This is a genomic window from Paraburkholderia sp. RHO2 (genome assembly GCF_050955445.1).
Taxonomy (GTDB): Bacteria; Actinomycetota; Actinomycetes; order Mycobacteriales; family Mycobacteriaceae; genus Prescottella; species Prescottella agglutinans_A.
The window spans coordinates 460,184-575,526 of the sequence record NZ_CP162618.1; the positions used below are offsets into that span (position 1 = coordinate 460,184).

Annotated in this window: 109 protein-coding genes and 5 pseudogenes (2 of these 114 running past the window's edge); 64 read left to right on the top strand and 50 right to left on the bottom strand. The window is 64.7% G+C overall.

What is annotated here, in order from left to right:
• The 4 genes and pseudogenes from ABTV10_RS27210 to ABTV10_RS27225 form a co-directional block, all read left to right on the top strand.
• A protein-coding gene (locus ABTV10_RS27210; RefSeq protein WP_499035431.1) for an RES family NAD+ phosphorylase crosses the window boundary here: on the top strand, positions 1–343 show its 3' portion. 308 nt of this gene lie to the left of the window's left edge; only the last 343 of its 651 coding nucleotides appear in the window; the start codon falls outside the window, past its left edge; it ends in the stop codon at positions 341–343.
• Positions 344–360: 17 nt separating this feature from the next.
• Positions 361–742 (top strand): annotated as a pseudogene (locus ABTV10_RS27215) (hypothetical protein); the annotation flags it as partial.
• Positions 743–915: 173 nt separating this feature from the next.
• On the top strand, positions 916–1,146 hold the full coding sequence (locus ABTV10_RS27220) for a hypothetical protein (protein ID WP_499035432.1): 231 nt from the start codon (positions 916–918) through the stop codon (positions 1,144–1,146).
• 82 nt (positions 1,147–1,228) lie between these two features.
• Positions 1,229–1,570, top strand: a complete 342-nt coding sequence (locus ABTV10_RS27225; protein ID WP_499035434.1) for a hypothetical protein — start codon at positions 1,229–1,231, stop codon at positions 1,568–1,570.
• Between the two features lie 230 nt (positions 1,571–1,800).
• On the opposite strand, the gene ABTV10_RS27230 is transcribed toward ABTV10_RS27225, so the two are convergent.
• From ABTV10_RS27230 to ABTV10_RS27240, 3 genes are all read right to left on the bottom strand, one after another.
• On the bottom strand, positions 1,801–2,199 hold the full coding sequence (locus ABTV10_RS27230) for a hypothetical protein (RefSeq protein ID WP_499035435.1): 399 nt from the start codon (positions 2,197–2,199) through the stop codon (positions 1,801–1,803).
• Entirely contained in the window at positions 2,157–2,378 is a 222-nt protein-coding gene (locus tag ABTV10_RS27235; RefSeq protein WP_499035437.1) for a hypothetical protein, read from the bottom strand. The genes ABTV10_RS27230 and ABTV10_RS27235 overlap by 43 nt, the downstream gene beginning before the upstream one ends.
• 449 nt (positions 2,379–2,827) lie before the next feature.
• Positions 2,828–3,694 carry an acyl-CoA thioesterase domain-containing protein gene (locus ABTV10_RS27240; protein WP_499035439.1) on the bottom strand — a complete coding sequence of 289 codons (867 nt, stop codon included), beginning with the start codon at positions 3,692–3,694 and terminating at the stop codon, positions 2,828–2,830.
• 136 nt (positions 3,695–3,830) lie between these two features.
• Between ABTV10_RS27240 and ABTV10_RS27245 the strand changes: the two genes are divergently transcribed.
• Both ABTV10_RS27245 and asnB read left to right on the top strand, forming a co-directional pair.
• Complete coding sequence (locus tag ABTV10_RS27245) at positions 3,831–4,958, top strand: NDMA-dependent alcohol dehydrogenase (RefSeq protein ID WP_499035441.1); 1,128 nt, start codon at positions 3,831–3,833, stop codon at positions 4,956–4,958.
• Positions 4,959–5,538: 580 nt separating this feature from the next.
• A complete protein-coding gene (gene asnB, locus ABTV10_RS27250) occupies positions 5,539–7,368 on the top strand; it encodes an asparagine synthase (glutamine-hydrolyzing) (RefSeq protein ID WP_499035442.1) in 1,830 nt (609 codons plus the stop codon).
• A gap of 231 nt (positions 7,369–7,599) precedes the next feature.
• On the opposite strand, the gene ABTV10_RS27255 is transcribed toward asnB, so the two are convergent.
• From ABTV10_RS27255 to ABTV10_RS27265, 3 genes are all read right to left on the bottom strand, one after another.
• Positions 7,600–7,815 (bottom strand): hypothetical protein, encoded by a 216-nt coding sequence (locus tag ABTV10_RS27255; protein WP_499035443.1) that lies wholly within the window; start codon positions 7,813–7,815, stop codon positions 7,600–7,602.
• A gap of 166 nt (positions 7,816–7,981) precedes the next feature.
• Positions 7,982–8,506, bottom strand: a complete 525-nt coding sequence (locus ABTV10_RS27260; protein WP_499035444.1) for a single-stranded DNA-binding protein — start codon at positions 8,504–8,506, stop codon at positions 7,982–7,984.
• A gap of 103 nt (positions 8,507–8,609) precedes the next feature.
• A complete protein-coding gene (locus ABTV10_RS27265) occupies positions 8,610–10,238 on the bottom strand; it encodes a hypothetical protein (protein ID WP_499035445.1) in 1,629 nt (542 codons plus the stop codon).
• Between the two features lie 30 nt (positions 10,239–10,268).
• Between ABTV10_RS27265 and ABTV10_RS27270 the strand changes: the two genes are divergently transcribed.
• A complete protein-coding gene (locus ABTV10_RS27270) occupies positions 10,269–10,760 on the top strand; it encodes a hypothetical protein (RefSeq protein WP_499035446.1) in 492 nt (163 codons plus the stop codon).
• A 515-nt stretch (positions 10,761–11,275) separates the two neighbouring features.
• Here the strand turns inward: ABTV10_RS27270 and ABTV10_RS27275 are convergent.
• Both ABTV10_RS27275 and ABTV10_RS27280 read right to left on the bottom strand, forming a co-directional pair.
• Positions 11,276–11,791 (bottom strand): hypothetical protein, encoded by a 516-nt coding sequence (locus ABTV10_RS27275; protein ID WP_499035447.1) that lies wholly within the window; start codon positions 11,789–11,791, stop codon positions 11,276–11,278.
• 43 nt (positions 11,792–11,834) lie between these two features.
• Positions 11,835–12,926, bottom strand: a complete 1,092-nt coding sequence (locus tag ABTV10_RS27280; protein ID WP_499035448.1) for a hypothetical protein — start codon at positions 12,924–12,926, stop codon at positions 11,835–11,837.
• A gap of 934 nt (positions 12,927–13,860) precedes the next feature.
• On the opposite strand from ABTV10_RS27280, the gene ABTV10_RS27285 reads away from it, so the two are divergent.
• The 6 genes and pseudogenes from ABTV10_RS27285 to ABTV10_RS27310 all read left to right on the top strand — a co-directional run bounded on the left by ABTV10_RS27285 (position 13,861) and on the right by ABTV10_RS27310 (position 19,375).
• Positions 13,861–14,751: a hypothetical protein gene (locus ABTV10_RS27285; RefSeq protein ID WP_499035449.1), complete on the top strand. Its 891-nt coding sequence runs from the start codon at positions 13,861–13,863 to the stop codon at positions 14,749–14,751.
• A 129-nt stretch (positions 14,752–14,880) separates the two neighbouring features.
• The gene (locus tag ABTV10_RS27290) at positions 14,881–16,098 is read left to right on the top strand and encodes a replicative DNA helicase (protein ID WP_499035450.1); all 1,218 of its coding nucleotides are present in this window, start codon (positions 14,881–14,883) and stop codon (positions 16,096–16,098) included.
• 47 nt (positions 16,099–16,145) lie between these two features.
• Positions 16,146–17,038 (top strand): annotated as a pseudogene (locus tag ABTV10_RS27295) (IS5 family transposase).
• Positions 17,039–17,643: 605 nt separating this feature from the next.
• The gene (gene rpmF, locus ABTV10_RS27300; protein WP_499035451.1) at positions 17,644–17,829 is read left to right on the top strand and encodes a 50S ribosomal protein L32; all 186 of its coding nucleotides are present in this window, start codon (positions 17,644–17,646) and stop codon (positions 17,827–17,829) included.
• 29 nt (positions 17,830–17,858) lie between these two features.
• Entirely contained in the window at positions 17,859–18,944 is a 1,086-nt protein-coding gene (locus ABTV10_RS27305) for a radical SAM protein (protein WP_499035453.1), read from the top strand.
• 128 nt (positions 18,945–19,072) lie between these two features.
• Positions 19,073–19,375 (top strand): hypothetical protein, encoded by a 303-nt coding sequence (locus ABTV10_RS27310; protein WP_499035455.1) that lies wholly within the window; start codon positions 19,073–19,075, stop codon positions 19,373–19,375.
• 1,145 nt (positions 19,376–20,520) lie between these two features.
• Here ABTV10_RS27310 and ABTV10_RS27315 read toward each other — a convergent pair.
• Positions 20,521–20,748 carry a hypothetical protein gene (locus ABTV10_RS27315; protein WP_499035456.1) on the bottom strand — a complete coding sequence of 76 codons (228 nt, stop codon included), beginning with the start codon at positions 20,746–20,748 and terminating at the stop codon, positions 20,521–20,523.
• Positions 20,749–20,810: 62 nt separating this feature from the next.
• A complete protein-coding gene (locus ABTV10_RS27320; protein WP_499035457.1) occupies positions 20,811–21,179 on the bottom strand; it encodes a VOC family protein in 369 nt (122 codons plus the stop codon).
• Between the two features lie 173 nt (positions 21,180–21,352).
• On the opposite strand from ABTV10_RS27320, the gene ABTV10_RS27325 reads away from it, so the two are divergent.
• Positions 21,353–22,231: a LysR family transcriptional regulator gene (locus ABTV10_RS27325; protein ID WP_499035458.1), complete on the top strand. Its 879-nt coding sequence runs from the start codon at positions 21,353–21,355 to the stop codon at positions 22,229–22,231.
• Between the two features lie 185 nt (positions 22,232–22,416).
• Entirely contained in the window at positions 22,417–24,366 is a 1,950-nt protein-coding gene (locus tag ABTV10_RS27330; protein ID WP_499035459.1) for a hypothetical protein, read from the top strand.
• Positions 24,367–25,617: 1,251 nt separating this feature from the next.
• Here the strand turns inward: ABTV10_RS27330 and ABTV10_RS27335 are convergent.
• Complete coding sequence (locus tag ABTV10_RS27335; RefSeq protein WP_499035460.1) at positions 25,618–26,202, bottom strand: hypothetical protein; 585 nt, start codon at positions 26,200–26,202, stop codon at positions 25,618–25,620.
• Positions 26,203–26,767: 565 nt separating this feature from the next.
• On the opposite strand from ABTV10_RS27335, the gene ABTV10_RS27340 reads away from it, so the two are divergent.
• The 5 genes from ABTV10_RS27340 to ABTV10_RS27360 all read left to right on the top strand — a co-directional run bounded on the left by ABTV10_RS27340 (position 26,768) and on the right by ABTV10_RS27360 (position 31,088).
• Positions 26,768–27,217, top strand: a complete 450-nt coding sequence (locus tag ABTV10_RS27340; RefSeq protein ID WP_499035461.1) for a hypothetical protein — start codon at positions 26,768–26,770, stop codon at positions 27,215–27,217.
• A 12-nt stretch (positions 27,218–27,229) separates the two neighbouring features.
• Entirely contained in the window at positions 27,230–28,537 is a 1,308-nt protein-coding gene (locus ABTV10_RS27345; protein WP_499035462.1) for a hypothetical protein, read from the top strand.
• A gap of 510 nt (positions 28,538–29,047) precedes the next feature.
• Positions 29,048–29,662 (top strand): DUF6088 family protein, encoded by a 615-nt coding sequence (locus ABTV10_RS27350; protein WP_499035463.1) that lies wholly within the window; start codon positions 29,048–29,050, stop codon positions 29,660–29,662.
• A complete protein-coding gene (locus ABTV10_RS27355) occupies positions 29,662–30,663 on the top strand; it encodes a nucleotidyl transferase AbiEii/AbiGii toxin family protein (RefSeq protein WP_499035464.1) in 1,002 nt (333 codons plus the stop codon). Before ABTV10_RS27350 ends, ABTV10_RS27355 begins: the two co-directional genes overlap by 1 nt.
• 185 nt (positions 30,664–30,848) lie before the next feature.
• Positions 30,849–31,088 carry a ScoMcrA-related endonuclease gene (locus ABTV10_RS27360; RefSeq protein ID WP_499035465.1) on the top strand — a complete coding sequence of 80 codons (240 nt, stop codon included), beginning with the start codon at positions 30,849–30,851 and terminating at the stop codon, positions 31,086–31,088.
• A 1,695-nt stretch (positions 31,089–32,783) separates the two neighbouring features.
• Here the strand turns inward: ABTV10_RS27360 and ABTV10_RS27365 are convergent.
• From ABTV10_RS27365 to ABTV10_RS27385, 5 genes and pseudogenes are all read right to left on the bottom strand, one after another.
• Positions 32,784–33,155 (bottom strand): hypothetical protein, encoded by a 372-nt coding sequence (locus tag ABTV10_RS27365; RefSeq protein WP_499035956.1) that lies wholly within the window; start codon positions 33,153–33,155, stop codon positions 32,784–32,786.
• A gap of 2 nt (positions 33,156–33,157) precedes the next feature.
• Positions 33,158–33,509 (bottom strand): annotated as a pseudogene (locus tag ABTV10_RS27370) (hypothetical protein); the annotation flags it as partial.
• Positions 33,510–33,761: 252 nt separating this feature from the next.
• Positions 33,762–34,076 (bottom strand): hypothetical protein, encoded by a 315-nt coding sequence (locus tag ABTV10_RS27375; protein ID WP_499035466.1) that lies wholly within the window; start codon positions 34,074–34,076, stop codon positions 33,762–33,764.
• Between the two features lie 169 nt (positions 34,077–34,245).
• Positions 34,246–34,860, bottom strand: coding sequence for a hypothetical protein (locus tag ABTV10_RS27380; RefSeq protein ID WP_499035467.1), 615 nt, complete (start codon positions 34,858–34,860; stop codon positions 34,246–34,248).
• Between the two features lie 266 nt (positions 34,861–35,126).
• On the bottom strand, positions 35,127–35,927 hold the full coding sequence (locus ABTV10_RS27385; protein WP_499035468.1) for a hypothetical protein: 801 nt from the start codon (positions 35,925–35,927) through the stop codon (positions 35,127–35,129).
• A gap of 97 nt (positions 35,928–36,024) precedes the next feature.
• Between ABTV10_RS27385 and ABTV10_RS27390 the strand changes: the two genes are divergently transcribed.
• The gene (locus ABTV10_RS27390) at positions 36,025–36,402 is read left to right on the top strand and encodes a hypothetical protein (protein WP_499035469.1); all 378 of its coding nucleotides are present in this window, start codon (positions 36,025–36,027) and stop codon (positions 36,400–36,402) included.
• Between the two features lie 26 nt (positions 36,403–36,428).
• Here the strand turns inward: ABTV10_RS27390 and ABTV10_RS27395 are convergent, their stop codons facing one another.
• The gene (locus ABTV10_RS27395) at positions 36,429–37,133 is read right to left on the bottom strand and encodes a hypothetical protein (protein ID WP_499035470.1); all 705 of its coding nucleotides are present in this window, start codon (positions 37,131–37,133) and stop codon (positions 36,429–36,431) included.
• Between the two features lie 133 nt (positions 37,134–37,266).
• On the opposite strand from ABTV10_RS27395, the gene ABTV10_RS27400 reads away from it, so the two are divergent.
• Both ABTV10_RS27400 and ABTV10_RS27405 read left to right on the top strand, forming a co-directional pair.
• The gene (locus tag ABTV10_RS27400; RefSeq protein ID WP_499035471.1) at positions 37,267–38,262 is read left to right on the top strand and encodes an IS481 family transposase; all 996 of its coding nucleotides are present in this window, start codon (positions 37,267–37,269) and stop codon (positions 38,260–38,262) included.
• 186 nt (positions 38,263–38,448) lie between these two features.
• Positions 38,449–39,510 (top strand): IS110 family RNA-guided transposase, encoded by a 1,062-nt coding sequence (locus tag ABTV10_RS27405; RefSeq protein ID WP_499035472.1) that lies wholly within the window; start codon positions 38,449–38,451, stop codon positions 39,508–39,510.
• Between the two features lie 343 nt (positions 39,511–39,853).
• Here the strand turns inward: ABTV10_RS27405 and ABTV10_RS27410 are convergent, their stop codons facing one another.
• The 3 genes from ABTV10_RS27410 to ABTV10_RS27420 form a co-directional block, all read right to left on the bottom strand.
• Positions 39,854–41,095 carry a hypothetical protein gene (locus ABTV10_RS27410; protein WP_499035473.1) on the bottom strand — a complete coding sequence of 414 codons (1,242 nt, stop codon included), beginning with the start codon at positions 41,093–41,095 and terminating at the stop codon, positions 39,854–39,856.
• Complete coding sequence (locus ABTV10_RS27415; protein WP_499035474.1) at positions 41,092–42,192, bottom strand: hypothetical protein; 1,101 nt, start codon at positions 42,190–42,192, stop codon at positions 41,092–41,094. The genes ABTV10_RS27410 and ABTV10_RS27415 overlap by 4 nt, the downstream gene beginning before the upstream one ends.
• 768 nt (positions 42,193–42,960) lie before the next feature.
• Complete coding sequence (locus ABTV10_RS27420; protein WP_499035475.1) at positions 42,961–43,131, bottom strand: hypothetical protein; 171 nt, start codon at positions 43,129–43,131, stop codon at positions 42,961–42,963.
• A 24-nt stretch (positions 43,132–43,155) separates the two neighbouring features.
• Here ABTV10_RS27420 and ABTV10_RS27425 point away from each other — a divergent pair, with 24 nt between their 5' ends.
• On the top strand, positions 43,156–43,770 hold the full coding sequence (locus ABTV10_RS27425; protein ID WP_499035476.1) for an SMI1/KNR4 family protein: 615 nt from the start codon (positions 43,156–43,158) through the stop codon (positions 43,768–43,770).
• A gap of 712 nt (positions 43,771–44,482) precedes the next feature.
• Here ABTV10_RS27425 and ABTV10_RS27430 read toward each other — a convergent pair.
• Positions 44,483–44,656: a hypothetical protein gene (locus ABTV10_RS27430; RefSeq protein WP_499035958.1), complete on the bottom strand. Its 174-nt coding sequence runs from the start codon at positions 44,654–44,656 to the stop codon at positions 44,483–44,485.
• On the opposite strand from ABTV10_RS27430, the gene ABTV10_RS27435 reads away from it, so the two are divergent.
• A complete protein-coding gene (locus tag ABTV10_RS27435; protein ID WP_499035935.1) occupies positions 44,619–44,987 on the top strand; it encodes an excalibur calcium-binding domain-containing protein in 369 nt (122 codons plus the stop codon). The genes ABTV10_RS27430 and ABTV10_RS27435 overlap by 38 nt on opposite strands.
• Positions 44,988–45,117: 130 nt before the next feature.
• Here the strand turns inward: ABTV10_RS27435 and ABTV10_RS27440 are convergent, their stop codons facing one another.
• The 3 genes from ABTV10_RS27440 to ABTV10_RS27450 form a co-directional block, all read right to left on the bottom strand.
• Complete coding sequence (locus tag ABTV10_RS27440; protein WP_499035478.1) at positions 45,118–46,251, bottom strand: TerD family protein; 1,134 nt, start codon at positions 46,249–46,251, stop codon at positions 45,118–45,120.
• Between the two features lie 239 nt (positions 46,252–46,490).
• Positions 46,491–47,819, bottom strand: a complete 1,329-nt coding sequence (locus ABTV10_RS27445) for a beta-propeller fold lactonase family protein (RefSeq protein ID WP_499035480.1) — start codon at positions 47,817–47,819, stop codon at positions 46,491–46,493.
• A 394-nt stretch (positions 47,820–48,213) separates the two neighbouring features.
• Entirely contained in the window at positions 48,214–48,510 is a 297-nt protein-coding gene (locus ABTV10_RS27450) for a hypothetical protein (protein WP_499035482.1), read from the bottom strand.
• 456 nt (positions 48,511–48,966) lie between these two features.
• Between ABTV10_RS27450 and ABTV10_RS27455 the strand changes: the two genes are divergently transcribed.
• The gene (locus tag ABTV10_RS27455) at positions 48,967–49,710 is read left to right on the top strand and encodes a hypothetical protein (protein ID WP_499035484.1); all 744 of its coding nucleotides are present in this window, start codon (positions 48,967–48,969) and stop codon (positions 49,708–49,710) included.
• A gap of 35 nt (positions 49,711–49,745) precedes the next feature.
• Positions 49,746–50,009, top strand: a complete 264-nt coding sequence (locus ABTV10_RS27460; protein WP_499035937.1) for a hypothetical protein — start codon at positions 49,746–49,748, stop codon at positions 50,007–50,009.
• Between the two features lie 595 nt (positions 50,010–50,604).
• Here the strand turns inward: ABTV10_RS27460 and ABTV10_RS27465 are convergent.
• Positions 50,605–51,012 (bottom strand): hypothetical protein, encoded by a 408-nt coding sequence (locus ABTV10_RS27465; RefSeq protein ID WP_499035486.1) that lies wholly within the window; start codon positions 51,010–51,012, stop codon positions 50,605–50,607.
• 802 nt (positions 51,013–51,814) lie between these two features.
• On the opposite strand from ABTV10_RS27465, the gene imm45 reads away from it, so the two are divergent.
• Complete coding sequence (gene imm45 / locus ABTV10_RS27470) at positions 51,815–52,180, top strand: Imm45 family immunity protein (RefSeq protein WP_499035488.1); 366 nt, start codon at positions 51,815–51,817, stop codon at positions 52,178–52,180.
• Positions 52,181–52,301: 121 nt separating this feature from the next.
• Here imm45 and ABTV10_RS27475 read toward each other — a convergent pair whose 3' ends face one another.
• Entirely contained in the window at positions 52,302–52,466 is a 165-nt protein-coding gene (locus ABTV10_RS27475; protein ID WP_499035490.1) for a hypothetical protein, read from the bottom strand.
• A 149-nt stretch (positions 52,467–52,615) separates the two neighbouring features.
• Here ABTV10_RS27475 and ABTV10_RS27480 point away from each other — a divergent pair, with 149 nt between their 5' ends.
• From ABTV10_RS27480 to ABTV10_RS27520, 9 genes are all read left to right on the top strand, one after another.
• Positions 52,616–52,810, top strand: coding sequence for a hypothetical protein (locus tag ABTV10_RS27480; RefSeq protein ID WP_499035491.1), 195 nt, complete (start codon positions 52,616–52,618; stop codon positions 52,808–52,810).
• Entirely contained in the window at positions 52,807–53,169 is a 363-nt protein-coding gene (locus tag ABTV10_RS27485) for a hypothetical protein (protein ID WP_499035492.1), read from the top strand. Before ABTV10_RS27480 ends, ABTV10_RS27485 begins: the two co-directional genes overlap by 4 nt.
• A 482-nt stretch (positions 53,170–53,651) precedes the next feature.
• Complete coding sequence (locus ABTV10_RS27490) at positions 53,652–53,921, top strand: hypothetical protein (protein WP_499035493.1); 270 nt, start codon at positions 53,652–53,654, stop codon at positions 53,919–53,921.
• Between the two features lie 430 nt (positions 53,922–54,351).
• Positions 54,352–54,972 carry a DUF8175 domain-containg protein gene (locus ABTV10_RS27495; protein ID WP_499035494.1) on the top strand — a complete coding sequence of 207 codons (621 nt, stop codon included), beginning with the start codon at positions 54,352–54,354 and terminating at the stop codon, positions 54,970–54,972.
• A gap of 1,149 nt (positions 54,973–56,121) precedes the next feature.
• Positions 56,122–56,409, top strand: coding sequence for a metalloregulator ArsR/SmtB family transcription factor (locus tag ABTV10_RS27500; RefSeq protein ID WP_499035495.1), 288 nt, complete (start codon positions 56,122–56,124; stop codon positions 56,407–56,409).
• 15 nt (positions 56,410–56,424) lie between these two features.
• On the top strand, positions 56,425–57,117 hold the full coding sequence (locus tag ABTV10_RS27505) for a hypothetical protein (protein ID WP_499035496.1): 693 nt from the start codon (positions 56,425–56,427) through the stop codon (positions 57,115–57,117).
• Between the two features lie 308 nt (positions 57,118–57,425).
• A complete protein-coding gene (gene lanKC / locus ABTV10_RS27510) occupies positions 57,426–60,083 on the top strand; it encodes a class III lanthionine synthetase LanKC (RefSeq protein ID WP_499035497.1) in 2,658 nt (885 codons plus the stop codon).
• Between the two features lie 487 nt (positions 60,084–60,570).
• On the top strand, positions 60,571–60,699 hold the full coding sequence (locus tag ABTV10_RS27515; RefSeq protein ID WP_499035499.1) for a SapB/AmfS family lanthipeptide: 129 nt from the start codon (positions 60,571–60,573) through the stop codon (positions 60,697–60,699).
• Positions 60,700–60,940: 241 nt separating this feature from the next.
• Entirely contained in the window at positions 60,941–62,761 is a 1,821-nt protein-coding gene (locus tag ABTV10_RS27520; RefSeq protein WP_499035501.1) for an ABC transporter ATP-binding protein, read from the top strand.
• 131 nt (positions 62,762–62,892) lie between these two features.
• Here the strand turns inward: ABTV10_RS27520 and ABTV10_RS27525 are convergent, their stop codons facing one another.
• Positions 62,893–63,642, bottom strand: a complete 750-nt coding sequence (locus ABTV10_RS27525; protein ID WP_499035502.1) for a response regulator — start codon at positions 63,640–63,642, stop codon at positions 62,893–62,895.
• On the bottom strand, positions 63,594–64,784 hold the full coding sequence (locus ABTV10_RS27530) for a sensor histidine kinase (protein WP_499035504.1): 1,191 nt from the start codon (positions 64,782–64,784) through the stop codon (positions 63,594–63,596). The genes ABTV10_RS27525 and ABTV10_RS27530 overlap by 49 nt, the downstream gene beginning before the upstream one ends.
• 623 nt (positions 64,785–65,407) lie before the next feature.
• On the opposite strand from ABTV10_RS27530, the gene ABTV10_RS27535 reads away from it, so the two are divergent.
• Positions 65,408–66,922: a DUF4185 domain-containing protein gene (locus tag ABTV10_RS27535; protein ID WP_499035505.1), complete on the top strand. Its 1,515-nt coding sequence runs from the start codon at positions 65,408–65,410 to the stop codon at positions 66,920–66,922.
• A gap of 119 nt (positions 66,923–67,041) precedes the next feature.
• Here ABTV10_RS27535 and ABTV10_RS27540 read toward each other — a convergent pair whose 3' ends face one another.
• Positions 67,042–68,025, bottom strand: a complete 984-nt coding sequence (locus ABTV10_RS27540; protein ID WP_499035939.1) for an alpha/beta fold hydrolase — start codon at positions 68,023–68,025, stop codon at positions 67,042–67,044.
• A 38-nt stretch (positions 68,026–68,063) separates the two neighbouring features.
• Between ABTV10_RS27540 and ABTV10_RS27545 the strand changes: the two genes are divergently transcribed.
• Positions 68,064–68,669, top strand: coding sequence for a TetR/AcrR family transcriptional regulator (locus ABTV10_RS27545; RefSeq protein ID WP_499035506.1), 606 nt, complete (start codon positions 68,064–68,066; stop codon positions 68,667–68,669).
• An 89-nt stretch (positions 68,670–68,758) separates the two neighbouring features.
• On the opposite strand, the gene ABTV10_RS27550 is transcribed toward ABTV10_RS27545, so the two are convergent.
• The 3 genes from ABTV10_RS27550 to ABTV10_RS27560 are packed head-to-tail and all read right to left on the bottom strand — an operon-like array spanning position 68,759 to position 71,933.
• Positions 68,759–69,526 carry an enoyl-CoA hydratase/isomerase family protein gene (locus ABTV10_RS27550; protein WP_499035507.1) on the bottom strand — a complete coding sequence of 256 codons (768 nt, stop codon included), beginning with the start codon at positions 69,524–69,526 and terminating at the stop codon, positions 68,759–68,761.
• Complete coding sequence (locus ABTV10_RS27555) at positions 69,523–70,326, bottom strand: enoyl-CoA hydratase-related protein (RefSeq protein WP_499035508.1); 804 nt, start codon at positions 70,324–70,326, stop codon at positions 69,523–69,525. The genes ABTV10_RS27550 and ABTV10_RS27555 overlap by 4 nt, the downstream gene beginning before the upstream one ends.
• A complete protein-coding gene (locus ABTV10_RS27560; RefSeq protein WP_499035509.1) occupies positions 70,323–71,933 on the bottom strand; it encodes an AMP-binding protein in 1,611 nt (536 codons plus the stop codon). The genes ABTV10_RS27555 and ABTV10_RS27560 overlap by 4 nt, the downstream gene beginning before the upstream one ends.
• A gap of 104 nt (positions 71,934–72,037) precedes the next feature.
• On the opposite strand from ABTV10_RS27560, the gene ABTV10_RS27565 reads away from it, so the two are divergent.
• Together ABTV10_RS27565 and ABTV10_RS27570 are read left to right on the top strand one after the other, a co-directional pair.
• Complete coding sequence (locus tag ABTV10_RS27565; protein WP_499035510.1) at positions 72,038–72,775, top strand: SDR family NAD(P)-dependent oxidoreductase; 738 nt, start codon at positions 72,038–72,040, stop codon at positions 72,773–72,775.
• Positions 72,776–72,820: 45 nt separating this feature from the next.
• Complete coding sequence (locus tag ABTV10_RS27570) at positions 72,821–73,441, top strand: TetR/AcrR family transcriptional regulator (RefSeq protein WP_499035511.1); 621 nt, start codon at positions 72,821–72,823, stop codon at positions 73,439–73,441.
• 38 nt (positions 73,442–73,479) lie between these two features.
• On the opposite strand, the gene ABTV10_RS27575 is transcribed toward ABTV10_RS27570, so the two are convergent.
• Both ABTV10_RS27575 and ABTV10_RS27580 read right to left on the bottom strand, forming a co-directional pair.
• Positions 73,480–74,313: a mycofactocin-coupled SDR family oxidoreductase gene (locus ABTV10_RS27575; protein WP_499035512.1), complete on the bottom strand. Its 834-nt coding sequence runs from the start codon at positions 74,311–74,313 to the stop codon at positions 73,480–73,482.
• A 111-nt stretch (positions 74,314–74,424) separates the two neighbouring features.
• Positions 74,425–75,279, bottom strand: a complete 855-nt coding sequence (locus tag ABTV10_RS27580) for an amidohydrolase family protein (RefSeq protein WP_499035513.1) — start codon at positions 75,277–75,279, stop codon at positions 74,425–74,427.
• Positions 75,280–75,426: 147 nt separating this feature from the next.
• Between ABTV10_RS27580 and ABTV10_RS27585 the strand changes: the two genes are divergently transcribed.
• A complete protein-coding gene (locus ABTV10_RS27585; protein WP_499035515.1) occupies positions 75,427–76,287 on the top strand; it encodes a LysR family transcriptional regulator in 861 nt (286 codons plus the stop codon).
• A 210-nt stretch (positions 76,288–76,497) separates the two neighbouring features.
• Positions 76,498–76,722 carry a hypothetical protein gene (locus ABTV10_RS27590; protein WP_499035516.1) on the top strand — a complete coding sequence of 75 codons (225 nt, stop codon included), beginning with the start codon at positions 76,498–76,500 and terminating at the stop codon, positions 76,720–76,722.
• Between the two features lie 341 nt (positions 76,723–77,063).
• Here the strand turns inward: ABTV10_RS27590 and ABTV10_RS27595 are convergent, their stop codons facing one another.
• Positions 77,064–77,570, bottom strand: a complete 507-nt coding sequence (locus tag ABTV10_RS27595) for a MarR family winged helix-turn-helix transcriptional regulator (protein WP_499035517.1) — start codon at positions 77,568–77,570, stop codon at positions 77,064–77,066.
• Between the two features lie 206 nt (positions 77,571–77,776).
• Here ABTV10_RS27595 and ABTV10_RS27600 point away from each other — a divergent pair, with 206 nt between their 5' ends.
• From ABTV10_RS27600 to ABTV10_RS27615, 4 genes are all read left to right on the top strand, one after another.
• Positions 77,777–78,754 (top strand): NAD(P)/FAD-dependent oxidoreductase, encoded by a 978-nt coding sequence (locus tag ABTV10_RS27600; protein ID WP_499035940.1) that lies wholly within the window; start codon positions 77,777–77,779, stop codon positions 78,752–78,754.
• 293 nt (positions 78,755–79,047) lie between these two features.
• Positions 79,048–79,965 carry an alpha/beta hydrolase gene (locus ABTV10_RS27605; protein ID WP_499035519.1) on the top strand — a complete coding sequence of 306 codons (918 nt, stop codon included), beginning with the start codon at positions 79,048–79,050 and terminating at the stop codon, positions 79,963–79,965.
• A gap of 68 nt (positions 79,966–80,033) precedes the next feature.
• A complete protein-coding gene (locus ABTV10_RS27610; protein WP_499035520.1) occupies positions 80,034–80,348 on the top strand; it encodes a hypothetical protein in 315 nt (104 codons plus the stop codon).
• Between the two features lie 97 nt (positions 80,349–80,445).
• Entirely contained in the window at positions 80,446–81,567 is a 1,122-nt protein-coding gene (locus ABTV10_RS27615) for a hypothetical protein (RefSeq protein WP_499035521.1), read from the top strand.
• A gap of 633 nt (positions 81,568–82,200) precedes the next feature.
• On the opposite strand, the gene wzm is transcribed toward ABTV10_RS27615, so the two are convergent.
• A complete protein-coding gene (gene wzm, locus ABTV10_RS27620) occupies positions 82,201–83,061 on the bottom strand; it encodes a galactan export ABC transporter permease subunit Wzm/RfbD (RefSeq protein WP_499035522.1) in 861 nt (286 codons plus the stop codon).
• Between the two features lie 647 nt (positions 83,062–83,708).
• Here wzm and ABTV10_RS27625 point away from each other — a divergent pair.
• Positions 83,709–84,182, top strand: coding sequence for a hypothetical protein (locus tag ABTV10_RS27625; RefSeq protein WP_499035523.1), 474 nt, complete (start codon positions 83,709–83,711; stop codon positions 84,180–84,182).
• Positions 84,183–84,430: 248 nt separating this feature from the next.
• Here the strand turns inward: ABTV10_RS27625 and ABTV10_RS27630 are convergent, their stop codons facing one another.
• Positions 84,431–85,441 carry a type IV toxin-antitoxin system AbiEi family antitoxin domain-containing protein gene (locus tag ABTV10_RS27630; RefSeq protein ID WP_499035524.1) on the bottom strand — a complete coding sequence of 337 codons (1,011 nt, stop codon included), beginning with the start codon at positions 85,439–85,441 and terminating at the stop codon, positions 84,431–84,433.
• A gap of 67 nt (positions 85,442–85,508) precedes the next feature.
• Positions 85,509–85,661, bottom strand: a pseudogene (locus ABTV10_RS27635) (cytochrome c biogenesis ResB family protein); the annotation flags it as partial.
• Between the two features lie 658 nt (positions 85,662–86,319).
• Between ABTV10_RS27635 and ABTV10_RS27640 the strand changes: the two are divergent.
• The 3 genes from ABTV10_RS27640 (at position 86,320) to ABTV10_RS27650 (ending at position 89,705) form a co-directional block, all read left to right on the top strand.
• Entirely contained in the window at positions 86,320–87,801 is a 1,482-nt protein-coding gene (locus ABTV10_RS27640; RefSeq protein WP_499035525.1) for an NHL repeat-containing protein, read from the top strand.
• Between the two features lie 46 nt (positions 87,802–87,847).
• A complete protein-coding gene (locus tag ABTV10_RS27645; RefSeq protein ID WP_499035526.1) occupies positions 87,848–88,954 on the top strand; it encodes a hypothetical protein in 1,107 nt (368 codons plus the stop codon).
• Positions 88,955–89,210: 256 nt separating this feature from the next.
• On the top strand, positions 89,211–89,705 hold the full coding sequence (locus ABTV10_RS27650; protein WP_499035943.1) for a recombinase family protein: 495 nt from the start codon (positions 89,211–89,213) through the stop codon (positions 89,703–89,705).
• Positions 89,706–89,836: 131 nt separating this feature from the next.
• Here ABTV10_RS27650 and metA read toward each other — a convergent pair whose 3' ends face one another.
• Complete coding sequence (gene metA, locus ABTV10_RS27655) at positions 89,837–90,751, bottom strand: homoserine O-acetyltransferase MetA (protein WP_499035527.1); 915 nt, start codon at positions 90,749–90,751, stop codon at positions 89,837–89,839.
• Positions 90,752–90,930: 179 nt separating this feature from the next.
• On the opposite strand from metA, the gene ABTV10_RS27660 reads away from it, so the two are divergent.
• Both ABTV10_RS27660 and ABTV10_RS27665 read left to right on the top strand, forming a co-directional pair.
• Complete coding sequence (locus ABTV10_RS27660; RefSeq protein ID WP_499035528.1) at positions 90,931–91,209, top strand: hypothetical protein; 279 nt, start codon at positions 90,931–90,933, stop codon at positions 91,207–91,209.
• 301 nt (positions 91,210–91,510) lie between these two features.
• A complete protein-coding gene (locus tag ABTV10_RS27665) occupies positions 91,511–91,717 on the top strand; it encodes a recombinase family protein (protein WP_499035945.1) in 207 nt (68 codons plus the stop codon).
• Between the two features lie 76 nt (positions 91,718–91,793).
• On the opposite strand, the gene ABTV10_RS27670 is transcribed toward ABTV10_RS27665, so the two are convergent.
• Positions 91,794–92,183, bottom strand: a complete 390-nt coding sequence (locus tag ABTV10_RS27670) for a hypothetical protein (RefSeq protein ID WP_499035960.1) — start codon at positions 92,181–92,183, stop codon at positions 91,794–91,796.
• Between ABTV10_RS27670 and ABTV10_RS27675 the strand changes: the two genes are divergently transcribed.
• The gene (locus tag ABTV10_RS27675; protein ID WP_499035529.1) at positions 92,088–92,555 is read left to right on the top strand and encodes an SRPBCC family protein; all 468 of its coding nucleotides are present in this window, start codon (positions 92,088–92,090) and stop codon (positions 92,553–92,555) included. The two genes, ABTV10_RS27670 and ABTV10_RS27675, sit on opposite strands and share 96 nt — an antisense overlap.
• Positions 92,556–92,953: 398 nt before the next feature.
• On the top strand, positions 92,954–94,396 hold the full coding sequence (gene proS, locus ABTV10_RS27680) for a proline--tRNA ligase (RefSeq protein ID WP_499035530.1): 1,443 nt from the start codon (positions 92,954–92,956) through the stop codon (positions 94,394–94,396).
• Positions 94,397–94,484: 88 nt separating this feature from the next.
• Here the strand turns inward: proS and ABTV10_RS27685 are convergent.
• The 6 genes and pseudogenes from ABTV10_RS27685 to ABTV10_RS27710 all read right to left on the bottom strand — a co-directional run.
• A pseudogene (locus tag ABTV10_RS27685) lies at positions 94,485–94,801 on the bottom strand (erythrose-4-phosphate dehydrogenase); the annotation flags it as partial.
• A gap of 1,259 nt (positions 94,802–96,060) precedes the next feature.
• Positions 96,061–96,816, bottom strand: a complete 756-nt coding sequence (locus ABTV10_RS27690) for a GntR family transcriptional regulator (protein ID WP_499035531.1) — start codon at positions 96,814–96,816, stop codon at positions 96,061–96,063.
• Positions 96,813–97,592 carry a tryptophan synthase subunit alpha gene (gene trpA, locus ABTV10_RS27695; RefSeq protein ID WP_499030520.1) on the bottom strand — a complete coding sequence of 260 codons (780 nt, stop codon included), beginning with the start codon at positions 97,590–97,592 and terminating at the stop codon, positions 96,813–96,815. Before trpA ends, ABTV10_RS27690 begins: the two co-directional genes overlap by 4 nt.
• Positions 97,579–98,757, bottom strand: coding sequence for a tryptophan synthase subunit beta (trpB, locus tag ABTV10_RS27700; RefSeq protein WP_499035946.1), 1,179 nt, complete (start codon positions 98,755–98,757; stop codon positions 97,579–97,581). The genes trpA and trpB overlap by 14 nt, the downstream gene beginning before the upstream one ends.
• A gap of 914 nt (positions 98,758–99,671) precedes the next feature.
• Positions 99,672–101,084, bottom strand: coding sequence for a sugar porter family MFS transporter (locus ABTV10_RS27705; RefSeq protein WP_499035532.1), 1,413 nt, complete (start codon positions 101,082–101,084; stop codon positions 99,672–99,674).
• Positions 101,081–101,323 carry a hypothetical protein gene (locus ABTV10_RS27710; protein WP_499035534.1) on the bottom strand — a complete coding sequence of 81 codons (243 nt, stop codon included), beginning with the start codon at positions 101,321–101,323 and terminating at the stop codon, positions 101,081–101,083. Before ABTV10_RS27710 ends, ABTV10_RS27705 begins: the two co-directional genes overlap by 4 nt.
• Before the next feature lie 283 nt (positions 101,324–101,606).
• Between ABTV10_RS27710 and ABTV10_RS27715 the strand changes: the two genes are divergently transcribed.
• The 7 genes from ABTV10_RS27715 (at position 101,607) to ABTV10_RS27745 (ending at position 109,084) form a co-directional block, all read left to right on the top strand.
• Entirely contained in the window at positions 101,607–102,659 is a 1,053-nt protein-coding gene (locus ABTV10_RS27715; protein WP_499035535.1) for an alcohol dehydrogenase catalytic domain-containing protein, read from the top strand.
• Positions 102,656–103,447 (top strand): SDR family NAD(P)-dependent oxidoreductase, encoded by a 792-nt coding sequence (locus tag ABTV10_RS27720; protein WP_499035536.1) that lies wholly within the window; start codon positions 102,656–102,658, stop codon positions 103,445–103,447. Before ABTV10_RS27715 ends, ABTV10_RS27720 begins: the two co-directional genes overlap by 4 nt.
• Before the next feature lie 114 nt (positions 103,448–103,561).
• Positions 103,562–104,443 carry a FadR/GntR family transcriptional regulator gene (locus ABTV10_RS27725; protein ID WP_499035537.1) on the top strand — a complete coding sequence of 294 codons (882 nt, stop codon included), beginning with the start codon at positions 103,562–103,564 and terminating at the stop codon, positions 104,441–104,443.
• A gap of 158 nt (positions 104,444–104,601) precedes the next feature.
• Positions 104,602–105,801, top strand: coding sequence for a mandelate racemase/muconate lactonizing enzyme family protein (locus ABTV10_RS27730; RefSeq protein ID WP_499035538.1), 1,200 nt, complete (start codon positions 104,602–104,604; stop codon positions 105,799–105,801).
• Positions 105,802–105,832: 31 nt separating this feature from the next.
• Complete coding sequence (locus tag ABTV10_RS27735) at positions 105,833–106,708, top strand: fumarylacetoacetate hydrolase family protein (RefSeq protein WP_499035539.1); 876 nt, start codon at positions 105,833–105,835, stop codon at positions 106,706–106,708.
• Positions 106,705–108,228: an aldehyde dehydrogenase family protein gene (locus ABTV10_RS27740; protein WP_499035541.1), complete on the top strand. Its 1,524-nt coding sequence runs from the start codon at positions 106,705–106,707 to the stop codon at positions 108,226–108,228. Before ABTV10_RS27735 ends, ABTV10_RS27740 begins: the two co-directional genes overlap by 4 nt.
• Before the next feature lie 64 nt (positions 108,229–108,292).
• The gene (locus ABTV10_RS27745; protein WP_499035542.1) at positions 108,293–109,084 is read left to right on the top strand and encodes an SMP-30/gluconolactonase/LRE family protein; all 792 of its coding nucleotides are present in this window, start codon (positions 108,293–108,295) and stop codon (positions 109,082–109,084) included.
• Between the two features lie 532 nt (positions 109,085–109,616).
• Here ABTV10_RS27745 and sdhA read toward each other — a convergent pair.
• Positions 109,617–111,368 carry a succinate dehydrogenase flavoprotein subunit gene (gene sdhA, locus ABTV10_RS27750; protein ID WP_499035543.1) on the bottom strand — a complete coding sequence of 584 codons (1,752 nt, stop codon included), beginning with the start codon at positions 111,366–111,368 and terminating at the stop codon, positions 109,617–109,619.
• A 187-nt stretch (positions 111,369–111,555) separates the two neighbouring features.
• On the opposite strand from sdhA, the gene ABTV10_RS27755 reads away from it, so the two are divergent.
• Positions 111,556–112,197: a TetR/AcrR family transcriptional regulator gene (locus ABTV10_RS27755; protein WP_499035544.1), complete on the top strand. Its 642-nt coding sequence runs from the start codon at positions 111,556–111,558 to the stop codon at positions 112,195–112,197.
• Here the strand turns inward: ABTV10_RS27755 and ABTV10_RS27760 are convergent.
• Positions 112,150–112,755, bottom strand: coding sequence for a TetR/AcrR family transcriptional regulator (locus ABTV10_RS27760; RefSeq protein ID WP_499035545.1), 606 nt, complete (start codon positions 112,753–112,755; stop codon positions 112,150–112,152). The two genes, ABTV10_RS27755 and ABTV10_RS27760, sit on opposite strands and share 48 nt — an antisense overlap.
• A gap of 36 nt (positions 112,756–112,791) precedes the next feature.
• Between ABTV10_RS27760 and ABTV10_RS27765 the strand changes: the two genes are divergently transcribed.
• Positions 112,792–113,937 (top strand): FAD-dependent monooxygenase, encoded by a 1,146-nt coding sequence (locus ABTV10_RS27765; protein WP_499035546.1) that lies wholly within the window; start codon positions 112,792–112,794, stop codon positions 113,935–113,937.
• 109 nt (positions 113,938–114,046) lie between these two features.
• Here ABTV10_RS27765 and ABTV10_RS27770 read toward each other — a convergent pair whose 3' ends face one another.
• Positions 114,047–114,538, bottom strand: a complete 492-nt coding sequence (locus tag ABTV10_RS27770) for a hypothetical protein (RefSeq protein ID WP_499035547.1) — start codon at positions 114,536–114,538, stop codon at positions 114,047–114,049.
• 183 nt (positions 114,539–114,721) lie between these two features.
• A protein-coding gene (locus tag ABTV10_RS27775) for an ATP-binding cassette domain-containing protein (protein ID WP_499035548.1) crosses the window boundary here: on the bottom strand, positions 114,722–115,343 show its final stretch. The gene runs 1,112 nt beyond the window's last position; the window shows 622 of its 1,734 coding nt (coding positions 1,113–1,734); its start codon lies beyond the right edge, outside the window — the gene reads right to left on this strand; its stop codon occupies positions 114,722–114,724.

Sequence of the window (115,343 nt, forward strand, 5' to 3'; positions counted from 1 at the left end):
GATCGTCGCGGACGCCACCGCGAACGCCGCGATCCGGTTCGGAGTCACCGCAGAGATCTCGACGACCGTCAACTACGCCCTCACCCAGCAGTGGGCCGCGGCGCTTCACGCTGCCGGCTACCACGGCATCCGGTACTGGGCGCGGCACGAGTTGTCACACACCAGCGCCTCCATCGCGCTGTTCGATTCTGCTGGGGACCAGACGGATTCGTCGCTCCAGCCGACCCAATACCGCGTCGCCCGCACCGATTCCCTGATCGACCGGGATGATCTGCTGACCGATTTGCAGGTGAACGCGGGCATCACGGTCATGACGCCGCCGTCGACGCTCGGCCCGTCGTGACCGGGAGATGGGTTGGCATGGCGACTGCACACTCGCGCCCCGGTCCCTCGACGCACAACGAGGCCGCCCGGATGACGCAGTCTCAGCTGGTCACAGAGCTGCGTGCGCTGCTCGGGGCGAAGCTGGTCGCGTACCTCGGTCGGGCGAAGGAAACCTGGGCTGTCCGCCAGTGGGCCGACGGCGCGCACACCTTCAACGATGAGGCCGACGTCGAACGACTTCGCATCGCGTACCGCGCGGCCCGCCTGATCGTGCAGCGGGACACCCCTGAGGTGGCGCAGACGTGGTTCCAAGGTCGACCCAATCCTCGACGATCGGCCTCCGGCGCTGCTCCTCCGTGACGGCGACCTCGCGGACGTCGGGCCGCAAGTCCTCGCCGCCGCCCGACTGTTCGCAGCGGCCGAGCGAGCGCCGGGATCGGCCGGCACGTCGCACCCCCGTACTACCGTTGTGCCCAGTGAACGCCCAGACCTGACCGCGGCCATGCGACTCTTGGGCGTTGCCTGGGCCGACGACGGAACGTAATCCGCACCGCCTGACATCTGCAGTCCCGAACTGAGGAGCCGAGAACCATGCGCCCAGAAGACCAGATGTCGACGCGGGCCGACGAGAAGATCCGCCGGCGCATCCTGGTCCGGCAATGCTGTCTCACGGCCCTGCTGGCGGTGTGCGGGATTGTCCTCATCTTCCAGCCGAATGTCCCTAAGTTCTCGGCAGCCGTGATCATCGGGGCCGGAGTGGTTGGCGCCGTGCTTTTCGGGGTCCAGCTGCTCAACGCCTCCTCGAACCGCGATAAGTCCTGACCTTCGGTCGCGCAGGGGGTTGGGCTGCCACCCCTGGGTGCGCCTGGGACATCATTCAGTTGGCCGGACCGGGAGGGCGTAGATGCAGGAGATCTCCGCGGCTGATGCGGCGGTCGCGAGCTACCGCGCCGGCGGATCGCTCGACGCTTTCGCGTGGGCGCTCGAGGACATCGTGATCCGCTTCGAAGACCACTCGAACCCGCTCGCCGACGAGTTGCGAGGCGCCTGGAGTGACCTCGAGATCATCAACGCCTTGAATCTCTCCGGCGGTCTCGAGATCGACCCGGCAGAGGTGGATACGTTGATCGAGGAGATCCTGCAGCTGATCACCGCCGCCGAGAGCGCCAAGCGGGAGTGGCGATGTCCCGGTGCGCGGTCACTGGCAGCCCGACTGCGGTTCCCGCGCAGCAACAGGACCGCGTGACTGCGGCCTGCCACTGAAACCCGGCAGGCTCAACCCTCCTGCAGGTCGGGCAGCCCGGTGTCGAGGTCCAGCTGTCCGGCGATCCGGTCAACCGGTGGATCGTTCGAGATATGTTGCAGTAGAAGGACAGTGCCGAGCATCGGGAGCGCATCTCGATGCTCGGCAATGACCAATCAGGTGGGGCCGGCTACCGGCCGGAACGTGTCATATGCGCAGGTAGCCGGTTGTTCCTATCGCCACTCGGGGTTGGTCCAGTAGGGCGGGATCTGGCGGGGGAGTTTGTCGGCGGTCTTGGTGCCGTTGCCGAGTTGGTTGCAGGGCCCCGACCAGCCGACCAGTACGGGTAGGCCGTCGGCGTAGTGGAAAGTGGTCCAGACGATCGTGGCAGGGTCCCCGACTTGCGGCGGCCTTCCGCATCGGCGGGGGTTCGCCGGTCCATCGGCCGCATTGAACGCGTCGACGACGCTGGCCAGTTCCGCACCGTCGATACGTCCCGACGCCGTCAGTGGCGGCGGGGACTTGGTCTCTTCTCCCCCGGCCTTCTCGTAGCGGCACACCTCTGCGAACAGCGGCGCGTCCGGAACCATCACCTCGGCGGTACCGGGGCGCGGGGCCCGAAGTCCCGCCATCCCGACGAACACTCCACCTGCGGTTCCGCCTGCGCCTCGACGACGTCCGTCGTGATGTCCGCGCTCTCGGCAGCCCGATCGTCGGTCGTGCATCCGGTCATCGCCAACGCAACTCCAGCGCCCACGCACAGCGCCGATGCCGTCAGGACGCGGCCGGATACCTTCGTCGATTCCCCCATGCCCGAAGACTACGACCCGCCGCGAACTCGGCGGCGGCCGTCGGCGCTAACGCACGCACCATCCCCGCCAGGGACGTTCCACCTGCGCAGGTCGGAGCTTGTTTCGAGATGCGTTGGCGCAAACGAAATTGCCGAGCAGCGAGAGCGTGTCTCGATGCTCGGCAATGGGCCGATCAGGTGGGCCGGCCTACCGCCCGGGATGTGTCGTCTGTGCTGGTCAGTCGCTGTTTCCGGGCGCCCGTGTTCGTTGGAGGCGCGGATGATTGGGTGCTCGTCGAGCTGAGCGCCGACCTCGACGACATCTTCGTCGATGAAGAAGACGAAGCCCAGTTTCTGACACTTCCGCGGGGCCGCCTGCCCCGCTTGTGGCTCGACGCCGGGGTTGCCGGCAGCACAGAGTGGTCAGGTGCGTCCCCAGCGAACTCGTCGAGGTCCTCGTCTCGCATGGATCATGAGGAGACGTTCACTGCTGTCGCTGAGTCGAAGTCGCTTTCGCGGGATTGGTCGCTGCCTGCCCACTGCTCGGGGCTGCTTGCTGAGTCGAGGCTGCCAGCGAGATGGGCAACGGCGCCGACCACGCTGATTCCGAATCGGCCGTTGGTGTCCCACATGGTCGCTGCTCCGGCGGCGATGCCGTCGCTGGATATGTGGTTGTCGGCTTCGATTCCGACGATCGGACCGATCGGCTGTCGCGCGAGCAGGATTGTGACGTCGTGATTGATGAATCCGATACCGCGGTCGCTCCAGCTGGTGAGGGTGTTGGTGAGTTCGCCAACCATGGCGGCGCGGACGAACGGGGTGTTGTCGATGCCCGGGACGACCTGCGGCGGGTCGAACCAGAGTCGTTTCCGGCCGGCGTTCTGGTGCTCCGGCATGGACGTACTCCAGCGGTTGGGGTGTTCGTCGCTGCCCCAGAGAACCCCGGGTTTGGGGAGTTGGGCGGCCAGTGAGTCGGACAAGGTCATCGATTCGCTGGGGTACCACCTCGCACCTGGCGGGTCTTGATTAGGTCGGATGGACACCATCGATGCTCGTGCGACGGTGCGATCGCCTTGTTGAACGAGCACGTCGGCGATACGGATGCTGCGACCTTCTCGTACCAGTGTGGTGTTGGTCTGCAGCGGCGCGAACGACGGCTGCCGGAAGATGTCCAGGGTGAACTTCGCTGGGCGGTACCCAATTGTGCTGCAGGATGATTCAATCGCGTGTGCCGCGAGCCCGGCGAGGGCCGATCCGTTGATCGAGTCCGGAGACCATAGGCTTTGTGCGGCGGGGAGGGGTTGGAATTGGTCCTCGTTGGGTTCGAAGTAGGCCATGCCGCTCTCCTGAGGTGTGGCGAGAAGGGGTCAACTCCAGCAGTCTGGCTACCCAACTTCTGGAACGTGTTTCAATTTGAAAGGTTTGTGGCTATCGTCACAGCGACCGAAAATCAGGTATGGGGAGGGTGTTTCAATGAAGACCAAGGGTGCGTTGCTGTGGGGCGTCAACGAGAAGTGGTCGGTCGAAGAGATCGAGCTCGGTGACCCGGTCGCCGGTGAGGTGCAGATCCGCATGGAAGCCGCCGGCATGTGCCACTCGGACCTCCACATCGTCACCGGTGCGACGCCGATGGCGTCCTATCCCGCGATGGGCGGCCACGAGGGCGCCGGGGTGGTCACCAAGGTCGGTGAGGGGGTTAAGGATCTCGAGGTCGGTGACCACGTCGTGCTCTCGTTCATCCCGGCGTGCGGACGCTGTCCGTCGTGTTCCTCGGGCCACTCGAACCTGTGTGACCTCGGCATGGGATTGCTCAGTGGTCAGTCGATCGCCGACGGCACGTACCGCATCCAGGCGCGCGGGGAGAACGTGATCCCGATGTGCCTGCTCGGAACGTTCTCGCCCTACATGACCGTCCACGAGTCTCAGGCCGTGAAGATCGAGAAGGACATCCCGCTCGAGCTCGCGGCCCTCGTCGGCTGCGGTGTCCCCACCGGGTGGGGTTCGGCGACGAACATCGCCGAGGTCAAGCCGGGTGACTCGGTCGCCATCATCGGTGTCGGCGGCGTCGGCATGAGCGCGCTCCAGGGCGCCGTGGCGTCGGGCGCGCGCCACGTGTTCGCGATCGACCCGTCGCAGTTCAAGCGCGAGCAGGCGCTCAAGTTCGGTGCCACGCACGCCTTCCCGTCGATGGAAGAGGCGATCGCGCCGATCATGGAGGTCACGTGGGGTCGCATGTGTCAGAAGACGATCATCACGGTCGGTGAAATGAAGGGCGAGTACGTCGACCCCGCTCTCACGCTCACCGCGAAGAACGGCCGCTGCGTCGTCACCGCCATGGGTCACATGGCCGACATGGACGTCAAGCTCAACTCGTTCATGTTCTCGATGCTGCAGAAGGAACTGCGGGGCAACATCTTCGGTGGCTTCAACGCGCGCGCGGACATCCCGAACCTGCTGAACCTGTACCGTGCCGGTCGGCTCAACCTCGAAGACATGGTGACCAACACCTACTCGCTCGAGCAGGTCAACGAGGGCTACCAGGACATGCTCGACAACAAGAACATCCGCGGTGTCGTCCGCTACACCGAAGCGGACTGGTAGATCGACGGTCGGGCTCACCTCGTGACCTGACCGGGAGCTGGCCGGTGGATAACGCCTCGGTCGCCGTCGTATACGACGGCGACCGAGGCGTTGCGCATCAACGGGACCGCCGGCGGGCCCGCTGCGCACGTGCCCGATGCTGGGACTCGGGGTAACGGAGAACCTCAGCGACGGCGACGAATGATTGGCGAGAGCTGGCCACAAAGCGCTGATCGCTATCGCAGTGCCCCGTCCTGGAGGGTTGCTCCCGTACGCACCAAGCGAGTGTCAAGGCCAGCAGAAATAGCATGAGATATGCACCGCCGCAACAAAACTAACGATCAGTATTGGAGAGTCCTCGCGGTTGACGGAAGCTGGGCAAACCCTTAGCCTTGGCCCCCAAGGGGGATGAAACATGTTCTATTTCTGCGCCACGAGTGGGCATCACCGGTGGGCAGTTCTGCCTCGCTGATGACATCCGGAACCTCATGAGAATGGTCATGGAGGTTCCCGCGGGAATGTGACCAGGGCACCGTTCCACTTCTCCCGGTTCTTGCAAGACGACGTATGGCTGTACCAGCAATCGAATGGGGGGCGTTACATGTGTGGAATCGCAGGCTGGGTGTCGTTCGACTCCGACCTGACCAGGCAGCAGAGTGTCCTCGACGCGATGACCGACACAATGGCGTTGCGCGGGCCGGACGGACGCGGCACGTTCGTGCGCGCTCACGCAGCGCTCGGGCATCGGCGGCTGGCCGTCATCGATCTGCCCGGCGGAGCACAGCCGATGAGCGTGAGCACCCCCGCCGGGGACGTCACAATGGTGTACACGGGAGAGGCATACAACTACCGGGAACTGCGCGATCAGCTTCGGGGCCTGGGCCATTCCTTCCGCACCGACAGCGACACCGAGGTGGTACTGCACGCATACCTGCAGTGGGGTGAGAGCGTCGTCGATCACCTCAACGGCATGTACGCCTTCGCGATCTGGGACCAGCGCGAGGAGAAGCTGGTGATGATCCGAGACCGCATGGGCATCAAGCCGCTCTACTACTACCCGACACCGGACGGAGTCCTGTTTGGCTCGGAGCCGAAGGCGATTCTGGCCAACCCGCTGGCGCGCAGAGCCGTCGACGCCGACGGGGTTCGTGAGCTACTGGCCATGACCAAGGCGCCGGGCCGGTCGATCTGGAAGGGCATGTACGAGTTGGCACCCGGCACACTGATTCGGGTGGACCGCATTGGAATTCACGAACGCACCTACTGGCGCCTGGAGGCGGTCGAGCACACAGACAGCAAGGAGATGTCCGTCGAGCGGGTGCGTGATCTGCTCACCGACATCGTCGACCGGCAGCTGATCTCCGATGTGCCGCGCTGCGTATTGCTGTCGGGCGGTCTGGACTCCAGCGCCATCACCGGTCTGGCCGCGGCGAGCCTCGCACGCAACGGCGAGCAACTGCGCACGTTCTCGGTGGACTTCCTCCACCAGGAGCAGAACTTCGTCCCCGACGAGGTACGCGGCACCCCCGACGCGCCGTACGCGCGCGAGGTCGCTGCGTCGGTGCAGTCCGCGCATCAGAACGTGATGCTCGACTCGGCCGACATGCTGGACCTTTCGGTGCGGCGCGCGGTCATCACCGCACGCGACATGCCCGGACTCGGCGACATCGACTTGTCGCTCTACCTGCTGTTCAAGGGGATTCGCGAGCAGTCGACGGTGGCGTTGTCGGGTGAATCGGCCGACGAGGTGTTCGGCGGCTACCCGTGGTTCTTCGCTGAGCGGGCGGTCAACGCGGACACCTTCCCGTGGGCGGCCTTCACCGGCGACACCCCCTGGACCGCTCTGAGGCCGGAGCTACGCGAACGGCTCGATGTCGACAGCTACATTGCCGACCAATACGCCGCGGCGCGCGCGGAGGTCGCACACCTGCCCGGTGAATCCGAGGCCGAAGCCCGCATGCGCGAGGTGTGCTACCTGCACCTGACCCGGTTCGTCCGGATCCTGCTCGATCGCAAGGATCGCCTGTCGATGGCGGCCGGACTGGAGGTTCGGGTCCCGTTCTGCGATCATCGCCTCATCGAGTACGTCTACAACACTCCGTGGCCGCTGAAGACCTTCGACGGCCGCGAGAAGAGCCTCCTGCGCCACGCCACGAAACATGTGCTTCCGCAATCGGTCTTCGATCGCGTGAAGAGCGGGTACCCCTTGACACAAGATCCTGCCTACGCGACGAACCTGCAGCAGCTCGCGAAGGAGATCCTGTCCGAAACCAATTCGCCTTTGTTCGACCTCATCGACCGCAACTGGATGCACGAACTGGCGGCACAGGATCCGATGCGGATGAATCCCGTCACCCGGGCGGGCCTGGATCGCGCGGTCGACATCTACACCTGGCTGGACCTGTACAAGCCGGAGCTGCAACTGGACTGAGGAAGGGTGGCGGCGCGCTTATCCTCGAGAATTCGCGTGGTGCGGCCGTCCGCGATGCTACGACGAACTCGCCCTCACCACCGGTATCACTGGCCAGGGCCAGAACACCTCCACGCCGGCCGGCCCTGTGGCACAGTGCTGAGGAGTTCGCCGACGCGGGCTTCGGAGACCGCAACCCGGTCGTCGGCACCGGCCAGGGCCCCTGAGCGTCGGCGAGCCAGTCCCTGGCCACTACAGCGCCGCCATCATCGCGACGAGATGCGGAACGACGAAGATGGCCAAGAGGACGAAGACCAGCCCCATCAACGCAAGGAACCGCATCCCTCTCCGATCGTGGCGGCGCTGCTCGGCCAGAAGGTGGTTGACGATCTGGACTGCCGATTCGCAATCGTCGCAGCCCGGGCAGGTGATCCCGGTGTCCGTGTCGCGCCGTTCGATGTGGTCCATGGTCTCTCTCGGGTCTGGTGGCGTGATCTGTTTCTAGCGGCCGCGGCCGCGGCCGCTGCCGCTGCTGGCAGATACTGGGTGTGAGTGGATTCGGGGATGTGGGTACCGACGGGGACGCCTCGGCTGCCAGGGGGCCAGCAGCCGAGGCGTGATCAGTGTGAGGCGGTCAGAACGGAGGTTCGTCGCCTGCGCCAGCGCCGGCGAATGCGCCGTTGCTGGGGCCCGCGGCCCACGGATCGTCGTTGCGGGCGGAGGACTGACCGCCGCCACCGTTGCCGCCACCGAAGCCGCCACCGGTGTTTCCACCGCCACCGTTGCCGCCGCCACGGGCCACCTTGTTCACCTTCGCGGTGGCGTAGCGGAGTGAGGGGCCGATCTCGTCGACCTCGAGCTCCACGACGGTGCGCTTCTCGCCTTCCCGTGTTTCGTACGAGCGCTGCTTGAGGCGGCCGGACACGATGACCCGCATTCCGCGCTGCAGGGTTTCAGCGACGTTCTCCGCGGCCTCGCGCCAGATGTTGCAGCGCAGGAACAGCGCCTCGCCGTCCTTCCACTCGTTCGTCTGCCGGTCGAAGTTCCGGGGAGTCGATGCGACGGTGAAGTTCGCGACCGCGGCTCCGGCCGGGGTGAAGCGAAGCTCCGGGTTGGCCGTCAGGTTGCCGATCACGGTGATGACGGTTTCGCCTGCCATGGGTGTGCCTTTCGTGTGGTGGTGTGGTGGTAGTGGGGTCCAGTGTTCCGGGCCGGTGCGGCGGGTGTTTCAGTCCCGCCACCGAGGCCCGAATGTCGTTGTGTCAGCTGGCTTTTTTGTTCTCGGGGTCGTTGTTGAAGGCCTGTGCGGCCAGCTCGCGGAACGCGGGCGGGTTGGTGGCCCACTGTTCGACCTGCTGCCGGAACGCGGCGGCGTCGATCTCGTTCAGCCTTCCCCGGGGCACCGCGAAGGTGGCCTTGAGGACGAACCGCAGGTGGTCGATGTAGTCGGCCATTTCGACCGCCGCGGCGAGGTCCTTCCACGCTGCGACGGCGTCGGGGTCCTCTGCGGCGGTCAGCGGGCGCGGACGACGCTTCTCTGCGGGGGTGGACTGCTGCTGCTCTGCGGGGTCGGACTGCTGCTGCTCGGCGGGGGCCGCAGCACCAGCGGCGAGTGCCGCCTGCTCGCTGGCAGAGTTCTGCTGACGCGGGGCGTTCGAATTGGATTCCGCGGGCGCGGATTCGACGCCGAGGTATGCGCCCATCATCTGCTGCGTCCGGGCGAAGTCGTTCGCCGACGCGGTGCACACCAGCTTGACCCAGTCGCGGCGCGCGTCGTCGTTGGTGATGTGCTCGACGGTGTACGGGAAGCGGGTGTTGATGACCTGCGTGACCCACATGCCGGCTTCCTTGTGGGAGCGTTCATCTCGGTTGGTACGACCGACGACGCGCTCTTGCACCTTGTCTGCCATCCACAGTAGCGTCTCGGTCAAACCCCACACGTGGTCGAGGGACTGCTCCTCGGTGATCTCGGGCAGCTCTTCGGCCGTCTCGAGCGCACCGGTGAACAGGTACACCGCGGACTCGTGGGTCGCACGGATCTTCGCGGCCAGCTCGGAGCCCATGTTCGGGCGCCCGTCGGTGTTGAGCGGCTCCCAGGGCTCTGCCTCCGCGACAGCGCCGGGACGACCACGAACCGCGCGCTGCGCGGCGGGAGCCTTCGCGTCTGCGTTGCCGCCCAGATGCGCGGCGACCGCAGCGGCAATCGCCTCGACATCGGCGCCCGCGTTGCTCGCCGCCGGAGCCTGCGTGATGCCGCCCGTGCGCTCGCCGTCATGGACGATGCACCGCCATCCCTCCGGGGGGAGGTCACCGAGGTTGTTGCCCCGCAGCTGCGGCCACTCCGCCATATCGGAGCGCAGCTCCTTCTCGGACGCGACCGCGGTGTCGGCGAGGTCATCGACGGACCCGACGGCCACGATGACCTTCGCGCAGTTCGCCTTCGTCGCGTGCGGCTGGCCCGACAACGAATCACCGGTCGCGCCGCGCAGGGCGTGGATCGGGGGCAGTACGTCGATCGGTTGATCGCGCTTGCCCTCGACGTTCTTACGGCGACGGGTCTCGATCGCGACGTAGACAGGGGTACGGGTGTCGTAGGCGTGCTTGAGGCGCGCAGCCACCGCACCGCCGGCCTCGGTCGAGGCACCGAAGTTGTGCGACATGCCGGGGGCGCCGGTGCTCGCGGCGTCGAACTGCACGTACACGGTGTCGAATCCGTTGCTCGACTTCTCCTGGTACTGCGCCACCAGGATCGTTGCGTACTCCTCGACCCACGTCTCGGCGCGCACCGAGATCGCCGACGCATCCGCTGGGTTGCCGATCCGAACGACGCTGCGGTCGTAGGCGACGAAACGTGCACCACCGGTGGCGGGGCGGGTCGCGATGGTGGACATGAGCTCTCCTCGGTTGCTCGTCGTGACTTGATGACTGCAACGCTAGAGACGCTCACCGACAGTGTTTTACTCGTTGCAGGCCTGGTCGCGGCGTCGGTAGACGGCAGTGTCACCGAACGCTTCTCCACCCGAGCCCGAGCCGGCGGACACAATCATCGCGGAAGCCACCGACACAACGGCGCATCCAGGTTCGGCAGCATCACGGAAGGAATGAGCGCCGGCTGGCGATTCGTTCCCGACCACGACGAGCCTGTCGAGACCGGGGTTCCGAACTTTGACTTCATCGGCCCGGGCAAGGAGCTGTTCTTCACGCCGCCCCTCGAAAACTGGATCACCCTCCGACGACGTCCAACCGGACCGGTGCGTGACATCGAGTTCGCCGGTCGACACTGCTGGGAAGTCGAGCTGGCACTACAGCGCAACCCCGCGCCAGCGACGCAGTTGGTGATCGACACCGAGACCGGAGCCGTACTCGCTCACCACAGCGCAGACGGCGCCGAGGCGCGCACTTCCTCGACGTGACTGTTCACGACGACGCTCGGACGACGACCCGTTCGCGTGGACGGGACCGATCCACACACCCCTCGACATCGGCCAGGAGGAGCGCGAGCGGCAGGTGAAGCAGCAACGCGCCTGCCACCAGTGGTCCGCACCAACGTCGAGGCGGTGAACGTCGCTACCCGTACCCGCGCGGGCAGCATCGACTCCGGTAGTCACCACGCCGGCTGGTTAACCAGTTGCTGTCAAACCAGTCGATTCCGTAGTGCAGCAACAGCAGCAGCCGTTCGGCCACGTGTGCCGGCTCCGCGACCAGCGGGGAGCATCGGGGCCGCGGCCAGCCACCTGACATACGGGGTTTCGATCTGTACTGCCTTGTTCGTCCCGCTCACCACGCGGGCGAGTGTAGGCATCAGGGCCCGGAATCACGGTGGGGGTGGGTGCGTCGTTGGGACGAATGCGCAGTGGGAACGTCGACGACCACCTGACCAGTCCTGAGAGCTGTGGCCAGGTGGCCCTCGATGGGGGCAGTTAGGGCATCACGTGGTCGGAATGACGTTGGAGATCCCGCATGACCCGGCGCCCTCACTGGTCCGGAACTTCGCCACTGATCTTCCGGCCTGGTCGAGCGCGGTGTACTCGTCGAAGCTGTATAGGTAGGCCGAGGGACAGCGCATGAATGATTGTTCCGGCGAATCAGGGAGCGCCAGCAGGATTCGTTGCACCTCGTCGCTGTCGGTGATCATGACTGGCGGCGGGACGAACTTCCCTGTTGTGTCATTCCCGGCGGCTGGCGGTGGTGGTGGCTCAGTGTTCTGAATATTCACGTAGTGGCACCGTCGGAGTGTCACACCCGGTGCAGGTGCGTTCTGTTTGTGGCCGACGAGCCATGCCTTTCCATACAGATCCGGCTCGAAGAAACTTACAGTCCCCGCGCAGTCTCCTGCGCCCGCGTCAGACACGACGGACGTCGAAGTCGATACGTCCTCAGACGATTCCGTGCCTGAGTCGTCGGCGGAACATCCGGTGATCAGCAAAACGGACACCACGCCCACGAGGGCCAGACTGGCCCCCGTGGACGCGCGGCGGAGAGTCGTTCTACCGGACCTCAACAGTCTTTCCCATCGACGAGAGGTTCTTCGTTTCCGCCGTGACACCAATGTCGAGGACCCGGCGGGTTTCCGGGTCAATCGTCACTGTCACATTCCCTCGGGGATTCGCACGCCCCTCACCATCGCTCGGGAAGGCACGAGGCACAGTGCCGTCGCCGTCAATCTGAACGACGAGCACCTGACGATCGTCGTCGATGATCGCGTTCTCCGATTTCGCGTAGCGAGAACGAGTCGTCTCAGTGACACGGGCTGCGCCGCGCTCCTTCATGTCGAACATGCTGGCCACCTCGTTAACGACGTCCGCGGAATTGTCCGCGGTCAAACGAGGCTTGGCCCGATTCGCCGCGATTGCCTGCTGCAACTCCGCGACCGGCTCACCCGGCCCGGTAACCTTCTCCGGTTCGAGCGGCATCTCAGGGCGGGCGGCTGTACCGCCGCATGAATTCTTCGACCAGGTATTGATCGAACCGTTGTTGTTCTTCAAAGCGAACAGGACATTTTGGCCGTTGGGGCTCATATTCAGGTACGGCGGGGCGGGCCACGTCCCGTTGCCCGGGTTGTACCGGAAGTTCCGCACGAGACCAGAGGCCCAGACATTCTGTGTTTCGGATTCCATTCCGGCCTGGCCACCGCCGGCGTATGCGCCGACGTCGACCGAGGTTCCGACAGCCTGATGGTTGTTCCAGATTGTCCAGTTGTTCGTGTTTGGAACCCAGGTGATGCCGTGGTCGACGTAGACGTTGGTGTTGAAGTCCCGGATGTACCACTCGTGGTAGTTGTTGCCAGTGTGGGGATCTCGCTGGTCGGCCCAGAAGTGGTTGTAACCCCAGATGAGCCCGGCGTTCTGCGTGTTCAGGTGCCCAGCGGTGTATCCGGTCTCTACCCACGTGATGTACTGGTGCCAGTAGTTGGTTTGGGTGGACATCCAAATTTCATGGGTGGCAAGGTAGTTCTGAGGATCGGTGACGCTGAGGCAGTTGACGAGAAGGTCAGCGGCGAGCCCCGCCATCGACACCGCGGCTCCGCTGTTCCACTGGCCAAATTGTCCGGTTGCGTAGCAATGGTTCGATGAATTCATTCCTCCACATACGACCTGCGCGTTCGCTTGCGGTGCAGAGACCCCCAGGCCCAACACCGACGCGGACGCCAACACGATGGATAGGCGTTTGGCTGAACTCTTTATGGACATACCTAGAGATAGTAAACAAACTCCGTTCTATGTCGGGGCATTTCAGGCGAAGCGCATGTACTACACAGTTCAACCAAAGCGATCGTTCAAACAAACGTTCATTCTGAATTTCTCCTACATGCCTCTCCTGACTTCAGATTTCCAACACTCCGCGACCCGAACCCGACCGTCGCCCGATGCCGTCGAAGTGGAATCCGAACTGGTCACCGTACGCCCCTGAGTGTGCGCTCGATTGCCCTATCGGGTGGCCCGGATGGCCAGGCCCCACCATGGCGGCGCGGCCCGCCGAAGACTGAGGGCGGCCCACTCGTCGAAGGTCGCCGGCACATCTCGCGGGCAGCTGGTCAGCTCCCACGCGCCGCCCCTTGACCTGGACGACCGGATCAGACCAGACGCCGTCGACTGCGGCCGCGGCGTGGGTGACGATCGCATACGCGGTGGGGTCGAGTAGGCGAGTACCAAGGTGCCCTAGACGTAGCAAAGGGCACATCTCGCGACCGGGCCGGGCAAGATGGGGGTCGTGGGATTCCCCCACGCCCAACCGTCTCGGACGTCCAACTCCAGTCCTGGCAGGCGGCCGGGTGGAGGATCTGCGGCTCCGGGACCCGGCGGCGGATCATCCCGGCCGGGTTGTTGCGGCCGAACAACGCGCGGTGGAAATGACGTACACGTAGCCGCTGAAGCGTTCCATCGTCCACATCCGACGCATCCATGCCTTCAACCTGAACCAGCGTGAGCCGGCACACCGATTCCGCTGCGGGGGAGTAAACCTCGGGCTACGCGCGACCTGCATTGGAGAACCGTCACCGTACGGTCCCGGGCCATGACCCAGTTCTCCGCGCAGGAACTCCTCGACAGCGGCGCCCGGGTGATCTGCCGGGGATGCAACTGGCTGGTGGACGCCAGCGTCGACAAGTGCCGTAAGTGCGGCCACCCATTTAAGAGCGACCCTGTTCCGCGGACGACGGCGCCGCGGCAGACGAAGCGGAAGCGACCGCCGGCCAGTAGGACCACGAGCGCCGACGCACACCGCGGTGACGCTGTCCTGACCGACGCGGCTCTGGGCGGGATGGCGGCGCGCGCCGATCGCACCATCTGGCTCGTCGTCCACGGCGACCCGAAGTCCCAGGGGTCGATGGTCGCCGTCGCGGCGGGCCGGGTGAAGGCATCGGATCCCACGATGTACGCGTGGCGCGACAACATCACCGGCGAGGCGCTCCGCGAGCTCGGGGTGCAGTGGCGGCCGATCGACGGGCCCGCGCTCATCGATGTCGCGTTCACGATGCCGTTCCCTCGTAGCTTCGAAGACCAGGCCAGCCGCATCGCACCCCGCCGCGAGGGAGAACTGCCGAGGATCCCGGCGATGCAGCCACCGGACCGAGACAAGCTGCTCCGCGCGGTGCAGGACGCGTTGTCGCCGAACGACCGAGGCAACAAGGGCGGCAAGGGCACTCAGGCGTTCGACAAACGGTTCAAGCTCGCCGTTGACGACTCGAGGTTCGTCTACGGCGCTGAGGCGAAGAGCTACGCCCGACCCGGGCATACCCACGCGTGGGCGTTGGACCGGCCTGGCGCCGTGATCCGCGTCCGGATGATCGACTCTCCCGGCACACACTTCCCCGAACCGACCCTGCGTGATCCGAGACCGCTCCCTGATCAGATCCGCGACATGCATGAGCGGCTGCTGCGCCGGCCCGGGGGAGCAGCGCGGTGACCGGCGGGGCGTTGCTGTCCGAGCGGATCGTCCTCGGCGCCATGCTGCGCGGCGACGACCCTGGGTTCACCGCGGACACCCTCAGTCGGCTCACTCCAGCAGCATTCGAGGTCCCCCCCGCACCGCACCGTGTTCACGGCGATCGCCCGCGCCGCAGACACCGGGCACGTCGACCTGTCGACCGTCATGGTCACCCTCGACGCGGGCGACGGGCTTGCTGCCGTCGGTGGTGTGGATGCGCTCGCGGCCGCCGTGCAGGAGTCGTTCACCTCCACCGCGCCGACCGATCACGTCGCCCGGATCGCCGACCGCGCCGCCGTCGATGCCCGCCGAACCGCGTTGCGGCAGGCCCTGGCTGCCCTCGACGAGGGCCAGGACCTCGACACCAACCGCGCGTTCCTCACCGACGCGATCGCATCGACGTCGACGACCGCCCAACTGTTGCCGTCGATCCGTGAGCAGGTCGACGAGTACTTCGCGTTGCTCGACCAGCGGCTGTCCGGACACATCCCCACCGGCCTGATGACCGGCTGGTCCCGGTTCGACGAGATCACTCTCGGTCTGCAGCCGGGCAGCCTCGTGATCGTCGCCGGACGCGCCGGCACCGGTAAGACCGCCGCAATGATGGACTGGACCAGGCAGGCATGCCGCAACGTCCAGGGCACGCTCTACGTGCCGTTGGAGATGTCGTCGCAGCAGATGATCGAACGCGCCGTCTCCGCCGAGGCATGCGTCGAACTGAACAAGCTCCGCGAGCCCGGCTGCCTCGACGATGACCAGTGGGACCGCGTCGCCGGAGCCATCTCAGCGATCGCGGAATGGCCCCTCTTCATCGACACCACCGCGACCACCATCTCGGGGATCCGACGTAAGGCCACCGCAGCGAAAGCCGCTCTCGCGGAACGCGGCAGCGACCTCCGGCTGATCGTCGTCGACTACCTCCAGCTCCTCGCCTCCGACGGCGGTCGCGGGGGAATGACCCGCGCTGAGGAAGTTGGACGCTTCACCCGTGGCCTCAAGGCACTCGCCCGCGAACTCGACACCGTCGTCGTCGCCGGGTCCCAGTTCAACCGGTCCGCCGCCGACGCCAACAAGCTGCCACGACTCGACGAACTGAAGGAATCCGGCTCGATCGAAGAGGACGCGGACATCGTGCTCGTGTTGCACCGTGCGCACGCGATCGACGGGCAGATCGGGATGGCCACCGCCGACGAAATCACCGGTTTGATCTTGAAGAATAGGCACGGCTCGGCGCAGGTCCAGTTCGAACGGGCTTGGCACGGGCATCTTGCATCGACAGATGAACCTGCACGTCGCATGCTCGGCCGCTGTAGGTTCCGGATCTAGGGCGTGTCTCCTAAATCCGGGCGGTGGGATCGGCGACACTGTTCCGTGTGTCGCGCACCGAATACCTGACTGATGAACAGTGGGCGTTGATCGAGCCGTTGCTTCCCACGTCCGACGGATGTCGGGGCCGCCCGTTCCGGGACAACCGTCGGGTCGTGGAGGGCATCGTCTACCGCTACCGGTCCGGAGTTGCGTGGCGGGACGTTCCCGCGGATTTCGGTCCGTGGCAGACGATCTGGAAGCGGCACCGCCGCTACGCCGGGGACGGCACCTGGGACAAGATCCTCGCTTCCCTGCTGGCGCATGCGGATGCGAACGGGCTGGTCGACTGGACAGTGTCGGTGGACTCGACGATCTGCCGAGCCCACCAACACGGCACCAACCTCACCCGCGACACAGGGGGATCTGTCGAATTACAGGAACCTCCGGAACGAGCCGGCTGACCACGCCCTCGGTCGCTCCCGTGGCGGGCTCGGCACGAAGATCCACCAGCTCGCCGACGGACACGGCCGGCCACTCGTCCTGCTGATCGGGCCAGGTCAGGCCGGTGACTCGCCAATGTTCCCCATCCTGATGGGCGCGTTGTCGGTGCCCCGGTTCGGCCGTGGAAGACCCCGAACCCGCCCGGACGCGGTGCTCGGCGACAAGGCCTACTCGTCGAAAGCGATTCGCGCCCACCTGCGAGCGAGAGGCATCGAAGCGATCATCGCCGAACCGGACGACCAGAAACGTCACCGCCTCCGGCGGGGCAGCCGCGGAGGCCGCCCGGTCGGGTTCGACACCGAGAAATACAAGGGCCGTGGGCGTCGTCGAACGATCCTTCGCCACCCTCAAACAGTGGCGCGGGCTCGCCACCCGCTACGACAAACTCGCACTCACCTACCGGGCCGGCGTGGTCCTCTCAGCGGTCTGTATCTGGCTGAGGTCCCTCACGAAATAGGAGACACGCTCTAGGTGCGCCTCGAACCGCGCTGGGGGGACGTTCGGGTGCCGCCCGTGCGAAAGAACTTGGGCAGCAACTGAACCATTGCACATCGTCGCCTCTGTCGGGGGGTGCCAGGCCGACGCAGGTGCAGGGTCCAGGCATCGGGGCGGGAAGCTCTCGAGGAAGAGATGCCCCGTCGCTGAACTGCGCGCAGCAGGGGATGATCTTACGGGTGATAGGGTGTACAGCATGATCGAGGTCGACAGAATCTAGCCACCGAACTGCCGGTGGCGTTCTTCTGTGTGGGCGACGCCCAACCTGGTTGAACCACTGCACCTTTAGGCGCATCAGCGTACTGTCCGCCCCTCAGGGGCGTTGACACCTCTGCGTGAACCTCGCCCGGCACGTTCGCACCGCACCGACCTCGGACGCCAGATCGTACCTGCGAGTGCGCGTGATTCCGATCCCCGTGCCCATGTGCCCGCTGCCCAGTACCCAAGCGGCGGCCCGACATCGCACGTGGGCGGTATACCCGAACCCTTGCCACATTGACCTCTCGACCGTGGTTGGTTGTCCCCGCCTAACCCCGCTGGGATCCCGCTTCCACGAAAGGCATTGCAATGCAGCACCGTACGTCCCGTTCCCGCAAGCGTCACCGCCGCGCCCACTGGAAGGCGAGTGCGCCGACGCTCACTACCTGCATGAACCCTACTTGCGGTAGGACCACTCCGCCGCACCGCGCGTGCCAGCACTGCGGCTTCTACAGGGGGCGTGAGGTCTTGTCTCCGAAGGGCGGTGACAAGTGAACGCCGTCTTGACCACCAGGAGCCGCTGGATGCACATTCGCGACTACCTCGCACAGACTGGTGCACCTGCGTTCCGCTTCCGCCAACTCATCTCCGCATGGCAGGGTTCAACGGCGGAGACCTTCGCCGATGTTCACGCATTGCCGGCCAGTTTGCGAGCCGATCTGGCAGCGCAGTTCGGCCCACGACTGCACCCACTGACTCCATTGGAAGTCCAGCGAGACAAACACGTTGAGAAGGTGCTGTTTACTTCCGACAGCGGCGCGCGCATCGAGACCGTGGTGTCACGGTATCGAGCCGGATGGGATTCGATGTGTATCTCGTCGCAGGTCGGCTGCGGGCTGGGCTGCACGTTCTGCGCTACCGGCGCGGTGGGTTTGGTCCGCAATCTCACTGCTGACGAGATCGTTGCCCAGGTGATGCACCCGCACTGGACCCGGGAAGGCCGACCTCGACCGACGAGCGTCGCGTTCATGGGGATGGGCGAGGCGCTCGCAAACCCGCACGTGCTCGATGCGCTCACCCTGCTCACCGACGCGGGGTATGCGGGGATGTCTCCGCGTCGGGTGACGGTGTCCACCGTGGGGTTCGTACCCAACCTGGCCCGTCTCGTCGATGAGCACCCGCAGGTGACAGTCACACTGTCAGTGCACTCTCCATTTGCGGTCGAGCGTGCTCGTATCATCCCACTCGAGGAACGCTTCCCACTCTCGGAAAGCCTTGACATCCTGGACCGACACGCGGCGTCGAGCCGTCGAAAGGTATACCTCGCCTACCTGCTCATCGCGGGCGTCAACGACAGCGACGACCACCTCAATACTCTGGCTGACCTGGTCCACTCGAGGTCCCGCCCGGAACTGTTTCACGTCAGCGTGATCCGTTACAACGAGGCGGTCGGGGCGGCCTCAGACTATCGGGCCCCGTCCTCCGCCCGAGTAGACCAGTTCGTGCGCGGACTCAGCGTGCGTGGCGTCCACGCGACCAGGCGGCGACAGTTGGGTACCGGCATCGACGCCGCCTGCGGTCAGCTCCACGCCAAGTACCTCGCAGTGACCGCTGCTTCCGCTGTTCCCGGCAACGCCGAACTGATCCCTGTCACGCCCGTCCGCAGCTGACCGGCGAGGAAGAAGAGGAACGCCACCGATGTCCACGAGATCCGCCAACGCGATCCGCAATCGCGCCTTCGACCGGACTCGTTGCACTCTCAAGTGTCAACTGCGCACGCAGCACCCAGGAGACAGACATGGCAATCAGTGAGAAGCTGCGGAAAAGTCTGATCGACGAGTTCCGCAGCCAGTCAGCACGGGGCACTGAATTCGCACCCTTCCTGGCGGGCGACGCAGTGGTCCGCGCCGAGTGGATCGAATCGCTGGCCCGGGCGCTCTCCCGAGAAGTCGCTCCTGGCTCGTACACCCACATTGACCGCGACACCATCTGGATCATCATGGACGCGGCGGCAGCGGCGCACAGCTCGGCCAGCACTGCCGCGCGGGCGCGATACCAACAAGCGGATCGGCGCCGACGCGCCAGCAGCTCGACTGTTTAGGTCCTCCTCGATGGAGAGCTGAGCCGAACCAGCGGGCAAGTGCCCGCATTCAGACAGATTCGCCAGCCGCGAGTACGCGGTCGTGAGCACCGCTCCCATTACTCGAGTCGACTGAATACGGGCAGCCATTGGCGTGAGTGCCGCTGCGCCGCTGAGGATCGCGCAGTGACCACGCCTCCCAGCCTCGACGGGAGAGGCGTTCCTCGGGGGAGTTCGCACTGGGTGGTTGCCCGAGCGGCCGATACACGTGTTCGTCGATACGAGCTTTCGATTAGGGCGTTCGTGTGTCCGGGCCTCACTGCAGGTGGTGAGGCTTCCGCTCTCCATGTACGTGGGCTGAAGGTTGGTGACGCCCACCCCGGAGCTGTGCGGCTGGCAGTCGAGGCGATGTCGTCGCGATCTCCCGGACGTGTTCGCAGTGCGGGCAGGTCGGGGAGGCGAAGGCGTTGGATGTCCGGCGTTGATCGTGCGGGTGTGGTGCGGTCCTCGATCGTGACTACAAACGCTGCGGTCAACATTCTCGACCCGCCGGGCTGGCGGAGTCGCTCAACGCCTGTGGAAGGGATGTCAGACTGCGGCTTGCCGCAGCAGATCCCGATGAAGCAGGAAACCACCGAACAGACGCCACCTGTGAGGGTGAGACTGCGTAGGAATCCCGGCCGTTCTCACGGTCGGGAGGAAGTCAATGTGTGCCACCTCGCACCAAGGCGACATGCAAACACCCGTGAATTGAAGGCGGAGGCCCGTGAATCCATGTCGGCTCTCCCATTCGGTGGCGAGGACTATCCGGAGGATCCAGGACGGTGGGAGCGTCGCCGCGTTGCTGAACCACCGTCCAGCCTGCCGCGGTGATCGAAACGTGGAATCCTTGCGAACGGCGATCTCTGCTTGTCGGGGGTGGAGAGAACCAAGAAGAAGCGGAGCCCGGGCTGTGTCAGCTACAGCCCGGGCACCGTGGAGTCGACAATAACGGGGAACCCCCTCTCCTTCACGGCAACTGTGCTTCGCGACGCCAGAGCATGAAGGCACCGCATGACACGCTAGGAGCTGAAGTAGTCGTCGCGAACGTCCCACCGGATACGTTCAGGCGTGTGCACAGAAGCATCGAGATGGCGACGGTAACGGTGTCCGCACACCGACTGGACTCATACCGCAGCGTTGAACAGCGTGCGCGAGAACAATGGAGCCGGCATCTCGCCGATCGCGGTGACTCGTGGCGCGATGCTGGATTCCGTCTGGTCGACAACCGGCCCGATACCGAGCTGGTCGATCACCTCGTATATCGGTTCGAAGGAACGACCGTTGCGTGCACCCCAGTCGCGTGAGCGAATGGTGCTGAGTAACAACGAAATCGAGATCATCGCGCCGGCCACCCGGTGGCGGCTCTGGTCGCATGCGCGGCAGACCGATCGATTGTGGTCGGGGGTCGGCGAGTTCAGTGTTCGGCGGGTGCAACCCTGAGGCGGTTGCCGTCCAGGTCTGCGGCCACAAAGGTCAGGCCGAAGACGTCTTCGGACGGTTCCTCCATGATCTCGACGCCCTTGTCCACCCACTCGTCGTAGATCTCGCGGATTTTTAGGCTTCCGCCTTCGACCAGGAGCCCGACCTCGAAGGTCGGGGCCGGGGGAGTCTCGGCCGTTCGGGTCTTCCCTCCCCACAGTGCGAGAACGATCCCACCTCCCAAGTCGAAGATTGCGTACCGGTGGCTGAGCATCTGGGCTTGCATGCCGAACAGCTCGCCGTAGAACGCTGCCGCCGAGGCGACGTCGCTGACATAAACCAAGAACTGATTGGGGAGGCGCATGAGAATGCCCTTCGCTTTGGGGAATGTGGCTGCCGCGGTGTGCACGCCTGACCGGAACGAGCCCAGGTGAAACGCGGGCGGTTTCGGTGGGGAGTGGGCCGCGTGACCACGCTAGGGCCGTCGGTAGTGATACGTCCAAGAGCTGGTTCGTCTGGTCACTAGAATCAATGGTTATGGAACTGCGCCAGCTGCGGTACTTTCTGGCAGTCGTCGACGAGGCGAACTTCACCCGAGCGGCGGATCGGCTGCACGTCTCGCAACCCGGTGTCAGTGCTCAGATACGTCAGCTGGAACGTGAACTGGGGCACGACCTTCTGGACCGTTCAGGGCGAACGGTGACACTCACCGAGGTCGGTGCCGCGGTGCTTCCCTACGCGCGCGCCGCGGTGGCTGCCGCATCGGCGACGCGTGATGCGGCCGATGCGGTGGCGGGTTTGGTGCGCGGGCATGTCGGTATCGGCTCGGTGCCCTCGGCGGCGCTCGACTTCGTCGAGTTGCTGGCGGACTTTCACGCCCGCTACCCCGGCATCGAGATGACCCTGACCGAGCAGAGTTCGGAGAAGCTCCTGAAGGAGGTCCGCACCGGACGGCTGGACCTGGCCTTCGTCGGTCTGGCCGGGGATGCGCCGCCCGGTGTCGCGTGCCGCGTCATCCGGGAGGAGGCGCTCGTCGCCGTCGTCGCCCACACCGATCCACTGTCCGGCAAGACCGCCGTCGACCTTCGCGAGCTCGCCGCGCGCCCACTGATCACGCTGCCGCGCGGCACGGGGATCCGGTCGGCTCTCGACGCCAGCGTCGCCGAGGCCGGCCTGCCAGCTCACATCGCCTTCGAAGCCAGCGATCCGCGGGTCGCGGCCCGACTCGCGCAGCGAGGGCTCGGAACGGCGGTCCTGCCCGCATCCGAGGTCGCCGCCGACGACGACCGAGGGCTGGTCCGCGCGGTCGCGATCACCCCGCCAGTGTCGGCCCGCCTCGCGCTGGTGTGGAGAGCGCAGGGGCCGCTGAGCCCGGCCGCAGACGCCCTGAGCGCGCTCGTCACAGCACGATCATGATGTGTGGATCGTCTGCTTCGGTGGCTGGCTCGTAGGAGCAGGTTTGCAGCTGCTGCAGGTTGACGGCATCGTGTCGAGTTGCTCCGTCAGATTGACGGGCCCTGAACGAGCGGCGTGCGACAGACGCCGTCCGGGCGCACTGGTTCGCCATGCCTCTCGGCCGGGCCATCGCTGAACATGTCGACGTGGGCGTTGTCTCCGTTCGAATAGGCGACACCACGCTCCACTACGGCATCGACAACTGCTGCGTCGCACACCACGACGGGCCCGCGCAGGTCGCCGACATCGAGATGCAGCTTGACCTGGAGACTGTCATCGACATCGCGGCCGGCCAGCGAAACCTCCCATGGCCGCCCGCACCGCCGGAATCGGAGGCACACTGCGGGTGTCTCGGAGTTTACGGTGAAGCCCTTCTTATTGGGAGGGCCGCGGCCGAGTCGAACGTCGAGCCTGTTCCGCACAGGCCGGCCCGATTACTGGCGCGGCGTGGTGAGGGCACTGGCTGCGCGATCGTCGTCGACGATGAACTGAGGGTGCTGTGGGCGGACCTCGGTGCACTCGCCAGAAGTTGTCCCAAACAGGCGAGATTCTCTCTGGGTCCGTATCGTCAACGCGTGCATAGGTCATCACGGCGTGTTTCCTACCGCAAGTTCTCACAGGCAGTCCGCAGGTTCAATGCGCGACGACTGCTGGATAAAGTTTCGGCCGTGAGTGCCTCGCTTGCCCGCGCCGACGCTGGCCTCGATCCAGAGCGGTGGAATCCCGATGGATCAGTCCAGCAGTTCAGCCTTGCCGCGGTTGCACGCACCGCCATTATCGAAGACGGTCGGCGCAAGACAAGAACTCCCAACCGCCCCGTGACCGATACGGAGCTGCACGAGCTGTGTGGGCTCAGTATCGAGGTCGATCATCCTGACATCCCCGAGCATGGCGCTGTGGGGGACCAGGACCTGGCACGCTTAATGGCCAGAATCATCTACCAACAAGCACTCTTCAAATACTCCGACTTCGAGAACATCGCACGGACCATTGGGTTGCTCGTAGAGCACGACTCAGGAATCCGCGGGCTACCGACGCCCAGTGATTGGGGGAACGCGCTCGGTGTCCCGTTGACGAAGTACATGACCATCGTGTTTCAGCTTGCCTCAGTCGCCACTACCTACGGCGGCGGAGTCACCATCGGCAACCTCCATGAGTGCCACCGGCTCGGGTTTTTCGCTGGCACAGATGTCGAAACCGTCATCCGAGTGATACAGGACCACCTTGCTGCCGACTTGGGCACGCTACGAGAGGAAGGTCGCAATGCTGAGAAGCGAACCGAGACTCAGAGGATGTGGTCCAGCAACCCGCTCATGGGTCGCCCACTCGTCGATCAGGGCGACCGTGGCTTCGTACTCCCCGTCTACAACTTCCTGATCCAGAAGATCACGCCCCTCGGGCTCTTCTTCACCGGGCTACAGCACTTTGGCAGCGACTTTCCGCGAGCTCTGGGCGATTCGTTCGAGGCCTACGTCGGCCGCCAACTCGCACAACTCGAGGCGGCGGGTGCAACGATCTACTCTGAGATCACCTACGGGCACGAAAACAAGCAGTCGATTGACTACTTCGTCGTCTTCAACGAGGTGATACTACTTGTCGAGGTGAAATCCTTCCGCGCCACCGAAGCTGCGCGCGCCGGGATTGATTCCGGGCTCGAGCAGTTGGTTAGCAAAGTTCAGGCCGCCCGAGATCAAATCGACAGGACGGCAGAACTACTGGTTGCCGGGATGGCCGAGTTCCAACATCTCCCTGCAAACCGGCCACTGCGTGGTCTCGTTATCACCCTCGAACCAATTCACCACATCGACACATTTCTATACCAAGATATGTTCACCTCAAACCAAGTCGAAAGTTCAACCATCAGCGCACATGATCTCGAACGGATCTGCCCCATACTGGCTAAGCAGCCAGACGCCGGTAGGCGCATCCTCGATGCACTTACTCACGCCGCGCCTACGCCCCCGAGCCTCAGCCGATCAGTGAAAGACCTTCCTGCCGAACGTAATCCTGTCAGTGATGAACTTTGGAAGTCCTGGGATAAAATCGTTCCCCGGCCAGCGCTCACGCCACTGGCTCACTACGTGGTCGACAAGTAATAAGTCAGAACCAGAGTGGATCATCGCTCCACACCAAGGGGCCAGGCGGCTTCCCGCCTCCCAACTTCGTAAGGAGTTGCCACATTGCTGAGAGCCACCGCCAACCAAGCGCAACCCGCGCGAATGCGGATCCCTTCAGTGCCGACGTGTGTAGCAGCTCGGTCGGCACCCCGTCAGGGAAGTCTTCGCCGAGGATCTCGAAGCTGCGCTCGGCATCGGTGAGGTCACGCTCGGCCTGGGTCGGGACTGGAGTTCGTTCACCGATCTGTCAAGTCTTGGCGGAATCCAACTTTGGCCATGTGATCGAACCCTGCGTCATCTCGGCCGAGGATCGTGGTTTGCTCGACGCTGCCCCGAGCGATGTCCCCGCCGCGTGGTCGCAGGTCCTGTCTCCGCCAGGATTCACGGTCAACAACATCAGAGACGTCGCTTCCCAGTGCTGCATCTTTTAGAATGCGCGGAATCACCTCTCCTGCACCGGCAATCTTCACGGTGACTCGGTCCTAACGTTGCCATGAGGAACATGGCAACACCATCAAGTACCAGCGCTGTTTGATGCCACGCCGTTGGCTATCGTGAACGCGACAATAGATCCGACCGTGAATATCGTTGATCCGACGACTCTCGCGGACCGGCGGATCCCACCCGCTGAGCTTGTCGCGCAGCTCCTGGCGAGGTTCTGTCGATCCGTCGGCCACACCTCAGTGTGAAGTCGTCAATGAGGCTTGGGAACAGGCCCGCGTTGGGTGTCGGGGAGTGTCATACTGACTGATCTTGTGGACAGTCCGGAAACGGGATGTGTGTTCGATCAGAGTTGGACGCCAGCAATTGTCGATGGGCATCTTGAGTGGCAGTACGGCACGGAGGAGTAGTCCTGCAGAAGAGGATGGCCCACCGGCCGGTCTGGGGGAAGGCAGTGGGCCGGTTGCGAATCCCGGGGGAGGCGTTTCGCTGGACGTAAGGTAGTCCGGTGCTTGGGGCGGTTGGCATCGGATTCTGGAGTGTGGAAGTTCCTCGACAGAAACCGGAATGGTATGTGCTGGGTGGCGGCAGACTTCTCCGGACCACCGCCACCCAACATAGGTAGGCGCCCAAGTCTGGGGTGGACGCCTACCGTGCCGCCTTGAGTCGGCAACTTGGACGCTAACCCAGCTCGAACGTCGCCAAACTCAATGTCCTGGGGAATCGCGGGTTCACCCAAGGATTTCATCCCTCGCTCGAACCACGACGATCCGCGTCAACGGCTCGCAGTTAGCTCGCGCCGGAGACGTGGTACACCAAGAAGCCGAGAAGCCCGATCGTCAGAACGCAGCTACCCAACGCGAACCAGGCGTGGCGGCGGTCCGAGGAACTCATTGCCCGGAACTCGGCCCGCAGGGCCTGCCGGGTAATGCCCTGACTAGATGCGGTGCTCACAATCAACGCAATCGCGCTGGCAGCCAACCCCGTTGCCGACGCAACGAGCAGCCACAATCCCCAGCCGACCGACACGGAGGCAGTCGGTGAGAGGGCCTGCAGAAGATTGTTGAGCGTCGTGAGGTCCGCGACGGCAATGACCAACGTGACGATCGCTGTTACTGCTGCGAGGGCAACCGGCCAGACATACTGCTTCACTGCCCGAACCACCAGTGCAAGAACAGCGATGATCGCTAAAGTCAGCGTGACCCGGCCATCGCCCTCGGTGCCGGCAAGCGAGTCCCCGCCTCCGGTCGCCCACGGGCCGATACTCGCGACGATCATCCCGATGCACGACAGCCACGCGATCCCGTAGACGGGCAAGTTCAATGCGCGGCCTGACGTCGGCTCGGCAGCCTTCTCAAGCGTGTACGTCGGCACTGTCGGTGTCCTCTCCGTCATGGCCTCTCAGCCTGTTGAGCGGCAGAATCATAGTTGAGCAGGCAGTCTTTCAGTGACCATCCGGGGAGGAAATACCCTGGCATTCGGGTTACTTGAACGCTGCCGTGGCATCGAACCGGTAGTCGGCAGCATGCGGGTTCTACTGGAGTTAGGGCATCCGATCGCTGAGGTGCATGTTCAGCCCGAGTCGCTCCCATGCTGCACGCCGGCACTGAACTCGGTGTCGTGAATGTTGCGCGTGCGCGGTGACGACGGACCACGCTTGTTCGAGTGACAGCTGGTCGATACCGTTGACGACTCCAGACCCCCTGCGGTGACGCCTGGGATGGGTCGAGCCCGTGCAGCTGCACGCTGGCATACCTGTCGAACGATGGAACTGACTCATGGGTGCGAGGTGCGCTTCCCCTCACTGCTGTTCGGTCACCGCGACTCCCAGGGCAACATCACGCATCGTCCAGGAGATCGACGCCCCAGGGCGACGGGCTGTCCGTTTCTATTGGTACGGTTCGCGGGCTCTTGAGTACCAACGGGGAGGGGCGCCAACATGGTGGCATCCGATATTGCGTTCCTGGTGAACGCGGCCAACTCGTTCATCAGCGGGACCTTGCGCGACATGGAAACTGAACTCCTCGTTGCCCCGAGGGTCAACCGTGCGATTGCGGACCTGAAGACCGAGATCCATCGCTTGGAGAAGGAGATCGCCGACACCAACCGCGACCGCCGTACCGCCACGCTCGCGATCGAGAAAGCATGCGAAGCGGGATTCGACAAGGCTATCGACAGGTTGAACGCGCAAGTGGCGAAACACAATACCGCTCGATCCAAGGTCGCCAAGCAGGTGCTCGAATGCCGAAAGTTCGATCGCGACCCTGGAGGAGTCGCTTCGGCGGTTGCGGAAGCGTGGCACGTAGGTGGGCCGTGTTCCGGGGCTAGCCACGAACCACATTTCAGATCCGAAGGCCCGAGTGAGGCCAGTCACGTTGTTCCAGCCTGAAATACTAGACCGGTGACCGGTGATGGGGTTGGCGGGCAGAGCCGCCCGCGAGGATTGACAGACATCTGGTTCGCCGCGCAGAAGGCGCCGCGCTGCCTTGCATTGAGCGTGCGCTTGCCGATGCTTGTTCCCCTCGATCAACCGATAGCAGTCGACATCGATACAGAGCGACTAGCGCGCAGCCCCTACCGGAACACTTCAATAGACAGGGCTTGGCTCGATTTCCCGATTGCGATCCGCTTGTATTGGACTGCGGCGCAGGTTGAGGTGCCGCGTACAACGACGCCAGCTCGGCATTTGGGCTACTTGATTGGCTCATCTGCGCCACCGTCGGTGACGATGGCCCCTAAGTGCAGACTGGTGTCCGTAGTGACTGCTTTCGTTCCCGTCGTAACGGCCAATCCGGTTTCAGAGCAGTTGCGACGTCCTGATCTTCTTGGACCCCTTGACGTCGTTCTCTGGGCGATTTCAGACCTGATCCGAGCGACACGTCTGAGTGGTCACGCTTTGCGGGATATCAACGTCGAAGCGCTGCCTGAACAGAGCATCCCGTACACCTACGCGGATGTGGTTGAGGGCAAGATGATCTGGACGGATCAATGGAGAGCGTACCGGCACGAAGGACCGAGGGCCGACTCCATCGGCCATCACGAAGTGCCGCTACCGAGAGCGGAACAGGACCAGATCAGACGCAGGTTCGCCGACCTGAGATTCGGAACGCCGTCGACGGTGCTGTCCGATTTGCTAATGCGGGCGCACGTCGCGTTCGATGCAGGACAGGCCGAAGCTGCAATCCTGGGATATGCCATTGCTTGTGAAAGCTGGATCGCTAATCTGGCGCTTGCACTGAAATGGGAAACGGGCGAGATTGACAAAGCCGCAGCCAGTAGACTTGATCTCGTCAATTCTGGACCGCACACGCTTCTACGCAAGTGTGACAAGCTCGGGGGCGGATCTTGGGAGAACGATAAAGAAGGCCGCATCCACGCCTGGCTGCGTGACGTCGTAGCTGAACGCAATCGAATTGTTCACCGTGGTGAACGGGCAACGATGGACCAAGCCAACCGTGCACGGGAGGCTGCTGGGCAGCTGATCGAGTTGCTCAAGAGTAGGATCGTCGCCAGCCCAAAGTTCCCGCGAACCCTTACATTATTCGTCGGCCAGCGGAGCATCGACGCATACGGCTCGAAGAAACGGAAAGAGCAATTGAGGGTTGCTCTCTCGGATGAAGTGGCTAGTCTCGCCAATGAGGAGGAGTTCCGTACTTGGCGAGACAATGTGCTGGAACTGACCTATCGTCGCGCGGAACGTCCAATCTGATGTTTCCGAGCCTACTCGAGGTGCCGGGTGGGGCCAACATGGTTCTTGCCGTTCCCCGCATGCCAGTGTGATGCGAGTCTGGGCTACACATCACGGCAGAGGACGCCATGAGGGACCCACATGTCGTGGCAGAGAAGAACAACTGGCTTGGGCGAGGGAGCGCTGACGGCTGCCCCGAATCTGTCCCGCAGGTCTTGGAAGGCGCGACGGAACGTCTGAGAATCAGCATGGACTTCGGAATGCGGGTCCAGCACGTCGCCGAAGGCTAGGTGCATGGAACCCGAGGCTAGCGGCGGTGCGTGTAATCCCAGGTAAGCGCTGCGTTGCGCCGAGCCATGCTTCCGTCTGAAGGATCGTCAAATAGGAGGGCCTGGAGCTTGGAGTCCTTGAGGTTCTTCACGCACAGCCTGCCAACTCCGGACCTTCTGAAGTGGGTACCGCGCGCGGCTGTGGTTGCTTATCCCTGGTCGGGGTCGATTTTGTGACACGTTTTCGGTACGCTTTCTTGTCATGACCGTCGCGCTGGGCGATGCCGCCAAGAAGCTGCAGAGCATCCCGGTAGGCAGTTTCGTACACGCGAACAGCCTGCCGGGCTCACGGGCTGCCTCAGCGTCGGCGCTGAAGCGCGCACGCGAACGTGGCGAGCTGGTTCGTGTGGCAAAGGGCGTGTACTGGAAAGGCACGCCGACCCGCTACGGTATGACCCGGCCACCGTCCACGGATATCGCTTTTGAGGTGTTGGGTACCAAGGGCGTCGGCCCGACAGGCTTTTCCGCTGCCCGCTCCTTCGGCTTGACCACCCAGGTGCCCCCGAAGCCTGCTCTCGCAGTCACCGGTCGGGCACCTAAGGGTCTACCGGTTGTGGTGACTGGACGCACCAACTTGCGACGAGCATCGCTTGCCCCACTCGAAATCGCGGCGCTTGAGCTGTTGCGTGGAGATTGGGAGACCACCGTCGACGACGGATGGCCCGCTCTGTCGCGTGCATTGGCAGACGCGGTCACTGCTGGAAAGCTCCGCTGGACGAAGCTAGTCAAGGCAGCCCAGGGGGAGCGGTGCCCAGCCCTTCGCACGAGTATCGAGCGCTTGGGTGGGGATTTGCGAGCATCTGGCATCCTTGCCTAATGCCCCCACGCCTGCGCGACAACTATGACGACCTGGCCGCCCTGATCGGCCGTGCCTCTGAGGAACTTTCGCTCGACCAGACCTTTTTGGAAAAGGACTTCTGGGCCATGGAGGTGCTACGCGCCTGCACTGAAGAGGTCGCGGTCGGCGAAGCTGGCATGTTGGGTGTGATCTTCAAAGGTGGTACGTCACTTTCACGCGTGTTCAAACTGATTGAACGGTTCTCCGAAGACGTCGATATCCTTGTCGAGTTCCCCGAAGGCTCAAGTTCCGGAGCCCGCGACAGGGCACTGAAACAGGTAATCGCCAATGTGGGCCAGCACCTAGGCCTGGATGGTGATCAGGTGCTCCGGCTAGAACCGACGAAGGGTGTGAAGCGGAACGCGCGCTACATCTACCCGGCGCGAGCTTCCGCGTCAGCCGCCGCGGTCGCAGCGATTAGCGAGGGCGTTCTCCTAGAAATGGGCTCTCGTGGAGGGACGCACCCCACCCAGCAGCATCAGCTCCGCGCGATCATCGCGGACTTCGCTATTGACGAACTCGGCGAGACAGAGGAGACGTGGCAGGAGTTTGAGCGATTCACCGTATCTGTGCTCGCTCCGGAGCGGACAATGTTCGAGAAGCTGTCTGCTTTGCACGACGGTGCCTCCAGAGCACCTGACGACAAGGCGCTCGATGCGCTAAAGCGCGGCGCCCGCCACCTCTACGACATCCACTGTCTGCTCAGCGACGGCCGAATTCGCGGCGCGCTGGAAGAATGCGGAGCGGCCGGAGTTGCGCAGCTGTGCGATGACATCGACAAACACAGCGTGGCCGCTGGTTGGAGCTGCACCCCACGCCCGCCCACAGGATACGGCGCCAGCCCGCTCCTCAGTACTGACCATCCTGGAGGGCAAGCGCTCTTCGAGGGCTACACCGCGGCTATGAAACTAGTCTATGGGGTCCGGCCCTCGTTGGATGAATGCCTGGACACCATCCGCGCCAACACCGAACTACTATGACGTGAGCGCCTCATCGCTACCCAAGTTGAGTAGCGACAGCGGTGAAGCGCACCCGTCCGCAGGGAGAACTTGCTGCTTGAATTCTTCCGCGTTTTCGAAGGTCAACAACCCCATGATCCCGGTCCCATTGCAGGACGGGCAGCCTCCGGTAGGTGGCCTGTCGGCCACTGCATCTGGCGAGTCGCATGGCGTTGACGGACATCACGCGATCAGCAATTTTCGACACGATCGACGAGCACGACCGAATCCGACAGTACAAATCCCTTACGGACTACGGCTTCGGTGCCGCGACGAAGGAATACCTCCAGTACGACTCGAACGACCCGGCGATCGGGGGCGACCGCTTCCACCGCTACAGCAGTGGTGATCAGGCGAGCCGTCCACTGCCCCTATGCCCGGAAGGGTTTGTGGGGGTGGTGGTTTGAGGTCTTCGGTAGTGCCCGGCTGTCGGTGGAGACGCTCGAACACCTTTGACGGCCAGCTGAACCGTTCACACGAAGGCGGACGCGGATGACGAAGCTGCCAAGCTGATTGGCCGTTCCGCGACCGCGAATCCGGTGAATGTGAGTGAGTAGGTCGTTGGCTGCAGGTACCGCCCCTTCGCTGCATTGGATACCGGGGAGGGAACTACTTGGCGCAGTATGGGTTGAGGAAGTCGAAGATGTACTACACGTGCCCGAACTGCGCCGGCCCGCTGCTGTGTGCTGGCAATGACTTCACGGTGCCGCGCCGCAGCGACTGGAAGGCGTGGTCGGTTTGTCGCTGTGGTCCTGGGCGCCGGGCTGCGCTGCGACGGCTTCGAGCCGTGCGGTTGCGGCCGGGATCTGAAGTTCCGCCCACGTAGCCGCGCTCAGGCGTGTGCCCGACGCGCCGTCGCTGCTCGGACCGGCACTCCGCTCGTGGAGCTGCTCGGCCAGGCCGACCCGCTGGAGACCCTCTGACCCCAGCAGGTCTCCACAGTTCACTCGGTTCCGCTCCCCAGCAGGCTCAGCAGATCCGCATCTTGCACTTTCGAAAGGGGGAGGCACGTACCACTCAGGTTTCGCGGCGTGGCGCTGTGCTGTGTCAGGGCGTTGCCACCTGTCGTGACAGCGGACCACTTCGCAGAGCGCTCCACGACGACGGACCGAGCCACCCACCACAGACGACACCCGACTCGCCATCCCCAAGGCCTATGTGGCACTCGCCGCGGGTTGGGAACCGACTGCAGAGACCGCCCAATCGATCCTCGAATTCTTGGCGCACAACTGATCCCGTACGTCACCTGGACTCCCGGCCGACGCGATCGTGGCGGTTCGCGTCGGCTAGGGCCCCAATCAGCACGAGAACTATTTGGCGGCCAAGGAGATACTGCATGCCTTCAGTTTCACCTAAGCGGCGAAGAATCTAACGACGTCGTCCACCCCGTTCCGGTAGGCCGGCACTGTAGCGTCGAACGGGGCGTGTCGCTGACTCGCTGTTCGCCTGGCCGGGCGCACGTCCGCGCCCGGCTCGATGGTGTTCGAGCGGCCGGGCAGTGACATTGCGGCGCACCTCGAGGTGCCGGTCCGCACAAGGACTGCGGAGATGGACGACGACCGGATTGCTCAGCTCGACGACACGGCCGCGCTTCGGTTACTTCTGGGCAGTGTCACTCCTCGCAGTCGTTGGGCCGGCGTCCCCGATACGCCCTGGTGGCCGGTGCGGCGGCGGAACACGGCCATAGGTCGTCGATGAGCGTGCCCGCGACCAGCGGCTCTGCATGGGGGAGAGGCAATCAGAGCTCAGGACCCATTCGCGGAGATCTTGTCGGCCAGATCGCTGTAGGGCAGGTAGTAGCTCATGAGAGACACGAGTACATTGCATCGTTCCGCTCGCGAGTCAGCTAGCGCGTACGCACCTGCCAGCTGACTGCTTCACTCGGACGGCCGACACGACGAACGTGTGAGAGCGCGGTGCCTCCCAAATTATCTCCGATGGTGCGGGGCGCTACAGCTTTTCTGCTTGGGCGACCGGTCTGCTTCGGTGCTGTTGGTGTCCGCTGCTCGGGCGGCAATCGCGAGGACTGGCATGAGAGCGGCGATGATCGCTGCGACCATGATGCAACGTTGTATCCCTGGCCGAGGCGCTCGAGTGCGCGGTCACCACGGCTGCGGTGGTTGCACGCGAGGGCGGTGAAAGGTGCCCTCGGGGAGGAGCTCGGCCAGGGTGGTCGTGATCATCGACCAGGTGGTGTCGTCACCGGCCGGCCAGGTCTTGCTCTGGCTGCGCATGACCTCCAGGAACCGGAAGTAGTGCGTTCCGCCCTGCTCGATCGACGCGTCGACGAGTGACGCGACCAGCACCTCGACCAGGGTATGGCTGTCGCCGGTGTCGACCCCGGCCAATCGTCGGGCGCCGGATGCCTCCACCGACTGCAGCCGCCATTGCACGATCGCCTGGACCAGTCCTGCTCGATCGCCGAAGTAGTACTGCACCGCCGAGTTGTTGCGCTGGCCTGCGGCGAGTGCCAAGGCCCCTCCTGCGGGTGGGCGCCATACATCGCTGCATGTCGCAGGGCGTCGCTGGCCCGATCGAGCCTGGGCCGTTTGCCGTACCTGACACCGACGATCCGATCCCGTCGTGCGTGCGTTGCCCCGCTGGCAGTTCGAGCTGGCTTCCCCACACTGATGGCGCGGCCAACTCTTCGTTCACACCTGGAACCAGCCGAATGTCGTGCTCGGATGATAGCTCGGGAATCCCGCCAGCAGCTTGTCGAGGGCAGCCAGTGGGATGCCCTGGTAGCCGGAAACGAAAGTGGCAAAGCGCTTTCCGGCGCGCAGGTCACGCTCGTGCTGTTCCACGAGAAGCCTCGGGATCGGGTGCACTGGCCCGGACGCGACGGGCTGCCGCAGTAGAACCCGACTACGAGTGCAGTGGTGTCGCTCCCAAGGTCAAGGCCGCGGGCGTCGACACGCTCAAGCTGCACGACCTCAGGCACTTCTACGCCTGCGGTCGGCGGCCGCGGCCGCGTCGTACAGATCCATAAGGACGGAACACAATCCACCCTGCCCGGCCTCCTGTCCCTCCCCAAGACGATCAAGCACAGAACGATCCAGTTCACGCCAGGCCAGCGGCTGTCACGCTCGTTCCGCTACACGCGGATAGGGGCCTCCGGACCCGTTCACCACTTCGATCGCCAGCCTGACCAACGTCTCCTCCGCGAGGTCGATCTCGAGCCGCCACGACGTCGCAGCAGAGAGTCGGTCGTAGATCGACCTCGCCAGCGCGTTGACGCCATCCAAGCCTTGTGGATGCCGGTCGACAGTGAGCACATATCCGTCGATGTCGCCTTCGGTGTCGACGTAGAGGCTCAGCTGGCTAGTGGGGAGAAGCGCGTTGAACTCACCTGCCTCGCTGTTGCTCTTGAGTTCGGCGCCCACGACCGCGCCCACTGTCGCCGCAACCTCGCCGTCGGCAACCGCGTACCGAGATGCACGAACTGCGTCGCGGACATCTGTCGCGCCTCCCGGGTAACATTTCAAGATCAATCACATCAAAGCAACAGAGTCTGTCAGTGCCAGTTGTTTCGAGGTCGATACCAGGAGAAACCCAATCCAACCGCTACCTCGTGATCAGCTTCCTCAAGTTGTCGGCACCGTCCTTGCTGAGCCCAGCTGCCATCAAGTAGCTCACGATGAAGTCGTTGGAGTAGCCGGCAGCCCGGATCTCGGCAGCGATCTCAGGCACGATGATCCTGGTCGTCGAGTTGTACTTGGCGCCAGTGAAACTGTTGTAGCCAGCCGAAAGTAGGCGGTCGAAGTTCTTCGTGATCACGTCGGGCAGTGGCGGGGCCGGTTCACCTGTCAGCGCGTCCACCGCGCCCACAGCAGCAGCCCAGCCCGACAGCTCCAAGCCCGGCCCCTCCAGAACTGCGAGGACACTGCCACGGGCCCGCTCAACAGCCATTTCGAACCCCTTCGCCTGTGGATAGTCCGCGAAGACCGGCACGCCGTACGGAAGCGTGAAGCGAGTCTTGGACTTCGGGCCGACCATCCGCTCCCGCCCAAATAACCCGAACCGATCCGGGCCAAGCCCCTCGCCAACGAGAACGGCGTCCTTCATCGGCCATCCTCCAACGGCAACCTGCTCGAGAAGGGCCTCCTCGTGCGACCCCTTCTCTCGGTACTTGTCGACCCACGGAATCCACACCCCTGCATGCTCCACGTTCAACTGCATGCGATCAGCCTCCCACACGGAGGCGACAGTTTCTTCCAAGTAAACGAGCCAACTCGCGCAGTCAAGCCTGAGAGGGACGCGACGTCTCTCTACTTAGGTTGGGTTTCAACCCAAGTCGCGACGCTCCGAGTTCGAAGTGGAGAGTGGGATTCGACCGATCCGCAGGCCAACTCGTCGGCGCAACAACGCGTCCACTCCGACCGGGTCAGCGAGCCCACTAGTTTGGGGCGGTAGCCGACCGTCGGTGGCATCAAGGTAACCGCACCTCATCGTGGCAGTCGTTCACTACGTTCGTACATGTAGCGAACAAATAACTCGCGCTGATCCAGGATCGGATAGTCCACTGTCCGATCGCCCTTCGAGAACGTCTTGTCGACTGGATACCTTAGCCAATGGTCAATTCGCGTGGTGGACTTCACCGGCGAGTCAGTGCCCACGACGAGAAGAACAACGAATGGCGAGATGCTCAGCACACCTGGGACGCGTACTTCTGTCTTTCGAACAGGCCTTGTCAGATCGATCGAACCGGAGAGCATCCCTTCCGATGCGTATCCGATACCGATGTCAGCGAGCCCCACGTGTAGGGAAAGTGGGCCGATGCTCGCCGGACCTTCCTCGAAGTATGCATCGGCCAGAATGGGATAGTCCGTTGCGAGCTTCCGTTCGGCCTGGACTGCCAAGATCATTCCGAGTAGTTGCCGAACGATCCGCCCGGGATGCAAGTTGTTGAACTTTTCAGAGGCGCCCCGGCCATGTTCCAGCGGGAGCACAATCGGGCCTCCCGCCTCCCATTCCGCTCCCCAGATGTCCGTATGCGGCCGACCGGTTACCTGATGGAATGCCGCAGCCGCCGTTTGGAGGTGCCCAACCACGTCTGCACGCCACGCTGTGTATGCCTGTGGCAGACCTCGCTGGCTTGCTCCGTTGTTGCATTCCAGGCAGAGCGTCCGAACACTGTGTCCCTCACTGAACTCGCGGAGGACGGTGTCGACGTCGCCGTCTTCGCGGTAGAGAGTCGTCGACCCACTGTTGCCAGACGCTCTGGGCGGGATGTGTTCTTCTGTCATCGTGGTTGTCCGACCGCAGTGTCGACACCAATCATCCGCATACGGCATCGCGCGATTATGCCAGTAACTCACAGCGAAAGGAGCTGGCAGAACAACGATGACCACAATCCAACGAACCGCCACAGCGGTCACAATCCTCGCCGGCGTCGCCATCATTCTCGCCGTCACAGACGCCGGCTGGCTGTTCTGGCTCGTGTACGCCATCGTGGCGGCCGGCACCTCGTCGAGCCTGTGCGGGCCCACCGTGGCTGGGCCGACCGTCTACCTCGGTATCAGCCAGGTCGCTGACCGTATCGGCGTCACAGCCGGGGCCTTGTCCCGCTACAAACTCCCCGAACCTGACGTCATCATCGGAGTCCTCAACGACGACGGGACAGTCCCGCGCGGATCCTTCCGCGGGGGACTGTCCGAAACCATCGACGAATGGAACGCCAACCGGCCAGGATGCGGCGCACGCGCCGACCTATACGGGTAGCTGGAGACCTTCGCTCGCCTCGTCGATCAGTTGGGTGACTGCTGTCGTGGGACGCCGTCCGTGAAGTTCTCAAGCTGATGTTCCAACTCTTCCAGGAAGGACCCGACTGTCGCGGAGTATGTCATCGCACCATCGATCGACATCGCTGTCCGGCCGTCACGTACGGCGCCCGCTAGCCCGGTCAGTTCACTCGCCATTGTCCGGAACCATGCAGACAGTAGGGGATCATGGTTCTCGCCGACTGATCCGTCACATAGCTCCATTGCCAGTTCGACTGATCTGGCTGCCTGGAATACCGCGACGTCTGCGCCATAGGTTCGGATGGCATCGTATCCAGGAAGATTGCGACGTAGATCGCCTAGAACGGGGATGATCGGCGGCACGGCATCCGCCGATAGCCAGAGTCCTGATCGTTTGAGGGGTCCCGGGAAGTCTGCGGCTTCCAGCGCCGGCGTGGAACGACTGTCAGGATGTGCGCCATCAATTTGTTCCACAGTCGCAGCCTCCGGTTCAGGAGGTGCAGTCGATCGTGGAGGCATGCCTACAGCGCGTTCAATGTCGGCGATCTGCCGGTCCCCGCGCCTCTTGAGACTGCCGCCAGGGAAGACCGCTTCCTCGATCTCGTTAATCAGTTTGCCGATCGGACGGCGGAACACAATCGCGACAATTACAACCACTATGGGCCATGCGATCGAGCTGGCGAAGTCGAGAAACATCTGAAACCAGTCCACGGCCGTTGGAGTCTAGCTGTTGCGGTTCATGAGGTTGGTGACGCGGTAGGGGCACGTCGGTAGAAACGGGCGCGGGTCTCGATCGGCAGGATGAGAAGTGCGACCAACTCGTCCCGGCCAGAAAGAGACCCGCGTGTCCCACCGTAACGCCCCGCTCACCCCTGCCGGCAGGCTGCGCCTTGTCCGACGCTGCGAGCACCGCCCGATCGCCCACGTCGCCGCCGAGGCCGGCATCTCCCGCCAGTGCCTCTTGAAGTGGGTGAACAGGTACCGGACCAGCGGTGAGGCCGGCCTGCTCGATCGGGCCAGTGTCCCGCACCATCAACCCGCCACCCTCGACCCGGCGCTGGTCACCGAGATCGAGACGCTGCGGCGGGAGCGGAAGTGGTCCGCCCGCCGCATCGCCGGCGAACTCACCGCCGACGGCCACCACGTGTCGGTGTCGACCGTCGGCCGGTGGCTGGTACGTCTCGGGATCAACCGGCGTCGCTTCCTCGACCCGACCGGCGCCGACAACCGCAAGCCCGCGAACACCATCGTCGCCCGGTATCCGGGTCACATGGTGCACGTCGACATCAAGAAGGTCGGCCGTATCCCCGACGGCGGTGGATGGCGGGTCCACGGCCGCGGCAGCACTCACGCCAAGACCGTCGACCGGGCAAAGAAGCGCGGCACCCGCACCGGATACGTGTACCTGCACTCGATCGTCGACGGGTTCTCCCGCCTCGCCTACACCGAGGCGCTATCCGACGAGAAGGGTGTCACCGCAGTCGGTTTCATCAACAGAGCGAAGGTGTTCTTCGCCGCCCACGGCATCGCCCGATTCACCCGGGTGGTCACCGACAACGGTGCCTGCTACCGCTCGACGGTATTCGCCCGCACCCTCGCCGGGATGCGGCACCAGTTCATCCGGCCCTACACCCCACGGCACAACGGGAAGGTCGAGCGCTACAACCGGATCCTGGCCGAGGAGTTCCTCTACGCCCGCGAATGGATCAGCGAGACGCAGCGGTCCCAGGCCCTGAGTGTCTGGAACATCCACTACAACTACCGACTTATCGTCGAGCCAGCACTGAGTCGCGGGAGTAGCTACCCGTCGATACGGTGTCAGGAAGTGGACGTCGGCTGACTCGACAACTATCTGTCACCCGTCCGTCGGGTTGACTCATCGATGGTCCGGTCGCCGCGTCCACTTCCGTCTGCGGCCTGACTCGACAGAGGGATGACCAGCACATAAGCATGCGCAGTTCTGGAAGTCGGCTTGTCGGCCGCGGCCCCGATCCACCGACTCTGACTTCATGGAGGCCCTGCTCGCATGATCATCCTCGGCGTCGACCCGCACAAGGCGTCCCACACCGCCGCTGCCGTCGACACTCCGGCAACCACGACGATCGACACCCTCACCATCTCCTCGTCCGAGGCCGAATACCGTCGGCTGCTGGACTGGGCACGGCGGTGGCCGGAGCGCTACTGGGCCATCGAAAACGCCGAGGGGCTTGGTCATCACCTGGCGCAGTGGCTGATCAGCCGTGGTGAGACGGTGGTCGACATTCCCCCGACCGCCACCGCGAAGATCCGCGCACTTTCCCGCGGAGGCCGACGCAAGAACGATCCGATCGATGCCGCCGCAGCGGCCTGCGCGGCAGCGATCCGCGGGGAGAGCCGACCGGTCGCCGCCGAGGACCATACCGATGCCCTCGCGCTCCTGGACGAGCGGCGACACACCCTCAGCCGGCACCGCACCAGACTCCTCAACCAGCTGCATGCTCTTTTGCGGGAACTGATCCCGGGCGGCGTGAAACGCTCGCTGACTGCCACCGCTGCCGAAAGAGCCCTGCACACCGTCACACCCGCCACCTCAGTCGACCAGGTCCGCGCCCAGCTCGCCGAAGACCTCATCGCCGACATCCGCCGACACGACTGCCAGCTCGCCGACAACACCGCCAGGATGAAGCAGGTACTCGACGAGCACGCCACGTCACTGACCGACGTCGTCGGGATCGGCCCCGTCCTCGCCGCCCGTGTCCTTGCCGGCACGCGTGATCCGCGGCGGTTTCCCACCGCCGCGGCCTACGCGAACTACACCGGGACCGCACCGGTCCAGGTCGCGAGCGGCGACTACAACCGACATCGGCTCTCTCGCTATGGAAATCGAGATCTCAACTCGGCGCTCCACTCCATCGCCGTCGTCCAGATCCGGACCCGCACAAGTTCTGGCCGACGCTACTACGACCGCAAGATTGCCGAGGGAAAGACCTCACGGGAAGCCATCCGTTGCCTCAAACGTCACCTGTCTACCGTCCTCTGGAAGAGGATGATCAACGATGCCCGGTCACGCGACTTCACGCCCACCACACAGTGTTCGAGCGCGGCTTGACAATACAGAGGGACCATCGGCCCCACACTGCCGCCGGGAACCGGCCGCCCGCGACCCGACTCCACACCGGCGTCACCAACGTCATGACTTCATACAACTAGATAACTGTCCGTACTTGTCACCCCACGAACACCGCTCGCCACACAAGGGCTGGGTCGAAGTTCATGAATCCGCGGATCGAGCCGCCTGACCACAGAAGAATCCTCGCGGGTGTGTTCATTACCCTCCCCTGTTCAACTAAACTGAACACATCCGAATATTGAACACGCGCGCGGCGGGAGGACGAATCCCGGGCGTTCACGGCCGGGGGAAGCCAATGTCGCGGATCGTGCCGAGTTCTTTGCTACTTGAGAAGTTCCAGCTCGGTTGACAATTCGGTGCTGCTCAGGCGTTCAACTCCATCTACGAGGTCCAACTGCCATGGTTGGGCGGTAGCGGCGACCAGTTCGTCCCAGGAGAGCGCGGATGGGATCTGGGAGGCACGGTAGGCGTCGGCGACCACGGTCCCGGCCAGGGCACCAGCGCGGAGAAGTGCGGGGATATTCGCATGTCGCAGGTGCGAAGGATGCGCCGCACGTAGGTAGTTCCCCGCAGAACTATGGGCAATCACCTGTGCGGATACCTTGCCTAAGGATACGGCGGAGACGAGGCTGTGCGCCGCCAGGAGTAACTCGTTTCGTCGCCTCGTTTGAGGGAGGTTCAAGCGGGCTGATCCTGTTTCTTGGTAGACATCGAGGTGCACGTACGTGCGAATCAAGATCTCGGTGACCATGACAGTCATCCCGGGAGTCACAAGTCCGCTCCGCACGTTCCAGCCGGTGTCCCTACCGAGTCCGCTATAGGCGTGGAGCGCAAAGTCGCGCAGTGCTTTGCTCTCGCTTTCGTACAGAATCGACATGCCTGGGATCGGCAGACTCATGGGTGTGACCACGTCGGCGAGAAGGTGTTGAGCCAGCCGCAAGGCGGCCTCGGGAACGGAGCCAACGTCTCTGAACTTGGCACCAACGACGACCTCGGTGACGTCGTCACCGAGCCATGCTGTGCCGCGGAATTCCCCCTTCATGATCTGCCGAATGGCCTCGACGGGACGCGCGAGATCATGGCCCGCCGACTTCACTCGGTGTGCGCGGCCGCCAAATCCGGGACCCATGTAATCGATCGGCAGCCGTTTGCCTGCCGCTTCCCAGCCCTGCACGAGATCGGTGGACATCAGCGTCTTGAGGCGCTCCCTGATGGCGCCGTCGATCGATGAGTCGAACCAAGTGCACAGCATTCCAACGACACTCACGGCCCCGACAGCGATAAGGTCGGCCTTCGACCACGTAAGCCGGTGCTTCTGCTGCCAGAGCTCCCACGCCTCGCGCTGCTTGTCCGTCAGGCAAGCATCGAGATCGACTTCGGTCCACTGTCGTTGTGAACGAACCTCGTCATTGAATGTCGTGAGTTCGTCATACCTTTGGTGCCGAGGGCCCTGTGCAAGCTGCACGTCAGATTCCTGATCAGCGAGCGCCGCGCTGATGAGAGCATCGATCTCGTCGAGCCGACGAGACTGGGTGTCGAGGTTGCGTTCGATGTCGTCGCTCACGCGCTCAGCCCTGCAGGTAGGCGCTCACGAACCAGCTCCAGAGTGGTCTGCGCTTGCTTGGTGTCCGCCAGTTCTGCCTCGAGATCCTTGATGCGTTCGCGCAGATCTGCGTTCTCGGCAGCGGTAGCAGCCTTCTCCTGCTTGAGTGATTCGATCTTCTCGACCAGCAAACTGACACGGCCAGTGACTTCGTTGAGCCTGTCCTGCAAGCTCTCGACGACGCGACGCATCTTCTCGTCGCGATCGGGCGCGTCTGCGAGAACCATCCGTGCGACGAGGTCAAGCTTGACGGCCTCCGCTGCGATCGCCTGAGACCCCAGCGGGCTGTAGCGGACTCCAGCTGCTGCTACACCGCCACCAGCCAGGCCACCGACACTGGTCAGGAGCAGTGTCCCGCCAGCGACACCGAATCCGCCTGCAGCGAGGGACCCCCCACCCAACATCGCCAAGCCCGCGGATGTCGCCGCAGCACCGGTGAGGCCCATTGTGCCGCCGATCGCGGCACCAATGGGTGCTGCCGCCCACCCCGCGGTCAATGCACCAGCGCCAATTCCGAGGACAGACACCGCAGCGACCCGTCCCCACTTGATCGACTTGCGGCGGAGCGCTCTGACTAGGCCTTCGAACTCTTCGGTCATCGTGGCGAAATCGGTCTCACGCAGCCCCGCGAGATCACCGGCTGCCGTCCTGAGCGCGGACTCTCGCGGTGCAGACCCCCATTTCGTTTCGTCGGTCCAGGGGCTGAACGTCATGAGTTCAGCAAGGATCACCAGGCATGCAGACCGAATCCGAACCGCGTTGGCAAGTATCGGTGCAAGTTCCGTCAGACCGTCCAGCTGTTCGGGAAGCGGGCTTTGCGCTAGGGTAGTCAGTTGTTCCCGCAGCGACTCAGGTTGTGCGCCAGAGTCCAGCATCTCTTCGAGTGCATCCGAGACGAAACGCCGCAATCGAATCCTCTTCTTGAGAGCCGCGCGGTCGTTGCGCTCTTCTCTCCAATCCATGCAGAGCATCCGCACCTGCAGGGCACGCAGAGCCAGCATCTGATCAGGGCTCAGACGCAGTTCATCCGCGATCTGATCCGCCGAAACCTCAGCCATGTTGGGGCATCCTCTGCATGAGTCGAGACAAGTTCAGCGAACACTACCGAGTGAATCCGACAATTGAACCCGGTCTCGGGTGTTCGTCGAAATTGAACGACGGAGCACTCAGGTGCCGGTGAGCCTCGTCTGCTCGGCTACGACGACAGCGGCACCGGAGGCGACCGGTGGCTCTGCGCGGCACCTTTCAGGGCCGTCGAGAAGATCGTGGCCCATATCCGTGAACACCCGGCGACCACCTCCCGATGCTCGGCCACCCCGAGTGCCTCGCCGAACGGGCCGAGACCTATCGCAGAGCGCTCCACGACGACGGACCGAGCCAACCACAATGACCGATCACATCGGTCGTCCGCTGTCACGACAAGTGGCAACGCCCTGACTGAGCTGCACTAGCGTCGTATACCCGCTGTCAGGGTACGAGCGTCCATGTCGGGACCGCGGGCACGCTGGGGTGGCGCAGGCCAGCCAGGGCGGATCGTCAGGAGCAGCACTGCAGAGTCTGTCCCGGCGCGCGATGCCGCTCGACGCTCACAGCCGCGCCGCGCACACACTGCGGTTAGCGTTGCCGCCGGCTTCGGTCGGCTGTCGGTTCCGGCGCAACACCGTCAGAAGTCGACTCGGTCGGGGACGTTGAGATTCCTGGTGGGCCGCCGGTTGCGTTTCATCGTCGCCGTGAGTGCAGCTGGAGGACAGGCGAGTACGAGAAGGTATGGGCTGCAGCAGGTGCGAGCCGCCCGGCGGCCCTGCCATGCACCGGCACGTGTCGAATCACGGGGACCGCACCCACTCGTGCATCGCGGGCGACGAGTGCCCCGGATCGGTGGCCGACCGTGCATCGATGACGGTGCGCAACTGCGTCAGCGAGGGCTGCGCGCCGCCCACCGGGCGGTCGGGTGAAATGGGCGGCTTGTCCGATACCTGACCTACAGTCGCGATCACGATCGGCAACTGGGAGGGAAAGACATGAACTCGACGACGCACTCAACGCCAGCAGGATCCGTCACTGAACAATGGGGCCGGATCGCCCGCTGGGTCAGCGACAACCTCGATGGCGTCACGTTCGGTGGCGCTGATTCCGGAGCGATCACCTCTGCGATGGAGGAGACGGGTGTCGACTGGCCGGGTGAGCTGGTCGAACTCCTCGGATTGATCAACGGCTTCCCCGCCGACCGCGACGTGAGCCTCCTGCCGCAACACGCGATGTTCGATGTGCAGCGAGTTGTCGACGAGCGTGCGATGGAACTCGAAGTGTGGAGCGAGTTCAGTGAGGAGTTCGGTGGACTTGAACCGGGCAGCGAGGCGGGCGGTGTTGTGGGCACCTACCATCCAGCGTTCGTTCCATTCGCTGGTCTGGATGGCTACCTGCTTTTCGTCGACACCCGACCGGGCCCACTTCACGGATGCGTCACCGAATTCGAGAAAGTCGACGCAGACGGGGAAGGCCCGCGTTGGGTGTCGCTGAGTGCCATGTTGACTGATCTCGCCGACAGCCTGGAATCGGGATGTGTGTTCGATCAGAGTTGGACGCCGGCAGTCGTCGACGGGCAACTCGAGTGGCAGTACGGCACGGAGGAGTAGTCCGGCAGAGCAGTTGGCCCACTGGCCGCTCTGGGGGCCGGTGGGCCTGAGGGGTCGCACGTGTTGGCGAATGATCCTGTTTCGCAACAGTTCTCCAACAATGTCGCGGGAATGTGCCCGATACTGAATTGGCGCGGTCGAGGTTGCTTCAGGTGGTCGACGCACGCACGCGGTGTCGATGGTGGCCGTCGACCGCTGCGCTCTCAGTTCGTGGGCGAGATCGTGAGTTGGGGCGACGCGTGGTTGGTACAGCTTGGTGCGTCACGGGCTGAAATGCTGGCGAAGCCAGACGGAGTTCTTGTGTGCGGGGGGTTTCGTTAGCCGGCTCGTTCGGCGTTCGAAGGATAGCCACCGAGTAGGAATCCGATTGTGGGCTTCGTTGTCCTCGCGAAGCGAGCAGCGGGACGACGGTGGCTACGACTGCCAAGCTGTGAGCGCGGTGTGGCCTGACCCTCAGCGGATCGGCGCCACCCGTCGCGAACTAATCGACGAAGCCAAGCTTGCTGGCCGCGACACCGAGTACATTGTCGGCGAAACCAGACGCCCCAGCCGGCGGTTGGCTCGACATCACATTCACGGAACGCGGGCGGTGGCAGGTCAACGCGTCTTTGCTTCACCCCTCATTTCATCCTTCCGGGCAGTCGGTGTTGCCTGCCCTGCGGCTACAGTCTCACGGTCCGAAATTCGGTTTCTGCGTTCAGCAACGGGGTTTTCACATGCGTATCTCAAACTCGATCGTCCGCCGGACAGGCGCAGGCATGATGGTCCTCTCGGCAGCGTTCGCGCTGTCCGCCTGCGGCAGTGACGATTCCGGTTCATCGACGACGACCACCACGGTGACGTCGACGATGAAGTCGACGACCGCCGCCCGGGCGACCACAACCACCACTGTTCCACCCACGACGACGCTTTCGGTTGCGCCAGCCGCTATCGAACCGTCGGCTGTGGCGCCCGCACCGGCGCCGATCGTCGAAGGGTCGCCGCCCGCGCCGGCTCCTGCGCCGTTCGTTGCACCGGACCCTGAACCTGCGCCGCTGGTTGCTCCGCCTCCGGCGCCAGTTGCTCCGGCACCTGCGCCGGCGCCGAAGTCGAACAGTGTCTATTACGCGAACTGTTCTGCCGTGAAGGCCGCTGGTGCTGCTCCGATTTACCGCGGGGAGCCGGGTTACAGCAGCAAGCTGGATCGTGATGGTGATGGCGTGGCGTGTGAGTCTTGATGGTGTTGCGTGTGCCCCGGCCTACGGTCGGGGGCACACCAACCCTGTCGGCGTCGACCCTTTCGCGTTCGGTCTCGACCACTGCACGCGGTGCCTGGCCGAGAATGGCTGTAGTCACCGCGGCGGGGTATCAGGCCGGTGCCACGCGCCACCGCTTCGGCTTTGTCCATGACGCGGCGCTGAACGCCTCCAACAGCTTGCCCTCTTCGGAGTCTTCGATGACGCGGAACATCCATGGTCCTTCGAACTGGTAGCCGTCCTTGATGGCATTGTCCGTGGCCAGTCGCAGATCGAATGCCAGGTTCTTCAACTCGCATGGCCCGGTACCGACCCCGCCTCTCCACTCGGGGAAGTCCAGGTCCTTGCGGTAGCCGTGCTCTCTGGTCATGCCGTCTTCGGCGAAAGTCACTCGTATGCCGTAAGGGGGACGCTCATGGCCCGGTGTGAAGGCGAACGCGACCCTGCGGACCGTGTACTCGTCGACAACATCGTCGGGTTCGACGGACAACTCCCACCAGGTGTGCTCCGGATCGATGCCCGTACCGTCCAAGGCGACCTCGAACATGTGCTCCACGTCCAGATGAAGCATCTCGAAGCCCTTGGGGACGTTGTAGTTCGCGGCGCTGCCGTGCTTGTTCACGGTGAACGTCTTCTTGACAGGAAAGGCTTCCAACACGATTTGGGCACCGTTCCCGCGTGCTGGAGGGCGTGTGGGCGCGGTCGTGCGAGGAGGTTGTGCCGTCGAATCGGACTTTGCTGCTCGAGGATCGTCGTCGACGGCGACACCGTGGGTGGTGACAAGAGCCGCAAGGCCCAGGTCCCAGCCCGCGGACACGTTACGGATCTTCCAGCTGCTGCCTCGGCGATAGATCTCGACGAGTACGGCCGCACGTTCGGTTGTCAGGCCGACCGCATCCGAGATGATCCACGTGCCGGCTTGGTCGCGGACTTCGACGCCGAGACCCTTCACCAGCGCGAGGTTGCCTTGGGCGGCGTCGTCAAGCGCGATGGCCACTCGAAGGAACCGCACGTCCTCGGGAACCGACTGCAGGTCGACGGTTGCGCTTGCCCCGGATATGCGGACTGCCCCTTCCGGGGACTCCGGTTGATTGAAGAAGACGAGATCGCTGTCGGCACGGACCTTCTCGTCCGCTCCGAGCTGGAAGATCAATACGTCGACTGTGCCCTGCGATACTCCCTTGAGTTCGAGAGTGAGGCTGGTTGTGGGGATTTCGGTGTTCTCACCCCGAGTTAGTGTCTTCAATGTAAATCGCCACGCTGTTCGCGGCTGTCTTCCCTTCCAGCTCCGTCAGGCAGTGGACACGATTCACCTCAGGTCACGTGAGGGTCGAAAACGGACGGACCGGACGGTAGCAGACCTCGGTGCTGTCCGGCGTCGGCTTTCAGAGATGCGCTGAACGGGAAGGCCGCCCACCTCCAGTTGGCGATGGGCGGCCGTTCCTCAAGCCCGACACTGTCGGCCCGGGCGTCAGGTTGACATCGTCACGAGCCGAAGCTGCCGAGCGACCCGGTGATCGGGGGAGCCTCGGCGATGTCGAGGGCGACAGGCAAGGTGGCGTCATGGCCGACGCCGTTCGTCGCGGTGACGGTGAACCCGTACCGTCCACCGCTGATGGGTGTTCCGGAGAGGACTCCGGCCGACGTGAGCGTGAGTCCATCGGGGAGCGCACCGGCTGCGACGGCGACAGTGGGGGCAGGCTCCCCGGACACCTTGAACGAGTAGCTATAGGGCTGCCCGACCGCACCCGCCTGCGGAGTCCCGGTCAGTGTGGGTGCGTGGTCGATCGAAATCACTGAGACTGTGCCGAAGCCACCGAGGGTGGTCGTGACGTAGGCATGGGCACCGCCGGGAGCGATCGCGACCCCGAACGCAGTCCCGTCGATCGCGAGCGTGGAGCGCACCGTGTTCGTGGCAGTGTCGATCACCGACACCGCACCGCCGCCTCCGGAGCGGGCATAGGTGTTCGTCACGTAGGCGCGGGTGCCGTCAGGGGTGATCGCTACCCGGCCCGGATACACGTCGACAGGAATGGTCGAGGTGACGGCGTTGGATGCGGTGTCGATCACGGAGACCGAGCCGTCACCGCGGCTGTTCGTGATGTACGCGTGGGTGCCGTCGGGGGTGATTGCAACGCCGGACGGGTAGGACCCGACCGGAATGGTGGCGGTGAGCGCATTGGTGGTTGTGTCGATCACTGATACCGAGTTGCTGCTGTATTGCGTGACGTATGCGCGTGCCCCGTCAGGGGTGACCGCGATGTCGAACGGGTTGCCAGCCACAGCGACAGTCTCGGTCACGTTGCTCGTTGCGGTGTCGATTACCGAAACAGTTCCGGTCGCGGCAGGGTTGTCGGCGACGTTTCCCCCGGCATAGGAGTTGCTTACGTAGGCGCGGGTTCCATCGGGCGTGATCGCCAAGCCAATCGGTTTCGAACCCACTGCGATTGTGGCGGTGACCGCATTCGTCGTGGTGTCGATGACCGATACGGAGTCGCTGTCCTGGTTCGCGACGTAGGCCCGGGTGCCGTCTGCAGTGAGCGCTACCGCGAACGGGTTTCGTCCGACAGGGATTGTGGCGGTGACGGTCTTCGTGGTGGTGTCGATGACCGAGAGCGTTCCTTCAATTTCGCTGGGGATCATCATGCGACTGTTGGTGACGTACGCGCGTGAACCATCTAGGCTGAACGCGACTGCGCCAGCGCCACCGTCGACCGGGAAGGTCTCGGTGACTGTGTCCGCGTGCGCGGCCTGAACCGGGATGAGAGCGAGACCGATAGCGGTCAGGACTGCGCCGGCGAACGCTGCCGCCATGGGACTCCGACGAGTTCCCGAAGGCCGAGGATCACCTCCGCGGCGGATCTCGTCGACAGTGGTGTTCGGCATCGTGAGAGGCTCCTTCGGATCGGAGGGGTAAGCGATCGGTCTCGAGGTGTCCGGCTCACAGAACCAGACGGGTAACATGGTCGTCTGCTTCTGTGAGCCACGAACATATGACCACACAGAGCCGCGTGCAGGGCCGCTAGCCGGCGGAGGTAATCGCGGCTGCCCCCGCTGTGCGATAGGTCTCGGGCGTTCGGCGAGGCACTCGGGGCGACCGAGCATCGGGAGGTGGTCGCCGGGCATGGAGATCATGGCGTGCAGCAGCACGAGCAGATCGGCCCGGAGACGTTCGGCAGCGATCGGGGTGGGTGGCTGGCTGTCCACGTCAGTTATCTACGACGGCGTTGAGAATGAGTGGGAGGAACGCCAGCACAGCGACGATGGCAATGATTGCAAGGAACGTTGCCAGCTGGAGCTCTCGATCCCGATCGGGCAGCGAGCGGCAACGGCGTCGCGTGGCCTGTCGTTCGAGTTGACGGAACTCGGTCAGAATCCGGTCGTCGTCGGGACTACACGGACCCGTGGACAGTATCCGAGCCAGCTCGTCACGCTTCTCTCCGACCACGCCAGTACGATTGAGGCGAGCCTCGATGCTTGTCATCTCTTCCATGAATTCCCCCATTGTTCGGGCTTCCTAGTCTGCCTGGCTGAACCGGGCGAGCGACGTCGGGTGCATCCGGGGTGCCGCCGACCGGTGCGCAGTGAGGATTTCGCGAGGCCACGGACTGGCTGATACAGCTCCGAGTGTGGTGTCGGCCATCAATGGGGTATCCGAGTCGTCCTCGGTCGACGTCGCCAAGATCCATGGCGAGACGAAACGGCGCACCCGCGCGGTACAAAGGATCCCGCACGACCCACACCTCGCTGCCGGGGCGCGGCATTCGACTTCATGCAGCTGCAGCCCCGCGACGAAGGTCGCGAGCGATGATCACACCGTCCAGCGGCCAACGCGAGGCTCAGACCTGCCGATGCCGCCGAACGGCTCGTCTCCTGTTCGTCGTCTCTGCTGTGCGCGGACCCCCTTTGAGCGGGAAGCGTCGATCTGCTCTCCCGAAATTCGGGTGCAGCCGGGGCGTCTGTGCTGCAACACCTGTCGGTGCCTGCTGTGAACCTGATGGCAGAACGAACGAAAGGAGCGGTTGTGAGCGAGGGATGTTCTACCCGCGGATGCGTGAACCCGCCGCGCACCCGCAGCATGTGCCACGCCTGCTACGTGCGCTGGCATACGCGGCAGACAGCGTTCGGGCGGTTCGAATCCCGCTACGTCGACCCGGATCCCGCACGGAAGCACGTGCAGTTGCTGCAGGACTGGATGAGTGTGAAGGCGATCGCTGCGGCCGCGGGGGTCTCCGATAGCGCGGTACGTGCCCTTCTCGTTGGGAAGGGTGCGGGAGCGGAGCCGTCGAAGCGCTTGCTGCGCAACGTCGCCGACAGCCTGTTGGCTGTTCCGGTCCCTCTTCCAGGGACCGTCGCGCCGCATATCCGGGACGGCCAGCAGGTCGACGGAACCGGCACACGTCGCCGCCTGCGCGCGCTGATTGCGGCCGGGCACACCCAGTCCGATCTGAATACGCGACTCGGATGGCCCGTCGGCTCTGTAAATCGGATCGTCAACGGCCGCACTCGTCGGGTGACCGCAGGACGCCATCGGGAGACTGCCGCGCTGTTCAAGGATTTGCAGCTCATTCTCGGGGACTCGGCGCAAGCGCGCGCACGAGCGCTGCGGCGCCGGTGGCCACTGCCGTTCCAATGGGATGAGGAGACCATCGACGATCCGCAGGCCCGCGCGATCCAGTGCCGGTCGCAGCGCCGTGCCGCGTGACGGCGATTGAAGACTGGCGAATGGGGGCTCCGAACATGCGTTTCAGGGACGAGTACTTCTCACGAACGAATCGGTACTCGCTGGGTATCGAAACTGGTACCGGGAGGTTCTATGTTTCCATCCCGGTTAGCAACTCGCTCGTGGACTACGACGAGTACTACGAGGTCGACAACGAGACGTACCAGGATTTCCTTGCCGATGAATCGTTGGCAGTCAACTTCGTCGAAGCATGCCGTCGGCGGGAGCATGACGATCTTCTGATCCAGAAGCCCGGCAGCAATCGCGGAACTGCCGGGTAGCGCAACGTGTTCAATCGCGGCCTGAGCCGGGCGGGTGCGGGGCGCTCAGTCGGCGTCCTCGGGCAGGGGCCCTCCGATGGTCGCCGCATGTGGCACCGATACCGCGCAGCCGGACCTGCGGTGGGGCACGGGCGAGTACGGCCACGACGCGGCGCGGAGCGCGGTCGCTATGTTCCTGTCGCTGGTGCACGTGCTGTGCCAGCGACGCCTCGTCCAACGTAGGTCAGTCACCGCCCGCGCTGCGCCCCGCCCACACTTGAACGGGCAGGGCGTCGACGTTCGCGCACCGACACCATCACATACGTCAGCGATAGCGCGCGCCCGCGCGCGGGCAGCGGGGGAGTCGCGTGTCGACGTCATACCCACCGGCGGGTAGTGCGAGGGCACTGGTGCCGCCGCCAGTGGTACCCGAAGTTTGCGCTGGCACGTCCCGATTCGGGTCACCGACTGCATCACCGGACCCGTCGGCGACCCGATCGCGCTGCGCGACAAGGTGACGGTCAGCCAGCTGACCGTTAGGACTCGGGGCGGAGGGGGCCCGGGCTCTCGGCGGCAAGTGTTGTTGTGCCGCAGGATGGGTCGGGGCTGCTCAGGGTCAGCGGGTGCGGCCGCCCGCGGGCTGGATGGAGCGAATTGTGGGGACAGCTGGGATTAGCGGATCGGCCTGTCCGAGCAGCTCCGCGAGCGGGGTGCCGGTCCGGGCGGCGAGGATGCGGCGGGCTCGCACCTGGGCGCGGGTTCGGGGGCGGAACTTCGGATCCCGGCCGCAACCGCACGGCTGGAAGCCCTCGTAGCGCAGCCCGGCGCCCAGGACCACGGCGACGACCGACCATGCCTTCCAGTCGTTGCGCCGGGGTGCTGCGAAGTCGTGGCCGGCATACAGCAGTGGCCCGTCGCAGTTCGGGCACCTGTGTCCGCCGTCGCGGGGGTGTCGTTTGAAGCTGGTCCGGCACGATACGCACGCATAATGGCGCTTGTAGTGGACGAAGGCGTAGGTACACATGGGCTGACCGTACCCGCGGCACTTCGCCGTGTGCCAGCAGATTTCGCTGTCCGCCGATGCCGCGATCGCGGTGCGGCGCCAACGGTGACGGTTGTCAGCTAGTCGATACGGGCGTGGTCGACGAGGAATCGTCCCCACGCTCCGTCACTGCCGCGGCGGGCGGCTACCCCGCGACCATGCCCTCCAGCATGCCGCCGGCCTCCGGACGCGCTGTCGGCGCCCGTGCGGTCGGCGACGGTCCTGGTCCGCGGCTGGCCGACTCGGATACGTCGTCGACGAAACGGTCGCCCGGCCCTGGCCGACGGCAGCGTGATCTGACCGTGGCGGCGCACCTCGGGAAACCATGGTGTGCCACCGCGTATCCCGTGGGTCGCGTGGCCCCGCCAGGTGCGGCCGACGGGTCCGCGGCAGCGGCAACCCCTCCGGTGGTCTCGGCAGGGTTGCCGTCGACGCACCAACCGACAGTGAGGAACCCGCTGTGGCCACCACCCAGATCGCCCGTATCCACGCCGCCGACCCAACGGCTGGGCCGCCGACGCGCGCCAGGCCGGCTTCGGCACCCCCACCACGCGGTCCCAGGATCCAGTCAGCGTCAGCTTCGGCCCGCACACCGGCGTCGTCCAGGACGTCACCGGCGGCGGTCGCCGGGCTGGTGACTGTGCCAGCCCGATCGAGACGTCGCCGTCGGGGTACATGCTCTCGACGAGTAGGCGGAGGTCCGCTGTTGACGGGAGGCGCTCCGTAGGGTCGACGAAGACAACCTGCGGTTCGTCCTTGGCCGAGCCGTCAAGGGCGACCGCGAATGAGGGAGAGGCCGTGCTGCTCGAGGACTACGACGCCCGATCTGGCGCGAGGCGAGAGGCTGCGGATCGTCGGCGCACCGCCTGGCGCGGATCACGTCGAGCTCATGATCGCCGGGACCCGGGAGCCCGACAGCGGCTGCGAGTTGTGGGTGCTCGGAGGCTACAAGGCCGGACTGGTCGTCCAAGTACTGCCACGAGAGTGCAGGCCCCGAGAAGAGGCCGGACTCATCGATATCCGTTGGCTCAGACAGAACTGGGCCACCTGGGTGAATCCACACTGGCCGCTCCATCAGATCGCTGTCCGGCCCTGGGACGCCGATGAGGACGACGGCATCTCTCGCACATTCCGAACGGAACCGACCTGAATCCTCGAGCAGGTGGCCATCGACGTATACCGCGCGCAGTGGCCGGCGCGGCGGCCGTGGCAGCGAGAGTCTCCAACCGGTGCACCGAGCGGCTGAACTGCGTCCGGGATCGTCGGAACGGCTACGGCGAGAACGATAAGTCCTCGCGCACGAGTATTCCGCCGGAATAGGACTGGCCAGCCGGGGCAACCGCTGGTTGATCGATTCCCTGTTGTCGGGCGTCACTGGCGATGTCAATCAGGTCCGCACCGAAGCGATCGAGGACGACGCCCACGGCCTGCGCCATAGCCGAAACCGTGGTGTGACATGAATCACTCAGCGTGGTGGCAGTTGCGCAGTCCTAGGAAAAGGGCTGCGCCATAGCATCGTTCGTGACATTTTTGGCTGTCCAACTGAGGTAGCGCGAGGGCGTCTTGGGCGTAGACGCTCATTGTCATGACCACATCACTCGCTATCGCCGCGACCGTCGCGGCCGTGCTCGTCCGGGTCGCCGCGGCCGTGCTCGTCCGGGTCGCCGCGGCCGTGCTCGTCCGGGTCGCCGCGGCCGCCGTTGCGATCGCGCACCGCGACCCCAGGCGCCGCAGAGACGCGCTCGCCGCCCTGCAGGTGCTCCACCGGGTACAGCGATGAGCCGCCCGGGGACGCTCGCGGCTGACCTGATCGATTGGCCGGACCGCATCGCCATCCTCCAGCGCGTCTGCGACGAGAAGTCCGTACGGCACAGGGATCTCGTCTCGTGGTATATCGCCGCTCACCCGCTGGACGACGACGCCCGAGCGGACCTCCGCGCGCATCTGACCGTGATGGAGCACCGCGATGTCGTCATGCTGACGTACCGTGCTGACTTCTGGTGCGTCGAGTGGACCAGCGATGGCCGTTCTCTCCTTGCCCGGGCACGTCACGCGGCCAAAGCTGCCGCCGCGACGTCGCCCCGGCCCGCTCCCGCTTCACGCGGACGGCGTCAGCAGTCCTCGGCGGGTCTCCGGTGAGGACTGCCGCGGGCGCGGGGTGGGCGACGTATCCACGCAACGACCTCACACCAGCCGACGGTGTGACCCTGTCGGGGCGGGCAGGCATCCAAGCGACGATCCGTCGACTCCGGCCGCAGGGCCTGGGACCGACTGCGCGTAGCGGTTCGACCCGTTCGCGGTCGCGGGCAAGCGGGTTGGTACGTTCACGCGGCCTGCGAGCAGGCGCGGCTCCCGGGGGGAGTCGATGTTGTCAGCATCGTCGAGGGGACCCTGATATGACCGATCCAATCCACGAGCAAAGACCGGCGCAGGAGCAGAGCCGGTCTTTCCCGGGCGTGGCTCCGCAACCGTATGCATCGGTTCCACCTGCCCCGCCAGCGTGGGGTGCAGTGCCACTCGTTGTACCGCAGCCCCCGAGCGCATCGGGCCCACTGACCGCTGGGGCGATCATCGGCACCTTGGCTGGTGGAGCACTCGGGTTTCTGTTGGCCTGGGGGCTGGTGAGTGCTGGCCTCGAGGAGAACGGCAACGACTTCAGCGACGTCGACGGCGGTCGGCTCATGTCGGCGCTGATGCTGTTTGCGGTTATCGGTGCGTTCGCTGGTGTGATCATCGGCCTGGTCGTTGGCGGCGTCGTGGCGACCAACCGTAAGAGTCGATTCCAGGCCCAGTTCGGGCAACAGCAGCTATGGCATGCCGGCCAGGCGTCGGGTGCCTACCAGTTCATGCCAGCCCAGCAGGTGGCGCCTACGGATCCTCGGGAACCGTAGCCACACGAGGGCGCCCACCGGTTGGTCGCCGCTGGGTGACCCCTGTCGACCTAGCACGCCGCGGATGGTTCGCTCCGGACACTGCTCACGGGCGTGATGTGGCGCCGTCCCGCGGCGCTAACTCTCAGGTCGTGACCTCGAACTCGGACGAGGGACAGCACCGATTCGAGCGAGTGTTCAACGAGGTAGTCGAATGCCAGAGTGTAGCGACGCCGAGCCATGCCGGTGGAGCGATCCTCGGCGCGCTGATTCTCGGTCGTCCAGGTCTGACCACCCCTACCAAGGAACACACTTTGACACCCGATTCCAGCGTCACATCACACGAAATGCCTAAACGAGAAACAGATTCCGATGGCCAACCCACCGCTGGTTCCGGGCCCGGTGGCGGTTCGGCGGAGGCCCCCGCCCGGATCCCGAACTGGCTGAAGGTTTGCGGCGCAGTCCTGGTGGGCGTCGCTCTGATCGCTCTGATCGCGCCCGCGGTGACCAGCGCGATTCGACGAGTACCACGGTCCGTCTCGGCCATGGCCCGACCGAGTTCACGAACGGCATTCCGTACGGCTACGACCAGACCAGGGTTGGTGCGCAAACGGCGGCGGTCAACTTCATTCGGGCGGTTGAGGAGTCCTCGTCCGGCAGGGTCACGAAGGTCGACCTTCGTACCCACCTGGTCGGGTCGGCGCCATCGAACTCGTTGACGACAGTGATCGACCGCTACAACACTTCCACTACCGGGAGGCGGGACCTGTCCAGCCATCCCGCGTTGGTGAATGTCACCGACTACTCGGACACGAAAGCGACTGTGTCCGTGTGGACCGTAACCGTCGGTCAGCTGGACACGAACAGAACCGGCGACGTCAGCATCCAGACCGTGTGGTCGACCACGGTCTGGTGTGGGAAGACGGCGACTGGAAGGCAGTCGATTGGGCCTTCCTCAACGGCCCCCAGCCGGATGACGTGCAGAACCCGGGGCCGGATTCACCGGCGGAGGTACTCGAACTCAACGGCGTGTACAGCTTCTATGTGGAGTACGCACCGCGGCGGCGGGTAGGGACTTCGCCGTCACCAGCAAGTGAGGGAACGACGCCGGGTTCTTGTGGGGCTTCAAGGGCCCGGCGCTGTCTCAGTAGTAGCAATATCCGCCGAGCTCGCACGGAACGTTCCGCATGAGCCAGATTCGCGCCGGTTCGGGCAGGAACCAGAGTGTCCACCAGATGGGTGCGAAATCCATCTTGATCACCTCCAATCAGGGCAGTGCCCACCGACGTCGCACGGGATTACGGTCCAGATGGTGCGCCGTCATTCCCGTGGCAGCGGGAGACGTCAGAGCCACGAATCAGGCCATGTCGACGTTCCGGGGTCTGGGGCCATCCAGGCTAGCCCTCGGGGCCTGAACACCGTCCCGTTGCTGGGGACCTTCACGCAACCCGCAACGGTGGTGGTCGATTGACCATCGCTGACCCCCAGCCCTGCCTCGCCAGGCAGTCGCCGTGTGATTCCCAGTTCATGGCTGCCAGTCGTGGGAGATTGCCGATCCGCTGGAAGCGACCGCGGTCCGGGCGCTGACCCCTTCCGGGTTGCTGGCGGACTACATGCGGGTGTTGGCGAAGCTGAAGAGGAGCTACAGATCGGGATGTACGACCTGCCGCGGACCTGCGTCACCTCGCGCACATGTTCGGGGTGGACTGGCGCGACGTAACTGTGACGGCAGATCAGCGCTACGAGGAGGAAGTCCGCGGCGAGCTGTAGGCCTCGTCTGGCCGGTTCGGGTGGCTACGGGTGATCCGTCGCCACCGTACTTCCCCCTCGCCGCCCGCCCTGGGGTGGACTTGTCGGTGGGGCCATGGTGGTCAGCGCTCAACGCACTCGCTCGGTGAGAGAACCAGTTCGGATTTCCAGATGCCGGCGAGCGATCACTTCCGGGCGAAGCACAGGGCGATGCGGACGACGATCGGACACGAGCATGGCGGCACTGATATACAACGCCCGGATGACCCCGCAGCGCAGGAAGAGGTTCTGGCGGCGGTATGGGTGTATTCGGATCTGCCGGAGGTTCGACGGGCTGAGATCGAGCAGCGCTGGACCGGCTTGGATATCCAGGGGGTCGGAGCCCTCGGCTTCGGGGTCACGCGGCAATCGTGCGACGCGGGATCGCGTTCCGCTGCGACGCGTATCACTGGTTCTCCGCTACTATTTCGGTATGTCGCGAAATAGCGAAGATGGTCGTTTCGACGCGATAGCTCACCCGGCCCGTCGCGCTATCTTGATGTACCTTCGCGACCACAGCAGTGCACGCGCCGGCGACATATCCCGGGATCTCGAAATCGTCCCGTCGACGTTGTCCGGTCATCTTCGAGTCTTGCGTGAAGCCGACCTTATCGTTTCGTCTCGTCGCGGTACCGAGATCTGGTACCGGACGAACTTCACTGTCATGGAAGAGTTACTTCTCTGCGCAGCAAGGCTTCTCGGGAACCGGCGTCATGAGTGAATATTGGAGGGGGAGATGGACGCGAAGGACAGGAAGGGCGGGACGCTTCCCATCAGCGGGGTCGCGGTTGCTGCCACCGGGGCCGTCGTAGCGGCGGTTGCGTCGTGGTTCGCCTGGCCCGATATGGCAGCGACGTACGAGGAGGTCAGCGGTCCCAACCTGAGGCCTAGTGTGGCCAATCGTGCTTCGGCGGCGATAGGGATACCGCTATTGCTGACTGCAATGGCCCTCATCCTCATTCCGATCGTTCGTGGAGATCGGTGGTTCTTCCGCAGGCACTCGGCTATCAGTCCGCCTCAATCGTCCACCGCAATGCGGAATCAAGCGCGGGTTCTGTCGGCCACCTGGATCGGCCTGACGATTGTGCTCCTGATCCTTCACCTGGCGATCCTCGCGCAGTTCACGGGTCGAGAGGTCGATGTCGTGCAACTGCTTGGCATTGGGTTCGGACTGTTGACCGTCTGCCTTGGTTCCGCTCTTCCGCTCGCGCGGCCGACTGAACCATCGCAATACCCTCCCGAATTCAGGCGTCTGGCTGTCGGACTCGAGGCCGCGTATCGGCCCGCAGGATTCACGCTTGTCGCTGTCGGTCTCGCGACGATTGTGCTCAGTCTCCTTTGGCCTCTCGTGGGCGTGACGGCTGGCTGGGTCGGATTCGTTGCAGTGATGATTGCGACGTCGATCAAGGTGGCGCGTTCAATGAAGTAGGTCCGACTCCTTCGATGGCGCGAGCCACATCTGTTCAGGAACCGCGAGGTCTACCTGGCCGAAGGCCGTCATCCTTTCGGATGGTTTGTCCACGTCGTTGAGGTGTCCCCCCGGCACTGACAGGCCTCACGAGGGCGGTAAAGACCGAGCGTACGGGCACCGCACGCGGCGACTCGTCCCTTTGGATGATCGCACTCGCGCTCCGAGCGACCTCTTGCCAGGATCAGTCCGATTCTCTTTGCTCTTCCTACGGCCAGCCCGGATGGACAACTCCACGCCGGTGAGGCGATACGGCAGGTGACAGGAGGATGGCGGCTGTGGACATGCGGTACATCGAGTTCGCACTTGCGGACCGGTTCTTCTACGACAGGATGAGGGCTGACGCGCTATCGACCGTCGGTGGCCGGGTGACCCGCTACACGCCGCGGTGCGAGTTCGACGAGACAGACTGGCGCATCGAAGAATCGAACGGGTGGAGGTACATCCACCCCATCGGCGAGCCGTTGCCGGCGCAAGGGTGGAAGATTCACTGTTCGGCAACTCTCGACAACGCCCAAGACATCCTCGCGATCGTCGCTGCCTACTGTCACTCGCACAGGATCTCGTTCAAGTACCTCCCCACCACCGCGGAAATGATGCGGTCAAACATGAAGTACGCCCATCGTGGGGGCAGCGGGAAGTTCATCACGATCTATCCGGCATCGGACTCGGAATGCGAATCGATACTCGTCGATCTCGACGCTGAGCTCTCCGGCCTCGCTGGCCCATATATCCTGTCCGACCTGCGGTGGAACAAGGGCCCCCTGTATGTCCGTTACGGCGGCTTCGTGCCCAAGTACGTGCGCAATACGTTCGATGAACTAGTCCCCGCCATCGAGGATCCATCCGGGACTCTCGTGCCCGATGAGAGGGAGCCGGCCTTCAGGCCGCCCGAATGGGTAACTCTGCCTGCATTCATTGAGCAGCAGCGTGCGGCGCTGTTCGACGGCGACGAAGCCCCATTCCCCTACGAAGTCGTTGACGCACTGCACTTCTCGAATGGTGGAGGAATCTACAAGGCCAAGGACTCGGCGGGCGCCTTTGTCGTTCTCAAGGAAGCGCGCCCGTACGCAGGGATCAGCCCTGACGGCAGCGATGCGGTTGCTCGTCTCGCTAATGAGTACGAACTGACTCAGCAGTTCCAAGAAAACGCGGCCATCGTGCGCTGCATCGACTACTTCACTCACTCCGAACATCACTTCCTCGTCGAGGAGTTCGTGGAGGGCATCACCCTCAACAAGGAGCTCGTCACCCGACACCCGTTGATCCGCGCGAATCAGACCCTCGAGGATCGGATTGCCTACCGCGACTGGGTCCTGGACGTCACGGGTCAGCTGACTGACCTGGTTCAGGCGCTGCACGCCCGCGGCGTCGTGTATGCGGACCTGCACCCGAACAACATCATGATCACCTCCGATGGAGCGGTGAAGATGATCGATTTCGAGATGGCGTACAAGGTTGAGGATGAGAAGGCCGCTCGACCCGCAGGCGCACCGGGATTCATGCCGCCCGATGGTCGCACGGGTTTCGCGGCGGATCTCTACTCACTGGCGTGTATCAAGCTGTCGATGTTCATCCCGCTGACGATGGTCCTTGACCTCGATCTTTCCAAGGCGGTCCAACTGGTCGATGAAGCCAGAACAGCCTTTGATCTGCCGGAGAGCTACTGCCGCTCGATCATTGAAGGAATCCGGCCGCCGGTGACACCGAACAACGCGAGCATCCATTCGCGGCGCGTGAATGAGATTGTCGACACCTGGGACATCGGCCGCCCTTCCGGTTTGGACGGTCTCACAGCCGCCATCACCCGCGGGATCGTCGACAGTGCGGACTTCGGGCGTGCTGACCGCATCTTCCCCGGAGATATCGCCCAGTTCAGCGAGAACGCGGTGAGTATCGCGTACGGCGCCGCCGGCAATCTTCTGACCGTGAGCGACTCTCTTGGAGAGCGAGCAGAAGAGGTCCTGGACTGGATCGAGCATGCAGTCAATTCCGCCCAAGGTTTCGGCCCCGGCTTCTACAACGGTCTCGCTGGCGCGGCCTACACGTTCCGGCGGTTCGAACGCCACGACGTCGCCGACCTGTGGGTGAACGAGCTGTGCCGGCTCCCCTTCGAGAAGTACACGTCTGATCTCTACAGCGGCTTGGCTGGCATCGGCTGCTACCTCATCGACGAGATGGCTCGGACACCCTCGAATGAGATTGCAGATGCGATTGAACGGATCCGCGCAGTCATGGCCGCCCGCTCTGGAGATACGACCGAATCGATTCGGCGTGACGGTGGCCAACTGGCGGTTGCAACCGGCAAGGGCGGGCTTCTCCGAGGCCACTCAGGGCATGCCTTGTTCTGGATTAGGTCGTACGAGGAACTTGGTGCCCCAGCGGATCTTGATCGTGCCCACGAGGCGTTGAAGGTGGATCTTGATGTACTGCTGGATTGCCCGGACGGATCGTTGCAGCTAAACGAGGGATGGCGCACGCTGCCGTACATCGGAAGCGGCGCGGCCGGGGTAGGACTCGTTCTTGCCCGACTTGGACAAAACATGGACATCTCTCGGTACGAGGAGACGCTGGCTCGAATCGCCAAGTCCACAACAGCCGAATTCTGCGTGCAGTCGACCTTCATGAACGGTCGTGCAGGGTTCGTCTACTTCTTGTCAAAGATGGTCGCGAGCGGGCGCACGCAGTATCGCGAGGCCCTCGAACGGCAGGTAGAGCGACTGAGGCTGCACGCTGTTCATCGCGGCGTCGGGATCTACTTTCCTGGGGAGCAGGTCCTTCGGTGTTCGACCGATTGGGCCTCCGGATCTGCAGGTGTCCTTGATGCGATCCGCTCATACCAGGGAGCGCGAGACGGCAAGGCGCATCGCGAGATCCCGCTAATCGGGATCGACCGCTCGCTGACGCTGGTCGGTCACACCCCATAGTCGGCCCTTCGGGGTTGAACAGGAAGAAAACCATCCGAGAAAGGGAAGTTGATGTCCACTGTCCTGAATCTCCAACAGAAGCCGAGCGTTGGCCCGGGAAATCGCGGTATCAGCGGTTTGTCCGTGTGGACGTGCTACAGCAACGGCAGCTGGGCCGTCTGCTGAGTGGAGGGGAGAACAAAGTCATGAGCGTCCTCGAATTGCAAACGCGGCGTCCTTCAACCCGCACCGACGCAGGGGTCATGGTTCCGAGCAGCTTGAGCCCGGCCTTCTGCGCCAGCACATTCAGCCTCGTTGTGTGCTGAGACCGAGAGGGAATCACTATGGCGAATGTCCTTTCACTCCAGAGCCGTTCCGCATCGGATGGGGATGTGGAACTGCTGCCGAGCACGATCAGCTTGATTGGATGCCTGAGCTCGCTGAGCATCGGCCTGTGCTGATGTGCGACCTCAATCCATCTGCGAGTAGAGGGAGGAGGTGTTAGACAGTGGCGAATGTTCTTGGACTACAAGCAATTCCGGAGCGCGGTGCGCAGCAGAACAACCAGGGTAGAACCATCACGAGTTCTGCGAGCTTGGCGATCTGTGGCAGCAGCATCAGTACCTTCCTGTGCTGATCGAGCACATCAAACAAACTGAGATGGAGGATTCTCAATGGGACATGTCCTGGGTCTCCAGACCGCAACTGCACGTTCGAAGAGTGACGCCGGCCCTGCGAGCGTCAACCCGCTGAGCTCGGTGAGTGTTTCTGCTTGCTCACTCAGCTGGGCAAGCGTCGTTCTCTGCTTGGGCTGACAGTCATGTTGCGGGCGGCGCGCACTGCGCGCGCCGCCCGCAACCTGCATGAGGGAGTTTGCAATGGCGGTGGCAGAGATCCGCAGCCAACAATCGCCGGCGGTCGTTGGTAACGCGCGCGCGGACAGGATTTTTCTGTGGAAGTCGATCCGCCACCACAAGGCGGTCCTGGCCACAGCGATTGGTCTGTCGCTGGCGGGGACGGGGCTAGCGATCATGCAGCCGCGCATCATGCAAACGGCTGTGAACCAAGTGACCGCAGGCGAATCGGCGACAAGAACCCTGGTGCTCTTGGTACTGGCGGTACTCGGATCGGCGGTAGTCGCCAGCGGCCAGTACTACGCAAGTCAGCGCGCGTCCAAGTCGATATCTCGATCACTGCGTGACCGATTGGCGCGACGATACTTGTCGATGTCGGTCCGAGCTCACGACCGATCAGCATCGGGAGACCTGCAGGTGCGATGCATGGCCGATGCAGGTCTGGTGGAGAGCCTGATTGGAGTGGGCGTCATCCCGGCGTTCGGGGCAGTAGTCCTGCTCATAGGCATTGCCGCGTCCATGGCAGCCGTTGATCCGGTCCTATTTGCGATCACAATCGGTGCGGTGGCGGTCGGGGCCGTAGTCGTATATGTCTGCGGTCCGACAGTTCGGCGAATCTCACGGTCAGTGCAGGAGGCGACATCCGCAGTCGCGTGCGCAATCGACCGACTGTTGGGAGGCATTCGCACGATCAAGGCGTTCGGCGCAGAAGCCGCGGAGTACGAGCGCTTCCAGGGAACGACTCGCGGCCTGTGGACAACGAGCCTGAAACTCGTTCGACTGCAAGCTGGGGTACAGCCGATCCTCAACCTCTGTTTCCAGGGTGCAATCGTCGCGGTGATCGCAGTGGGATCTGTACGAGTGGAATCGGGGGACCTGGATCTCGGCGGCATGCTCGCCTACCTCATGTACCTGTTCTTGTTGGCGGTGCCGATCTCGAGCGTCGGCCAGTCGTACACACACATGCAAGTCGGATTGGCAGCCGTAGGACGACTTCGAGAGGTCGATCAGCTCCCACGGGAGGCGCAAGAACCGCTCGCCTCGACGCTTTCGGCGCCGCACCGAACGCCACTCACTTCGGACCAGCCTCTGATCGAGATCGAGAACGTCTCATTCTCCTACGACGCGACGACCCCAGTGCTTCGGGAAGTCAACGTGACGGTGAGCCACGGGGAACACGTCGCGATCGTCGGAGGTTCGGGCTGCGGCAAGACAACACTCCTCGAAATCTTGATGAGGTTCTATGAACCCACGACCGGGACCGTGCGTGTTGCTGGCAGCCCGGCCACCGGGTGGCCACTAGCGCATTACCGCCGAGCGTTCGGCCTATTGGGACAGGGTGCACCCGTTCTCACCGGCACCGTCCGGGACAACCTCTCCATGGGGACCGTGCACGTCGCTGACGAAGTCATGACCAGCGTTCTCCGCAGAGTAGGCCTTGGCGATCTCATGGAGAACAGTCGCTCAGGTTTGGATACCGACCTCGGGCAGGAGGGCACCACGCTATCCGGCGGCCAGCGTCAGCGACTAGCCTGGGCCAGGGTGCTCGTCGCCGACCCTCCCTGCCTGCTCCTCGACGAACCCACCTCACACCTGGACGCTATTGCGGACCGCGACTTCTACGACGTCATCGACGAATTCGCCGGCGACAAAACGGTCATCACAATCACGCACCGACTGGCCGCAGCCCGCCGTGCCCACCGAATCATCGTCATGCGCGACGGGGAAGTAATCGGCACGGGAACCCACCAGACCCTGCTCGAACAGGTGCCCTACTATCAGCAACTCGTCGAGTCGGAATCACACCATCATCAGGCATCCAGCCCGATGGTTACCACAATCTGAAAGGAAGCCATATGTCCAACATCCTTGCCCTGCAGGAACTTGACACGTCCGCCAACGCTCCCGTCGGGCAGGACACGCCCGTCCTTTCCTGGAGCACTCTCAGCTTCGCCATCTGCTGACAGCTGGAGACCTCACGCCGGTGGCGCGACCATCCCAGCGCCAGCGCGGACTAGCCCGGATTCGTACGCCCAGATCACCACCTGAACGCGACTCGATGCACCTGTCTTCGCGAGCACCCGAGAAAGGTGGGTCTTGACCGTGGTGATCTCGATCTGAAGCCGGCTGGCGATCTCCTGATTGCTCAAACCCCTCGCGAGTAGAGACACGATGTCGACCTCGCGAGGGGTTAGGCTGTCGGGCACTACGCGGCCGGGACTTCCAATGTCCACTCGAGAAGAAGCGCCGGGGCCACGTGGGCGGCGACCGAACTCCGTGACGATCCGACTCACCAAGTCAGGCGCAATCGCGACCGCGCCGCGATGCACAGCCTTCACCGCAGCTGAAAGCTCCGTCGGATCAGCATCTTTGAGAAGGAACCCCGACACGCCAATCTCCAACGCAGTGAACAGATAGTCGTCATGATCAAAGGTCGTGATGACGATGATTCGCGGACCGTTCGGACGGCTGAGGATCTTCCGCGATGCCGCGAGCCCGTCCCCGTTCGGCATTCTGATGTCCATAAGGACCACATCGGGGCGGAGCGCCTCAACCACCCGCACGGCACGGTCTCCGGAATCTGCCTCACCGACGACCTCGATATCACCGCTGTTCCGAAGGAAGAGCGAGAAACCGTGACGAATTACTGGCTGGTCGTCAACAACCACGACCCGGATCATCGAGAGATCACCCCTTCCGTTGGCAGCTCTGCTGACACTCTCCACCAGCCGCCATCCGTTGTCCCCACTGTCAGTGATCCCCCTAATAGTTCAGCCCGCTCACGCATACCGATCAGACCCAGCCCAGCACGGCCGGGATCCCGACCGGTGGCGCCCGTCAGACGGTTCAACACCTCGATGTACAGGACGTCTTTCGACTCCTGGATCGTCACATACGCACCGGAACCAGAAGCGTGACGCATCACGTTCGAAAGGCACTCTTGCACTATGCGATAGCACGACAGTTGCACCGCGTTGTCAAGCCGATCCGCCGCGCCGGCCACGCGAAGATGCACACTCAGGCCCGCCTCACGGCACCGCGCTGCGAGTTCCTCCAAGTCGCGAATCAAGGGCTGCGGTAGCGGTGTGCTGCTCTGCTTGATTCGCAGGACATCGACCAATTGACGCATGCTTTTGAGTGCCTGGTCTCCTTGATCGATAACACCGTCAAGGAGGCTGCCGATCTCGTCGGGGTGCGATGCCAAAACTTCACGCGCCGCCTTAGCTTGAACAATCACGGCAGTCAGATGATGCGCAGAGACATCGTGAAGCTCTCGCGCCATACGGTTTCGCTCGGACACCACGGCTTGCTCGACCTCACGATCACGCTCCTGCTGAAGTATCGCAATCTGCACCGAGTGGTCGCGATTGCGCCGCTGGTGTTGGGCGATGAGCTTGCCGATGCAAACGACGACGGTGTAGCTGACTGCGACATTCACCGCCACTTGGGCGAGAAGCGTTGTTGTAGAACCGAGCGTCGCATCGGCGATGTCGTCGAGGCCGTCCGAACGTGGGAGCTTGATCCATGCACCAACCAGTGTGTCAACGGCCGCGCCGGCGAGGAGGGAGGCCCATAGCGCGAACCCCGAGACGGTCATCGAAAGCAGGAGCAGTGAGTACCAGTAGAGGGGCGTCACCGCCGCAGCGCGGTCGTGAAACACGACGGCCAGAATGATCATCGCTGCCACTGCGATCATGAAGGCAGACACCGGCGATCGGGTGAACATAGATGTGGCGAATCCATTGGCGCAGAGGACTAACAGAACGACGGCAAGGCCGCTTGGGCTGTACAGCCGTGCGGCGACGAAGTCAGGATTCATCGCCGCGGTGAAGAAGACGTAGCCAAAACTTGCCGCGGTAACGACCACAGAGATGGGCCTTATCCAGCTGCCGCGGAATCGGTCTGCGAACGCAGGACCGACCACCCGACTATCGATTAGCGATGACACGGCTTCCCCCCATGTATCAGAGCCGTGGCAATATTCGCACACGGCACACGGCACAGGGCGGGCCGGGTCGACGCCCCTAGCAGGCTCTGGTCCGTGAGCGGTCGGTCGCTGAGGTTCGTCTCGACGTTGGCGCGGACGAGTTCGATGGCTGCAGTGCCTGGCAGGGTCACCAGTTCGCTGATGAGCTGGCCACCATGGCGGAGCCCCGGTATTCGAGGTAGTCGAGAGTGAAGGGCAAGCCGGGCTTCTTCGGGTCCGTCGGCGTCTGAGGGGAAACCAGGGCTAGTCGGCGATGGGCGATCTATCGCCAGCCGATGAGCATCGCCCGCCCTGAACAGAGGCCAGAGACCGCCGTGGTGGCCAGGAGCTGAGTCGAGGTTGGGCGGGTCATCGTGGAGGGGCATCCGGATCTTCATTCACTTCGGCGAGCCTACGAGAACCGTCGGCGCCGAAGCCGTCTACTGGTCAATGGGGGGATGAATCGGGCATATGCCTGTGGGTGCTCTGATGGCCCTGGACGGCCTGTGTGAGGGGGAGTCGTGATGACGGCGGGTGTGGATGTGCGGGCGGTGTTCGTGAAGAACCTGACTGGCGGCGGGCGGACAGGTGCGTGGGGTGTCGGTGGGACCGACCTCGCGTTTCCGGTTCGGCTGTCCGATGGCCGGTTCGGGTTCTTCTGTGGGGACACTTTCCAGTCCGAGTTCCCGGGAGGTCCGGGATGGCGGAGCCCGGTGATGCTGCGGTCGACCACAACCACTTTGGATGCCGGGATCGTGTTCTCCTCGGCAGCGGGCGGCAGCTATGCGAAGGAGATCCTGCCGAACGCACACGACACCCGCGAGCTGCCGAATCGGGAGTCGCCAGGCACCGAGTTCACCGTGATCCCGGCGGATGCGGTGACGATCGGCTCTCGCACCTATCTGTCGGTGATGAGCGTGCACTCGTGGTCGTCACAGAACTGGTCGTCGAACTTCACCTACCTCGCCTACTCTGACGATGGGGGCGAGAACTGGCAGCTCAGCCCTGCGCGGTGGGATAACCGGGCCGGGGCCCTGAATCAGATGTGGACGATGGAACGCTTCGGCGGCTATGTCTACGTCATCTCCACCGCCTTCGGCCGCAACAACCCGAACGGGATGATCCTGCGCCGGGTCCCGGAACAGCAGATCCTGCACCCTGCCGCGTACCAGGAGTGGGGTTGGACTGCTGGGACCGGTTGGGCGTGGGGGAACCCCCCGACACCGATCCTGCCCGGTCCGGTCGGAGAGATGTGCCTGCGTTACGTCCAGGGCACCTGGGTCCTCACCTACTTCGACCCCACCGCGTATGCAGTCGTCACCCGCACCGCGGCCACGGTCGACGGGGTCTGGTCGGATCCGGTGGTCCAGGTCGCGGGCGGCGAGTGGGGCCCGCACGACGGCACCTACGCGCAGATCTACGGCGGATACGTCCACCCCGAATCCACCTTGGACAACCTGCATCTGATCGTTTCGCAGTGGAACACCGCCACGGGCACGCCGTATCACGCGATGCAGTTCCGCACGACGATCGAACCCGCCGCCCCCGTCCGGACCGTCCACGGTGCGATCGGTGCCCGCTACCGCCAGATCGGTGCCCAAACCAGCCCTCTCGGCCACGCCACCACCAACGAATACGACCTCTCCGGCGGAAAGGCCCAAGACTTCGAGCACGGCCGCATCTACTGGCACCCGACCACCGGGGCGTGGGAAACCTACGGCCTGATCGGCGACAAGTACCACCAGATGGGCGGCCCCACAGCGGCGTTGGGGTGGCCCACCAGCGGTGAACTCGGCACCCCGAACGGGCAAGGCCGCTTCAACCGATTCGTCGAAGGCAACATCTACTTCAACCCCAGCGCCGGCACCCACGCCATCTACGGTGCCATTTTCACCCGGTGGGGCCAGGAAGGCTACGAGGACAGCCGATTCGGGTTCCCCGCGAGCGACGAGTATGCGGTGTCCGGCGGGCGTCGGTCCGACTTCCAAGGGGGATGGATTCGGTGGGATTCCGTCACCAGAACCACAGCGACTTCATAAGTGACACATGCTGGCGCAGATGGCACGTCCAGGTTGGTGGCCGGCACTGGCGTGATGCGCGGTCTGGCGGACCATACGGTGCGACGCCGACCAGAAAGCTGCAAGCGTTGATCGCCTGATCAAGAAGCCGGATTCCTCCGATCACGTGCACGATCGACATTCGATTCGCTGGACTGATCGTGACTCTGAACGAACTGCACGATCCGGGGAATGACTCGGTCAGGAATCTGGCCCAGGACGCCGTGTCCGGTCCCCGGGTAGACCTCGATTTCCGCTTGGGGCAGGAGCTCCGCGACGCGGGTCGCCGCGAGCTCGGGGGTGGCGACCACGGTTTCGGCGCCGTAGATCACCAGCGCAGGAACCGTGATGGATCGCACCTCGCCGTCCTTGAGTACCCGCGCCCAGCCGATCCCGGGCCGGTAGTTCAATGCTTCCTTCGCGCAAGCGAATTGCGACTCAGGGATGTCGTAGCCTGGGGTCATCCATTCGTTCATCTTCTTCATGTTCTCGTCGGTGCGGCGCATCCCGAAGCGGATCATCTTGAACAGCACACCCCACGATGGCTTGTCGAACACGCCACCGGGCTCGATGAGGGTCACGCTCTCCAACCGCTCCGGCGCGTGCAGAGCCATGAGAGCGGCGTGCCACGCGCCGTGGGAGTAGCCGACCAGATGAACGTGGTCGACGCCGAGTTCGTTCAGCACGTCGCCGATCCAGGTGGCGAAGTCAGATTCGCTGGTCAGTGGTGCGGTTTGCACGCTCCGGCCGGCGGTCCCGATCGTGTCGAGCGCGTACACGACCCGGTCCTGGCTCAGCTCTTCGACGACGAAGTGCCACTGCAAGCTGTTGGCCCCGACCGAGTGCAGCAGAACGATCGGCGTCTTGGCGCCGGAGCCGGACCGCCGAACATGCGTGGTCCCGAACGATGTCGGAACGTCCAACTGCGTCGACGGAACCGGCCACAAAGTTTCCATTGCCTGGTAGGCGCGCTGGTGCGCCTCGCGTGATGCGTCGTTCTTGAACCGCCCGATCTTCGACATGAGCCTCCCTCTCGTGTGCGTTGATGGTATGAACGTATCACGTTTAGGATATGTTCGTACCATCAAATTCCGACGTTCAGCTGGAGAGGCGGGCGGTTCCCGTGCCACGACTGGTCGACCACGATGTGAGGCGGCGTGAGATCACCAGCGCTGTGCGGCGCGTCATCGTCGCGGGCGGCCTGGAGGCGGTGACCTTTCAATCCGTTGCCGCGGAAGCGGGAATCTCGGTCCGGCTCGTGCAGTACTACTTCGGAACCAAGAAGGAGTTCCTGCTCGCGACGCACCGATCGGTGATGGAGACCGCCGCCGTCCGATTCATGCAGCGGTGGGAAGCACTCGGTGACGACGCGACCCCGCGCGAGGCCATCAGCGCACTACTGAACGAACTGCTACCACTGGATGACCCGCGCCGCGAGGAAGCAATCGTCCTCGGCGCCTTCAACACGGCATCGATCTCCGGCAACGGCATCACTGCCGAAGAAACACTGGCCGCACCGCGCGCCTTGGTCGCCGTCGTGGCAGACCAGCTTCGTCGAGCCGAGCACCTCACGCAGTCCGTGAACCCGGAACTCGACGCCGAACTCATCTTGGCTGCCATCGGCGGAATTGCCCAGGGAATGCTCCCCGGCCACTACAGGCCGCAGCTCGCGATCGACCTGGTCGACCGTCTCCTCGATCGTGTGCTCGGCGCGGAGTCTGCTGCTTGATTGTCCTCTCAGGCGGGCTGCTAGCAAGGCGGACTGGGCGCGCGATGTAGTCGGATTGGGCGGAAGTAGTCGGGGGCCGAGGGGTGGTGTTATCTCTGGCCCTTCAGGTTCGCGAGGGTGGTTTTGAATGCTTCACTGTCACGGACTTCGCGTTCGGCGGCCGCGATGGTGCTGTCGGAGTGTGGGTTTGGGTGATTGGCTGCCGCCATCAGATATCGGGTGACGGTCGGGGGCAGTGGGCCGAAGCGTCTGTGGAGTGATTGTTCGATGTCATCTGTGGACGCTGATCCCCGGTGGCTCTGGGCGATGCCGAGTGAGATCGCGGTGGTGGCGTTGATGGTTTCGCCGAGCAGTAGGGCGGTGGCGGCGGGTTTGCTCGATTGCTGTGTGAGGACAGCGATCGATTTCGCTGGGTAGGGAAATCCGTGTCGGGCAGCGGGTATTGCGAAGGTGGCGTTGTCGGTGACGACCCTGAGGTCGCAACGAACCGCGATCTCGCAGCCGGCGCCGATTGCCGGTCCGTCGATGATGGAGATGGTGGGGCACGAGGTGGCCGACAGCGCCTCCATCATGGCATTGCTGGCCTCGGCTGCGGTGCCGTCAGCAAGTGAGGACGCGGCCTCGCTGTCGAGGCGAAATCCTGCGCAGTGCCGTCCGGCTGTCGCAGATCGGATGATCACGTAGGTGACCGAGTGGTCTGCGTCCGCGGCGCGGAGTTGACCTGTCAGGTCGCGGAAGTCGCAGATCGACAGCGAGTTCTGTGTGGGTTCATGAGTGAGTTCGATGACGAGCCCATGTCCTGTTCGGCGGGACCGTACTCCACTGTCGTGCCCGTTCCCCCTACGCGCGGTGGTCATGATGTCTTGGCCCAGGCTGGTGCTCGTCGCTCCGAGAACGCCCGGAGCCCTTCGAGTTCTTCGTCGCCTCCACGGAGCTGGGAGACGAACTCGTCGTTGCGTTCCCACTGTGCATCTTCGGATGGGATGCGTCCGTGGTGGATGCCTCGTGCCAGTGCCTTGCATGCGCGCACCGCGTTGGGGCCGTTGTTCGCGATTGTTTCGGCGTAGTCGTGGGCGGTCGTGAGCAGCATGTGCGCGGGCACGACCTTGTTCACCAGCCCCCAGCGGTGTGCCAGGTCGGCGTCGATCGTGTTGCCGGTGAGGAGCAGTTCCATCGCAAACTTGTGGGGGGCCTGTCGCATCAGGCGGAAGACCCCGCCGGCGCCCGCCAACAGTCCGTGGCGGACTTCTGGTAGTCCGAAGGTGGCGTGTTCGGATGCGACGGCGAGGTCGCTGGCTAGCACGATCTCGAGCCCGCCGCCCAGGGCCAGGCCGTTGACCGCGGCGATGATCGGCGTGGTCACGTGGTTGCGGACGAACCCGCCGAGGCGCCATTGCGATGAGGGTGGTTGATCGGTCGGGTAGAGCGATTCGCCTCGCCCGAGGGCCTTGAGGTCTGCGCCTGCGCTGAAGCTGCGTTCGCCGGCGCCGGTGACGATGATGACACGCACGTCGGGGTCGGCGTCGGCTGCGACGAGGGCGTTGCCCATGACATCGTGGACGTCGGCGTTGATGGCGTTCAGTGCTTGTGGCCGATCGATCGTCAGGGTGACGATGTTGCCGGTCCGCTCCACGCGCACGGGCTCGGGGGTGGTCAATTGTTGTCCTCTCGGGTGGTTCTGGTGGTGTTGCCGATCTGGCTGCGAAGCAGTTTGCCCGTCGCGTTGCGTGGTAGGGCCTTCACGAAGTACACGTGGCGAGGCACTTTGTAGTTGGCCAGGCGTCTGCGGCAGCGGTCAATGATGTTCTCCGCCTTCGTGTCTGTGGTCGCGGGAACGATGTAGGCAACGGGTACTTCGCCGAGTCGCGGGTCGTGGTGGGCCGCGACTGCCGCGTCGAGAACATCGGGGAGCGCCTGCAGGACGCGTTCGATCTCGGCGGGGTACACGCTGAACCCGCCGACTTGGATGACGTCTTTGAGGCGATCGACGATTGTCAGGTATCCCCGGTCGTCGATGACGCCGATGTCGCCGGTGGCAAGCCATTCGTCGTCGAGGTCGGATACCGCTGTCTGTGTTGCGGCGTCCCAATAGCCCTGCATGAGGAAGCGGGACCTGACGCAGATCTCGCCTGCGACGCCGGGCCGGGTCGGGGTGCCGTCGGTGCCGCGGGTGTGTATCGCGACGCCGTCGAGTGGGCGGCCGGTGGTATGTGCGATGTCGGTGATCAGCTCGTCGAGTCCGCACATTGTCACCGGTCCGGCTTCGGTCAGTCCGTAGGCGCTGATCACCGCGGCGGCGCCGAACCGTGTACCCATGCGCTCGATGAGTTCAGGGGCGCAGGGGGCTGCGCCGGTGACTGCGACACGGATGAAGAGGTCATCGGGCGGTGCGAGGTCGGGGGCATCCATCAGGTCGCTCAGTGCCGTCGGCACTCCGGGGAGGATGGTGATGCGTTCTCGCGTCAGGAGGCCGGCAACTGTCGGGGGGTCGGCGGTCGGCGTTGTGATCATGGTTGCGCCGGCGGCGAGGCAGGCGAGCAGGCCGGTTTTGTAGCCGAAGGTATGCGAGAGCGGACTGAGCACTAGGTAGCGATCGTGATTGTCGACCCCGACTCGCGTCGCCCATGATCGTGCCAGCTCGGACACCTGCCGGTGGGTCATGGCAACGCCTTTGGGGCGTCCGGTGGTTCCGGAGGTGAACAAGATGTCCGCTGTCTGGTCGGCGCCGACAACGGGTAGTGCGTCAGATTCGGATGAGGCGCCGTCGTCGAGAAGCTGACGCCAGGTCAGGTGTCGGGCCGAGGCGTGACCCTCAGGGCCGTCGTCGAGGTAGACCGTGAGCCCGTCCCACTCGCGCTCGCGTTCCCATTGGGCTTCGGCGAGCAATGTGGTGAAGTTCTTTCCGATTGCCCTGTCCTCGAGGACAAGCATGGCGGCCTGGCAGTCCTCGACAGCCTCGAGCACTTCGAAGCCTCGCAGCCTCGAGTTGAGCGGGACCACGATCCCGCCCGCGCAATGCACGGACAGAGCCGCCACGACCCAGTTCACGGAGTTCGGTGCCCAGATGGCAACGGGGTCGCCGTCGCCGAGTCCGCGGGCGCGTAACGCCCGGGCTCCCCGCTGAGCTCGTTCGTGCAACTCGGAGAACGTCAATCGGTCGGTGGCGTCGACGGCTGCCTCCTGACTGCCCCAGCGGGCTGCCGCGTGCCGCAGCAGAGCGGGCACGGTGCGCGCTTCTTCAGTGGTGTTCGTCTCACTCCTCATGGACGACGATAATTGACCACTCGATCAACGCTTGTCAACCGTGCATTAGCTGCAGATATTGCATGGGTCGTGCACATAATTGATCGATCGATATACTTTTCGGCATGAGCACATACCGGAATCAAGTCGCGGTCGTTACGGGGGGAAGCCGGGGCATCGGAGCGGCGATCGTGCGCGAGCTCGACAGGCTCGGGGCGTCGGTTGTCGTCATCGACCGTTCCTTCGGTGCCGAGGGAGACGATCGCTCGTCGTCCGCTTTGGATCTGTGCGCCGATGTCAGCTCGATGAGTGCCGTCGAGAAGGCGTTCGGCCGAGTGGTCGCGGAGTTCGGGCGGATCGACCTTCTGGTCAACAACGCTGGGGTGGATCGCCCCGGACTGTTCGTTGACAGCAGGCCCACCGACTGGGCGGCGATCCTCGATGTCGACCTCGTCGGCACCCTCAACTGCTGCTACCAGGTTCTGCCCACGATGGTTGAGCAGTCCTCGGGAGCAATCGTCAACGTCGCATCCGACGCGGGCCGTGTGGGATCGGCGCAGCAGGCCGTGTATTCGGCCGCCAAAGGTGGTGTCATCGCCTTCAGTAAGTCCCTTGCCCGCGAGGTCGCCCGGCACTCGATCACGGTCAACTGCGTCTGCCCCGGCCCCTCGGACACCCCGATGACTGCCGCGTACTCCGCAGACGCCCCAGCACTGCGCGATGCGCTCGTCCGCTCCATCCCCATGCGCCGACTCGCCCAACCATCGGAGGTCGCCGCGGCCGTGACCTACCTAGGCTCTCGTGCTGCCGCGTACGTGACAGGTCAGACCCTCAGTGTCAGTGGCGGACTCACCATGGCCTAGATTCACTTCCGAAGTTCGGCCGAGACCAAGACGGGGAAGGGACGCATGTCACGACGTACAGACGGCCGACGCCCGACGCGACCGAAGGGCGATCACCGGCGTGAGCAGATCCTCGCCCATGCGGCGGTCTTGTTCGCCGAGCACGGTGTTGCCGCCACCTCGATTCGCGATATCGGCCGGGAGGCGGGGGTCCAATCGAGCAACCTCTACTACTATTTCCCCACCAAGGAAGCGATCGCTTCCGCGGTCGTGGCCCGCTATCTCGACGAATTGATCGGCGCCTACCGGGAACTCGACGACCGGGAACTCGACGCCGCCGCCGAGCTCGAGCATCTCATTCGGGCCTCCCTGGTGGTGACGCACAAGCATCCGCACGCCTCGCAAATCTACGCACGTGATTCCAAGGTCCTAAGTGCAGTCGATGACGACGTGTTTCGGGAGCAGACGCGCGCGCTCCAGCAGTACTGGCTTTCGGCACTCGAAAAAGGAATCCAGACAGAGGAATTCGACCCGCAGCTCGATGCCCGTGTCACCTTCCGGCTGATCCGGGACGGGATCTGGCTGACCGTGCGGTGGTTCGAGCCGTCAGACGTGTATCCGTTGGATCGCCTGGCGGATCGGTGCGTGCGCTTGTATCTCGGCGGCGTGCGCCGTGGGGTGGCCTGACACCGGCTCACCCCACGGACACCGCGCAGGGCGTCGTCCTACGGATGCCGGGCGGAGACGCCGGCGTCGATCTCGAGGGTTGTCCCGGAGACGTGCCGTGCCTGATCCGACGCGAGATACAGCACGGCGGCCGTGATGTCGGAGGCGTCGCTCCACGGCACCCGCATGGGGTTGAGGCTCGCGTATCGACCCTCCACCTGATCCCGGGTCGGCTGAGCGATGTCGGGAGCGAAAAGCGAGTACATCGCGCCGTTGTGCACCATGTCCGTGGACACGGTTCCCGGACACACCGTGTTGGCGGTCACCCCCGTTCCCGCCGTCTCCAGGGCCAGCGTCTTGGTCAAACCGATCACACCCCACTTCGAGGCCGCATAGTGCCCGAGATTCGGTGCGCCGGCGCGCCCGGCAGCGGATGTGACCGTGATGATGCGGCCCCAGCGTTGCGCGACCATCGCCGGCGTGACGGCCCGCAGGGTGTTGAAGGTGCCGGTGAGGTTGATGTCGATCATCGTCGACCACTGCTGGTCGGTCAGCTCCTGCACCTTCCCGAAGCTGACAACGCCAGCGTTCGCGACGCAGATGTCCAGCCGGCCGAGATCCTCCAGGCATTGGGACACAATCGATCCCATGCCCTCGCTGTCGCGGGTATCGACCTCGAAAGTCAAGCATCTGGATCCGGTCGCCTCGACCAGTCGCTGAGTCTCTTTCAGATCTTCTGCTCGTGCGAGCGGGAAGGGAATGGTCTCCACGTCCGTGCAGACGTCGAGCGCAACGACCGTGGCGCCTTTCTCGGCGAGGGCGACGGCGTGGGCGCGGCCCTGTCCGCGAGCGGCACCGGTGACCAGCGCTACCCTTCCGGTGAAGTCAGTCATGGGTGCATGGCCTTTCGTCAATTCTCGTGCAAGGTCCGAGACCGCGGGTTGGTGCGACTCTTCGGCGGGCTGATGCGCGAAGCGTCGGCAGTCGCGTCGCCTCGTGGATGGTCAGAGCTTGTAGTAGCGGCGTGCGTTGTCCGCGTAGAACGCCTTCTGTTCCACATCCGACGTCCCCTCGACGATGTTCTGAATGGACGTGATGAGCTGCTGGTAGGAGCCGGCGATCGTGTCGATGGGCATGTTCGAACCGAAAGCGACACGATGCCATCCGAAAGCGTCGATCGCTTCCTCCACCCACGGGCGTAGGGCCTGTTCCGATAGGTCACCGGTCACCATGCCCAGCCCGGAAATCTTGCACAGGGCATTCGTCTGCTCCGCGCATGCGCGGATCGCGTCCTGCCACTGGTCGCGATCGGCAGCGTCGGTGGATCGAGGCCAACCGCAGTGTTCCAACACCACCGTCAGATCGGGATACTGTTCCAGGGCTGCGAGCCATGCGGTCATTGCCCGAGGTTGGGTGACGAGATCGAACACGTACCCCCCGTCGTTGAGCCACCGCAGGACGGTGTCCGCGGCAGGGCTTCCGGGTTCGAAGTCGTACAACACACGCACGCCACGGAATCGGGAACTCTGCGCCTGCCGTTCGAGGTCAGCGACGATCTCCGACGACGACAGCGTGGGATCGACAGTTCCGATCGCCACCAGATTCAGCCCGGCCTGTTCGGCGGCACCCTCCACCCACGTCTGCTCCTCGAGATACGCGCGTTCGGCAGTCGTGGCAGAGACGTGGACGAAGCCGCCCACCGTGAATCGGCCGGCAGCCTCGGCATAGTCGGATGGGCGGAAGTCTTGGAACAGATCCGGGCGATCGAGCTGCTCAGCCATCCGGGACAGCGCCGGGTACCACTGATTTTCGGTTACGGACCACAGATGCACGTGCGCATCGACAACATCGAACGTCACTTCTCAGCTCCCAAGGTTGCGGAGGCGGAACGCCTCGTCGAGGCGGAACGCCGGTGAACTCAACTCCTGCAATCCTGAGCGGGTTCGAGAGAGAGCACCAACACTTTCTCGAAAGGCATCTAGTCTGTTGACATGCTAGATGTGAGCTTGCGTGAACTCGAGTACGTCGCCGCACTGGAAGCCGAGCGCAACTTCACTCGCGCTGCTCAGCACGTGCATATCGCCCAGCCCGCGTTCAGCCAAGCGATACTGCGAATCGAGCGCCGCCTCGGAGTCAAGCTCTTCGACCGAACCAGCCGTACCGTCGACCCCACCCCGGCCGGCGCACTGCTGGCCACACACGCACGGCAGATCCTCATCGACGTCACCGACGCCGTCACTGCCGTCCGGCGCGTCGCCGGCACACCGCCGCTGCTGCATGTGCACGTCTCCGACTCGTCGCTGACAGTCCCCCGCCAGGTTCTCTCTGCACTGCGTACGGCATACTCTGGTCAGGCAATCCGCCAAACCACGTTGCCGCACAATCAAGTCCGCCAAGGGCTTGTCGGCGGCTCCCTCACCCTCGCGGTGGGCGAGGCGATACGTGCCCCGGGGATACAGTCGCGGCTGCTCGCCCGTGAAACGGTAGGGGCCCTCATCTCCACCCAGCACCCGCTCGCCACCAAGAGCGCGATCAGCCTGTCCGACCTCGCCGACTACCCGATCGTCTCGATCGACGACACTCTGAGCAGATGGAACACCCTCGTCGAAAGGACCCTGACTTCGGCAGGCGTTCCACCCACGTGGAGCCGCACCACCACCTTCGGTGCAGCAACCGGCTCAGACCTCGTCGACGACGACCGAACCATCCTCATCTGCGTCGAATGCGTGGCCGCCGAACAACCTTCCCATCGAACATGGCGCCCAGTCCGCCCGACATGGGACACCGACTGGTACCTCAGCGGACGAGACGACGCAATAACCAGCGAGATCATCGAAACGGTGGCCTCGAAACTCGCCGTTCACTGACAGCCGCATCGGCGATCGAGCAAGACCGCAATCTGCGAAAAGTGCCGCGCTGTAACGGAGTCCGTGGAGCCGTCACCGCGCAGCGCAAGAGATCCGGACACGATGACGGCGAAGCCGACAAGCGCGATAAGGATGCGAAGCCGGATCACCAGGTTCCGGGCTCATCCCACCGTCTGCTCGATCGCTGTGCCGGGTCGCTAACGTTGGGCTATGGGCCAGGAACGAAACTACGACCTCTCAACCATCGAGCTCGGCCCTTACGACCGCCTGGCGGACCTTCACCGAGATCTGGCCAATCATGTCGAAACAGCAGTCACGATGGCGAACCACACGGAGGGGCAGACGCTCATCTCGATCTCTCACTCGATCGTTCTCATCGATGGAAAGCTCCATGCCTCGGTCCTGCTCGCTCTCGAGACGCACACATCGCAGTGAGCATCGCGACAGGGGGGCGGCTCCGTACAGCACCGCCGTACAGCACCGCCCCTACGACCTTCCTCGATCACCGGCACCGCGGAGTGATCCGCGCCAACCCTCCCACGGGACACAGGCCCCTCACCGCTCGCGTTCGCGGTCAGTTGCTCTGCTTGTAGTTCGACGCGTTCGACGGATGCTCATCGAAGTCGAGTGGTGCCACGCTCCAAACTGATTGACTAGCCGGATCATTCGGTAGTCACACCGATCGGGCACCTGTAGTCACACAGATTGGATTCGGCGGAGCCCTCCAGTAGCCGGGTATGACGGCTCTTCGATCTTGACCGGGCACGCGCAGCTGACTACCCCTCAGATCGGTTGAGCTGAAGTTCCATAGTGTCGGCCAGATGGTTCAACGCGGTGAGGACCTTCGCGCGGTCCTTCCCCAATCCCGCGAGCAGCGTCGCATGGGCCTCGAGCTCGCGGGGGAACACGTCGTCGACGGCACGAATGCCTGCATCAGACAGTCTGATCAGCGCCGAGCGTCGATCGGCAGGATTGGGTGTGCGGCTGATCATCCCCCGGCGCTCGAGCTTGGCTAGGGTCTTGCTCACCCCGGCCCTCGACATGCCGAGGAGTTCGGCGAGACGGATGGCCGTGACTGGTTCGGTTGCGTAGCGCAGCGGCACGAGGAGCTCCACCTCGGCGACGGTGAGCATCGCTCCGGCGTAGGCACGTTCGACGGCGAGCTCGAGCAACGAGGCGATTCGCTTCACCTGGGCCACGACCTCCATCGGTGACGTGTCCAGGGTGGGGTTGTGCTCACTCCACAGCGCGATGGTCTGCGTTCGAAGCGACGACTCGGCCATCACCACACCTTTGTTAACCAGTAAACAAATCTGTTAGGTTGCGAGCGTACCCGCGGTTCCCGGCTAGAGCAGTGCCGACCCATCGATGCCTCCTGATGTACGACCGCGGGGCAGGTGGGTGGGTCACCGGCTCCGCAGGCAGGCGCAGGCGCTACCCGGAAACTTTGAGCGTCAACATGAATCGACCTATCGACCCTGATCGAAGCATGTCTACGAACAGGGGCGGTGTGGTCTGGAAGGGAGTGGTAGTGGAGCGCGATGTTGTAGTGATCGGAGGCGGAGCGGCGGGGCTCAGCGCCGCGACAGTCCTTGCCCGGGCTCGTCGCCGGGTGACGGTGCTCGATGCCGGCGAGCCTCGAAACGCCCCGGCACAGCATGTGCACGGCTTCCTGTCCCGGGACGGAATGGCGCCGGCGCAGATGCTCGCGATCGGCAGGGACGAGCTGGCCGGGTACGGCGGCCAGGTTGTGCAGGCTCGGGCGGCGGCGATCGAGCAACTCGGTGACCGAGGGTTCGTCGTGCGGTGTGACGGGAGCCCCGATCTCACCGCGCGGGGCGTTGTCGTGGCGACGGGCTTGCGTGACGAACTGCCAGAGATCCCTGGCCTGCGTGAACGGTGGGGCATCGACGCACTGCACTGCCCGTACTGTCACGGATACGAGGTGCGTGACATGCCGCTCGCAGTGCTCGGTGGTGACAACCGGCCGTTCACGCTGCACCAGGCGCTGCTGGTGCGGCAGTGGTCCTCGGACGTTGCCTTCTTCCCGAACCAAATCGTCCTGGCCGCCGAGGAACGTACTCGGCTGACCGCCCGAGGGATCCGCATCGTCGAAGGACAGATCGCCGGTCTGACGGTGCGGGACCACCAGTTGCGCGGTGTCGAGCTTGCCGATGGCCAGATTGTGCCGCGGTCGGTGGCGTTTGTCGGTCCGCGGTTCGTGCCTCGTGACGAGCTGCTGACCGGTCTGGGTTGTGAAGCGGGCGAGGACGGGTGGGTGAGTACCGATCCCACAGGCCACACGAGCGTGACCGGGGTGTGGGCGGCGGGCAATGTCGTTGATTCGCCTGCTCAGTTGATCAATGCCGCGGGCGCCGGCACGAAAGCTGCGATTGCGCTCAACCACTTCCTCCTCGAACAGGACGTTGAGCAGGCTGTCGCAGCGATTCCTGCCGATCACCGGTGACCGGGCGGGCAACCCTGCTGTTCGGCCTGCCCGATGTCCGGGTCGTCGGCGTCAGTGAAAGGGGCGGACGCGGCTCTGGCGCTTGAGCTGGTGACAGCCGAGGAAGCCACCGCCGCGGGTCCGTCCTGGGCGGTGTTCTCGACTTTGGTCAAGGAACGCGTCACGACCAGGCCGAAGGACATCGCCTAGGGGAGTATCGATGTCGCCGCGCCGAACAGGTTCGATGAGGGGAGGCGGGCCGCGGCGGGTGCAGATTCATCCCGGTACATCACGTGCAACAGGGGGAGATTCACATGACCGACGCAGAGCTTTACGCCGGCTTCCTTCCGGAAAGCTATCGATCGGCTCACCGCGAACCGGAGTCGACATGGTGGGAGTGGCGCGGTCGCCGCGTCCACATCGCGCGCGCCCCTCGCGCCGATGCGCCCGTTCGTGTCATGGGCATCCACGGGGCCGGCGGCCACGCAAACGCTCTCTGGCCCTTCGCGGCCCTCGCCGCCGATGAAGGAGTCGATATCCTGTTCCCGGATATGCCCATCTATGGACTCACTGTCGAACCTCGGCCGGCGCAGGTTCGCTACCACGACTGGATCGACCTTCTCTGCGACTTGGTCGATGCCGAACGCGCCGTCGATCCGCGTCCACTGATTCTCTTCGGCGCGAGCATGGGCGGGATGATGGCGTACGAGGTCGCCGCTCGCACAGGCCAAGTCGCTGCAGTACTGGCGACCTGCTTGCTCGACCCCGCTGATCGCGAGGCGCGCGCGGCCGCTGCCCGATGGGCAGCTGCGGGGAAGGCTGCACCGACGCTTCTGCCGCCTATTGCACGAGTGGCTGGTGGCCTACGGCTGCCGATCAAGTGGCTTGTGGGCATGGACCGGATGAGCAACAACCCTGACTTGTCACGTCTGTGTGGTTCCGATCCACGTGGCGGTGGAGTCCGGGTCCCTGTCGGATTCCTCGCTGACTGGTTCACCTACCCGCACGCCGTTCCCGAGCAGTTCACCGCCGCCCCGGTCACGCTGCTTCACCCCGCGGCTGACCGATGGACCCCACCACCGCCCAGCCAGCGATTCCTCGACCGCATCGCCGCACCAACCCAGTCCTTCCTGCTCGAGAACTGCGGACACTTCCCGATCGAGGAACCCGGACTGACGCAGCTGATCACCGCTGCACGATCGGTGATTGCACAAGTCGCAGAACACGGCTGACTGTGTTTGGCGGCGACGTGACGGGAGTTCGCGTGAGGCGAGCAGCTTGGCTGTCGGTGGTTCTCGCTGTGGCCGGTCTGGTGCTTGTGGTGGTCGGTTTCGGTGCCTTGTCGTTCGTCGGTGTCGGCAGTTCGGCTACCGATCTTTGTGTCAGTGTCCAGGACTCGGCCAGTGACGGAGGTCCCGTCTATAAGGCAACGCGCCTGTGGCTGCCTGTGGTTGGCGCGAGCTGTGCGTTTGCCGATTCCGACGATGTGCATGTTCAGCACTTCGTGTTCGACTGGCCGGCTTCGGTCACTGCTCTCGCGGGCTGGGCTTTGGTGGCGATCTCTGCGGTATGGGCTCACCGGCGGGCGCGTCGCAGCACGCGCACCTCGTGGTAGCCGGACCGCGGGGGCGATCGGAGTAGCGCGACTGTGAGCGGCGTGCGGGTCGCTCACTGTCGCTACCCGCCTGTGGGGTATCTGGGATGGTGGGTGGATGGATGCAGCGGAGATGCTATTGGCGGGGCCGTGGGGGCGTAGGTTGCTGCTTGAGTACGCGCTGGGCGCAGAGCACAGTTCGGGCCCCGAGTCGCAACAAGACTCGTTGCGTTCGGCGGTGTTTCTGGCCTCGTATCACCTCAACGTCGCTCGCGGTACCGCAACGGTTCTGTTCGGGCCGGGTGCGGAGGAGGCGCGAAGGACCGTCGTGACCTCGGACGAGGTGGCGGATCGGCTGTCTCGGGTTCAGCTTCCGGAGGTGACGGCGACCGCGCTCCGCTCGGCTCTCGCCGCCGCGGTGGACTCGGCGCGCTACTGGCAGGAGCCGGACGGTGAGGACGTTCTTGTCGCCGGCGAGTCTGTGTGGGGTGAGCTTCGAAGGGTTGCTGAGCACGTCGCGCGGTCGCCGCATGCGCAGTGGTGGACGACAGCTGTCGTTGCGACCGATCAGTGGTTGGTGGGTTGGGTCGACGAGCACACGGAACCTCTCGACGCGACGGCCATCGAACCGGCGGCCGCAGAACTGTTGCGTGACTACCGTGTTCGAACTGCCGAGGAGGAAAAGCGAGCGGAACGCGATCGACCGGCGGATCCGTCGGCGAACTGGTCCGGCTGGTGGTGGTCGACACCGCCTACGCGGTGTTCGACCCGGCTGTTGTTCGACGGGACCCCGGCCGGGCTGTGGTTCGTCGAGGACAGCATGGGATGGGAGCGCGCCGTCACGCGACGAGTAAACATCCCTGCCAGCGCCCGGGTGTACGAGGTGGACGGTGCACAGGCGTGGGCAGAGCTGTGCAGGCAGTTCCCGGCGGACGTCACCGCGCAGAAGAGGCACGACTGGTACCGCACCACGGGCCGTGCAGGGCGATGGGTCATTCCCGACTGGTCGCGGGTCTCCGAGAGGTACGACGGTGTTCATCTCACGGTGGCGGGATACCTATCCGCGGCGGGGACGGCCATCGCCGTCGATGCCGACGCAGCGAGTGTCATCGCAGGATGGGCGCCCGACGAAACCTACTGGCTCACCGACACCGTCAACCTCGGCTATGACGATTCCCGGACGTGGGTGCGCGATGCCAACGGGGAGCATCCTTCCTGGGCCGAAGATCCGCAGCGTTGATCACATCGCGCCGCACGTCGCGGCCTTGTCGGATGCGGCGTTCACGGGCGACGGGCGGGTGAGGATCGCCGCCCGGTCCTGGTGGGTTCAGGCGCTGGCGAAGTAGGTCGCGCGTACGGCCTTGACGATGTGTCGGTTGATCGCGTGGGTGGCGTGGGCGAAGTTCAGCTGGTTCTTGCGAGGAACCCCGACCGTGGCACTTGGCATCCAGCCAGGGGCCACAGCTGCAAGCCCCGCCGCTCACGGCTGGGTAGTTGACCGGCGGTGCCCATCTGTCGAACTACGATGTCCCAACCATCGAGCTCGGCCCCTAGAGCCGCCTGGCGGATCTTCACCGAGATCTGGCCAATAATGTTGAAACAGCGGTCACGATGGCGAACCAGGCGGCGGGCAGACGCTCGTCTCGGTCTCTCACTCGACGGTTTGGCGGAACAGCTGGCGGGGAAATCGATCTCGCCCTCGCCCGCCCATTCCCCGTGATCGCTTCTGCCTGCCAGCCAGGGTACGTTCGGGTCCGCAGAGAAGTCCGACGTGCTTGAGGAAGTTGAGTGGATCGCACCGGCGTACAGATCGCCGCAGGAAGGTCTGCGCGAAGGTGGGCGAGGCGGGCCGCCATGCCGGCGTGGGTGGGCGTCACACCCAATACGGCACGCGGGACCGATACTTACGGAGGGCGTAGATCGCGAGCGCCCATCCGGCCGCGGTGCAGCCCAGGACGATGTACCAGTGATAGGCCCGCTGGTCCTGTCCGAGCAGTGGCGCCCGAATGATCTCGAGATAGTGGTAGAGCGGGTTGATCTCCGCGATACGAGCTCGTTCCGCGGCACGGTCTTCGAGGGCCTGCGTGGTCCACATGACTGGGGTGAGCACGAACAGCAGCAGCGTCAGGCTGCTCAGGATCGGGGCGATGTCGCGGTGGCGGGTGGCGAAGATGCCGAACAGGATTGACGCCCAGAGGGTGTTGAGGACAAGTAGACCGAAGGCGGGGATCGCGGCCAGGTCGGGCCATGTCAGGTGTCGCCACACGCCGAACAAGAACAACAGGATCACGTAGATCACCAGGTTGTGGGCGAACAGGAGCAGCTGTCGCCACACCAGGCGGTAGACGTGCACGCTCAGCGCCGACGGCAGCTGCTTGATCAGGCCCTCATTGGCGATGAACACCTCGGAGCCCTCAAGGATCGACGCACTGATCATCGTCCACACGATCAAGCCGACGGTGACGTAGGGGAGGAGGAAGTCGAGAGGAACATGAAGCAGGAAGGCATAGAGCAATCCCATTGCGGTCGCCTGCACACCGGTGGCGATCGTGATCCAGAACGGACCGAGCACCGACCGGCGGTATCGCTGCTTGATGTCCTGCCAGCCGAGGTTGAGCCACAGTTCGCGCTGCCTGAACCCGTCGCGGAGGTCCTGGAATGCGCGACGGAACGTCTGGGAGTCGGCACGGATGTCGGCAGGGCGATCCGGCACGTCGACGGAGGATAGTGGCATGGAATCCGAGGCTAGCGGCGCTGCGTGTAATCCCAGGTGATCGCGGCGTCGAGTCACGGTTCCTACTGACGGAGAGTAGGGATCAAAGACAGGGTGAGTGTTCTTGTGGACCGGCCACTCCGACATTGCCTGCGAGGCGACCGCTCGTCGCGCCAGCATCCGGGCGGAGCCGGGATTGCTCAGGGGTGACCGTGGTGTGGTCCACTCGCTCGCCGGAGCCAATCTGCCGCCAGGGCCTGCCATCGGCAGTCCGCCAACGCAACCCGCGCCCGCTCTTCCCCGTGCCGTCTCCGACGCCGCCAGCGCTGCGCACTCGGAGTCGTCGAACGTCTCACGGTCGCGGACCAGGCGAGCTCATTTGCCGAGCCGGGTCGCATCCTCTCGTTTGGCCGGTACCGCAAGCGCCTCGAGCGTGCCCAGGACAACCGTGACTGGGACGCCGTAGACCCAACCGTCCGTCAGAGCGCGGTGGAATGGTTCGATCTTCCCGTTGGTCGGGGGGCACTAGGGGCGAGTTCGCTTGTGCGTGATGCCGAGATCGGCGCAGGCATCACGCCAGGCTCGGCCTGCAACCATGGCCGTGCGGGATCTTCCCACCGCTTGCAGCGGATATAGGCTTGACTATCGGAACCGAGGGAGGGGTCCCCATGACGATCACGATGAATGCCGAGGAGCGTGTCGCGGACCTGCGCCGCCAGACGGCGCGAGAGACCGTAGCCCGCATCACCAAACTCCGCGACCTGCGGCAGCTGCACGAGAACGACGGGTACACGCAGGTTCAGCTCGCCAAGATCCTCAAGGTCAGCCAGCCCTCGATCAGCGACATGCTGCGCAGTGCCCGCATCGACGCACCGGATGTGCGGCCAGGCACTCACGGCGGCACCGCGTACGAGATCGCTGCCCGTTATGCCGCCGGTGAACTCGATCGAGATGTCGCGCTGCGCGAGCTGATCGAATGGCAGTACGAGCCGCCGGCCGAGCCGAACCCGTTCCCGTGGGTGAACGACGGCGCCCCGGTGGTCGACGGCAGCTTCCAGAACCAGGTCGTTCGAGCGAAGAGGGTCGGGTTCCTCACCAGCGAGGACTATGTAGCCCTGTTCGATGCGCTGACGGACGACTGAGCGGTGCTAGAACCGAGAGGTGCTGACCCCCGACGAGATCGACGCCCGCCGGAGTTTCCTCGACGCCATGTCCGCCGAGGACCAACCCCTCACCACTGACGCCCCACACGCATCGTGTGAATAATCCGCTCTGGTTCCAGTACCTCGGCTGCAAGTTGCAGGCAATGCCCGTACGTGTAGAGCTCCACGAGTAGATACTTGAGCGCTGGATGGATTCGAACCATCGACGTCGGCGCGAATCTTCTCCACTACCGCGCCAGAGGATTGCTGCTGCTGTCCTGGTCGGTGCTGCCGGCGTCAGCGACAGACGGATACATGGCGTCGAGCACTTCCTGCCGGGACCGGGCGGTGGGTGACTGCGCGAGAGCGACCGCACCCAGCATGCGGGTCGTATCCGACAGGTCCGGGAGGACCATCGAGGAACTGAGGCGAGCGATCGCCTCCTGAAGTCCGGTGTTCTGTGACATGCCGGTGCCGGAGAGTGGGGCGTGCAGCTCGGCCGAGAGCGCAGCAAAGAAGTCAGGATTCGATGCCGAGCTGGCGGCGATCCTGTTGTACAGCGTGGCCAGATCCGGTGCCGGGGAAATTCGTTGGCCCAACGCCCGGGTCGACTCGGGAACCCCTGCTTCCTCGAGCAGCCGGTCGAGCAGGCCCGAGCCGTCGCCGAGCGCGGACCCGTACCGGTGCGCGTACGGCCGCAACGCCGAGACCACCGCGTCGGGGTCGGCGCGGTTGGTGGTGACGGCATCGCGGACGATGCCCGCCAGGTGGCCGCCGTCGAGATGATCGGCCGCGAGGTCTTCGATCGTGGCGAGGACCGTGGTGGCGGGCAGACCGTCGAGCAGGGTCCACCGTTCCCGGCCGAGCTGCGCGACCCGATACCGGACATCGCCGAGCCGGGACTGCTTCCGGCGGGAGGTGGTGAACTCCATGACGTCCGCATCGACGTCACCGAGGCGATGGAGCCTGGCCGCGGAGCGATGGGAGACCACCGCCGGCTGCGGTGCGTCGAGTCGCTCGCCCGCGGTCGCGGCGGGCTCGATCAACAGCCACGCCGCCCGGATCTGCTCGTCCGGGACGCTGGGGGCGCCCCCGATCCGGTAGGCGCCGTGGCGGAGCCGCTCGACGGTGCCCTGGTTGGACAGGCGGGCGAGTTGCTGGGTGGAGAACCCGAGGACCTTGGCCTGGGCGGTGGTGAACAGACCCCACTGCCCCGCAGCGAGGTCCGCCAAGTCCAGGATGCGATAGTCACTGCGCATGCTGCAATAGTAACAACGATGTTGTAACTATTGCAGTTATCTGGGCGGTAGTCGCAGTAAAGGCCGATCAAGCCTGCTTGTCATCGAGGAGTCGGGTGCGGAGTCGGCCGAACTCGTCGCCCCAGCCCGCCTGGTCGGTTCAAGCGAGCCCGCCAAGCTCGATTACGGTGCCCGTTTCCTTCGCGGGGTAGATCCGCACCCAGACGCGGCGACGCTTGATGCACCCAGGGCGAAATGGACCTTCGCCTGATCGACAGAACCAAGGGCTATACGTCCTTTCAAGAAGCCGCCGCCCACGCAGCGTTCGTTCAGGTAGATCGCTCCGGCGGTCGCGATACCTGCTGAGGTGAGGGACATCGGCATCGTCGGTGCGGCGGGTCCCCTCGGACCGGGACGCCGCCCGCCGTGATCCGGGCCGCCACCGCCGTGATCCGGGCCGCCACAACGGGGTCCGGGAAGAGGTACGGCGCGCTGGTCTCGGGTCGTGACGCAAGCGCAGCCCTCCTACAACCCTGCCGACGACCAAAAACACGCCGAACAGCAGTTTTGTCGGTGATGGTGCGTAATGACAATTTACGTCGGTCACCCCGTGCCAATCATGAGTGAGCACAGGCGAGCGCTGCGGGGATCGTTTCCCGCTGGAGGGGTCTCGGATCTCGACTGCGGCGGCGGGCGTCCACCTGCGCCCCGCGTTTCTCATCGTTCCGACGCTGTCGGCTGGTCTGTGCGCTGCCTCCGTTTCCGGCAGTCTTGGCCGATAGCATCGGCCGTGTGACTACTGTGTGGAAGGGCTTATGACGGGACGTCGAACGCTTTCCGTCGAAGTCGAATCCGTGGCGATCGAGGATGGCGAGATACCGCCTCCTCGAGTCGGTTCGGTGATCGCGTTCCCGCTCCGGTTCGTCGAACTGCCCTCCGCCGGTGACGGGGTGGTCACTGTGCGCGCGCTCCTCGAAGCGAGCGCTCGGCCGCCGATCTGGCAGTACGCGGGCGAAGACACCCCCCGCCGATGGGAGTGGTGCGGGCTGCTGCGCGGGGATGGCTGGACCGCGTCGTGGCGTGGCTTTCGGCCGTTGACCGGCCGGGTCGAGCTCACCGGCCGCTTCTACGGAGTCATGGGTTACGACACCGAGGGACATGTCCGCGGCCGCGTCACCAGGGTCCGGATTGTCAGCGAGCGATTCCGTCGCAGGCCGGGGACCGCCGGTTCGTGGCACATGGTGTCCGGGTACCGGCAGTTGCGGGATGTCGATGCCGCACCACGATTCTTCGACCGCGATGGGTTGTTCGAACACGATGGTGACGAGGCCGACTCCGATGTCGGAGCGTTGATCGACCTCGATCTCGACGACGTCCCGGATCTGCCCGCACGTCCCAGCATCGTCGCCGGTGACATCTCTGCCGCCGCGGGGCTGTTGTGGGTGATCGACAGCTCCCTGCCGCTGGCAGTGAGCATCGACGCCGACCGCACTGTCCACGAATACGTGCTGCCCGGGGCCATCGGGAGCTCTCGCCGTATCTGGGCGACCCCGGACGGCTGCTGGATCGCCGGCGGTGATGGGCTGTTTCGGGTCGACGCGGGCGAAACACCACGTCACGTCGATGACATCCCGGTGCTCGCCGGAGCTGTACTCGGTGAAACTCTCCTGGCCTGCCGGGCGGAAGGCAGGTGGACACTGCACGGTCCGGACGGACATCCGATCGAGATGAACGCTCCGGACGGGCATGTGGCATCGGTAGCGGTCGATGACGACGGTTTTGTCGTCGCCGTTCGCGCCGGGGACTCTGCCTTCCGGCTCGTGCGCGTCCGCCCGGCCGGTGAGCTGACTATCGGGCCGATCCTTCCGCACACCAATAGGCAGTACCGCGTCTTCCTCGCCGGCACACCGTTGCGGGTGTTCCTCGGCGAACACGCGGCACCCGTTCGCGCCGATCTCACCCTCGGAGTCCCACGCACCCTGCCGCGAGGACTCATGGCGGCCGGTCAGGTCGGGCCGTATGTGTGGTTCACCGGCCATCCACCGGATGGGACCGGTCGATCAGGCTGGTGGCCCCTTCCCGGACCGGTCACCTACGACCGCAGTCGTCAGTTCTGGCTGTTCACGCTGCTCGACGGACGGACCCTCGAACCGGTCACCAGCACACCGATCTTCGCGACGCGCCCACGCGTGACCATCGACGACCACGGAACGGTGTGGGTGGTCGCCGACGGAATCAGACCCATCCCCGACACCACGATGCAGTGGCCGAACGAACTCGACATCGCGGCACTGATCGACGCATCTCGCAGCCGCGCGACCGACTCTGCTGAGCGATCGCGGCAGACCGCACGAGATAGAACCGATCGGAGCGGCGGCTGACCGGTTCCGTCGGAGACGATGCAACCTCGTGCGCTACCTTGCCCGCATGAACCAATCCGGCGGGGCTGTCGCGGACCATCACCAATTCGTCCTGGGTTCCCCGACAGCGGAAACCTACGAACCGTCGGAGACCGGCAGCGTCATCGAGGTCGGACAGAACTTCGTCACCGTCATGACCGGCATCGCCTACGGTCCGGTGTCGTTGACCGTCGAGATCCTCGACGATGAACCAGCCTTCGACGCCGCCCAATCCGTGTGGGACGTCGTCGAGGAAGCAACCCTGAAGGTGACCAAGTCCTTCCACGTGATCACCCTGGGTGGGGAGAAGCTCCCCGACTTCGACAAACTCGCGATCGGCCGTGGCATGCACAGGTTCCGAGTGTCCGGACGTGGGCGTGACACCCACTGGGACCTGGGCGTCGACAACCCCACCGAGGAGTACCTCGTGCAGGTGTGGCGGGTGACCCGGCCGAACGAGATGGTTCGACTCCACAAGACGGACACCGCGTGGGACCAGGAGATCGTCACACCCGACCCGCAACTGGTGGGACCCCGATCCGGCCGCGGACGCGTCCATGTACCTGAGGGTCGACACGAGAAGATGGCAGAGGCGGCGAAGCAGGAGGCCATCCGGTGGGGTGGAAGACCACCGTCCGAGAAGTTGAGCCGGTGCCCACAAGCGATCGACATCGCCGGAGTCGATCGCGCCCTTGCGGACGCGATCACGAGGGCCCGCCTGCCGAAACTTCGGAGCATCACCGTCTGGGCCGTCCGACGCGCGTACACCATCGCAGGCATTGCCGACCGGGACTGGATCGCGCCGGCGCTCGACGCGCTCGAAGACGGCAACCGGGCGGTGCCGTGGCCGTTCGGCCGAAACAGCCAGGAGCAGCTGTGGCAGGCGTTCCAGGACGACCCCACCATCGACACCACGGTCACCGGAAGCGGCCCGGTCCCCGCGCCGGTCATCGCGATGGGCGCGGTGCGGGACGCGTCGGAACTCCTCGCGCTCGACCCACTGCAGGGCACGTTCCAGAGCCTTCGGACTGCAGCGCGGACCGATGACGGGAACTACCAAGCACTGATCCGCGATCTACGAGCGACGTTCTTCCCCAAGCTGATGCCCGCCGACCAGTACGAGCGGTGGATCTGAGCGCCCGCCCGCCACAATGCGCGGGGGTACTCGTGGGCGCCCGCGGTTCCGCGATCACCATGCCATTTTCACCGCTCAGAACCGTGCCATCCACCGCTGAAGATCACACGCCGATCCTGGACGTTCGGTGTTCCGAAACTCATGTCGGAAACATTAGCGTCGAAAACTCAACTGTCGGTGGGTTATAGAACACTCACGGCCCGTGAGCGAACTTTTGGGCTAGGCGAGGGTCTCGACCGCCGACCAGACCCTCGATCTGCAGAGCGACGCGCTGAGCGCCGCGGGCTGTTCGAGGATCTGGACCGAGACCGCGAGCGGTGCGACGACGGCCCGGCCCCAACTCGACGATCTGCTCTCGCATCTGCGGTCCGGCGACACTTTGGTGGTGTGGCGGCTCGACCGACTCGGCCGCTCCCTGCCGCACCTTCTACAAGTCGTCACCGACCTCGAGGAGCGCGGTGTCGGGTTCCGGTCGGTCACCGAGTCCATCGACACCACCACCACCACCGGCAAACTCATCTTCTCCATCTTCGGTGCCCTCGCCGAGTTCGAGCGCAATCTCATCCGCGAACGCACCTCCGCCGGCCTCGCCGCCGCACGTGCCCGCGGGCGGGTCGGCGGGCGCCCGCCGAAGATGACCCCGAAGAAGATCAAGCAGGCAGAACTGATGCGGGACAACGGCATGAGTCAGCTCGAGATCGCCGAGATTCTCGGCGTCGGCCGCACCACGTTGTACCGCCACCTCAAGTAGACGAGACGCTGAGCACCAGCTCTTCGCCGACGCGCAGGCGAGGTGACGCGCAGGCGAGGTGAGGACCGAAGCCGAATGTCACCGGATAGCCACGCGCATATCGGAATTGTGGAGGGGACTGGCTCAGCCGGTCAGACCTCGCCTGGAATGAAAGGGGTCTCCTGGTAGACGCAGTAGTTCAGCCAGTTGGCGTACAGAAGGTGCCCGTGGCCGCGCCATCGGTTGAGCGGGAGGGCGGTGGGATCGTCGCCGGGGAAGTAATGCGCCGGAACCGGGACCGGGAGTCCTTGTTCGCTGTCGCGGCGGTATTCACGTGCCAAGGTGTCCGCGTCATATTCCGGGTGACCGGTCACGAAGATCTGGCGGCCGTCCGCGGTGGCTGCCAAGTAGACCCCGGCCTCCTCGCTCACTGCCAACACGTCGACCTTACCGGTGGCTTCGATGTCGGCGGCGTGGACATCGGTGTGCCGTGAGTGCGGCGCTAGGAACTCGTCGTCGAACCCGGTGACGATCGGCGAAGGCACGCCAGTGATTCGATGGGGGAATACACCGGAGAGTTTCTGTGGGACTTCGTGTTTGCGGACACCGTAGTGGTGGTAGAGGGCCGCCTGCGCGCCCCAGCAGACGTGGAGAGTCGACTGCACGGAGCTGCTGGACCAGTCAAGGATCTTTGTCATCTCCGGCCAGTAGTCGACGTCCTCGAAGTCGAGTCTTTCGATCGGAGCCCCGGTGATAATGAGGCCGTCGAAGTGCATGTGAGCCACGTCATCGAAGGTTGAATAGAACGATTCGAGATGCTCTGCAGAGGTGTTGCGCGAGACATGGCTGGCCATGTGCAGCAGAGTGATCTCGATCTGCAGCGGAGTATTGCTGAGTAACCGCAGCAACTGCGTCTCGGTGCTGACCTTCGTAGGCATCAGATTCAAGATGGCGATCCGCAGAGGGCGAATATCCTGATGCCCAGCCCGCTCATCGGACATGACAAAGACTCGCTCCGCCTCCAGGATGGCCCTGGCGGGAAGATCGCGTGGCACGGTGACAGGCATCGCCGAGCAGCTTAGTCCCCGTCCGGTTGCCGGCAGGGATCGGAGCTTCAGTAGCTCCAGCGGCCCGGACGAATGCGCCGCGCAATCACGAAGGATGCAAGGGACAACTGCTTCTGCCGCAGCAAGCCCCTACAGTGGATCCGACGAACGGATCGTCAGTACGAGCGGGGAGGAATGCTGTGGCGAGGATTCTGGTCGGCGCAGCAGTCAGCGTGATTGCCGTCGTGACTGCCGGCACGATCGCCTATGGAACCGCTTCCGAGCCGGGAAGGGCGGAGCAGATCTCGCCGATTCGTTCTGGGGCGCCCATCGACAACCACGATTGGGAGAAGGATCCGCTCGTTGTGGGACCGGAACCGCTCACGAACGAAGACTTCGCTCGTGACGCCTACGACCCGTCCGAGGTAGGCCGTGAGCCGACAACCGAGGGACAGGGATTCTTCCCTCCGGCCAACTGATCTCCGCTCTCGACTTCGGGCCGCGCGACGCCGGCTCTGGCGAACGCCATCCCCGCAAGCAGGACATGCCCGGCTTTACAGACACCAAGGCTGTGCCCACCTCGTCCGGTCGATTCGATCGCGCCGGTCAACTCCGCACGTGACTCTTCGGGCTCCTCCTCGGACCACGCCCCGGACATCCCTGCCACTTTCATCCCTCAGTACCGTGCCACCTATCGCTGAAAGTCACAGACCGGGCGCGGTGGATGATCCGAAACTCGTGTCTATAACTGATGTTTCAGAATGAGCGGTGTCGGTGGGTATGGAACACTGCTCGCCCGTGAGCGAACTTTTGGGCTGCGCGAGGGTCTCGACCGCCGACCAGACCGTCGATCTGCAGAGTGGCGCGCTCAGCGTCGCCGGGCGTTCGCGGATCTGGACCGAGACAGCTAGCGGTGCCACCACAGTGCAGCCGGAACTCGATGACCTGTTCTCGCGCCTGCGCGATAGTGGGACAGTCAGGTGTTGAAACCCTCCGAATGTAGGCAGGTCTGTGCTTCCTGTGGGACCATTCCGGGCTTGATCCGATTGCGGCAAGTTAAGGCTCAGCGTGGGGCCAGGCTTCGCAGGGCCAGGGCGAGGACACGCGACATGTCGTCGGTGTCGTGGCCCGTCCCGGGTTCGCACCCACGGTCGGCGACCAGGTGGTTGGACATCGCCATCCCGTGTAGCAGGACCCAGAGCAGTGGGCCGACATCCCTGATGTCGCCGGCGATCAGGGTGTGGCTCCGCTGCGCCTCGACGACGAGTTCGTTGAAGTAGCTGTTGAAGTCGACGGCGGCGTCGGCGAGCACCCGGCTCGGGTTGATCGTGTAGTCGTCGCCGAACTCGAGCCGGTAGTGGTTCGGGGAGTCCCAGGCGACGCGGACGTACGCCAGGCAGGCCCGAAAGAGCGGGGTAGTGGCCGTCGAGGCGTCCGCGGCGGCGCGCTGCATCTCCTCCTGACGGAGCCGCACCTGCTCGAGCGATGGTTGATGCCTTCACTCGGGTTCGTCGCTTCTGTGGGAGCGCAATTCACCTTCGTACTACCTATTCAGCCGGTCGGCGACATCTCATGCAAAGTTCTGGCGGTCCGGCCTGGTGAGCAGTTGATCTTCAGCTGGGTGGACCTGCGGGCCGAGAATCCTGCGCGATGGGTTGTCGACTGGATGGTCCAGCCGCACGGCCGTGGCACGCGACTTCTGTTGATGCAAACAGGTTTTGACATCAGTGATCGCCGACAGAAGATGGTGCGCAACGCCATGGAGCGCAACTGGAAAGTGGTTTTGTCGCGACTCGGAGAAGTACTTGACCGTACCGGAACATGAGGATCACGTTCGTCTCGGCGAACCCGATCGCGAGCGTCCACTCGGCCGCGGTGAAGCCCAGGACGATGTACCAGTGGTAGGCCTGCACGAGGGCGGCGCCAGAGGCGGATCCGGACCGCTTCACTATCTCGAAAACTGTCGAGGATGTTCCGGCTCCGGGGGAAGTACCCATGCTCTGCGACGCGGATCGAACTGGTCCCACACATCGCGGCGTGACTAGTAGGCAGGGGTGGGGTGTCAGCGAGGCGCAGCACTACGGACAGCAATGAGCGTGCCCCGACTACATCCAGCCGTTGTCGCTGAGGCGACTGGTGGAAGGTCAGGCCGTCAGCGATTTGTACGGGGGTACAGCGAATTCGGTTTGGACGGCAGTGGCGTTCGCATTAGCGTGTCATGACATGGCACGGGATGAGCGCGGTGTTACCGCCCAAAGTGAAGACTTCGCTGCCTGGTACAACGAGGTGGTCGTCAAGGCTGGCCTCGTCGACCGAGGCCCGGCCAAGGGCACCATGGTCATCCGACCGTATGGCTACCGATTGTGGGAGCTGCTGCAGGCCGAGATCGACTGCCGGATCAAGGAAACCGGTCACGAGAACGCCTACTTCCCGATGCTGATACCCGAGAGCTATCTGAATCGGGAAGCCGAGCACGTCGAGGGGTTTTCTCCGGAGTTGGCCGTAGTCACCCATGCCGGTGGCAAGGAACTCGAGGAACCGCTGGTTGTTCGGCCAACCTCGGAGACGATCATCGGCGAGATGATGGCCAAGTGGATCGGTTCGTATCGTGATCTTCCTCTGCTGCTGAATCAATGGTCGAACGTGGTCCGTTGGGAATTGCGCCCCCGGATGTTCCTGCGCACCACGGAGTTCCTTTGGCAGGAGGGGCACACTGCACACGCCGACGAAGCTGATGCCCGTCGAGAGACGATGATCGCGCTCGACCTCTATCACGAGATTGCCCGTGATCTTGCGGCAATGCCGGTGGTGCCGGGGGAGAAGACACCGGGTGAGCGGTTCGCCGGTGCGGTTGCCACATACACAATCGAGGCCATGATGCGCGACGGCCGCGCGTTGCAGTCAGGGACCTCGCACTACATGGGCACGAACTTCGCGGCGGCCTTCGGGATTCGTTACACGAGCGATTCTGGTCGTGAAGAACTGTGCCACACCACATCATTCGGGATGAGTACCCGGATGATAGGCGGAATCGTGATGACACACGGCGACGACAAGGGGCTGGTGTTGCCGCCGCGGGTGGCGCCGCACCAGGTGGTCATCGTGCCGATCACTCGCGGCACGAGTGCCACGGCGGTTGAAGACGCCGCCGACGACATCGCTCGTCGTCTGCGCGAGGTGGGCGTGCGAACCCACGTTGATTCGCGCACTCAGCTGACGCCCGGGTTCAAGTACAACGAGTGGGAGATGCGCGGTGTCCCGATCCGGCTCGAGCTCGGTCCCCGCGATCTCGAGGCTGGCAGCGTGATGCTCGTCAAGCGTGTCGGCGATGACGGCAAACAATCCGTTGCGATCGACGCACTGCCTGCGCTCATGCCCGGGATTCTGGACGACTTGCAGGCGTTCCTGCTCGCGCGCGCCGCTGGGTTCCGCGCTGGCCGTACGCGCACAGTGGATACCTGGGAGGAGTTCGCCGACGCGGTATCCACCGGGTGGGCACTGGCGCTGCACTGCGGCGCATCCGAGTGTGAGGACGACATCAAGGCGTTGACCGCGGCAACGCCGCGCTGTGTTCCGGCGGATGGCCCGAATGACTCGGGCAGCTGCGTTCGATGCGGTTCGTCCGCCGTCTATGGGAAGCGGGTTGTCTTCGGGCGCGCCTACTAGGTGTCGGCTTGGAGCGGAGCGGGCCTGCCATCTCGAAGGTGCGCTTCCGGCGGTGCCGCGCGCTGTCTGGGGATCGATAGCGGGCGGTCAGTAGGGCGGTGAGGTCCGTGATCGATCTGACGGATACAGATACGGGGACGCGCAGCGCGAGGCCGGTGAGCTTCCCGTCGAGCTCGGGGATGACGCGCCCGATCGTGCTGGCGGGCGCCCGAGGAGGTTGGGATCGTGGACAGGGCGGCGGCGCGGGCACGCCGGAGGTCGCTGTGCGGGGCGTCGTGGAGACCCTGGTCGCTCGTGCTCGTGTAGGCGTGGATCGTCGTCATGAGCCCGGATTCGATGCCGAACGCCTCGTGCAGCACTTTCGCCATCGGGGCGCGGCAGGTTGGTGGTGCAGGAACCGTTCGCGAAAACGGCTTCCGTTAGGTCGATGGCAATTATCACCTGCAGGGCAATGGCCTTCGGTACGCATTCGCATGGTCAGCGGCGTCAACGCCGGCGAACCAGCGGGCCCGTTGCGCGGGAGCGACACCGCGCGGGTTCTGGGCGCGGTGTCGCCCGTGCCCGCAACGCCACCACGCGTGCAACTTTGGGTTTGCCGTGGACGGCCCGGGGTCGTAACGGCAATGTGGCCGTGGCCGCACTGCCGACGCTACAACCGCTGACGTTGGTGTCGATGGGGATGGCGGCGACTGTGTCTGGAACGGTACCGTGCGATCGTGGTGGGACACGGTCAGGCGCGGTGCCGTCCGGTCGCCGGCGGTCGCGTACTTCCTGCCGCTTGATCGCGTGCGGCAGGGTGTGGCTCTCATTCGTGGGTGCCCGGTATCGCGTCACCAGCGAGCGCGTGTGGTGGGCCGCATCACCGACGCTACTCACGTAAGCTCCCGGGCCTGAAGTGCCGAAGACCCCGCACCAAGGGGTAGCACGGGGTCTTCGCTGGCGCTGTGGCACAGTCGCATTCCTACCCTATCGGCCAAGGTCGTTGACGATCAGACAACCCCCTTGGGCAGCTCGTGGCGGCCGAAGACCTGCGTGCGAGCCAGACGCCGCGCAATTGAGACCGCACACGAGCGCAGTGCCAGGCGCAAGCCGCGACTACGAACCTGGGTGCTCTGGGCCGTCGTGGCGGGGGCTGATGCCGGCGAACGACGAGATCGCTCGCCGCATGCACTGCTCCAGATGCGCGACCGATCGTCCTACTGGGGCCACCACCATGTTCGTCTCCGGAGCCCACAGAATCGCCGAGTCCACCACAACTGAGGCATCCCGAAGTCCGACCGCCCACACGCCCAGATCCCCGCGCCCGAGGAAGGGATCCCACGCACATATCCAGCTCGACAGCGCATCCCACGTGAGGTCGGGGCTGTCGACTTTGCGCCATTGCATCCCCGCAGTGTCCATGCGGTCGCAGGTGTCCACGTCACCCGAATCGGGTGAGTCATCAGCGTGCTGCTCGCAGCGGAACGCCCCGAGCGTCATGAACTGCTCGCGGGGAGTCGAAGCAGAACTTCTTGAGTCCAGCTCCCGGGGAACAGTTCATTGTGCCGGGCCACCGCATATCCACGGCTGGCCATGTCTTCAGCCTCCCCGGTCCCGACGATGAGGCTTGGTTGATGGGGCGGGGGATACGCGGCCGACCGGCCCACGGCCGTGCCCACACGTGGTCAGGTGCGCCGGTCGTTGATGCGATAAGTGACGCGAAGCTGTTGGGGTCCACGGTCGATGTGGATCTCTGCGATGTCGGACGGGATCAGGGCGGTGTCGTGCAGGACCGGGGTGCCGTCCTCGGTGACGTTCGTTCGGTGGCTGAGCATCGCCGGGCTCTGCTCCGGGCGTGCCAGCAGTTCGGCTTCGGCAGCATCGAGTGTGGTGACAGTGATCGACTCGTTGGCCGAGGCGACCGGGTAACCATGTTGCGCGAGAACCTGATAGAGCGATGCGTCGACCAGTTCATCCGGGGAGATGCCCATGCCCCGTGGGATGTAGGAGCGTTGGAGCACGGAGGGGCGCGTGTCGATCACGCGGTGACGCGTGATCACGAGCACCTGCTCGTCCGGTTCGAGGCGCAGTGCCCGCCCGACCTCGGATGGCGGAACCGCCAGTGCTGACGCCAGGATGTGCGTCTCGACGTTGGCGCCCTGCGCCCTGAGGTCGTCTGCGAATCCCGACAGATGGAGCAGGTTGTAGGTGTACCGCTTGGCCGCCGGGAAGGTTCCGGCGCCCGGACGCATCTCGATGAGCCCGTCGTTTTCGAGCATCTGCAGCGCCTGCCGGAGGGTCATGATGGTGACTCCGTAGGACGCCGCGAGTTCACGCTGCGAGGGTAAGGCGTCCTCGGACTGCCATTCGCCGGTGTCGATTCTGGCCCGCAGATCGTCGTAGATCCCCAGGTACTTGGGCAATCGGGAGTGCCTGGTCACGGAATTGCTGCCTCGTCGAGTCGTTGACGGAAACCTTGGACGGCTTCCATGATCGCGGTAGCGGTCACACCGTCGAGTACCGGGTCCATCAGCGCCGAGGCAACGACGACGCCGTCGGAATGCCGGGCAGCCCGCGCCGCCCGCTCGGGTGAGTCGACTCCGAATCCGATCACGACCGGCGGCCCGTCCTCCGATCGGAGGCGGCGGGCGGACTCCCACCCGCCCTCGCCCTTGCTCCCATTCGGCCCCGTCGGCGCCATTGCGCCCATCGCATAGACGAATCCGCCACTAGCCCGGGCGATGTCCCGCGCAGTGTCCGCCGAAGTCGACGGGGCCGCCATCAGCACCGGGGCCACGCCCACGGTGCGGGCCGCGGTCAGGTACTCAGCCGATTCCTCGAAAGGCAGATCCGCGACGATGGATCCACTGACGCCTGCTGCAGCGATCGCACTCAGGTAGTTTGGAACACCGCGCGAGACCAGATGGTTGGTGTAGGTCATAGCGATCAACGGCGCGGACACGGCCGGGAGTTCGTCGAGGATGCGCTCCACCAGGGCACCCCGCTCCAGAGCCGCGAGGGACGCGCGCTGGATGATCGGCCCGTCCAGCATCGGGTCCGAGAACGGGAGACCGATCTCGACGGCGTCGGCGCCTCCGTCGATCGTGGCCTGCACGAGGTCGGCCCAGTCCCCGCGGACACCGCCCATGACGTATCCGATCAAACACTTGGAGCCGCCATCGCGGATCTTGCGGAGCGTCGTCTCAAGCACGTTCACGGTCGAGTCTCCTGACTTGTTCGGCATCCTTGTCGCCGCGGCCAGACACCGTGACCAGGACAGTGGAGTCGGGGGCGAACTGCCCCTCGCCGGCGGCCTGTACGACCCACGCGAGCGCGTGCGCCGACTCCAGGGCAGGGAAGATGCCTTCGAGTCGCGCAAGTTGTCCGGCCGCGTCCAGGACCTGTCCGTCGGTGACCGTCACGTAGTCCGCGCGACCGAGTTCGGCCAGATGGGCATGTTCGGGCCCCAACCCCGGGTAGTCGAGACCGGCAGCGACGGAATGCGCTTCGAGCACCTGCCCGGCACCGTCCTGCAGATACAACGACATCGCGCCGTGCAGTACACCGACGGTGCCGTTGGTGGCGCCGGCGCCGCCCGCGCCCTCGACGCCGACCAGTCGTGCGGGTGACGACGCGAACGCGGCGAACGTTCCCGCCGCGTTGGATCCGCCGCCGACACACGCGACGACCACGTCGGGCGCGCGGCCGTCGAGCAACTGGGCGCACTGCGCCGCCGCCTCGACCCCGATCACGGACTGGAACTCGCGAACGATCCATGGGTAGGGGTGCGGCCCGAGCACCGAGCCTAGGCAGTAGTGGCTCTCGTCCGCTCGCGTGACCCAGTGCCGAAACGCCTCGCTGGTGGCATCTTTCAGCGTCCTGGCGCCGGACCGAACCGGGATGACCTGTGCGCCCAGCGTTTCCATCCGGTAGACGTTGAGTTCCTGCCGGGCCATGTCGACCTCGCCCATGTACACGGTGCACTTCATGCCGAGCAGGGCAGCGGCGGTTGCCGTGGCGACACCGTGCTGGCCGGCGCCCGTCTCCGCCATGAGTTCGTGTCTGCCCATCCGGCGGGCCAGGAGTGCCTGTCCCAGCGCATTGTTGAGCTTGTGACTGCCGGTGTGATTGAGGTCCTCGCGCTTGAGTAGGACGCGTACGCCGAGGGCCTCGGAGAGCCGCATTGCTCGCGTGACAGGCGTCGGCCGTCCGCAGTACTCGGCCAGGAGTCTGCTCAGTTCCGACCGGAAGCCGGGATCCGCCCACGCCTCGCGGAATCCCGCCTCCACCTCGCGGCATGCCGGCGCGAGCGCCTCCGGGACGTAACGCCCACCGAATCGGCCGAACCTGCCGGACGATCCAGGGTCGCCCATTGGTGACATGGCCACACCCGACCTCCCATCCGTTCTAGTGTTCTAGAACAGAAGCAGGATCGCAGCCCGGGGGCGCGTCACCTTCTACCAAGATATTCGTGCAGGTGATCCGCGAATCGCGGAAGTCACGCCAGCCACGCTCGTCAGCTCCGAGTTGAGGTTCATGCCCCGCGCGACAGTCCTGGCCGTCCAAGGTCGCAACGCAGAAGTCCTCCTGAAGGATCATTCTCGTAATCGACAACTCTGCGATCTCCGACGCCGGCAGCAGTTTGGACTGGGCACGTTGGTCGATCGGAGGATGCCCTCGCCAACCACGGACGTTGGGGTCAGCCCGACATAGAGATACCCGCCAAGGTCTCTGCCTCCCGGGAAGGTCATCTCGTCGTCCACCGGATCGAACCGGCCCTGCCGAGGCATCTTCCGTGTGCGGAGATCGACTCCCCGCGCGTCGACCAGATCCGGAATCTTCTCTCGGTTGAAGCTGTTCGGGAGGTGCGACGACGCCGTGTTGTGGACGCGCCACACCTCCGTCCCTGCCGAGATGATCGTGGTCAGTGCAGGGGCGCCGTTGTAGGTCTTCACCAGGTCACATACCTCGCCGGCCGTATTCTGCGGAGATGTTGTTGTCAACGAACGCTCGATACCGGGTTCATCCGGCAGTTGCGCGACGCGGCTCTGTGCGATTGCACGAGCCGCGTCGCGATCATCTGGGGCGCCGTCGGATGAACTGCACTACCGCTATTGCGTCGACGGGATAGCTGCGGTACCTCGCGGGTGAGCGTGGCGGTTGTGCAAGCAACTCGCGGCGTTTGTCGTCGTGCGGTGTTCGCGCGGGTGATCCGGTCTGAGTGGCCAATTCACTGGTGCGGGACGGCTGGGCGCATGCTCGACCGGTATCTGTGTCCCGGGTCGGGCATGAGTCGCTATCCCATTTCCTCGAGTGTCTTGCCTCGGGTCTCTGGAACGAACCGGAGCACGAACAGTATCGATAGGCCCGCGAAGATTGCGTAGATCACGTAGGCGCCGGACAGGTTCCAGTCCGAGAGCGAGGGGAAGGTCGCGGTGACGACCCAGTTGGCGATCCACAGCACGGATGCGGACAGGCCGAGGGCGGCTGCACGAATCTTGTTCGGGAACATTTCGCCGAGCATCACCCAGACGACCACACCCCAGGACAGGCCGAAGAACAGCACGAACGAATGCGCCGAGATCAGCGCGATCATGCCCTGGGTCTGCGGGAGTGAGGCGGTGGCGCCGGATCCGGTTTTTGCGGAGAACGCCCAGGCATCGAGCGCGAGCGAGATGGTCATGCCGATTGAGCCGATAAGCGCCAGCGGTTTTCGGCCGATCCGATCCACCAGTGCCATGGCGATGACCGTGCCGATGATGTTGATGATCGAGGTGGTGAACGAATACAGGAACGAGCTCGACGGGTCGATTCCCACCGACTGCCACAGCGTGGCCGAGTAGTAGAACGCGACATTGATGCCGACCAGCTGCTGGAAGACCGCAAGTCCGATGCCGACCCACACGATGGGTAGGAATCCGAATCGACCACCAAGCAGGTCCTTGAAGGTGGACTTGTGTTCGCTGCTCATCGCCTGGTGGATTTCGGCGACTCGCGCGTCCAGGTCGATGTTCTCGCCTTCCACTTCGGCGAGCACCTTCTTCGCTTCCGCGGTGCGGTCCACGGAAATCAGGTAGCGCGGTGACTCGGGAATCTTGAACGAAACGACCCCGTAGAGCAGGGCCGGCGCCGCCATCACGCCCAGCATCCACTGCCAGGCCTCGAATCCGGCAATGATGCCGCGCTGGTCACCATCGGCAATCTGCAGAATCGCGTAGTTGACCAGCTGTGAGAGCGCGATACCGATGATGATCGCCGCCTGCTGGAACGAACCTAGCCGCCCGCGATAGGCCGGCGGCGCTACCTCGGCGATGTAGGCGGGGCCGATCACCGACGCCATTCCGATCCCGATGCCGCCGAGGATGCGCCACATCGCCAGATCCCACAGCGCGAAGGGCAATGCCGATCCGACCGCACTTACCAGGAACAGGACCGCTGCGATCCGCATGACGCGAATTCGCCCGATGCGGTCGGCCAGTCGGCCCGCCGTGGCCGCGCCGATCGCACACCCGATCAGTGCAATGGCGACGACCTGAGCCAAGGCTGCCGACCCGATGTCGTATCGGTCGCGGATGGCCGCGACGGCACCGTTGATGACCGCGCTGTCGTAACCGAACAGGAAGCCGCCCATCGCGGCGGCTGCGGTGATGAAGATGACGTGCCTGATCTGGTTGGACGCCTGCCTTGTTTGCAGTCCGATCGTGGTCACCGGCGGGCTCCCGTCTCGCGTGCTCGATTCCGGTCGACCTCGATTAGGTGCGCGGCGCCGTCGGGCGAGGTAGTGCCGGACGGCGGTGCGGCCTGCTGATGGGCCATCTGGCCGGGGTCGATGCGAAGCATCGGGGAGTCCGGCACGTCGAGGGCGGCGGGATCGATCCCGCGGTGCGTGACCGGCACATAGCCCCCGGAGTTCGCCGGGTCCTGCATGGTTCTGGTTGCTGAGTTCACTAAGGCCCTCCACGGCTCTTGTCGGTGATCGGCCAGCGCTTTCGGTCTTCCTTCAGCGGCCGCTCTCGGGCCGAGTCGAGAAGGGTGCGGCAGCCTCCCGGCACAACTGGTATGACCGGTCATGCCGGAAAGTATGACTACGCCGAAACTCGGCCGTCAAGGGTTTCGGATGACCAATTCCAAACTGGTCAAACCGGTGTGACCGGTATACGATCCGGTCCTTAAATCAGCCAGTTCGCTGCTCGCAGTGATCTGCAAGAGTGCATTTCAGGAGGGATATTCGATGCTCGCGGCTCGATGGCATCGTCGCGGTGACGTCCGACTCGAAGACGTCCAGCCGCGCCCGCGGCGCGACGACGAGCTCTTGGTCAGGGTCCACTGGTGCGGTATCTGCGGAACCGATTTGGAGGAGTTCCGCGATGGACCACTCATCATTCCGGTGGACGACCCCCACCCCCTCAGTGGGCGCACGGCGCCGCTGACCCTGGGGCATGAGGTCGTCGGCGAGGTCGTCGAAGCCGCACGCGACGGCAGCGGCCCACCCGTCGGCACGATGGTGGTACCCGATGTGGTGAACGGATGTGGCAGCTGCTGGTGGTGCCTGCGGCACGAGGACGGCCTGTGCCCGAACCTGTCGGTTCTCGGGCAACAGGACGACGGTGGTCTGGCCGAGTTCATGGTCGCGCGGGCACGGACCTGCGTTCCCCTTCCGTCTGGCCTGAGCGCCGAGGACGCGGTTCTGGCCGAGCCGGCCGCGGTGGCGGTCCGTGCGGTTCGCAAGGCTCCCGATCCGATCGGTTCGACCGCGGTCGTCATCGGCGGCGGCACGATCGGCCAGTTGACCGCCCAGGCGGCGCTGGCTCTGGGCGCAGCGAACTGCTGGATCGTGGATCCGAGCCCGTTCCGCCGGGCCTTCGCCCAAAGTCATTCGGCCGTGCGAGCCCTGGCGCCCGAGGAACTGGACATGCTGATCGAGGATCTCGACGATCCCGGCGTCGACGTCATTTATGAATGCAGCGGGGCGCCTGGGCAGATCGAGCGATCCCTGGCTCTGGTTCGACCGGGAGGCACCGTCGTCGCCGTCGGCCTCGGCGCGCAGCCCCAGCCGCTTCCGCTCTCCCCGGTGGTGTTGGGCGAACGCCGACTGATCGGGTCCGCGGCTCATTTGTGGGATGTGGACGTCGCCCAAGCGGTGCGGATGCTCGCCGACGGCCGACTCCAGGCGAAAGAACTGATCACACACCGCGTTCCACTGCCGGAATTGGTGACAGTCGCGCTGCCCCTGCTGGCCTCGCCGGACGCGGAGGTCCTCAAGGTTGCGGTGGATTGCCGATGAGCACCAGGGACTTTGATCACCAACGCCACGACGCGCTCGATCTGTCGAGGCATACCGTCCTACTCACAGGTGGCCTGGGCGGTCTGGGGCCGGCCATCGTCCGCCGCCTGGCAGAACATGGCGCGACCGTCGGGGTAGTGGACACCGCCGAGGACGGCGCCACGATCCCCTCGCATCCCCGTGTCCGCTACCACCGCTGCGATGTCACCGATCCGGTCGCCGTCCGCGACATGGTCGCCCAGTCCGACGAATGGCTGGGAGGCCGACCGACGATCGTGTGCTGCCACGCCGGAGTGGTCGGCGACGCCCACCCCGTCCAGGAATTTCCGTTGGACGCCTTCCGCCTGATCCAGGATGTGAACACCACTGGCAGCTTCCTGGTCGCCCGCGCCGCGGCCGCCCTGTGGCGAGAACACGACGAGCCCGGGCATCTGATCTTCACCACGAGTTGGGTCTCCGATGTGCCCTGGCCCGGTATCGCCCCCTACAGCGCCTCCAAGGCCGCCATCAAATCCCTGATGCGCAGCTTCGCCCGAGAGCTGGCGCCGTACGGGATCCGCAGCAACGCGCTCTCGCCGGGCATCGTGGGCGTCGGCATGGCCAAACACCAGTGGGACACCGACCCGGACTACCGCGCTCGGGCCGCACGTGCCGTCCCGCTGGGCTCGCTGCAGACCGCGGAGTCGGTTGCGGACGCCTTCCTGTTCCTGTGCTCGGATCTCGCCTCGTACATGACAGGTTCGACGCTCCTGGTCGACGGCGGCGCAAGCCTGTATCCGCTCGACTGAGGCCGGCTCGGCAGCTCTGTGCACAGGATGGGCGCGGCTCAACCTCAACCGTGGGTCGGCGCCGTCGACCGCCCCTCGAAAGGCGGTAGTGCAGATCACCGCGGAGAGCGATCCATGCACTTGACGGCCGGTTTCGAGGCTGCCATAATAACTGGTATGACCGGTCATGCCAGTTATGGTGATCCAGCAACCCCGCCGTCCGGCGCACATCTCGCGGCGATGCTCGAGGAGCGCCTCGTGGCGGGGGAGTGGCCGCCCGGCTCGCGAATGCCGTCGGAGCGGGTGCTGTCCCAGGAGTATGCGGTGAGTCGTCCGGTGATCCGGGAGGCGCTGCGGTCTCTGCAGGAGCGCGGCTTGATCAGTGTGGCTGCGGGTCGCGGTAGTTTCGTCCGCCAGATACGGCCGACCAGTGACGGCGGAGATCCGCTACTGCTGGTGCGGCGCGGTGAGGTCACCGCGCGGCATCTGGTGGTCGCACGCGCGATGCTCGAGGGGCAAGCGGCGGCACTCGCCGCGGAGCACAGGTCCGAAGACGATCTGGCGGATATGCGCCGCATCCTCGACGCGCTCGACCAGCAGAGCGCGCTGTCGACCTGCGCGGATCTGGATGTGGCGTTTCACGAGGCGATCGCCATCGCGTCGCGGAACCCGGTCATTCGGATCATGTTCGGCTCGATCCGACCGCTGACCCATGGAGTCATGCTGCGGAGCCTCACTGACCGCACGGTCACCGGGGCGGCACTACCGCTGCACAACGTGATCCTCGAAGCGATCGCAAACAAGGACCCCGATGCCGCGCGGCTGGCGATGACTGAGCACATCGAAGCCGCCCAGCACTTCTACGGGGACGACCTCGACGTCGCCTTGTCGGATGTGCTCAACCGGCGCGCAGCAGGCGCACCCAACATCGCTGCACTGCTCAACGATGTCAGCCGGTCGATCGCGGATCTACCCACCGACCCTCAAACCGACGGCCCGCCAACCGGATCCAACTGAGCGGGCCGGGCGCGTCGGGCCTGGCGGACATGGTCGCTGGGGCGTGGTCGACACGGTCTCGATCCTTCTTTGATCCATGTTCGTTCGCGTGCACACCGCCGGCACTCGGGGGTGGGAGTCACGCGCTCACCACGTATACGAAAGGCCTGTGATTTAGCGTGCATATTGTTGCATTGGAGACGCTGCGGCCCCGGTTCCAGAACAACCTGTGCGTCCTTGTCCTGCACACCGACGAGGGCCTCGTCGGACTCGGCGATACGTTTTTGCAGTCGGCCGCGGTCGAGGCATACCTGCATTCCCACGTCGCCCCACTGCTTCTCGGCCTCGACGAGCCGACACCGGAAGCGGTATCGCTGCTACTCGCCCCGTACGTCGGATTCCAGGGCGGCGGCGTCGAGACGCGCGCCAACGGCGCAGTGGACATTGCACTCTGGGACCTGCTGGGCAAGCAGAGTGGACAGACCGTGTCCCGCCTGCTCGGCGGTCCGGTCCGCGACACAATCGGTGTCTACAACACTTGCGCCGGCCCGGGCTACATCCAGGACACGTCGCGGCAGTCCTCGTCCAACTGGGGGCACAGCCAAGGCGAGTACGAAGACTTGGACGCGTTTCTCACCCAACCCGGCAGGTTGGCCAAGGAGCTCTACGCCGAGGGCCTGCGCGGGATGAAGGTCTGGCCTTTCGATCACGCCGCCGAGAAGTCTGGGGGCAACCGGATCACTTCGGCCGACCTGGATTCGGCGATGACCGTGATCCGGGAGATCCGCGACGCGGTCGGCATGGACATGGACCTCATGGTGGAGCTGCACGGGCAGTGGTCGCGTCGCGCCGCCGTCGAGATCTGCCGGGCATTGGAGCCCTACCAGCCGTTCTGGGTGGAGGACCCCGTCCGCCCCGACGCCGTCGACGCCCTCGGCGCACTGACCAGCGAAGTCGGCGTGCCGATCGCGACCGGCGAGACCGCGCTCGGACGCCGCGGCTTCCTGCCGCTGCTCGAGCAGGGCCGCATCGCCTACGCCACCGTCGACGTCCAGTGGACCGGTGGCCTCACCGAAGCGCGGAAAGTCGCCAACCTCGCCGATGCGTTCTCCGTACCGGTCGCCCCCCACGACTGCACCGGCCCGATCACTTTGGCCGCCTGCTTCCACCTGGCCATGGCGCAGCCCAACGCCCTGATCCAGGAAACCGTGCGCGCCTTCCTGCGCACCTGGTACCCGCGTGTGGTCACCGGCTTGCCCGAGATCCAGAACGGAGTTGCGGCCCTCTCACCCGAGCCCGGTCTGGGGCTGCAGATCGCAGCCGGCCTGAGAGAAGACCCGGACACAGTGCGTCGGGTCACCAGCATCGAAACGTCATGACCGAGACGACCCGGCAAGCAAAGGACCACCGATGAACCTTGTCCGATTCCTCGACGACGACGGCAGCGCGAAACTGGGCGTGCTCGACGCGGCCGGCATCCATCCGCTCCCGCTGCCTGACATGGCGACCCTGCTGCGACACAGCGCCGCCGAGATCAGGGAACTCACCGAGCAGGCGATCGCGACCGGCACCGTCCGGCCACTCGCTCGAACCCCGCTGCTGGCACCGATCGACGGTCTCACCGAGGTCTGGGGCGCCGGCGTCACCTACCTGCTGTCCCGATCCGCCAGAATGGAAGAGTCGCGGCACGATCTGGTGTACCAGGACGTCTACGACGCGCAACGACCAGAACTGTTCTTCAAGTCCGCCGCCTGGCGAGTGCGCACCGATGGTGAGCAGGCCGGGATCCGCGCCGACTGCCCTGACAGCGTTCCCGAGCCGGAGCTGTGCCTGGTCCTCAACCGGCACGCCGAGATCATCGGAGCGCTGGTCGGCAACGACGTCACGGCCCGCGGAATCGAGGCCGAAAACCCCATCTACCTGCCGCAGGCCAAGCTGTATGCCGGCAGTTGCGCACTCTCGCCACAGATCGTCCCGTGGTGGTCGATCACCGCCCCGGAAGATCTCGGCATCACGATGACGATCCAGCGCGGCCAGGAAACAGCATTCAGCGGCGAGACCCGGACCTCGTCGATGAAACGCGATTACGCCGAACTAGTCGAATGGCTGTTCCAAGCCAACGAGTTCCCCGACGGTGTCGTCCTTTCCACCGGAACCGGCATCGTCCCCCCGCTGGGCAACGGCCTGCGCGACGGCGACGTCGTCACCGTCTGCATCGACCAAGTCGGCGTTCTCACAAACACAATGGCGCAGATCCAGCGCACGGAAGGAGCCCTCGCACAATGACTGTGATCAGCCTGAACCCGATGGACGCAAGCGTGAACGGCTCCATCGAGGACACCACATCCGACGAGCTGCACACCATCTTGACCGCCGCGGCAGCAGCAGCACCCGCGGTCGCGTCAGCGTCGGCAGCAACGCGCGCGGCCTGGATGCGAGCGGTCGCCAATGCGCTCGACGAGCACGCCGACGAACTGGTCGCCTTGGCCGACCGGGAGACCGCCCTCGGAGTTCCGCGGCTGACCGGCGAGCTGGCCCGCGCAACCGGTCAGCTACGGCTGCTGGCATCCCACGCCGAGACCGGCCAACCCTTCGACCCGACGATCGACACCGCCGACCCGGCATGGACTCCCACACCACGTCCGGATCTGCGTTCGATTCGCGTCGGTATCGGCCCGGTCCTGGTGTTCGCCGCCAGCAACTTCCCCTTCGCTTTCAGCGTCGCCGGTGGCGACACCGCCAGCGCGTGGGCTGCCGGCTGCCCAGTCATCGTCAAAGCCCACCCCGGACATCCGCTGCTGTCGGCCGCGGTCGCCGACATCATCACGGCCACCTTTGCTGAAAATGGCGCACCTGCAGGGATATTCGCACTCGTACACGGGTACAGCACCGGTACGGCGGCACTGGCCGCCCCGGAGATCGCCGCGGCAGCCTTCACCGGATCCACGGTCGGTGGCCGCGTCCTGCACGACATCGCGGCCGCCCGCGAGAACCCGATCCCGTTCTTCGGAGAACTGGGCGGCATCAACACAGTCGTCGTCACCGGCCGCGCGAGCTCGGAGCGCCCCGAGGAGATCGCCGCGGGACTGAGCCAGTCCTTCCGGCTCGGCGCCGGCCAGTTCTGCACAAAGCCCGGACTGGTCCTTCTTCCGGCCGACAGCGATATACCGGCCCGCCTCGCGACACTGATCGCCGACCTCCCCGCGCCGGTGATGCTCGGCATCGACCTGCGCGACCAGTACCGGGGACAGCTCCGAGACTTCCTCGCGCACAAACCCGTGCAACAGGTGGCGGCCGGGCTGGAGCCGACAGAGCAGACCGGAGCCCACGAACAGATCACGGTCGCACAGACCACGGTCGACGCCCTGCTGGCCGACGTCGAGGGACTCACCGAGGAGCACTTCGGACCCACCACCTTGCTGGTCACCTACGACTCGCCCGAGGAACTGTGGCAGGCGCTCGCAGTGTTGCCCGGCTCGCTGACCGCCGGCGTGCAGCGGGCGGCCGGTGAGGACGTCGCCGACCTGGTCGCGGCGCTGGCGAGGCGAGCAGGGCGTGTGTTGGTCGACGACTGGCCGACCGGAGTTGCGGTCAGTTGGGCGCAGTTCCACGGCGGGCCGTATCCGGCCACCACCGATCCCCGATACACCGCCGTCGGCACCGCAGCGATCGACCGCTTCCTCCGCACAGTCGCCTACCAACACGTCCCCGAAGACGCACTGCCCCCGTGGCTGCACGACAGCAACCCCGAGGGCATCCTCCGGCGCATCAACGGAACCCTCACCACAGAGCCGGTGAAGCAGTAAACCGATGAAGACCTCGACAGCCCAACAGCTCACCGGTGTCGTGACCCATCACGGTGAAGGGCCCGTGTGGCTGAACGGCCACGGCCTCGTCGTGCTCGACATGCTCGCTGGCGACATCGTCCTGCTCGACGAGGCCGGCGAGGTCTCTCGGCGGGTCAACGTCGGACCGGTGGTCGCCGCCCTGCGCCCGCGACGAGGCGGCGGCTTCATCGCCGGGACCGAACGTGGCTTTGCCCTGCTCGACAACCACTGGACGGTTACCGACACCATCGAATGCTGGACCGATCCCTCCATCCGCATGAACGATGGAACCTGCGATCCGGATGGCCGGTTCTGGTGCGGGTCCATGTCCTACGACTTGGTCCCGGGCGCCGGTGCGCTATGGCAGCTACATCCCGACGGCGCCACCACCATCGCCGCGTCCGGCGTCGGCTGCTCGAATGGTCTGGCATGGACGCAGAGCGGTAACCACGCCTATTACGTCGACAGCCTGACGAACCGGATCGACATGATCACCGTGGGGCCCGACGGGAACATCCTGAGCAGAACGCCCTTCCTGGACACCGCTGATCTGGGATTCCCCGACGGCCTCGCCGTCGACAAGGCCGACGGCGTCTGGCTCGCGCTCTTCGACGAAGGCCGCCTGGTCCACGCCGACCGTCATGGCCGCCTCGACGCCGAAATCACCGTTCCAGCAAGACAGGTCACCGCCTGCACGTTCGGTGGCCCCCGATTCGACCAGCTCTACATCACCACATCCCGATATCAGCTCACCGAGCCGGAACAAGGCGCCGGAGCGGTGTACATCGCCGAGCCGCCGATCGGCGGATTCGAACCGTTCGCATTCCGCAGCTGAACCATAGATCGACCGCACCACTTCGGGGGTTCGACGATGGCGCTGCCGGATTCGAGACGCTCGCCCTCGAATAGCGCCGAGGCAGGAGTCTGTCTTCCCGCGCCGCAGCGCGTGGCACCCCAAGCCTCCGAACAACCGGCCAGTGCCTTCCCGAATGAGAGTCACATTCGGGGTTCGCATGGTGCTGGTTGAACGGAGGTGCTCGCGGTCATCGGGTGAGAGCGGTTGCGGTGTAAGGCATGCAGGACGCCGGATGCTGAGCTCTCGATGAGGGCGGGGCTGCTGCGCGCCCTACGATTTGTCGGTCACGAGCCGATAGATCACGTAGCCGACGAACCATCCCGTCAGCAGCACGCAGAGGACAAGTAGTACTTCGATTGCGTTCACTAGCATTTCGCGCCTCTCTTCACATGATTGGTGAAACTTGCTCGTAGAGTGGACCGCCCGTGCATGTCTCCGATGTTCGCACCATCACCTATCTCAGACCGGACCCATCGGGGTGGTCGGGGAGCGCGCCCTGAAATAGAGGTGATCAGTACTTGCGTTCCATCGGCTCGTAGCGGGTCTGGACAACCGGCTTGTAGTCGAGACGGATGTCGGAGAGCAGGCCGTCGCCTTCCTTGTAGGCCATGGTGTGGTTCATGAAGTTTCCGTCGTCGCGCTTGGGGTAGTCCTCGCGGGCGTGGCCGCCACGCGATTCCTTGCGGTTGAGCGCACCGACGACCGTGACCTTGGCGAGTTCGAGCAGGAAGCCCAGCTCGACGGCCTCGAGCAGGTCGCTGTTGTAGCGCTTGCCCTTGTCCTGGACCGTGATGTGGTTGTAGCGCTCCTTGAAGCCCTTGATGTCCTTGAGCGCCTGCGTCAGGGTCTCCTCGGTGCGGAACACCGACGCGTTGTTGTCCATCGACTGCTGCAGCTCGGTGCGGATGTCCGCGACGCGCTCGTGGCCGTGGTCGGACAGGATGACCTCGAGCCACTTCTCGACCTTCTCGGCCGGGTTCTCGGGCAGCTCGACGAACTCGGAGTTCAACGCGTGCTCGGCGGCGGCGATGCCGGCGCGGCGACCGAAGACGTTGATGTCGAGCAGCGAGTTGGTGCCCAGGCGGTTCGCGCCGTGCACCGAGACGCACGCGCACTCGCCGGCGGCGTACAGGCCGGGGACGTGGTCCTCGTTGTTGCGCAGCACCTCACCGTTGATCTTGGTGGGGATGCCGCCCATCACGTAGTGGCAGGTCGGGTAGACCGGCACCAGCTCGGTGACCGGGTCGACGCCCAGGTAGGTGCGGGCGAACTCGGTGATGTCGGGGAGCTTCTCCTCGAGCACGTCCTCGCCGAGGTGCGTGACGTCGATGTAGACGTAGTCCTTGTTCGGACCGGCACCGCGACCCTCGAGCACCTCGAGCACCATCGAGCGGGCGACGATGTCGCGGGGCGCGAGGTCCTTGATGGTGGGGGCGTAGCGCTCCATGAAGCGCTCGCCGTCGGCGTTGCGGAGGATGCCGCCCTCGCCGCGGACCGCCTCGGAGATGAGGATGCCGAGCCCGGCCAGTCCCGTCGGATGGAACTGGTGGAACTCCATGTCCTCGAGCGGCAGGCCCTTGCGGAAGATGATGCCCATGCCGTCACCGGTGAGGGTGTGCGCGTTGGACGTCGTCTTGTACATGCGGCCCGAGCCACCCGTGGCGAACACGATCGACTTCGCGTGGAAGACGTGGAGCTCGCCGGTCGCGAGCTCGTAGGCGATGACGCCGGTGGCGACGGGGCCCTCGGGGGTCTCGGTCAGCGCGATGTCGAGCGCGTAGAACTCGTTGAAGAACTCGACGTCGTGCTTGACGCAGTTCTGGTAGAGCGTCTGCAGGATCATGTGGCCGGTGCGGTCGGCGGCGTAACACGACCGCCTCACCAAAGCCTTACCGTGATCGCGGGTGTGACCACCGAAACGACGCTGGTCGATCTTGCCCTCGGGGGTGCGGTTGAAGGGGAGACCCATCTTCTCGAGGTCCAGCACCGCATCGATGGCTTCCTTGCACATGATCTCGACCGCGTCCTGGTCGGCGAGGTAGTCGCCGCCCTTGACGGTGTCGAAGACGTGCCACTCCCAGTTGTCTTCCTCGACATTCGCCAGAGCGGCGCACATGCCACCCTGGGCGGCACCGGTGTGGCTACGAGTGGGGTACAGCTTCGTCAGGACCGCGGTGCGGGCGCGGGGCCCGGCCTCGATGGCTGCGCGCATTCCGGCGCCGCCGGCGCCGACAATGACCACGTCATAACGATGTTCCAGCATGAAGTCTCCACTCCCCAATCGGCGATGCCCGATCCAGACCCACCACAAATACTCTATAAACATAGAGGATCTGTTCGGCGGCCGGAACGTCAGCGCCCCGGACGCGGCAACCCCGCTTCCCGAATCGGCTCGCTGACGACGAGTCAAGGCCGACCCCGCAGGTGCGAAGGAACGAGAGGACGCAGACATGAGTCAGACCACGAGCGGTGACACGACCTCACCGGCGCGATCACGACCGTCGCGCCGTGGGGCAATATGCGAAGCCGCGCTCGATCTCGCCGCCGCCGGCGGCAACCATGCCGTCACGCACTATGGAATCGACGACCGCCTGGGCATCGCCCGCGGTTCGACGTCGTACTACTACCGGACCCGGCAAGCGCTCCTGAACGCCGCAATCACCCACTTGGCAGGCCTGTCCCGGCAGGCATCTCTCGCCACATTCGAAGCAGCGGACACGACGCTCGACGTCGACCGCGCCGCCGACCTGACCGCGAAGCAGCTCGACTTGCTACTCGGCCTACGCCGACGCGACGCACTGGCCCGCTACGCGCTCACCACCGACGCCACCGGTGACGACGAACTGCGAAGCGCACTCGCGAGTTGCCTGTTCTCGGTTCCCGGCGCCGAAGCGCTCATCGCACACCTCGGTGCGTCCGACCCGTCCTGCGCGGCAAGCAATTTCGTGATCCTGCTCGAAGGACTTGTGTTCGATCGCCTCCATGGATCGCGCTCGCGCCAAGGAATCATGACCGGAACCGCAGCCGGTATCGCCGACCTTCGATCACCGATCCGGCTCTGGCTTTCCGTGCTGAGTTCTCAAAGACGTTGAGGCACTCGGAATCGCAATGGCGGCAATCGCAGCACTCGGGTCGAGCTGAGTGTCGCCGCGCAGCAACGCATCGAGAACCAGCCCATCGAGTGCTGCCACGGCATCGCGCGCAGCCTGCCGAGTCGCCGCGCCAGAGGCGAGGACGCTGACGTACAGCTCACGGGCGGCGACCAGGTGCTCGCGGAGGCGGGGGCGGTTGAGTGCGGCGAGCATGAGTTCGTACCGGGCGCGGGTGAACGTCTGCTCCGGGCCCAACCAGCGCGCGAGTGTCTCGCTCAGCGTCTCACCGCCGCGAGGCTGATCGATATCGCGGAGGTGCTCGACCAGAGCCTCCAGAAACCGCTCGTACGAGCCGAAGTGATGCCGGATGCTCCCGTGTGGCAAGCCGGCGGACTCCTCTGCGGCCCTGGCCGACGTGCGTGCCACCCCGACCGTGCCGAGAAGCTGCAGGCCGGCGTCGAGCAGCCGATCGCGTGAGGAATTCTCCATGCGGAGAATTGTATTTGCTACCTTCTTCTCCATGTGGAGAAGAAGGTGGATTGCGGAACGCATGTTCATCGGGCCGAACACCCGCGGACCCGCGGACGGTCGGCAATGAAGGCGGTTGTGGTCGGAGGCGGCGTCGCAGGCCTGGCCGCGGCCATCGGGCTCCGCACCGCCGGTGTTGAGGTCGAGGTGCTCGAGCGTCGAGCAGGGTCAGCGGCCGAAGGCGCCGGCCTCTCGCTGTTCGGCAACGGTTTCACGGCGCTCGACGCTATCGGCGCCGGAGACGCGGTGAGGACCATCTGCGCACCCCATCCCCCTCCAGGACAAGCGGGGATTCGCCGGCCCAACGGCACATGGATGAGTCGCCCGGACCCCGTTGTCGCCGAGCACGTACGCATCGTGCACCGCGCCGAGCTCCTCGACGCGTTACGTGACTGCCTGCCGCGCGGGGTCATTCGGTGGTCGTTCGACGTGAGCGACATCGACGAGGACGACAACCACGTCGTTGCGCGAAGTACCTCCGGGGAGTCGGCCGACGCCGACCTGGTGGTAGCGGCGGACGGCATCGAAAGTCGTATTCGCCGTTCATGGCCGCACGACCCGGGGACCGAGTATGCCGGCTACGGCGCGTGGCGCGGCATCACTCGCCGACCGGTCGATCTCGGTGACACCGGCGGGGAGACCTGGGGCAAAGGGCTCCGCTTCGGGTACGCGCCGTTGCGAGACGGACGGGTGTACTGGTTTGCCGTCGCGACCATGCCGCCCGATCCGCCCAGCGAACCACAGCTCCAGAAGACACTGACGCTCCTGGAGAAGTGGCACGACCCGATTGGGCCGATCCTGCGCGCCACGCCGCAGGAGGCGATCTTCTGGCTACCCATCTACGCCTTGCGTCAGGTAGCGCCGACCTTCACTAGAGGCCGCGTCGCCCTTCTCGGCGACGCTGCACACGCGATGACCCCGGACCTCGGTCAGGGAGCGAATCAAGCATTCGAGGACGCAGCGACCCTGGCCACTATCCTCGCGCAAGTGGTCGACGGCTCAACGGATCTGACCGAAGCACTCGAACGCTACGACAGCCTCCGCCGCCCCCGGACGGCAATCGTGGCGTCGCGGGCCAGGCGGATCGGTGCGCTGGCGCATCCACGAATGCCTTGGCTGACGCCGCTGCGCGACCTGCTCATGCGTGCCGTACCGGATTCGCTGGTGGACCGACAAGCCTTGGCCCTGCAGGCCTGGCAGCCGCCGACATAGCCCTGCTGCGTATCGCCGCAGGCCGGCCGATGATCTCGAACCGGCCGACGACCTCCCGGCCCGGCGACCCGCGTCTGGCTCGGCTGGGCGTCGTGTCGGCCGCCAATTCCTACTCAAACCATGGGACCGCGGCGTGCTCCACCGTATCGTCACCATCGGCCGGCGAGACCACGAGCTCGAAGGCACGATCGTCGTTGGATGCGAACTCGCGGAGCAGGATCCGATAGCGCCCCGCGGGGACCGGGAGCCGCGAGTCGGGATCGTCGGGCTCTGGTCGTTCATCGTTGAACTGCGCGGCCATCGTGAGCTGCGTGTAGTCAGTCAGCCAGAGACCGTCGCCCGTGTCGATCACTCCAGCTGCTTCCCGCGTGGCCCGATCCGACGACGCCTCCGTGACGATCCGCAGCTCGCCGCCCGCGGCATCGGGGCCCACGTAGGCGATGAACAGTGCACCGCGGCTCATCTGTTCGGCGAACCGCGTCAGGAGCTCGTCCAAATCCCAGTCTGCGCCGACGAATCCGTCGTAGGGGCCTGCGGCGACGAGGCAGACGAACCCGTCCTCGTCCACGGAGGTGATACGCGGGAACCCGGGAACACTCATGCGGTACATGCTACGAGCGGGACCAATGCAGGTGCAGCGCCGGACGTTAGCGGCGTGCGCGCTCGCACCGGCCCCACCGTGGTCAGTACGGTCGTGCTGTCGGGGCGGATGCAATGTCATCGAGTCCGATGACGCATTCGTCGTCTGCGAGATCGACGGAGATGACTGGTGTTCCGTGGTCGATCATCCCGCCGTGGTGGTATCGGGCCGTCGCAGCCCGGTCTCGTCCATGGCAGTGTCGGCCGTCAGGGAAAGATGGGGCCAGTGCGCGAGGTCGGTGAGCATCTGGCGATCGTGTGTGGCCACGATGACAGCGGCCGGGGTTGCCGACAGTGCGTCGGTGAGTTCGTCGACCAGGGATACCGATAAGTGGTTGGTCGATTCGTCACAGAGGAGCACCGTGGGCCGGGAAGCGAGCTGCATTGCGAGATGGAGTCTGCGCTGCTGCCCTTGTGAGAGTCTTCCGACTGGAACGTCTCGTGCCCGCTTCTCCAGAAGACCTGTAGATGTCAGTGGGAGCGGATCGACATTGAGGTGCAGGCTAAGAGTCCGGATGTGGCGGTCGTAGAGTTCCTGTGCGGTCAGTTCGGGTTCCCACGCCGGAACTTCTTGGCCGATCAGCGCGACGCGGGCGATGGCGTGGTGGTGGACGCTGCCGGTGGTCGGCTCCAGCTCGCCGGCGAGTACCGCGAGCAGTGTGGATTTGCCCGCACCGTTGCGACCAGTGACCAGGAGTCGTTCACCCGCATCCAGAGAGAACTCGACGGGAGAGTCCAGTCGGCCTGCCACGGTGATGCCCTCGCGG

Coding starts and splice junctions, on each gene's coding strand:
- ABTV10_RS27220 (WP_499035432.1), top strand. CDS start 916: ATGCGCCCAGAAGACCAGATGTCGACGCGGGCCGACGAGAAGATCCGC.
- ABTV10_RS27225 (WP_499035434.1), top strand. CDS start 1,229: ATGCAGGAGATCTCCGCGGCTGATGCGGCGGTCGCGAGCTACCGCGCC.
- ABTV10_RS27230 (WP_499035435.1), bottom strand. CDS start 2,199: ATGGCGGGACTTCGGGCCCCGCGCCCCGGTACCGCCGAGGTGATGGTT.
- ABTV10_RS27235 (WP_499035437.1), bottom strand. CDS start 2,378: ATGGGGGAATCGACGAAGGTATCCGGCCGCGTCCTGACGGCATCGGCG.
- ABTV10_RS27240 (WP_499035439.1), bottom strand. CDS start 3,694: ATGGCCTACTTCGAACCCAACGAGGACCAATTCCAACCCCTCCCCGCC.
- ABTV10_RS27245 (WP_499035441.1), top strand. CDS start 3,831: ATGAAGACCAAGGGTGCGTTGCTGTGGGGCGTCAACGAGAAGTGGTCG.
- asnB (WP_499035442.1), top strand. CDS start 5,539: ATGTGTGGAATCGCAGGCTGGGTGTCGTTCGACTCCGACCTGACCAGG.
- ABTV10_RS27255 (WP_499035443.1), bottom strand. CDS start 7,815: ATGGACCACATCGAACGGCGCGACACGGACACCGGGATCACCTGCCCG.
- ABTV10_RS27260 (WP_499035444.1), bottom strand. CDS start 8,506: ATGGCAGGCGAAACCGTCATCACCGTGATCGGCAACCTGACGGCCAAC.
- ABTV10_RS27265 (WP_499035445.1), bottom strand. CDS start 10,238: ATGTCCACCATCGCGACCCGCCCCGCCACCGGTGGTGCACGTTTCGTC.
- ABTV10_RS27270 (WP_499035446.1), top strand. CDS start 10,269: ATGACTGCAACGCTAGAGACGCTCACCGACAGTGTTTTACTCGTTGCA.
- ABTV10_RS27280 (WP_499035448.1), bottom strand. CDS start 12,926: ATGAATTCATCGAACCATTGCTACGCAACCGGACAATTTGGCCAGTGG.
- ABTV10_RS27285 (WP_499035449.1), top strand. CDS start 13,861: ATGACCCAGTTCTCCGCGCAGGAACTCCTCGACAGCGGCGCCCGGGTG.
- rpmF (WP_499035451.1), top strand. CDS start 17,644: ATGCAGCACCGTACGTCCCGTTCCCGCAAGCGTCACCGCCGCGCCCAC.
- ABTV10_RS27305 (WP_499035453.1), top strand. CDS start 17,859: ATGCACATTCGCGACTACCTCGCACAGACTGGTGCACCTGCGTTCCGC.
- ABTV10_RS27310 (WP_499035455.1), top strand. CDS start 19,073: ATGGCAATCAGTGAGAAGCTGCGGAAAAGTCTGATCGACGAGTTCCGC.
- ABTV10_RS27320 (WP_499035457.1), bottom strand. CDS start 21,179: ATGCGCCTCCCCAATCAGTTCTTGGTTTATGTCAGCGACGTCGCCTCG.
- ABTV10_RS27325 (WP_499035458.1), top strand. CDS start 21,353: ATGGAACTGCGCCAGCTGCGGTACTTTCTGGCAGTCGTCGACGAGGCG.
- ABTV10_RS27340 (WP_499035461.1), top strand. CDS start 26,768: ATGGTGGCATCCGATATTGCGTTCCTGGTGAACGCGGCCAACTCGTTC.
- ABTV10_RS27350 (WP_499035463.1), top strand. CDS start 29,048: ATGACCGTCGCGCTGGGCGATGCCGCCAAGAAGCTGCAGAGCATCCCG.
- ABTV10_RS27355 (WP_499035464.1), top strand. CDS start 29,662: ATGCCCCCACGCCTGCGCGACAACTATGACGACCTGGCCGCCCTGATC.
- ABTV10_RS27360 (WP_499035465.1), top strand. CDS start 30,849: ATGGCGTTGACGGACATCACGCGATCAGCAATTTTCGACACGATCGAC.
- ABTV10_RS27380 (WP_499035467.1), bottom strand. CDS start 34,860: ATGCAGTTGAACGTGGAGCATGCAGGGGTGTGGATTCCGTGGGTCGAC.
- ABTV10_RS27385 (WP_499035468.1), bottom strand. CDS start 35,927: ATGACAGAAGAACACATCCCGCCCAGAGCGTCTGGCAACAGTGGGTCG.
- ABTV10_RS27390 (WP_499035469.1), top strand. CDS start 36,025: ATGACCACAATCCAACGAACCGCCACAGCGGTCACAATCCTCGCCGGC.
- ABTV10_RS27405 (WP_499035472.1), top strand. CDS start 38,449: ATGATCATCCTCGGCGTCGACCCGCACAAGGCGTCCCACACCGCCGCT.
- ABTV10_RS27415 (WP_499035474.1), bottom strand. CDS start 42,192: ATGGCTGAGGTTTCGGCGGATCAGATCGCGGATGAACTGCGTCTGAGC.
- ABTV10_RS27425 (WP_499035476.1), top strand. CDS start 43,156: ATGAACTCGACGACGCACTCAACGCCAGCAGGATCCGTCACTGAACAA.
- ABTV10_RS27435 (WP_499035935.1), top strand. CDS start 44,619: ATGAAGTCGACGACCGCCGCCCGGGCGACCACAACCACCACTGTTCCA.
- ABTV10_RS27445 (WP_499035480.1), bottom strand. CDS start 47,819: ATGGCGGCAGCGTTCGCCGGCGCAGTCCTGACCGCTATCGGTCTCGCT.
- ABTV10_RS27450 (WP_499035482.1), bottom strand. CDS start 48,510: ATGGGGGAATTCATGGAAGAGATGACAAGCATCGAGGCTCGCCTCAAT.
- ABTV10_RS27460 (WP_499035937.1), top strand. CDS start 49,746: ATGCGTTTCAGGGACGAGTACTTCTCACGAACGAATCGGTACTCGCTG.
- ABTV10_RS27465 (WP_499035486.1), bottom strand. CDS start 51,012: ATGTGTACCTACGCCTTCGTCCACTACAAGCGCCATTATGCGTGCGTA.
- imm45 (WP_499035488.1), top strand. CDS start 51,815: ATGAGGGAGAGGCCGTGCTGCTCGAGGACTACGACGCCCGATCTGGCG.
- ABTV10_RS27475 (WP_499035490.1), bottom strand. CDS start 52,466: ATGGCGCAGGCCGTGGGCGTCGTCCTCGATCGCTTCGGTGCGGACCTG.
- ABTV10_RS27480 (WP_499035491.1), top strand. CDS start 52,616: ATGACCACATCACTCGCTATCGCCGCGACCGTCGCGGCCGTGCTCGTC.
- ABTV10_RS27485 (WP_499035492.1), top strand. CDS start 52,807: ATGAGCCGCCCGGGGACGCTCGCGGCTGACCTGATCGATTGGCCGGAC.
- ABTV10_RS27500 (WP_499035495.1), top strand. CDS start 56,122: ATGTCGCGAAATAGCGAAGATGGTCGTTTCGACGCGATAGCTCACCCG.
- ABTV10_RS27505 (WP_499035496.1), top strand. CDS start 56,425: ATGGACGCGAAGGACAGGAAGGGCGGGACGCTTCCCATCAGCGGGGTC.
- lanKC (WP_499035497.1), top strand. CDS start 57,426: ATGGCGGCTGTGGACATGCGGTACATCGAGTTCGCACTTGCGGACCGG.
- ABTV10_RS27520 (WP_499035501.1), top strand. CDS start 60,941: ATGGCGGTGGCAGAGATCCGCAGCCAACAATCGCCGGCGGTCGTTGGT.
- ABTV10_RS27535 (WP_499035505.1), top strand. CDS start 65,408: ATGACGGCGGGTGTGGATGTGCGGGCGGTGTTCGTGAAGAACCTGACT.
- ABTV10_RS27540 (WP_499035939.1), bottom strand. CDS start 68,025: ATGGTACGAACATATCCTAAACGTGATACGTTCATACCATCAACGCAC.
- ABTV10_RS27550 (WP_499035507.1), bottom strand. CDS start 69,526: ATGACCACCGCGCGTAGGGGGAACGGGCACGACAGTGGAGTACGGTCC.
- ABTV10_RS27560 (WP_499035509.1), bottom strand. CDS start 71,933: ATGAGGAGTGAGACGAACACCACTGAAGAAGCGCGCACCGTGCCCGCT.
- ABTV10_RS27565 (WP_499035510.1), top strand. CDS start 72,038: ATGAGCACATACCGGAATCAAGTCGCGGTCGTTACGGGGGGAAGCCGG.
- ABTV10_RS27570 (WP_499035511.1), top strand. CDS start 72,821: ATGTCACGACGTACAGACGGCCGACGCCCGACGCGACCGAAGGGCGAT.
- ABTV10_RS27575 (WP_499035512.1), bottom strand. CDS start 74,313: ATGACTGACTTCACCGGAAGGGTAGCGCTGGTCACCGGTGCCGCTCGC.
- ABTV10_RS27590 (WP_499035516.1), top strand. CDS start 76,498: ATGGGCCAGGAACGAAACTACGACCTCTCAACCATCGAGCTCGGCCCT.
- ABTV10_RS27595 (WP_499035517.1), bottom strand. CDS start 77,570: ATGGCCGAGTCGTCGCTTCGAACGCAGACCATCGCGCTGTGGAGTGAG.
- ABTV10_RS27600 (WP_499035940.1), top strand. CDS start 77,777: ATGTCTACGAACAGGGGCGGTGTGGTCTGGAAGGGAGTGGTAGTGGAG.
- ABTV10_RS27605 (WP_499035519.1), top strand. CDS start 79,048: ATGACCGACGCAGAGCTTTACGCCGGCTTCCTTCCGGAAAGCTATCGA.
- ABTV10_RS27615 (WP_499035521.1), top strand. CDS start 80,446: ATGGATGCAGCGGAGATGCTATTGGCGGGGCCGTGGGGGCGTAGGTTG.
- wzm (WP_499035522.1), bottom strand. CDS start 83,061: ATGCCACTATCCTCCGTCGACGTGCCGGATCGCCCTGCCGACATCCGT.
- ABTV10_RS27625 (WP_499035523.1), top strand. CDS start 83,709: ATGACGATCACGATGAATGCCGAGGAGCGTGTCGCGGACCTGCGCCGC.
- ABTV10_RS27630 (WP_499035524.1), bottom strand. CDS start 85,441: ATGCGCAGTGACTATCGCATCCTGGACTTGGCGGACCTCGCTGCGGGG.
- ABTV10_RS27645 (WP_499035526.1), top strand. CDS start 87,848: ATGAACCAATCCGGCGGGGCTGTCGCGGACCATCACCAATTCGTCCTG.
- metA (WP_499035527.1), bottom strand. CDS start 90,751: ATGCCTGTCACCGTGCCACGCGATCTTCCCGCCAGGGCCATCCTGGAG.
- ABTV10_RS27665 (WP_499035945.1), top strand. CDS start 91,511: ATGGAACACTGCTCGCCCGTGAGCGAACTTTTGGGCTGCGCGAGGGTC.
- ABTV10_RS27670 (WP_499035960.1), bottom strand. CDS start 92,183: ATGCAGCGCGCCGCCGCGGACGCCTCGACGGCCACTACCCCGCTCTTT.
- proS (WP_499035530.1), top strand. CDS start 92,954: ATGGCACGGGATGAGCGCGGTGTTACCGCCCAAAGTGAAGACTTCGCT.
- trpB (WP_499035946.1), bottom strand. CDS start 98,757: ATGTCACCAATGGGCGACCCTGGATCGTCCGGCAGGTTCGGCCGATTC.
- ABTV10_RS27715 (WP_499035535.1), top strand. CDS start 101,607: ATGCTCGCGGCTCGATGGCATCGTCGCGGTGACGTCCGACTCGAAGAC.
- ABTV10_RS27720 (WP_499035536.1), top strand. CDS start 102,656: ATGAGCACCAGGGACTTTGATCACCAACGCCACGACGCGCTCGATCTG.
- ABTV10_RS27725 (WP_499035537.1), top strand. CDS start 103,562: ATGCACTTGACGGCCGGTTTCGAGGCTGCCATAATAACTGGTATGACC.
- ABTV10_RS27735 (WP_499035539.1), top strand. CDS start 105,833: ATGAACCTTGTCCGATTCCTCGACGACGACGGCAGCGCGAAACTGGGC.
- ABTV10_RS27740 (WP_499035541.1), top strand. CDS start 106,705: ATGACTGTGATCAGCCTGAACCCGATGGACGCAAGCGTGAACGGCTCC.
- sdhA (WP_499035543.1), bottom strand. CDS start 111,368: ATGCTGGAACATCGTTATGACGTGGTCATTGTCGGCGCCGGCGGCGCC.
- ABTV10_RS27755 (WP_499035544.1), top strand. CDS start 111,556: ATGAGTCAGACCACGAGCGGTGACACGACCTCACCGGCGCGATCACGA.
- ABTV10_RS27760 (WP_499035545.1), bottom strand. CDS start 112,755: ATGAACATGCGTTCCGCAATCCACCTTCTTCTCCACATGGAGAAGAAG.
- ABTV10_RS27765 (WP_499035546.1), top strand. CDS start 112,792: ATGAAGGCGGTTGTGGTCGGAGGCGGCGTCGCAGGCCTGGCCGCGGCC.
- ABTV10_RS27770 (WP_499035547.1), bottom strand. CDS start 114,538: ATGAGTGTTCCCGGGTTCCCGCGTATCACCTCCGTGGACGAGGACGGG.